Below are 115,343 nucleotides of genomic sequence, written 5' to 3' on the forward strand. Positions count from 1 at the left end.
GTAAAATGCCCGTAATTTGTTCGCTTGGCATTAAAAATAGGTTGTCACCTGAAAAGCCGACAACCTCGGCTTCCATCTGACCTGACATGGTTTCCACTAAGCATAAACTGCCAATTGGTGAGCGACAGCCGGTCGCTTCCAACGTTAACCCAACCACACGCACCAGTTTGCCAGAGGCGACAGGGCGCGTCGTAAGGCCTTCAACTTTGTAGCTTTTTAAGCGGTCAGCGAGTGCTTGCATGGATTACTCACCCTCTTGATGACGGTTTGCGCCACAAAAGCTGTGCAATACGCTTTTGACGCGTTCTTCCATGCGATAATTAATGCTTGATTCACCGGCTTCAATCTGGACGTCACCTCGATTGAGCGATGGTTCAGCAACTAACGTCCAGTTGCGACAATCAAGGTCTTCTTCACCATAAGCTGAACGAATAATCGCGACATCTTCTGGATTCAGGTGCAAGGTAATAGGGTGGCCTGATATTGGTAGCGCCTCGACCGACTGCTTCACTGTATCTAAAATAATTTGAGGGTTGGTTTGTACTTCAACGTGCACCACTTCTTTGACTAAGCAGAGCACCATATCCACCAGCTGCTTTTCAACCTGAGCATTCATCAACTCCAAAGGTTGAGCAAACTGATTGGCCAAGTTCATAAAAGTTTCAACTTGCTGCTGAATGTATTCTTGCCCTGCAGTTACCCCTTCAGCTTTTCCGAGCTCGAGACCTTCAGCATGGCCGGCTTGCAACCCTTCTTCTTTACCTTTGTCGTAACCTTGCTTAAAGCCAGCTTCCTGACCTTGATGTAAGCCTTCTTGATAAGCACCTTGCTTAATCAGTTCAATTTGCTCTTCGGTTAGCGCAAGTGGCTGCTCTTCTTCAGGCTCATCAAAATTCGGCACCCATCCCGGGTCATAGTTGAACGCGGTTTGTTTTGCTTGTTTGGCTTTAGGCTCGCCATAATCAGGCAGCCCCCAACGTTGAGGTTCGATCATCGAATCATCTTCATCAGGACGGATAAATCCACGTTTTCTATCGCCAGCCATGGGTTACCTATTGTGTGTTCGATTAAGAAGTGAGGGTGCTCCGCAATAGGATAATTGCGAAGCAATAGAAATTATAAGAATTCGTCAGCACCGCCAGACAACATGAGCTCACCAGCATCCGCCATTCGACGGGCAATTGCTAAGATTTCTTTCTGAGCGGCTTCTACATCTGCCACTCGTACTGGCGGCATCGCTTCTATATCATCACGCATCATATCAGCAGCACGTTTAGACATGTTCTTGAAGACTTTCTCACGTAACGAGTCATCTGCACCTTTGAGTGCTTTTTGCAACACGTCTTGTGGTACGTCACGCAGCAACTTCTGAATACCTTGGTCGTCCACTTCGACTAAGTTTTCGAAGACAAACATTAGGTCTTGGATTTGCGTCGCCATGTCTTCGTCCTGATCGCGAATTTGTTCCATTAACAAACCTTCGACGTTGTTGTCTAGGTAGTTCATGATCTCCGCTGCTGCTTTCAGGCCGCCAATTTTGGCTGCTTGTGCACCCGCTTGACCCGCGAACTGTTTCTCCATGATTTCGTTCAGCTCTGCCAATGCTGATGGCTGAACTTCTTCAAGGTTGGCAATACGCATCATCAGATCCAAACGCACGCGCTCAGGGAACTGAGACAAAATCTCTGCAGATTGGTCTGCTTCTAAATAAGACAGTACGATAGTTTGAATCTGTGGGTGTTCATTGACGATAATGCTCGCCACTTGGCGTGGGTCCATCCATTTCAAAGAATCCAAGCCTTTTGAGCCCGTACCAAGTAGGATCTGGTCAACTAAGTTGTTGGCTTTGTCTTCACCAAGAGCGGCAACCAGTGCATTACGCATAAAGTCTTCGCTGCCCATACCAATGTTGGTGTATTTCTGGATATCCTCCAAAAAAGCACGATGAACAGCAGATACCTTGTCTTGGCTGAGATCCTTCGCGCGAGCCATCGCACTACCAACACGCTGAACCTGTTTTGGTTCTAGGTGACGGATAATGCCAGCTGCATCTTGTTCATTAAGGCTCAGTAGCAAAATTGCCGCTTTTTCTTCGCCAGTAATGGTTGAAACATCCAGCTCTACTGGCATTCCCGCGGCGTTGTCATCTTGAGGTACGATATCGTTAGCCATTGTCATTCATCCAGTTTTTCACTACTTGAGCAGCCAGTTCAGGTTCATTAGCAACCAGAGCACGAACCGCTTTCAATACATCTTCATCTTTATGAAGGTTTGGCAAATCAATACTTGAGCCAAACTCGAACAGTTCGCTGCTTTCGATGTCACTACCAATCAAGCTAGTTTCACCATCCGCACCAATCGGCAAGCCGTCTGGTCCGTACATTTCGTCTTCATCATCGCTGGTAGGGTTAAGCAATTTCTTCATTGCTGGGCGAACCAGAACCAACACAACCACAATAATCACTAATGCACTTGCGAACCAACGAACCCAATCACTGAAGTTAGGGTGCTCCCAAATTGGTGGTTCTTCTAGCTGCTCAGCCTCTGGCTCAGCAAACTTTACACTCAATACATTCAGCAAATCGCCACGGCCTTGATCAAAGCCAACGGTACCAATTAATACTTGGCGAATGGCATTGATTTCAGATTCGGACATTGGGGTATAAGTCACTTCACCCGTATCAGGGTTAACTTGACGACGGTCTTTAATCGCAACAGAAACGGTCTGACGAGCCACCGTCCCGGTCTGCTTTCGCTCGTGGCTGATGGTAGTATCTAGCTCAAAGTTACGCGTGGACTCTTTACGAACTGAACCCTGCCCCATGACAGAACCATCTTTCATTTGAGCCACATCTTGCGGAATTGAGGCATCCGCTGGAGGCTGATTACTCAACGCACCCGGAATACCCGCTACCATGTTACCGTTATTGTAATCTTCGAGTGCGTACTCACTGCGGGTCGCAGGGGTGTTCGGATCAAAGCGTTTGCGAGTTTGTTCAACCGCACTGAAGTCCATTTGGATATCAACCTGCGCCGTATAGTTGCCATAACCTAAAATGGGTAATAGTACGGAATCAATTTTTTCGCGCAGCGCTTGTTCTTGGCTGCGTTCTAATTCTTGTTCTTTGCGTCGCGCCGCAGAAGCGGGATCTTGGGAGCCTGAGCTGAGTAAGCGGCCATGCTGATCTGTGACGGTAATTCGAGAAGTTTTCATTCCCGGCACAGCACTAGCCACCATGTCGACAATAGAATCCACTTCTTGTTGCTTAAGGTTCGTGCCTGTCGACAATGTCAAAAATACCGACGCAGACGCTTCCTGGTTATGACGCACAAACACGCTGTGCTTTGGCAGTGCCAATAACACTCGTGCTTTGCGAACTTGCTTCATCTCTTCAATTGCTTGAGCTAATTGGCGCTCTCTACTGAGTTTGAGACGCTCTTGCTCGAGACGTTGTGAAACACCAAAACCCATGTCTTGCAGCAAAATATCATCGCCCGCTTCTGTAGCTTGGTTAACGCCGGAACGAACCATGCCAAGTTTGATCGAGTTGTACTCACTCGATTCAACAGAAACAGTATTGCCATCAAGCTTATAATTGATTTTCTGCTGGTCCAGATAATCCAGAACGGGGATCAATTCTTCGGTCTCATACGCACCAAGTGGGCGCATCTCCGGTTCTTTGACCCAAAAGAACAGCATCACGATCAATGCAACACAGATGGATATCGACAGCACAAGCACAACCTGACGAAGTAAATCGAGGTCGCCCACTGCCATATCGAATTTTGACGCACTGCGCTCCTCTAGATCTGGATTTTGACTCTCCACATCCACATCGGAACTTGCTACCAGTGCACCATCTGAGCCGCCTTCAGTGACGGTTAAATCTGTAGACTTGTCTGCCACACTTATTACCTAAATTACACTGGCATGTTCATGAGGTCTTTATATGCCTCAACGAGTTTATTGCGAATTTGAACCGTCGCATCAAAAGCGACACTAGACTTGTTACGAGCGATCATAACGTCAGAAAGGGATACATCGGCATCACCACGATCAAAACGGGTTTGTAAATCACCAGATGCTTTTTGAAGTGTGTTCACGTTATTGATGGCTTTAGTTAGGAGATCGTTAAAATCCGCTCCAACTTTCGCCCCACTTGCAGTAGGAGCCGTATTGGTTGCTTCTACCATCATGGCGCGCATTTCTGCCTGAATACCATCAATTTTCATTAGCACCTCTAAGCCAAAAGATTGACTATTAACAAAACTGATTATTGACACAGCAATTAACGTGCCATAAGACATTAGCAATCAATTTACTTACACTTTTCGTCTTATGGCCGTTGTCTGTGTTAATTCGGGATATCTATACCAGCATCACGCATTTTGGCAAGCTTATAGCGCAAGGTTCGAGGGCTTATACCCAGTTTCTCCGCCATTTCTTTGCGTCGACCATTACACTCAACCAAAGTCTCCAAAATAATGGCGTATTCTTGATCGCGCAGCTCGCTGCCTAAGCCTTCTCCACCAGTTACTGGGCGGCTGACACTCTCAGCTTGAGCAACTGGCTTAACATTGGGCACGACCATATCTGCATTTTGCACCACGTGTTGCAAGCTATTGGCATCTTGCCAATCTACGCCCTCGAGCAAAATGTGCTCTGCATCGATGTCGCCATTTTCACTTAATATCAGCGCTCGTTGAACCACGTTATCCAATTCACGAACATTACCCGGCCAAGGGTATTGCAATAGTTTTTCTAACGCAACGGTCGAGAATTGAGGCACTGGCATGCCCATTTTGCTGCAATGACGCTCAGCAAGATGCTTGGCAAGCGGTGCAATATCGCCTTTACGTTCTTTAAGTGCAGGCCACGCAATTGGGAATACATTCAGGCGGTAATATAAGTCCTCTCTGAAGTTTCCTTCTGACACGTATTGCTTAAGATCACGGTTACTCGTCGCTAACACACGAACATCTAACTTGATGCTTTTGCGACTGCCTAGGCGCTCTACTTCTCGCTCTTGCAAAACACGCAATAACTTCGCTTGCAGGTTCAAGTCCATCTCACTGATTTCATCAAGTAAGATTGTGCCACCTTGTGCTTGTTCGAACTTTCCTGGGCATGCCTGAACAGCACCAGTAAATGCGCCCTTTTCATAGCCAAACAGTGTTGCTTCGAGCATATTGTCAGGAATCGCGGCACAGTTAATTGCGACAAAAGGACCATTTTTACGATTCGACGCGTTGTGAATATAGCGCGACATCACTTCTTTTCCTGAGCCACTCGGACCTAGCACCATAACATTCGCATCTGTACGCGCCACTTTATCGGCCAACGCGAGTAAGCGCAGACTTTTCTCATCAGCAACGATAGCATCACCGTTGTCATCACTTTTTATCGGTGCATAACGACTGACCATATTTAGCAACACTTCTGGTGCAAATGGTTTCGCCATGTAGTCAATCGCGCCATCTTTCATTGCCGACACGGCATCTTCAATATTGGCGTACGCCGTCATTAGCAATACTGGTAAGTTAGGCCAATTCTGCTTGATGCTTTTGAGCAGAGCTAAGCCACCCATACCCGCCATTTGCACATCAGAAACGACGATATCAACCGTATTCGATTTCAGCTTCAACAGTGCATCTTCAGCACAGTCCGCTTCCAACCATTCATACCCTGCCAGAGCCAGAGTATCGACTAGGGCTTCACGAAGACCTTCATCGTCTTCTACGATCAGCACTTTGCTTTGCGCCATTATGATTCTCCAGAAATTGTTATTACCAAAAGCCGCTTATTGCGCTTCTGTTTGCACTCGCTCTAGCGGAATGCACATGGTGAAGCAGGCTCCATCACCCTGCTCTGAAATAAGTTCCAATCGACCGTCATGGGCACGGCAAACCATTTGAACAACTGCCAACCCTAATCCAGTTCCTTGAGAACGTGTGGTAAAAAATGGCTCCATGATTTTGGCTTGCAGTTCTTCGGGCACTCCCGGTCCGCTGTCTTGCACAGAAATGCGTAACTCACCATTTACCGGGCGGAAAAAAATATCGACTTGCGATTCTTTACCAGACATTTGAATCGCATTCATGACCAGATTACTTAATGCGGATGCAATGGCGTTCGCATTGCCTAGTAGCTCAGTTTGTTCTTCTTCCACTTCTAGGCAGTAATCAATACTGTTGTTTTTTAGCGCGGTTTCGACCATCGGCTGGTATTCCGCTACCAACTGGGCAATCGTGAATGGCTTAATGACTTTATTATCACCACCTTTAGCAAAAAGCAGCATATCATTAACCTGCTTTTCCAAATCGTGCAGTCGATCCATTAATTTGGTTTGGAAGCGATCTTTTGTCGCTGGAGGAAGATTTGGCGCTCCCAAATTGGATGCATATAACATAGCGCTCGACAGCGGCGTTCTTACTTGGTGAGCAAGCGATGCAACCATACGTCCTAACGACGATAAGCGCTGTAAATCACTGACACGAGCTTGAAGTAAACGGGTTTCGGTTAAATCGGTAATCAGGATCAATTGACCTGTTGTGGACGCCGAGATGGCGAGTCGAACTTTACGGCCATTACGTAATGAAACTTCGTGGCCATCATCTTCACGTGGGTCAAACACCGCCTGGATAACGTTGAACCATTTTTCGTTAACCAGTGGAATCTCAAGAATTCGGTGCGCTTCTGGATTTGCTTCACGCACTACTCCGTACGTATCGAGCAAAATCACTCCAGCAGGCATCACATCGAGCACCTGTTTGTAGCGCTCAACCTGATTCTCTACGGAATCTAAATGGGATTGATTGGTGTTGTTATCCATTACTGCCTGTCGAAATATCGCCGCTAAAACTAAAATAGCTTGGTAAGCAATTAGCGTACCAAGCTATTTTCTATATTTATCAGGACGTTAAGCTATCGACAATAAGTTGACACTCAGAGATAACGGTTTTGGATGCAAGAAAACGATGTTAACCAGCCCAAGTGATTATTCAGATATCGTCTTAAAACTTCACTTTACCTAGCGCTGTAAGTTGTACTTACGCATTTTTTCCACCAGCGTAGTACGTCGCATACCCAGCATGTCGGCCGCTCTTGCTACAACGCCACCCTGCGCTTCTAATGCTTGGCTGATCATATTAACTTCTAAATCAGCCAGCAGCTCTTTCAAATTAACCCCTTCCGGTGGCAGCGCTTGCGGGGCGTTCATGCTGTGATCAAGGTCGTCTTGATCTTCAAAGCTAAAATCTTCAGAGAAGATGTCTTGGAACACATCACGCTCTTGTTCTTCAACCGAAATAAACGGATTACTTTCTGGTTGGAACTCCGGGATATCACTGTAGCGATATTTGGTTGGTAAGTGGTTTACATCGACCAAGCTATTTGGGTACAGAATGATCATTCGCTCAACAAGGTTCGCTAACTCACGCACGTTACCCGGCCAGTTGTGCTCCATCAATGAATTGATCGCACGAGGGGTAAAACAGATAGGTTGTCCGCCTTCCGCCTCTAAACGTGTCATCAGTTCTTGCAGCAGCAATGGTATATCTTGTTTGCGCTCTTTCAGCGCTGGCATCTCAATCGGAAACACGTTCAGACGATAGAACAAGTCTTCTCGGAACGTGCCTTCTTCAATCATATTTTCTAGATTACGGTGTGTCGCCGCCACAACTCGAACATTTACCTTGATGGTACTATTGCCACCTACACGTTCAAAGCAGCGTTCTTGCAATACACGAAGCAACTTTACTTGCATCGACATTGGCATATCGCCAATCTCATCAAGAAAGATAGTGCCACCGTCTGCGAGCTCAAATCGACCTTTACGGGCAGTTAACGCACCAGTAAACGCGCCTTTTTCGTGACCAAATAATTCGCTTTCTAGGAGCTCAGGCGGTATTGCACCACAGTTAATAGGTACAAATGCGCCATCGCGGTATGAAGAGTGATAGTGGATGTTACGCGCAACAACTTCTTTACCTGTACCGGACTCACCTAAGATCAACACGTTTGCTTCCGTGTTTGATACTTGCTCGATCAGGTGTCGAACTTCTTGAATACCTCTACTTTGACCAACTAAGCTGCGAAAAAGCGTGTTTTTGCGTGCACTAGCAACAACATTCACTCCTTTTCGCCCCAGAAAATCTTTGCAGTGGCGTAACGCTTCACTAAGCTGTGGGTAATTAAGCGGCAGCTCTAGTTCACCAACAAAATTTGGAAGATCATCAACAGGCAAAGGAAAACGGCCCATGACTAGAAGAGGGATGTGGTAAGCGCTGTTTAAATGAGAGATAACCGTACTCGCCGCTTGACCTGCTGGAATATTACCAACAATACAGCACGACCATACGCTAGACCAATCAACATCGCTGAGCTGATCAGAACTGACCGCTTCGCAATTTTCTCCAACAAATTCCAATATATTGCTTAAATTTAAACGACTTGATGCGTCATCATCAATTACAAGCAGCTTTGCCAAACCATGCATAAGTAAGAATGATTGCCTTTATTTTAGGTGCGTTGCGGCCAAACCTTGATTTGCGCAATTGGGTGCTAAAGAAGGCAGAACCACCACACTCAATTTACGATAGACAAAATAGGAAAATCAGCAACAAAAAAGCCATTAGGGCTACTAATGGCTTCTATTTTATTTGAATATAAAAATAAGGCAACCAAGCAATGGAGAGGTGTGAGCTTGATAGAAACTTTGCTACACAACTCGTTGCGCAATTGACAAATATATTCGTCTAGTATCTTAACGCATTGTTTTGACTATTAAATACCAACTTCAGCAGCGGTAAGATTATGAAACTCTGTTGGGATTTGGTCCCAAGCGGACTTGATCTCACGGATAATATCGATAACGTCGTCGATCAGCTGAGGCTCATTTTGATGGTTAGCAGCAGAAATTTGCGTGATCATAAACTCATACAGTGAATCTAAGTTTGAAGCAATATCACCACCGTCATCCATAGATAGACAGCTGCGTAGCGCGATAATGATGTCTAACGCTTTACCTAAGCGCTCACCTTTTGCTGGAATATTGCCTGCTTGCATGGCTGCTTTACCTTGAATAAGGCGCTCAATCGCACCAGCCATAAGCATTTGAATGACTTTGTGCGGAGAAGCCGCGCTAAGCTGGCTGTCGACTGATACCTTTTTGTATGCTTGCAAAGAACCGCGCATAGTAATCCTCTTTTAAATAAATTTTTTGTACTGCTGAAGTGAACGCTGGCCATAACGAAACTTATGGAGCTCTTTTCCGACCTTTGACGTTTCCGATTGCATCAGCTCGACAATTCTTTTGGTACGAGTTAGCAATGCTTGCCACTCTGCATCCTGCTTAACCAAAGGATTTTGATGAATAATTGGTAACAGGTTTTGCAATAACCGTTCCCTGATATCGACCAAGCGAAGAATTTCTTCAGCATTAAAATCAACTTTTTCTAATTCTTGCGTAATTAGTTGATCTATATCACTAATTTCCATGAGTTCTTTTTGCATTTATTAACCCAACGCACTCATCAAAGCGCCTAACTGGCCTTGCATTTTACCGGTCGCATCTTGCATCGCGGTAAACTTCGCATGAGTACGCTTCTCTAGGCTTTCCATGCGGCGATCTAATGCCGCTTGATCGTCACTCAAACGGTAGTTTTGTTCTGTGAGACTTTTTTCTCGAGTACGAATACTGCCTGTAATACCTGTGATACCGTGAATCGCATCTTCTACTCGTTTAGCAAAACCTGTGTTGCCACCGAAGAACTTTTCTAACTCGTTGAAGTTATTGTTCAACTGGCGGTCTAGCATGTCATAGTTGATTTCTAGGGTGCCTTGACGTGTGGTCGTAATGCCAAATTCTGTTAAGGACTTTAGGTTTTCAGGTGCTTTATCGATTCGAGTAGAAAAGACCGATTTTAATCGTGAATCTGCACTACGTACGGTGCTGTCACCTGACAACGGCCCTTTTTGACCCGTTACCGGATCCACACTCGCCAACGCTTGGGAGGTTTGATAAAACGAGTTATACGCTGCCACAAAGTTTTCGATATCGTTGCGTACACTTTGACGGTCGTACTCGACACCAATTTCAGCAGGCGGTTTATTCGGTTCTGATTTGCCTTTTAGTGTTAAATCAACACCTTCGATCGCACCTTCAATCACATTGTTGTGACTAGATAGCTTTGCCACTCCATCAAGCAGAACTTCTGAATCTTGCCCTGCTTGTACTTCTGTCATCCCAAGGTATTGTTCAAAAGCAGATTGCGCCTTTACGATTTTCGCTTCTGCTTCATCAATTTTTTCCAGACGCTCACGTTCTTGAGGATCAAGTTTAGCGCGATGAATTTGCTTAGCTTGCGCTTCGGAAAGTTCACCACGTGCCACTTTTTCGTCTAACGCTTGCTTTTCACTCGCAATTTTTTGCTCGATTTCCGCTTTTTCTTGCTCAAGAAGCTGCTTAGCCTCTTTCGTCGTAACGTAAGAATCGGTTAGGGTGCCCGATGCGGCATTATTCCAGCCTGGTACATCTGGTGCCTTCTCTATTGCCTTTTCGTCGAGTTCAAGCTCTGGTTCTTCATAAGAGTCCAACAAAGTACCTGACGCAGTTTCTGTCCACCCTGGAATTCTGTCTTCAGGGCGTAAGCTCGCGCGTCGGTTGGCTTCATCAATGGCTTCTTGACCAGCTTTGGCTGCTTCTGCACCCGCCGCAGAGATTGGCGCTTGCGATGCATCATCTTGTACATCGTCTGCCGCTTTTTGCTCTTCTGGAGGTAGAGGATTGCCGTTTGCATCCAGCTCTTCTGCTGGTTGTTCCGGAAATTTAAGAGGACCTAAGACATCTTCCGCCGCTGAACGAGCTTCTTCAAGCGCGTTGACGCGGTCTTCAAGTGTTTGGTATTCGAAATATTTAAGAGGGTTGCCTTTTTCTGCCTCCACACTGACTCTGATTTGATGATCCTTACCAGAGAGGTTAGAAGCAAGGATAAGGCGTGGACCTTCGACGTCGTTAATAAGAGATGCACGAACGCCAGGGTTATCTTTAGCGCCATTGATGCCACGTACGACATCGATGAGCTTAGATCGGGAACGAACATCGATATTAAAACGCTCATCACCAAGCGAAATCTGCAGCTTACCAGGGCCAAATTTTGCGTCTTCTGGCAATACGTCAGAAGCGACTTTATGGCTCTGAGCAAGCTGCAACACATCGATAGCATATTTGCCAGCGATAGCATCTGTGGTTGCCGTGGCAGATACGATATTGTCATTGGTCGTTTCGACAGTGCGAACGGCAAATGCTTTCTCCTGACGAAAGTTCGCCATGAGATTTTTCATCGTATCCAATGATTCTCTGAGTCGCCCGTAAGCACTAATACTGGCATTAATTGTCGTGCGTTCGTTGTCGATGCGTTGCTGCTTTGGTACGCGTTCGGCATCCACAATTTTGCTGACCATGGAATTAATATCCATGCCGCCAGACATCCCCAAAGGGCCTAAACTCATCAAATCACCTCTAAAAACGACTTACACTTTTTCAGTCAACAACCCGCTGTTGGCTGTGTGCTCAGCTAGGCGACGCAATACCACTAGCATTTCTTCATCAGGAATTTGACGAATCACGTCACCGGTATTGGCTTCATAAATCGTCACCACATCTCGTCCGGATTCTTCATCCACTCGAAATGCGACTCCTTTGTTTATGGACGTTACAAATTCATTCATTTGTGCGACCAATTTTTCACGTTCTTCTTTGTTCAGTTCTTGACGGCTTTCAGCCATCTCGATCGCAGCTTGAACAGAGAAATCGTATTCGGTGTTTTTCGCTTTTTGCGGCGAAATCTCACCATTTGAATTTGCTGGGCTAGACGTGCCTATATCATTGCCATTTTTATTTGCAAACTTTGTGCCATTTGGCGTGCCGTAAGGCTGGATGTTCGATGCGTAGGAGGATATATCCATTACAATCTCCCTTCCACCTTATGGGCTAACGATAGAATCTATCGCTTTGGTGCCCCAGCACTAAGGTGTTGACCTCAGGCTGGGTTTACCACTTAGCCCAACAAGCTTAGCGCTGCAGATGGAGACTGCTTCGCTTGAGCCAGGATTGAAGTACTTGCTTGCTGAAGAATTTGCGACTTAGTCATCGCAGTGGTTTCCTTCGCGTAATCAGTATCTTTAATACGGCTTTTAGACGCGTTAACGTTCTCGTTAATGTTGTCTAGGTTGCTGATTGCGTGGTTGAAGCGGTTTTGGAAAGCACCGAGTGAAGCTCGTTGGCTGTCTACGGACTTAAGAGCACCGTCGATAACCGCTACTGCTTCTTGAGAGCCAGCTACTGTGGTTACGTCGATGTCTTTCACTGTTACGTCTTTCGGGCCACCAAAGCCGATCTCGTCTGCTAGGTTGCCAGAAAACTCAACATCACCTTCAACTTTTTGAGAAGAAGCAAATACTTGTAGTTTGCCATCTTCGCCAACAGAGGCTTTTACATCATCGTTTTGACCGTTGATGTATGTCGCTAGCTGCTCAATATCATCGCCTTGCTTAGCGCTGATTGATAGCTCTTTCTCTTCACCCTGCTTGTTGGTGTAGCTCATTTTGAACTCTGTTTTCTCACCAACAGTCCAAGATGCGTCTTTACCCTCTTCTGCTGCGTAGCTCTTACCACCCATTGCTGAAGTGTCTGAGCGTAGGTTACCCATAGAAAGCATCACTGCTTCACCTGAGTCCGCACCGATTTGGAAAGATTGAGTACCGTAAGTACCGTTTAGAAGCTTGTTACCACCGAAAGAGGTAGTTTCAGCAATACGGTTTAGCTCGTCGTTTAGCGCTGTTACTTCTTCTTGGATCGCTACACGTTCTGCTTTTGAGTTAGAGCCGTTCGCCGATTGAAGCGAAAGATCACGCATACGTTGTAGGATGTTGGTAGATTCATTCATTGCACCTTCAGCAACCTGTGCAATAGAAATACCGTCGTTTGCGTTTTTCACTGCCATGTCTAGGCCACGGCTTTGTGCATTCAAACGGTTTGAAATCTGTAGACCTGCAGCATCGTCTTTCGCGCTATTGATTTTATAACCCGAAGACAAACGCTCCATTGATTTTTGTTGACCGTCAGCTGCCTGGTTTAGGTAACGCTGTGCAGTCATCGCAGAAACGTTAGTATTAACGTTAATCGCCATAATTGATCTCCTTAAGGCTTTAGTGAATGTACCGTCGTGTCTCTCACCTCACTTAGGTACATCTCATTTCTCTCAGTCCCTTTAACGGCGACCGATGAATATCCTTTAGAAGAAATTTTCAATTTTTTGCGATTATTTTCTTTGGCTTACTGAAATGTGATGAAGCTCTAATGTCGTGATTCGCAGAAATCCTGGGGGCCCAAAAGACAGAAAAAAACCCAGCCGAAGCTGGGTTTACTCGCTCATCTCTCACCACGAGCCAATGAGGTTCTCGTCTTAGGTTTGAAATTAACCTAGCAGACTTAGCGCTGAGTTTGGCGCTTGTTTCGCTTGCGCAAGGATTGAGCTTGACGCTTGCGATAAAATTTGTGACTTGGTCATTGCCGTCGTTTCTTTCGCGAAATCTGTATCTTTGATACGGCTCTTCGACGCATTCACGTTCTCGTTAATGTTGTCCAAGTTGCTGATTGCGTGGTTGAAACGGTTCTGGAATGCACCTAGCTCTGCGCGGTGGCTGTCTACGTATTTCAGTGCTGCATCGATGATAGCAACAGATTCTTGTGCGCCACCAACTGAGGTTACGTCGATAGTATCTACCGTTACTTTTTTACCTTCGCCCAAACCTAGCTCACCAGATAGGCCGCCTGAAAACTCGACTTCGCCTTCGACTTTGTTGTTGCCAGCAAAGATTTGCAGTTTACCGTCTTGGTCTACAGAGGCTTTCACTAGGTCAGTTTGACCGTTAATGTAAGTCGCAAGCTCTTCGATATCGTCACCCGCTTTTGCGCTGATGTTGATTTCTTGCTCTTGGCCGTAGCTGTCCGTTAGGTTGATTTTTAGGTCGTTCTTACCTTCAGCAACGTTCCAGTCTTTACCTTTACCACTTTCAGCTTGGTAGCTCACACCGCCCATCATTTTGTTGTCTGAACGCATGTCTTTTAGCTCAAGCATCACTGCTTCGCCGTTATCTGCACCGATTTGGAACGATTTCGCACCGTGTGTGCCGTTTAGTAGCTTGTTACCACCGAAAGAAGTGGTTTCTGCGATACGGTTTAGTTCGTCGTTTAGCGCGGTCACTTCTTCTTGAATCGCAACGCGCTCTGCTTTCGAGTTTGAACCGTTTGCTGATTGCAGAGACAAGTCACGCATACGTTGAAGAATGTTAGTGGTCTCATTCATTGCACCTTCAGCAGTTTGTGCAATCGAGATACCGTCGTTCGCGTTGCGAACCGCTACATCCAAACCACGGCTTTGTACGTTCAAACGGTTCGAGATTTGTAGACCCGCAGCGTCATCTTTTGCGCTGTTGATTTTAAAACCCGAAGACAAACGCTCCATAGAAGTTTGTTGAGCTGAGTTTGCGTTGTTTAGGTAACGCTGAGCGGTCATCGCTGATACGTTAGTGTTTACATTCACTGCCATGGTGATTTCTCCAATTGATTTTCCGGTGTAGCGGTTTCCGACGTCTCGGAAAACCAAGTAGTTCTCTCAAAGTTACTTTTATTAACGGCGCATACCCTGTTTTCTTTAGAGAAAATTTTAGATTTTTTTGAAAATAATTCGTTTGGAGGGGTAATCGTGACAAAGCGGATAAAAAAGCAAAAAACTTTCATTTTTCGCTAAAGCTTCTTTTCGAATTGTCGATACAGGCAGGTTTTGCGTTAAATTCGGGCAAGGCCGTTCATCAGCCAAGCAAGGTCAATGCTAGGTTTGGCGCTTGTTTTGCTTGCGCCAGAATAGAAGTACTGACCTGTTGTAAAATCTGTTGCTTCACCATTTGCGTAGTTTCTTTGGCATAGTCAGTGTCTTGGATACGACTGTTGGAAGCGGCTAAGTTTTCGTGGATGTTATCGAGATTATTGATCGCGTGATTAAAGCGGTTTTGATACGCGCCTAACTCCGCACGACTGCCATCTACCGTTTTCAAAGCATCATCTAAAATGCCGACCGCCATCTGAGCGCCACCGACCGTGCTAATATCAATACTATCTACCGTTCTATTTACGGTGACATACTTGCCAAGTTCTAACTCATCAGCCAGGCCACCACTGAAGGTTGGTCCAGGGTATTTTATGGCGTCCTTGTGGGACATGAGTAACTGCAGTTGCCCCTCTTCATTAACAGACGCTTTCACTTTATCGGTCTGCCCGTTAATGTAAGTCGCGAGTTCTTCTATATCGTCGCCAGCTTTAGCTTCAATACGGATCTCCTGCTCTTCAAAATTGTTATCACGGTAGCTGATAACAATTTCATTATTTCCGTTTTGAACCGTCCAATCTGAACTGACTCTTTGATATGAGCTCATTGAAAAGCTACCTAAAGATTCCGGCTGCATGGTCCGCAGGCCAATTTGTACCGCTTCACCAGCCGTTGCACCGATTTGAAAAGACGATGTACCGAATGTGCCGTTCAGCAATTTACGTCCACCAAAAGATGTGGTTTCTGCAATACGACTTAACTCATCATTTAAAGCAGAGACTTCTTCTTGCAGTGCAGTGCGCTCCGCTTTGCTGTTTGAACCATTGGCTGACTGTAGCGACAAATCACGCATACGTTGCATGATATTGGTCACCTCATTCATCGCGCCTTCCGCAGTTTGCATGATGGAAATGCCGTCATTCGCGTTGCGAACCGCAACATCTAAACCACGCATTTGTGATTGCAAGCGGTTGGAAATTTGCAGACCCGCAGCGTCATCCTTTGCGCTATTAATACGCTTCCCTGAAGACAAACGCTCCATGGATTGATTCAGCATATCCGTTGCACTGGTCAAGTGACGCTGTGCGACAAGTGCTGCAACATTGGTATTAACGGTGATCGCCACGAATAAAGAGTCCTAAAATTAAGGCTTTGAGTACTTATCGACCAAGTAACAGAAAAGTTTAGTGTTTTTTGAAAAGAGATTGGAATAGAAATCGAAAACAAAAGCCCTCCATTGGAGGGCTTAAGAAATAAAGTCTGACAACTTACTTGATGGCTAGCTCTGCGAGCATTTCTTGCGAAGGCGCGAAGAAGTACGCACCAGTTACCGCTGTTGTGAAACGAAGCATTTGGTCTGTTTTACCATCTGTCACGCCGTACATACTTTCTAGCATCACTTTAATGTTATGAAGTGTATTGCAGTAAGAAATAAACAGCAGGCCATGAGGCCCTGTCACCGTCCCGTATGGTAAGCTGTGGCGAACAATCTTCAAACCTTTACCTTCTTCTTTGATATCAACTCGACCAACGTGTGATGCAGCAGGAACGTCTTCTAGCTCGATAGAGTCTAGCTTGGTACGACCAATCACTTTTTCTTGCGCTTTGACATTCAATCGATTCCAAGCGGCAAGGTTATGTTCAAAGCGCTGAGCCATAACATAACTGCCTCCAGCAAATGGGCCCTCTTTTACTAGAGCCACATCAGCGCGAGCCTCCCCTTTCGGGTTTTCTGTGCCATCAATGAAGTCTGTCATATCACGAGCATCAAGGTAACGGTACCCATATGTTTCGTCCACAATGGTGACATCTTGTGCCGTCTCTTCTAGGAACTTACGCAACACGTAAAAATGCAAGTCGTGACGAGTCGAGTGACAGTGAATCAGTACATCTACGTCTGTTGCTGGAGCAACGATGTCACCTTCGCCAAGTTGAGTAAAATCAATAAGCTCTTCTGGCGCGTCTACATTAAGGTGTTCCCAAAACGATTTTGTGAATGCGATAGAAAGCGTCAGCGCTGCACCCGGCTGGGTAATGTTTAACTCTTCCACCAACTTTGGCAGTGCTTTCAGTTTTTCTAATACGTTTTCACGGTTTTGGTTCACTTTGAGTTGAGTGTACAGTGCAAATGGCCCGGCTTCTGGCACGATCGCCGTTTGAGCTTGTGACATTGAGGTTTCCTCTATTACTTTGCCCCAGAGTGGGAAGTTATTGTTTTTAATTCTTTGAATGCTGCTGTTCATCGTGCGCCAATTGTGGCACATGAAAACAGTCTTTTACCCATATTCCATTTAGAAGATAGATCATAAACCAAGCTAATAAGGTAATGGTAAGGGCGTTTGCCCAATTAAACACTCCATGTTCTAGGTACACATGATACATGGTCTGAGCAAGTTGAATACCGCACAAGATCAAAGTGATCTCGCGACCATAGCGAGTAATTCTGTTTACCCATCCTCTGTCGGGATGACGAAGCCCCATTAACCACATAAGAAGCAAACTTGGAATGCCCATCGCCAAACCTAAATACAACGTACTTGAATCTGGGTAAACAATAGCGAGTAGCTTGCTGCCACTATCACGACTTACACCAGCCATGGCAAACACCACCCATGAACGCACAAGAAACATCCATCCCACCCATAAAATGATCGGCGCCTTTAAAAATCCATGAGCGTCATATTGGTCAAACGAATAGCGCACAACATCTTCTTCTTTATGTGATAAAAACGTCACTTTAACCTATCGTTTCAGAGTTGCAAGCCAACAAAGATGAGAACTGAAGTTCATTTCAGCACCTTACACAGGTAAACTAAACAAAGATTTACAGCGACGTTGATGAGAAACATGAAAAAAAGAACTCCTGCCACCCCTGTGCCTTCTCAAGAAACACAAGCCGAAGCGATGAGAATTGCTAAATCCACGCAAAAGCCCGGCCAAACCAAAGAGCAAACCAAGCTCATCGCTCAAGGTATCGAAAAAGGCATCGCGCAATATAAGAAACAACAAAAAGAGCGCAACCGCCAAGCCGATAAAGCGAAGAAAAAACAGCAACGTGAAAAACAACGTCAGCATGAAGAGATTATCGAACAAGACAATATCACCAACGATGCGCCAAACCATTCATCAAGCAAACTGCCTTGGACACTACTTGTCCTGAGCTGGATTGGCTTTGCTGCTTACATAGTATTGGGGAAATAGCTAATGAAACGCCTGTTACTTGGACTTTTTGTCGTGCTTCTAACGGGTTGCACGATGCCATCTCACCTTACTCATGCTCAAAGTCAAGATGTTCATATTCGCATTGACGCGCAATTCGACCCTGAGCGATGCGAATACAAAGGCGAAGTCACCGGAAGTGAAGGCCATTGGTATAACTACATTTTCATGACTAATGACGCGATGATGCAAGGCGCGATGAACGATTTAAAAAACAATGCAGCGGCTATCGATGCGGACACCGTTTTTATGGTTTCCCCACAAGATTTTATCACTTCATTTAGCGTACTGGGTTCCGCCTACCGCTGCAATGGATGAGGCCTGAATATGAAAAAAGCCAGCAATTGCTGGCTTATGCACGAAATCCAAGACTGCTAGCGATATCTCTCTCCCGCTCTAGAACCCATTGGCTATCAAAAGGCCCCCAATCTGAAAGTTGATAATAGCCGTCATTATGACGTCGGCCATCTTGAACGAATATGAGTTCAATGCCGATCCCAGGTAACGCCTTGAGTACATCTTGAATAGTACGACGAGGCCACCCCGTTTTTTCGATCAACTTTGGCACATTCGGCCTTTCTAGGTTTTCCACCAACAAGGCCAAATATAGCCGCCTTGCAAAAACAGGACTCAATTCCATTGACACCTCCTAAAATTGTGCTGATTCATTATTTCGTTTTTGCTCAGCGAGGTGTTGCGTTTGATCAATAACTCGACTTTTCCATTTTATTTAGACGAATTTTTATTCGATTTATAGCGCATTCATCGTAAATAAGTTATGTGACATTAGTTATCTCAATCTATCTGAAAATATTTTCCACCGCATTTTGTCAGTTTGATTGCTTCTTGATAGGATGCTTTAACAGCCCAAATCACTTAAGTGCGTCTTAACCGCGCCAGTGAAAAATAGAACAAAGAAAAAGGAAACACTATGTCGATTACCATGTTTGGTATTCCCAACTGCGATACGATCAAAAAAGCCAAGAAATGGTTAGAAGCCGAGGATATTGCTTACGACTTCCATGACTACCGTAAGCAAGGCATTGATGCAGAAATGGTAAGTGAATTTTGTCGCGCTTTAGGTTGGGAACAGGTGCTCAATAAACGTGGCACAACCTACCGCCAATTAGCGCAAGAGCAGAAAGACACACTTAACGAGGAAAACGCCATCGCTCTTTTGGTAGAAAACCCTGCGATGATTAAACGCCCAATTTTAAAAGTGAATGATCAACTTCATATCGGTTTTAAAGCTGATCAATACGCTAGCATTTTCAACTCTTAAATAAAGGAATACTCAAGGATGACAGACAGTCCAGTATTGGCACTTGCTAAAGATCTGATCAGTAGACAGTCCGTAACGCCGGAAGACGCAGGTTGTCAGGATTTGATGATCGAGCGCTTAAAAGCACTCGGGTTTGAAATTGAAGTGATGGTATTTGAAGACACCACGAACTTCTGGGCTCGACGTGGTTCAGAAGCGCCGCTATTTGCGTTTGCTGGCCACACCGATGTGGTACCAGCTGGCAAATTGGAACACTGGAATACACATCCGTTTGAACCGACCATTATTGATGGTTACTTGCATGGCCGCGGCGCAGCTGACATGAAAGGGTCACTCGCCGCTATGGTTGTTGCAGTTGAACGCTTTATCGCCGAAAACCCAGATCACAAAGGCTCAATTGGCTTCTTAATTACGTCGGATGAAGAAGGGCCATTTATCAACGGTACCGTTCGTGTTGTAGAAACGTTGATGGAACGTGGTGAGAACATCGATATGTGTATTGTTGGTGAACCATCCAGCACCGAAGTGGTTGGCGATGTAGTGAAAAATGGACGCCGTGGATCCATCACTGGTGATTTAACGGTAAAAGGAACACAAGGCCACGTGGCCTACCCTCACCTAGCCAGCAATCCAGTGCATGAGTCTCTACTCGCGATTCATGAACTCGCGACGACAGAATGGGACAAAGGGAATGATTACTTCCCACCGACCAGTTTCCAGATCCCGAATGTATCGGCTGGCACTGGTGCGTCTAACGTTATTCCTGGCGAGTTCCATGTTCAGTTCAACCTACGTTTTAGTACTGAGCTTAACAATGACGCAATTGTTCAGCGTGTTACCGAAACATTGGACAAGCATGAGCTGGACTACGACCTAAAATGGACATTCAACGGTGACCCATTCCTGACCGATACGGGCGCACTGCTAGACGCGGTTGTAGCTGCAGTGGCCGAAGTCAATGATACGAAGCCAGCGCTACTTACAACTGGCGGTACGTCTGATGGTCGTTTTATTGCTCGAATGGGAGGTCAAGTCGTAGAGTTAGGCCCTGTTAACGCTACGATTCATAAAGTGAACGAGTGTGTGAAAGTCGACGATCTTGAAAAGTTGACGGACATGTACGAAAACACGTTGAAGCACCTATTGGCGAAGTAATCAGCGAGAACACAATGACACCAGAGCAACTCACCGGAATCACTGATTCCCATCTTCAATCCACTTTAGTGGATCAAAAAGCGTTTCTACTCCACCCTGAAGTGGCTGACGATCTGCTAAAGATGATTGAAGCGGCAACAGAAGCAGGTTTCAAAATGGAAATCGCCAGTGGTTTTCGTGACTTTAATCGCCAAAAAGCCATCTGGAACGGGAAGTTTTCTGGTGAGTTGCCAATTCTCGACATCAACTCCCGCCCTTTGAATAAAGCAGAGTTAAATGACAAAGAGAAATTGATGGCCATTTTGCGCTGGTCGGCATTGCCCGGAGGAAGTCGTCATCATTGGGGTTGTGATTTTGATGTCTATGCGCACAATTTATTGCCTGCTGACACAAGACTCAAGTTGGAACCTTGGGAGTATCTTGAAGGCCACCAGCAGGCGTTCAACCAATGGTTAAAAGCCAACCTTGGTCGGTTCGGTTTCTTCTTTCCTTATCAACATGATTTAGGTGGCGTTTCGATTGAGCCTTGGCACATTAGTCACCGCGCTGTCGGGCAGCAATGCCTCGAGCAGTTGACGCTTGATGTACTCAGAAGCCAGTTGATTAAACAAAATCAGACCGACAACATTGCAGGGATTGACGTCATACTGAATAATTTGGATAACGTCGTTGCCAAATTTATTCACAATATCACGCCGCCGGAGGCTCTATGATAGAAATACTAACCAATCCTTGGGTCATTATTATTGTAGTGTTGAGCGTGGTCATTGGTAATATTGCCGCACTCAAATATACCGCAAAAATGAAGTTTGGTCAGATGGATAAAAGCCGTAAGAACGATTTAGATAAGCTGAACACATTGGATAAACAGCGCTACGCTGAAGAAGATAAAAACAAAAACGAGCCTCGTTAGTTACTCACCAGCTTCATCTCGACACATTTAATCTAAACATCAAAAAAGGGACCACTAGGTCCCTTTTCTATCATTAAGTAAACACGCCGCGTTAAGCTCGCTTTGTTTACTGCTTCACTGTTGCAGCCAATACAGGCGCTAGTGATTTCAAAAACTCTTCTTCTACTGGCTTGCCAGAGGAGTCGGTGATATTGATAGACGTACGGTTGCCTAAATCACCAAGTAAGAATGTGTACTTACCAGCGGCTAACTCCACTGGTTTAACGCCGATATCGTTCCAGAATTCATCATCCGGAGATGCATATTTCGCAGTGATTGTGCCCTGAGACTGGCTACGCTCTTCAATCTTAAAGCCCATCTTAGGTAGAATATTAGGCAGACGTTGCCAAAGCATGTTGTATTGCGCACGCGCGATAATCACTGGAAGTCCGCTGCGGTCTTTACCCATTGTGATTGGGATCTGTTTAACCAACTCTTGCGCTTTACGCTGTGCTTCTTCACGCACTTCTTGATCGTAGCGAGCGGTGACCAAGTTCGTCATGAACACATTGTAGCGCTCACGGTTGGTCGCCGTTACTTCTTTCACTTGATTGCCTTCACGCCAGTCAATAAGGCTCACCTTAAAGCCGTGTCGACCATTTGCTTCAGCGCGTACGATTTCATATCGGCTGCCAATTTCTAGCTCTTCATCTGGCGAATCCCAAGTCACCCATCCTGTCTCGATGCGAGAGTCTGTTTGGCTTTCAACTGGAATCTCGTTAGCCGCGACCATGTTTTGCACCGTTTGCCAAACTTTATCTAGTTCATCTTTACGAAGTAGCCAAAGTGTCACTTCACCATCACTACTGCGGTCTAGACGTGCACCGGGAATAAGCTCTAGGACTTGTTGAGGTGGACGAATGTCGACATCTTTACCGACACCACCAGCGTAGTTACCCTGAGGGATCTCGTAGTTAGGGTAAAACTGAGGCTGTGCACCCTTTGGGACATTCCACTCACCCAAATTTGGGGAGTTCAAATACTCGAAGTCATCTTTTGCTTGACGACGTTGATTGGCACCACCTGAACAGGCAGTCAATACGAATACAGCTAATGAACTTAACACTAACTGGCTTGAAAGCTTCATCTATACTCCTAAAACACCGAGGGCGCTTTGGCCCCCAGTATGAACTTCAATCCTAGTAACTCAATCTTAATAGCTCAATCTTAATAGCTCAATCTTAATAAATATGGGCGTCTGTTAGCGCCTGCTCGACGATCGGCTGCGATTTTTCAGAAAGCGTAGTTAAAGGAAGACGCAAACCACCTTCTTCAATCAAACCAAGCTTTTGCGCTGCCCATTTTACTGGGATAGGGCTTGCTTCGATGAAAAGGTTTTTGTGTAGAGTCATCAAGCGTTGGTTAATCGCTTCTGCTTCTTCGTACTTACCTTCACTTGCCAAATGGAACATGTCTGCCATGTCTTTAGCTGCAATATTGTTCGTTACCGAGATAACACCATTGCCGCCAAGTTTCACAAAATCCAGCCCTGTCGCATCATCGCCACTTAGTAAGATAAAATCTTCGCCACAAAGTTCACGATGAATTGCAATTCGTTCCAAATCGCCCGTTGCATCTTTTAGAGCCACGATATTATCAAGCTTTGACAAGCGTGCCACTGTTTCTGGCTGCATATCAACAGCAGTACGGCCTGGTACGTTGTACAAAATTAGAGGCACATCACTCGCTTCGGCAATTGCCTTGTAATGTAGAAACAAACCCTCTTGAGTTGGTTTGTTGTAATACGGTGTCACACTCAGGAAGCCAGCAATACCAGAATCAGCCAGTAATTTGCTAAATGTTACTGCCTCATGGGTAGCATTTGCACCCGTGCCAGCAATCACAGGGATGCGACCGTCGGCAAACTCAACAGTTTTATTAACGACCTTTACATGCTCTTCAATGGTCAGTGTCGCTGACTCACCTGTTGTGCCTACTGCCACAATACCGTCTGTACCCGCTTCAACGTGGTACTCTACTAGCTTTTGCAGACCATCAAAGTCTACTTCGCCATCTGCTTTGAATGGCGTAATCAGCGCTACGATACTTCCTGAAAACATGTTTATCTCCCTCATTTAACTCTTTCTGCATGGTACTGTAATGCGATTGAAAAACACAAGAGCGTAAACTCGCTTACAAAGTACAAATGAATGAATAATTACCAGTTGTTAGAGGTCTAGCAACTTAATTGCTCTATTTGGTTTGATTAACGGCAATATTGATAATCGTGTTGGGCTTTCGAGTGACTTTAGAATCTATCAGTGATTTGGAAAATACTGAAGAGCACAAGCAAGGAAAATATACTCTTTGGTCTTGTTAGCCAAGTCAGATCTAAGTGAATAAAACGGCCAGACAATAGGCAAGCACATCATGCAAACGTTTTGTTTATCCTGTAGCCTGCATTTACTGTTTATTTCCCACCGCTCCCCTCAACATCCTCCTGCTTTTTATAGACTAAAAAAGAACTGGCTCGATATTTCTTCGCAATATCTGTGCTAACATCTCTCTATTGAAGAAAGGACAAGAAGCTCATTTATGAAGCAACATCTGGTACTTACAGCAGTTGGAACGGACCGTCCAGGCATTTGTAACCAAGTCGTACAGCTCGTTACTCAAGCTGGTTGTAACATAGTCGATAGCCGTATCGCTATCTTTGGCAGCGAATTTACGCTGATCATGCTCCTGACTGGGAACGCCAGCAGCGTGACTCGAGTTGAAACGCAATTGCCCCTGCTTGGCCAAGAACATGACCTTATTACGATCATGAAACGCACAGCGGCGCACGAACTGCTCGATAACAGCTACACCATGGAAGTGTTTATTGAGTCTGAAGACCGCCCTGGGTTAACTGAAAAATTTACTAAGTTCTTCGCTGATCAGCAGATTGGTTTAGACTCTCTTAGTGCGCAAACCATCAGCAAGTCGAAAATTCAACTCGATTCTGACCAGTTTCACATTGCGATTACTGCATCTGTAAGCGCGGATTTTAATTTGATGCAGTTACAAGAAGACTTCGATGAACTTTGTAAGTCGCTCAACGTACAAGGTTCTCTGAATTTCATTAAAAACACACTATAAAGTAAAGGAAATCAAAATGAATACGCTGACAGCAGGCTCGCCAGCGCCAGCCTTCTCTTTGCTCGACCAAGACGGAAATACCGTTTCTCTTGAAGACTTTAAAGGCAAGAAAGTACTTTTCTACTTTTACCCTAAGGCGATGACGCCGGGTTGTACTACACAAGCAAAAGGCCTTCGTGACATCAAAGCTGAACTCGATGCACATAACGTGGTAGTACTCGGCGTAAGCATCGACCCTGTAAAGCGCCTAGGCAAGTTCATCGAGCGCGATGATTTAAACTTCACTCTGCTTTCTGATGAAGACCATGCCGTTGCAGACCAGTTCGGCGTTTGGGGCGAAAAGAAATTCATGGGCAAAGTATACGACGGTCTTCACCGCATTAGCTTTCTGATCAATGAAGAAGGCGTGATCGAACACGTGTTTAACAAGTTCAAAACCAAAGATCACCACGAAGTCGTATTAAACTACTTAAACGAAAACGCTTAAACGCTATTGTTTTTCTACAAACAAAAAGCCCAGCAAACTGCTGGGCTTTCTTTTAACCATCGTACCTTTGGTAACAACTACTCTTGTTCGACAGGTTCGTTTTCTTCCGTGCTTGGTAATGCATGCCATACGGCTTTGACTAATGTCGCTAAAGGAATGGCGAAGAACACCCCCCAAAAACCCCACAGCCCACCAAAGACTAATACAGCCACAATGATAGCAACTGGGTGTAAGTTTACTGCCTCGGAAAACAGAACAGGAACCAACACATTACCATCCAGCGCCTGGATAATACCGTAAGCAAGCAACAACCAATAAAACGGAGGCGTTAAACCCCATTGGAACAAACCAACGATAGCAACAGGTACAGTAACAGCCGCCGCACCGATATAAGGAATCAAAACCGACAGACCAACGGCTACGGCAAGCAACGCCGAGTAACGAAGATCTAAAAGGGCAAAAGTCACGTAGCTCACACCGCCCACGATTAAAATCTCTAACACTTTACCGCGAATGTAATTTGATATCTGCTCGTTCATTTCATGCCAAACTTTATTCGCCAATTTACGGTTTTTCGGCAGAATACCGCTTGCGATTCGCAGCATTTCTTCTTTGTCTTTAAGCAAAAAGAAGATAAGGAGTGGCACTAAGATCAAATATACCGCTAGCGTTGCAATGCTAACTAATGAAGCAAGCGACCCTTTGACGACACTTTCACCCAGCCCCAGTGCTTGGTTTTTGGCGTTCGTCACCACGGTTTCTACTATTTCTAAATTGGCTAGTTCAGGATGGCGCTCTGGCAATGTGACAATAAACTTTTGTAGCCCGTTGTACATGTTCGGAATATCGTTAATTAGATTACCGACCTGAGTCCAAATCGTCGGAACCAAGCCAAACAACGCAATTAACATCAACCCGACAAAGACCAAGATAACGATAATAACCGACAAGGTGCGCGGCACGCCTATACGACACATTTTGACAACTGGCCATTCAAGTAGATAAGCCAAAACGATCGCGACAAGTAATGGCGCAATCAAGTGTCCAAAGAAGTAAATGGTGATAAAGCCAAACAGCAAGATCGCGACGAGACTTACTGCGTGAGGGTCAGAGAAACGTCGTTTATACCAACGACTAACCATTTCAAACATCTTATGCGGATTCCTTATTGAAGACAGTCAATGTGTAGTGCTCTGATGTAGATTGGCAATCAACTGAGTACCCTTGGGCACTAAGATAGTTCACAATGTCTCGTTTAGAGCTGTTGTCCACCACTTGAATGACAAGTTGATGATACTGCTTTGCTTCTCCTTGAAAGACCTCAGCAGCATGACGCTTTGCAAGTAACAGTGCCATAGGACAACGTTGCTCACGCAAATCAAGTAACATGGATTCCATTGTATTGCTCTGCACTTATGATAGGGTTGTATTGTAACGGCTTTTTGAGCTGGTGCTAGCACTTCTGACATGATTTAACCACATGCTGAAATAGCTCGGATATAAAATAATTTACGAAACCAATTCATTTATTTCCGGTCTTACTGTTAGCTTATATCCTCACGGATAACCAAAACGTATGTGGCGCTGTTAATAGGCTCTCGACCTGTAACCACATGCTTATGTATTTTGGAGAACCTTGTAAACGTATGTTAAAACGCACTCGCTCGCTAGTTTGCTTATGTCTTGCTGCTGCCATCAGTTCGCCGACAACTTATGCCAATAGCATTGACTTGCCAGACATTGGCACAGCTGCTGGTGGCACGCTTTCAATAGACCAAGAGTTGATTTATGGCGACGCCTATATGCGTATGCTCAGAGCCAGTAAACCTATCGTTAATGACCCTGCCATCAATGAATATATTGACTCTCTTGGGCACAAATTAGTGGCCAATGCGAATGATGTAAAAACGCCGTTCCACTTCTTTATGATTCGCGACCGTAATATCAACGCATTCGCGTTTTTTGGTGGCTATGTAGCGCTGCATTCTGGGTTGTTTCTTCATGCTCGTTCAGAAAGTGAGCTGGCCTCTGTTGTCGCTCACGAGATAGCGCACGTCACACAACGTCACCTTGCTCGGAGTATGGAAGAACAAGCGCGTCGCTCTCCGGCCACATTAGCCGCACTTGCGGGGGCACTACTACTTTCAATTGCCTCACCCGAAGCGGGGATGGCTGCAATTACAGCAGCAACCGCGGGCAACATGCAAAGTCAAATCAACTACACTCGTGCAAACGAAAAAGAAGCGGATCGCTTTGGTATTTCGACACTAGCAAAAGCCGGCTTTGATGTTCAAGCAATGCCAAGGTTTTTTGGCCGTCTTGCTGATGAGTATCGTTATGCGAGTAAACCGCCACCAATGCTCCTGACTCACCCTTTGCCTGAAGATCGAATTACCGATAGCCGTGCGCGAGCAAGAACCTATCCTCCAATGCGTGTTGTGCCTTCAATAGACTATCATCTAGCTCGCGCGCGCATTGTGGCTCGTTACGCTGGCATTGATGGACAAGCCGCCCTGAGCTGGTTTGAGAGAACCCAAAAGAAAGCCTCTGCGGACATTACACCTGCTTTTGATTATGGTCGAGCACTCGTGCATTTAGACAATAAACGCTTATCTCAAGCGGAACCAATTTTGAAAAAGTTACTGGAACAAGACCCAAGTAACCCGTTTTACTTGGACGCTATGACGGATTTATACATCGAGAAGAAGCAGCCAGAAAAAGCAACCGAGATGCTCCGCAAAGCGTTATCTCGTAACCCTCAAAATAAAGTATTGACCATTAACTACGCCAATGCGCTACTTGAGGACAATAAAAACGATCAAGCCACGCGAGTTCTTCAAAGATACACTCATGACTATCCTGAAGATACAAATGGCTGGCACCTAATATCGAAGAGCTACCACGCGCTGGGGCGTAGCGATGAAGAGTTGGCTGCTCGAGCAGAAATTTTGGCATTGCGAGCAAATTGGAATAAAGCGATTCAATATTATAGTGAAGCAAGTAAAATGGCCAAGTTGGGCAGCTTAGAGCAAGCGCGATACGATGCCCGTATCGACCAACTCATGATCCAAAGAGATCGATTCATGGCATTACAATAACGAAATGGAGAAAACCATGTCAGTCGTGATTTATCACAACCCTCGTTGCTCAAAGAGCCGTCAAACACTTGAACTGCTTGAGCAAAATGGTGTTACACCGGAAGTCGTCAAATACCTAGACACACCACTTAACGTGGATGAACTAAAAGCGCTGTACGCCCAGCTTGGCTTTTCATCTGTACGTGAAATGATGCGCACTAAAGAAAGTGAATATAAAGAGCTTGGCTTAGGCGAAGACTCCGTCAGCGATGAGCAATTATTCGAAGCAATGGCGAAAAATCCAAAGTTGTTTGAGCGTCCGGTTGTCGTTGCTAACGGCAAAGCAAAAATTGGTCGCCCACCAGAGCAAGTGTTGGATATTTTATAAATGGATTGCCAGATCCTTATTTTGTATTTCAGCCGTCATGGCTCGACAAAACAACTGGCAAGACAAATAGCAAGAGGAGTCGAATCGACTCCTCAATGCCAAGTAATTTTGCGTACAGTTGAAGAATTGTCACCTCACTCACACTCCCCTTCTGATCCAATTGTTACTCTAGAGGAACTGAAAACGTGCGACGGTCTAGCGTTTGGCAGTCCCGTCTGGTTTGGCAACATGGCTGCGCCTTTAAAGCACTTCTGGGATCAGACTACATCTTTATGGGTCAGTGGTGACTTAATCGATAAGCCTGCTTGTGTCTTTACCTCTTCGTCCTCGATGCATGGTGGTCAAGAAACAACGTTACAAAGCATGATGACCCCTTTATTGCATCACGGGATGATGGTTTTGGGCATTCCTTATTCCGAGCCAGAGTTACACACTACGCAGTCCGGAGGCACTCCGTATGGCGCCAGCAGTGTAGGCCATGAGGCAACCCTAAGCAGTGAAGAGATTCGCCTGGCACAACAATTAGGCAAAAGGCTGGCAACTGCAGCGTTAAAACTAAAAGTCTGTTAGTAAAATCAAGGATAGTTAATCGATGTCTGACTCTTTAGACCAAACACCACTCGGTACACAGGCTAAAACCTATCGTTACCTGGCTTTATTTGGCAACTTAGCCTTATTAGCCTGGGTCGCTATTTGGCAGCTTGCGTTATCCCCTCACCCTCACCTCAGCAGCACAACACTTGCTATTGCTTGGTGTATTCCGCTACTACTTCCGTTGCCTGGTATTTTAGCTGGTAAGCCTTACACTCATGCTTGGGCTAACTTTGTTCTTATGCTGTATTTCTTGCATGCGCTGACCATCCTCTATGTGGATGGGGGTGAACGCTGGCTTGCGGCAGTGGAACTGATACTGACTTCACTCGGTTTCGCTGGCAATATTTTGTTTGCTAGAGCGAGAGGCAAAGAGCTAGGTCTTAAGTTGAAACGCCTCTCTCAAGTAGAAAAAGAAGAAAAAGCGAAATTCAATAAATAACGCCAATTGCAGTCAATCACTGATCATTGGTTCGAATACGAATTTAGAAAACAAAAAGAGTCGCTATTGCGACTCTTTTTTATGCTTACCACATTGGTCTTTGATCCTTGCGTTTCACGCCTGGAACGCTACCAAGGCGATTACGATGCCGAGCGCCACTCGTAGATCAAGTCATACTGTTCTCGGACAGGCTCCACAATCATCGGCTGAGTTGGCTGTGTTTCGTCACTTGCTTCTGCCACAATATCTACTGGTACTTCAAGCTGCGCTTCTTTTGGCGTCGCGGCGTCTTTTGCTTCATTACTCTGAACCAATGGCTCTTCTTCTTGAGTTGAAGCTGGGGCATCAACTTCACCTAAAGGATCTTCAAAAACCATTAATTGAGAAATAGAAGAAGCTTCTTTCTCAAAAGCTTGTTGTGATGCCAAAAGGTGGATGTTGAGCGTTAACTCGTCCCCTTGAACACGCTTAATCTCTGTACCCGCAACCGAATTAAGTTGTTTTAACGCATTCTCTAAACGGAAGAAGTCCGTTGCAGAGGTTACATTAAGGACTTTCACTGCTAGCGCTTTTGAAGACTTTCCTGAAACCACAACTGCACTCTTACTTGCATAGTAGTCTGCGATGCCATCCACCATTTCTGCAATAGCATTAGCACCTGATGCAGACCCGCTACGCGGAGAACGTTGCGCTTCTACAATTCTCGTTGGCGACTGGTCGTAGAGTGTCCAACGAATTTGTTCACCTTGAGCTCGTACAACCAAAACGGCGTCAGCTAGGTAGCGCTGGCTGGCTTGACCAATTGGCTCAATAAAGCCGCCCCAAAGATCAGAGACATTAACACCGGTCACATCATCAAAATCCCCAACCGGGATAGTGATTGGTAGGCCTCTTAATTTCGCTGCGCTACGAAGTGCTGCAACATTTGAAGATTCAGAATGTTCCCACACAATGTTACGATCGTAACCCCGTTCTTCAACCATCCAAACTAAAATATTGGCACGATTTGGCGACCAAGATGGCAATTGTGCTTGTGTTAAAAGAGAGCTGATTTGGTCGTTGTTAAACAACATTTTTAGGCTCGCTTTTCCATCAACCTGCCCATAGCTCAGTTGAGAAATGTAACGCGCACTTGAGCTGAGTGCCTTTTTAATCACTGGATTGCTTAAAGAGGATTGAGAACCGGTCGCTCGAACAATCACATCCTGCATACCTTGTTGACGAGCCAAAGACTCACCGTCGTTCTGCTCACTGTCGATAACCACTTCGGCACGATAGATATCCACCTGAGTTAATGCATATACTGGTAGGGACAACCAACCTATCAGTAAGAGAGCTAAATAGCGCATAGTTTTTATAATCCTCTGAACAAGAACCCGAATAATAAGCAACTATCAAATCTTGAGCAAGGCAAGTACTGAGTAAATTGTCTGTATTATGACCAGCTTTGTTAACTCGGGCCTCAACCAGCGCTTCAGTGCTATTTTTATAATAAACTCATTGCTTATTAAGCTATCTCAACAAGTTAGGCTGTCCATTTTTCATCTTCACGCAAGACACGTAAAAGAGGACAATTTGCAAGCAAGCAACTCTCAAAAGTGCTATTTATGAGAAAAATTCAATCGAAAGTTTGATCTATGCAACATTGCAAACGATTGCAGGATGATAGTATTCGCCGGATTTGTCTGCGTATCTTGAAAATAGGGAATTATTATGAAAAACGCGTTACAAGGCGCTCAAATGCTCTTTGTCGCTTTTGGTGCTTTGGTGCTTGTGCCGCTCCTAACTGGCCTTGATCCAAACGTAGCCCTCTTTGGTGCCGGTGTCGGTACTCTCCTCTTCCAATTAATGACTAAACGTTCTGTTCCCATCTTCCTTGCCTCTTCTTTTGCGTTTATTGCTCCTATTATGTTCGGTATCCAAACTTGGGGTATCGGTGCAACGATGGGCGGCTTGATGGCAGCGGGCTTAGTTTATGTGGCTCTAGGGGCGATGATCAAAGTGCGTGGTGTTGGATTTATCCATAAAATTCTCCCGCCCGTTGTCGTTGGCCCTGTGATCATGGTTATCGGCCTTGGCCTTGCCCCAACAGCAGTGAACATGGCGGTAGGTAAAACTGGTGATGGAGCTGCACAGCTAGTTAATGGTGATGCTGCGATCATTATCTCGGCGGTCTCACTGCTCACAACCATTGTACTCAGCGTTTTTGCAAAAGGCTTTTTGAAGCTCGTTCCTATTGTTGGTGGTATTCTTGCTGGTTACTCTGTTTCTCTATTCTACGGGGTGGTTGATTTCACTCCCGTAGAACAAGCGGCTTGGCTAGCCATGCCAAACTTCACCGCGCCAGAGTTCAATATCAACGCAATTTTGTTCATGATTCCTGTCGCTATCGCACCTGCGGTTGAGCACGTAGGTGACATGCTTGCCATCTCAAACGTTACAGGTAAAAACTACCTGAAAAAACCAGGCCTTCATCGCACAATCGCAGGTGACGGGGTGGCAACTATCGCAGCTTCGATGGTGGGTGCTCCACCAAACACCACTTACAGTGAAGTAACAGGAGCGGTAATGCTAACCAAAGCATTTAACCCTGTGATCATGACTTGGGCAGCAATCACCGCAATCGTACTTGCATTGGTAGGTAAGCTAGGTGCGGTTCTTCAAACGATTCCAGTACCTGTCATGGGCGGTATCATGATTCTGCTGTTCGGCTCTATCGCAACGGTAGGCCTCAACACACTGATCAAGAATAACGTTGATTTACATAAGTCTCGTAATCTAGTGATTGTTGCCGTAACCCTTGTGTTTGGCATTGGTGGTATGGCCTTCGGTATTGGTGAGTTCAGTCTACAAGGTGTGAGTCTATGCGGTATCGTGGCAATTATTCTTAACCTTGTGCTACCAAACGATTTAGGTGAAAACCACGTTGTAGATAACGCACAAATGGAAGAAGAAAGCGCGAAATAGTTCGTTTGCGCCGCTTTATTAGTTGGCGTGTCTTACTCTTCTCCTCTTGTAGATACAAAAAAGGCTTGGTTTTCACCAAGCCTTTTTCTGTTCAGTCATAGTAATACATCAAAGAATTACTTAGTACCGAAGATCTTATCACCTGCATCGCCTAGACCCGGAACGATGTAGCCTTTGTCATTAAGCTTCTCATCGATTGCCGCAGTGTATAGCTCAACATCTGGGTGTGCTTTTTCTAGCGCTTCAATACCTTCTGGTGCAGCAACAAGTACCAGCACTTTGATTTGGTTACAACCTTTCTCTTTTAGGAGATCGATCGTAGCAATCATAGAACCACCTGTTGCAAGCATTGGGTCAACAACAAGCGCAATACGCTCCTCGATGTTTGAAGCAAGCTTGTTGAAGTAAGGAACTGGCTCAAGCGTTTCTTCATCACGGTAAATACCCACAACACTGATACGTGCGCTTGGCATGTGCTCAAGAACTCCATCCATCATGCCTAGACCTGCACGTAGGATTGGCACTACGGTTACTTTTTTACCTTTAATCTGGTCTACTTCTACCGGACCGTTCCAACCATCAATGGTCACTTTTTCTGTTTCAAAGTCTGACGTTGCTTCGTAAGTAAGTAGGCTACCGACCTCAGTCGCTAACTCACGAAAACGTTTTGTGCTGATGTCACCTTCTCTCATTAGACCAATTTTATGTTTTACTAGAGGGTGCTTTACTTCAACAACTTTCATGTCCATCTCCGGCTATAGTTGGCAATATTTAAACAAACCTTCAGATTATACATGATTTTCACAGGGATATCAGGATAAATCACTAAAGAAAAAACAGACGCAAACGTTTGCTATCTATGTTTAAGCACTGTTAGAATAGCGCCGTTTTCATATCCAACTTAATACCGAGGACTTCCCTGTGAGTGGTAACAACTCTTCTCTTAGCTATAAAGACGCTGGTGTAGATATTGATGCAGGCAACGCGCTTGTGGATCGTATTAAGGGTGCGGTAAAACGTACTCGTCGCCCTGAAGTTATGGGTGGTATCGGTGGTTTTGGCGCGCTATGCGAATTGCCAACTAAATACAAACAACCTGTACTGGTTTCTGGTACTGATGGCGTTGGCACAAAACTTCGCCTAGCACTGGATATGAACAAGCACGACACGATTGGCATCGACCTAGTGGCAATGTGTGTAAATGATCTTATCGTGCAAGGCGCAGAGCCACTGTTTTTCCTAGATTACTACGCAACAGGCAAACTAGACGTTGATACCGCAGCGGATGTTGTTTCAGGTATCGCAGAAGGGTGTGTTCAAGCAGGTTGTGCCCTAATTGGTGGCGAAACTGCGGAGATGCCTGGCATGTATGAAGGCGAAGACTACGACGTAGCTGGTTTCTGTGTTGGCGTAGTAGAAAAAGAAGACGTGATTGACGGCACGAAAGTCGCTGCTGGTGATGCACTTATCGCTGTTGGTTCAAGCGGCCCACACTCAAACGGTTACTCCCTTATCCGTAAGATCCTAGAAGTATCTGGTGCAGATAAGAGCGAAGAGCTAGCAGGCCGCACTATTGGTGAGCACCTACTAGAACCAACAAAAATTTACATCAAGTCAGCACTTAAGATGATTGAGAAACACGACATCCATGCGATTTCTCATATCACTGGTGGTGGTTTCTGGGAAAACATCCCACGCGTACTGCCTGAAGGCACGAAAGCAGTTATCGATGGTAACAGTTGGGAATGGCCAGTTATCTTCAAGTGGCTACAAGAGAAAGGCAACGTCGACACACACGAAATGTACCGCACATTCAACTGTGGTGTAGGTCTAATCGTCGCACTACCGAAAGACCAGGCAGATGCAGCAGTTGCTCTTCTTAAAGAAGAAGGCGAAAACGCGTGGGTGATTGGTCAAATCGCACAAGCAGACGCGAACGAAGAGCAAGTTGAAATCCAATAATTTGCAAATCGAGCTCAAAAGATAAGAAGAATGAGGACACTAGATGACTAGGTCCTCATTTTGCTATCTAGAACACTAAAAACCATTCTATTAGTAGGTAGTTTAGAAGCTACATAACTCCAACCTACAATACCAAGGCGCTCTCGACATCATGAAAAACCATACCCTAAAAAACATTGTGGTCCTCATCTCGGGTAACGGAAGTAACCTGCAAGCTATCTTGGAAGCTTGCGAAGACAGCATGCCAAACGCACGAGTGGCAGCCGTGTTCTCTAACAAAGCAGATGCTTTTGGTTTAGAACGTGCAAAAAAGTTTGATGTGGACGGTCACTTTGTCGACCCTAAAGCATTCAGCTCGCGTGAAAGCTTTGATGCAGAGCTAATGAGTCAAATAGATGAATACCAACCAGACGTGATTATTCTTGCTGGTTACATGCGCATTCTGAGCAGCGCATTTGTTTCTCATTACATGGGTAAGATGATCAATATCCACCCTTCTCTTCTACCAAAATATCCTGGGCTACACACACACCAGAGAGCAATTGATGCTGGCGATAAAGAACATGGTACGAGTGTGCACTTTGTAACGGAAGAGCTTGATGGTGGCCCTGTCATACTGCAAGCAAAAGTTCCTGTGTTCGAAGACGATGATGCTAGTGTACTTGCGGCACGTGTTCAGGCGCAGGAGCACCGAATCTACCCTATGGTGGCTAAGTGGCTGGTAGACGAGCGGTTGATCATGAAGGATGGTAAAGCCTATTTAGATGGCGCAGAGCTTGGCGTACATGGGTACGCCTCAGATGAGTAGCCCTGAATAATAAACTCCAAGCACAAAAGAGCAGCCTGAGGGCTGCTCTTGGTTGTTTTAATACTTATAAACTTGATTCAAGAAAACCATGGTGAGACTAGAAACCTAAAACCCAGCATTCTAAAAAATCCCATAACCACTTGAGTAACATAACACTCGGAAAGTAGATTCTGCATCTGGTTCGTTCTTCACCGTTCAGACTGACGAGGTGTTTTATGAGAAATTTCTATCAGTTACGTCTTTACAGCAAGCCTTAGCGAGACTAGGACTCTACTACCAGCACTCTAGAAAGTAAGAATGCTCATCCGTATCCGCCCTCGGTTTAAAACGCATAAAAATAAAGCTCGCGATTAAGCGAGCTTTATTTTTATATTCAGAGTAAGAGACCATCACTCTAACGGTTCGGTTGGCGCTTGATTGCCCGGCTTAGCCGCCGCAAACGGCACATTTACCAGTTCAGAGGCATTATTTTTGACTAGTTCACCTAGGTGAAACAAGCCGTATTCGCCAGGTTTCATACGCTGCCAAGCTTCGTTGCCCGTCAAAGGTTGAGTTGCGATCACAGAAACGATGTCATGTGGCGTTGTTTCTTCTTGGAAGTTAATTTCCACATCTTCATCAAGCAACGCGGCTTTTCCAAACGGTGCGCGTCTTGTGATCCAATACAAATGATTGGTGCAATACGTCATTACATACTCACCATCACTCAGAAGCATGTTAAATACACCCTTCTCTTTTAGCTCATCACAACATTTAGCAACATATAAGAATACCGACTCCATATCCTTTGGTGGCTCAGGATATCGATCTTCCATTTGCTTCAATAACCAGCAAAATGCCAGTTCACTATCTGTCTCACCGACAGGTCTATGTCGACCTGTATGCAAGTCTTGGTAGCCAGAGAGCTGACCGTTATGCGCAAACGTCCAATACCTACCCCACAGCTCACGTGTAAAGGGATGAGTATTTTCTAAATTAACACCACCACGATTCGCCTGTCGGATATGACTAACGACCGCACGACTTTTGATGGGATAATTTTGTACCAACTCTGCTATTTTAGACTCACAACTTGGCTTGGGATCTTTGAAGGTTCGAAAGCCCTTCCCTTCGTAGAAGGTGATCCCCCATCCGTCACGGTGTGGGCCGGTTCGACCTCCACGCTGCATGAGCCCAGTAAAACTGAAACAAATATCCGTTGGAACATTAGCGCTCATACCGAGCAATTCACACATGGTTTAAAAAACTCCCTAACAACACAGCTCGAAACGGTGGCCGTAAAACGATTATTCCATCTCTTTTTCGATCAACTGAATGATGATATGAATAATCTTAATATGAATTTCCTGAATGCGGTCTGCATAACCAAAGTGTGGCACGCGAATTTCAATATCTGCAAGGCCTGCCATTTTGCCGCCATCTTTACCTGTTAGCGCAATCGTCTTCATGCCTTTAGCTTGTGCTGCTTCAATCGCTTTCAGGATGTTACCTGAGTTACCTGACGTCGACAGACCAAACAGTACGTCACCTTTTCGACCAACCGCTTCTACATAGCGTGAAAACACGAAGTCATAACCAAAGTCATTACTCACACAAGAAAGGTGGCTTGGATCTGAAATAGCAATACCAGCATAGCCAGGACGATTTTCTCGATAACGGCCTGTTAGCTCTTCGGCAAAGTGCATTGAATCACAGTGAGAACCACCGTTACCACACGACAATACTTTACCATCTTGCTTGAATGAGTCAGCAATCATGTTCGCCGCTGCTTCGATTTGCGCAATGTTATGGTCATCGCTTAAAAATTTGTTGAGCACTTCAGCAGCTTCGTTTAATTCACTTCTAATCAGATCATGGTACATAAGACGTTCTCTTTATTATTTCGGCTTCAGTCAGCTCTAGACTCACTGAGCAAATTGTTCTGATACCAATTTGGTATCGGACATTTCATAAACCTGAACTCGGGTTTGATTACTCTGAGTTTACCCACAAACGAGAATTAGTGTCGATAGTGAACCAACAGATTTAGATTAGTGATGGTAATAAACTTGTCAACTTGCTCATGAAACCATCACTCAAATCTCAACTTTAGAATTTTAAATCTACTTAGATCACTTTTTATCCAATCTTATGTTTTACATTTCCTTAATATTTTGATTACACTTAAACCAACTGGTTAGACCTCTTACCTAACATACAGACGTACAAAACTTATAAAGTCTGAAAAGGAAAATATATATGGACATCTTGCTCTCAATCATCACGATGGCGATCGTGCTAGGCATTACGCTCTACCACCGCATGTCTCTCGTGAAATCTATTAGCTTACTCACCGCGGCCATGCTGGCTCTTACAGTAGCAGGAACTGTCGGCGTTATTGGTTGGGCTATTTACGTTCTCGCCGCAGCTGTGCTCGCGGTTCCTGGCGTACGTCAGTCTTTAATTAGCCGCAAAGCGTTAGTGCTTTTCAAGAAAGTGCTGCCAGCTATGTCTCAAACCGAAAAAGAAGCGTTAGACGCAGGTACCGTCTGGTGGGAAGCCGAACTGTTTAAAGGCAAACCAGAGTGGCAAAAGCTACACGCGATTCAAGCACCTAAGTTAAGTGCGGAAGAACAAGCCTTTTTAGACGGCCCTGTGAATGAAGTGTGCGCCATGGTGAGTGATTTCCAAGTGACCCATGAACTCGCGGACTTACCGCCAGAAGTTTGGCAATACCTGAAAGATCATAAGTTCTTCGCCATGATCATTAAGAAAAAGTACGGTGGTCTGGAATTCTCAGCATACGCGCAATCACTAGTACTACAAAAACTAACGGGTGTTTCTGGCGTTCTATCGTCTACCGTTGGTGTTCCTAACTCTTTGGGCCCAGGTGAGCTACTGCAACACTACGGTACTGAAGATCAAAAAAATCATTACTTACCGCGTCTAGCTGAAGGTAAGGAAATCCCTTGTTTCGCCCTAACAAGTCCAGAAGCGGGTTCTGACGCAGGCTCTATTCCAGATTACGGTGTGGTCTGTAAAGGCGAATGGGAAGGAAAAGAAGTACTGGGTATGCGCCTGACTTGGAACAAGCGCTACATCACCCTAGCGCCAGTCGCAACGGTACTAGGCTTAGCATTTAAACTTCGCGATCCTGAAGGTTTGCTAGGCGACAAAGAAGATCTTGGCATCACTTGTGCGCTTATCCCAACTGATGTCAAAGGTGTTGAGATTGGTAACCGACACTTCCCGCTCAATGTACCATTCCAAAATGGTCCAACGCGCGGTAAAGACATCTTTGTTCCTATCGATTTCATTATCGGTGGTGAAAAAATGGCGGGCCAAGGTTGGCGTATGCTGGTTGAGTGTCTGTCGGTTGGACGTGGTATCACGCTACCTTCAAACTCAACAGGTGGCATCAAAACTGCGGCAATGGCAACCGGTGCTTACTCACGTATTCGCCGTCAGTTCAAACAGCCGATCGGCCATATGGAAGGAGTTGAAGAACCATTAGCACGCTTGGGTGGTAATGCTTACGTGATGGATGCAGCAAGCAACTTAACCGTTGCGGGTATCGACTTAGGTGAAAAACCTTCAGTTATCTCAGCTATCGTGAAGTATCACTGTACGCACCGCGGCCAGCAAAGCATCATCGATGCAATGGACATCGTAGGCGGTAAAGGTATCTGTATGGGACCTTCTAACTTCCTAGCTCGTGGTTACCAAGGTGCGCCAATCGCAGTAACGGTTGAGGGTGCTAACATTCTAACACGCTCAATGATCATCTTTGGCCAAGGCGCAATCCGTTGCCATCCGTACGTTCTTGAAGAAATGAACGCGGCGTATTCTGAAGCAAGTAATGCTGTCGAGAAATTTGATAAAGCGCTTGCTGGTCACGTGAGCTTTACAATGAGTAACCTAGTGCGCAGTATCTGGTTTGGTTTGAGCGACGGTCTGGGCTCTTCATCGCCAACCAAAGATGCAACCAAGCGTTACTACCAACAATTGAACCGCTACAGTGCAAACCTTGCCTTACTATCGGATATCTCGATGGCAGTGCTAGGTGGCTCTTTGAAGCGTAAAGAGCGTCTATCAGCGCGTCTTGGTGACATTCTAAGCCAGCTATATTTAAGCTCTGCGACGTTGAAACGTTTTGAGCAAGATGGACGCCCAGTCGAAGATTTACCATTAGTACACTGGGGTCTACAAGACAGTTTGAAACAAGCGGAAGTGGCGGTAGACGAATTCTTAGCAAACTTCCCGAACAAAGTGATTGGTCGTGCACTGCGCGTGTTAATCATGCCATTCGGTCGTGTACGCAAAGCGCCAAGCGATAAACTAGACAGTAAAGTGGCGCGCATTCTACAAACGCCAAGTGCAACGCGCTCACGCATTGGTCGCGGTCAATACCTTGAACCAACCGAGCACAACGCAGCAGGTAAGATTGAGCTTGCACTATCAGTCATTCTTCAAGCTGAGCCTGTGTTTGACAAAGTATGTAAAGCGCAAGGTAAGCGTCGCCCATTCTTACGTTTGGATATGATTGCTCAGGAAGGGTTAGAGCAAGGCTTTATCACGCAAGAAGAAGCCGATCTACTCAGAGAAGCGGAACAGCATCGTCTAGATACAATCAACGTTGATGATTTTGAGCCGGAACTGCTTGCCGCAAAGCCGCTATACCCTCAGATGGATAGTGTCGCGTAACTCTAGAATCTGAGACCACAAACGGGAGTATCAGCTCCCGTTTTTTATTGCTTCCAGAATCGCATTCATAACACCACGAAGCCCCTGCGCAATCGCAATAAAAGCCACGCACTCCAATCTTTCCCCCGATTTCCAGTGATAACTAACTCACAGACGTTCCAACTAAGCGGTGTATACTTTAAGTAACTCACTCACATATATGGTAAATCCGTTGGCTAAAATATTACTCGCACAGTGGTTCCCAGGGCTTGTTCAGCTTAAGCATTATCAAAAAGAATGGTTTGTTAACGACTTTAGAGCCGCCTTTTCTGTTGTCGCGGTTGCACTGCCAGTTGCCATAGCTTATGCACAGTTAACTGGTGTATCCGCAATTGTCGGTCTGTATTCGTGTGTACTGCCAATGTTGGTTTACGCCATGATGGGCACATCTCGGCAACTCATTGTCGGACCCGATGCAGCAACCTGTGCAGTGATCGCTGCTGTTGTGACACCACTTGCCGCAGGTGACCCCACAAAACATTGGCAGTTGGTTATGACCATGACAGCGATGACGGGGATTTGGTGTGTACTGGCAAGTCGTTTCAAGCTAGGGGTGTTTGCAGATTTCCTTTCTCGTCCGATTCTTTTGGGTCTACTCAACGGTGTTGCTCTCACAATTATCGTTGGTCAGTTTGCGAAAGTAGTCGGTTTGAAATACGAGCAACGTTATTTACTGGAACGTTTATGGGAAGCTCCACAACGACTAACCGAGCTTCATTGGCCTACTGTAACTCTGAGTATCGTGACGGTTGTCGTTTATTTGCTCACCAAACGCTACCGACCAACTTGGCCTGCTGCCATGCTGGCGATCCTCGTAACTACTGCGTCAGTTTGGTTTTTCCATTTACAAGAGATGGGCGTATCGGTTGTCGGACTCACTCAAGGTGGCTTCCCTCAGTTTCAAACACCGGAGTTTGAGCTAGGTGAAGTTCGTGAACTAGTGGTCCCGGCTCTCAACCTTGCGATTGTCAGTTTTGTTAGCATGATGCTCACCGCCCGCAGTTTCGCTGCTAAAAACGGTTATGATATTGATGCTAATAAAGAGTTTCAGGCGTTGGGTTTTGCCAACATTGCCTCAGCGTTTTCGCAAGGTTTCGCGATAAGCGGCGCTGACTCACGCACAGCCGTCAATGATGCAAATGGCGGTAAATCTCAATTAGTTTCGATTGTCGCTGCAATCACTATTGCCATTATTGCGGTATTTATTTACGAGCCTTTGCAGTTCATCCCTATCGCTTCACTTGGTGTTGTATTGATCATTGCGTCCCTATCGCTGCTCGATCTTAAAGCAATTTGGAAATTAAAATCTCGTGACAAAGATGCATTTTATCTGGCCATCATTACTTTTATTTCTGTGTTGATCGTGGGTGTAATACCGGGGATCACTTTGGCGGTACTGCTAGGGCTGTTTCAATTTTTACGTATTGTCATGCGGCCGAGTGATCAGCTACTTGGCCTGGATGAAAAAGGTACCATTCGGACCATCGACGACTCAGGAAAAGCATCGCCTATTCCTGGAATGGTGATTTACCGCTTTAACTCACCGCTAACTTACTTCAACGCTCCTTACTTTAAACGTAGAGTGTTAGAGCAGGCAGAGCATCACAAAGACGCAAGTTGCGTTGTCATCGACGCCGTGTCGAGCTTTACTCACTTGGATCTCAGTGTGATGGCAACACTGGCAGATATTCACAATACTTTGAAAAAGAGAGGCGTACGCTTAATCCTAGCAGGAAGGAAACGACGTCTTCGTCAATGGTGTGAGCTTACTGGTATCAGCACCAGTGAAGGAGGCATCTTACTGCGAGCTGATATGTACCTTGCCATTAAACTTAGTGGCTGTTACATCAGTGCTGTGGGTGAGGGACAAATTCCTACTGTTCAAAAAGAGCCTGATTTAGAGCAGCCACCCAAACCAATTCCAGAAGTGGCTTAAATAGAAATTTAATATAGAAAACAGGAAATTAAACTCCTGTTTTCTAGTGCTTATCTTCACAGCTGAATACGTGTTATGCCTTTGGCTTAAACTTTTTTGTCATCCCTTGGCTTTTAGGAGCCACCAGCCTATAACCAAGCTTTTCGTAAAAGACCGGTTCATCAGCAATCATAAAAACGTAAGAGCCTTCAAGTGCAACAGAAGAAAGATAACCGTCGATGTATTCCATGACTTTTCTACCTAAACCGTTACCTTGATAATCAGAATCAACGGCAACGTCGACAATTTCGAAGTTACACGCCCCGTCACCAACAACCCGACCCATTGCAATGAGCTTTCCTTCATCCCGAACAGATACGCCATATAACGAATTGGGTAGGCCAATTTCAGCAGCTTTCAACGATTTAGGTGATAGCCCGGCTTTTATACGCATATCACAGTATTCTTTCGGGCTTGGCACATGCTCTTCATATCTTATTGTCATTATGTACTACTCCTTTGTATCACCTTGGAGCTTACATAACTAAACTGTATAAATAAACAGTTATACGTTGGAAAGATGTTCCCATTAAGCACACAAAGTATCGGGTCTAGAAAAGAACCCGCCGACAACTCTGACGCCATAATAGATATAAGTTGCTCTGAAGCTAGACATTCCTTTTTCTAAACATGTTTCTCTCAACAACGTATCCGCATGCTTTCGAGCACTTTGAGGCAACACCTCTTCCCTCATGAGTTGGTAAAGAGCATCATGCACTAAAGAAGCTTTCATAATGTTTTTTGTGTCTAACGCTGGCCCACTCGCTCCATCCCATGCATAGCCCTTTTTAATCGTTAACACGCCTTGTTTGGACAAACTAAGAAAAGGGCTGTCATACGCGTTACTCACTGAAATGTGAGTCTCAATCTTTTCTTCAGAATGGAGAGTGTATTTATACTTCTGACGCTTTTTGTATTTCATAACCTAACCGCTTAGCTAACTTCAGTGGGAGGAACGGAGATGACTCTCAAATTAGAGTTTCTCAGAGAGTTTTTTCAAGTAGGACTTAGCAAGCTCATGGTTATCTCTGCTCAACCACTTAATACAATCAAAGAGTTCCCAGATCAGGCCTTGATCACCACTGGTATAAACTGGGAACTCTTCATGCTTTGGCGCAGGTTCATCAGTAACCATGCCCGCAATCACATCAGCTTTATCAAATAAAGTCTTAAATGGCTTAGAAAGTTTGAAGGGGTCACAGAGATCTAAACAATGAATCTCTGCACTGGTTAGGTCATTAAAAATGTATTTTTTGAAACACGCATTTTCGTTGTGCTCTCCCTCAAGGCGATAAAAAATGTCTTTATTAGCTTCAAACTGGGTAAAGCAAGGCTCTGAGGCTTTATGGAAGTTGTTTTGAGTAAATACAACAACATCAGCGTCCGAAATACGGTCACCTTGTCCTGATGACAAGGAGCCAAGCAATACCGCGGCAACAACGTCTTTTTCAGAATAAAAGGCATCATAAGCTGACTCAACCAAGGCCTTTTGTCGTGGTAAATGTTCTAGTCCTAACTCTCCAATTGTCATAACTCACTCCGTCTATACGCACTAAAATCAAGTCGATACGTAAAGAGTATCATGCGAGCTTTATTATGATTAATCAACGTTAAATCATGGTGTTACTTTAAAATAAAATGATTAATGACCATGAGAAATATCAAATTCTGTCTCAAACTTAAACTGAAAAAAACGGAGCCGATTGGCTCCGTTTCTCGCTTTATGTGTTACTACTATTTCTTTGGCACTTCTAACTGCATCTCTGGCATGGCATCGCGCTTCGCTTTAATTTTGCGCCAGACTATCCATGCAATGATCACAATCAGCAGCATTATCACGTTACCCACCGCGATAATAATCATGCTGCGCTTACGCTCAGCCTCCCGCTCAGCGATAATTTGCTTTTCCATTTCAATACGGCGCTGCTCGGCTAATTCAGCTTCTTTTGCAATTCGAGCAGCTTCTAGATCAACTTCATCAACAACACTGAAGGTTTGCTCTGGAATAGGAAACACCAACGGACGCTGGGTTGCAAAATCAGTGGTAAAGATCTCGCCGCGCCATGCGTACTTACCAAGCTCAGCATCGTTATTGAGGTTCAACGTAACTCTCATTCCATCTTTAGAGACCTGTCCTTGGCTGTAACTAATGAAACCATCGGGAGCGTCCTTTTTCACTGTGACTGCAATAGAGCCTGGTGCAATCATACCTTGCTCACCACTCACCACTAATTGATGTGGCTTATCGGGATTACGAGCCTGAATAAAAGTACGAGAGATTGGGTTCGGATAAACCAAGATGACTTGTTCTTGCGCTCGTAAGAATACGCCATTGCCAGACGTGATGCGCGCGCGGTACTTACCAGGCTCAACGTCTATTGGGAGCTGAACCGTGAACACTCCATCCCCTGCTTTTTCATCCAAGCCGCGGCCGTCATCAGCAAACTCACCCACAACCATCGGCACTGGACGAGCTTCTTTGATCAGCTCATCTTCATTTTCGACAAACTTGGTAAATGTCACGCGCAGATTCACGCGATCAAGGAAGTCGCGCAATACAAGAGGTTTGCCGTCGGAGGTCAGGCGAGCTGTAAACTTAAGCGCTTCCCCATTATATAATCGGTTTGGGAACAGGTCCGTACTGAGCTTTAGGTGAGAAATTAAGCGGATGTTATTTTTAGGCGTAACTTTCCCCACAGCCTGCCATGGACCTGGCATCGGGTTATCAACGGAAATAATATCGAGTGAGGCTTCTTGATACCAACGTACATTGTCGTAAGAGCCCCAAGCATAGTATTTTTTACCGTCAGGACGGACTAAAACAACTGGCTGAGAACTTTGCTCACGATAAACCAAAAACGTGATCTGCTCGATGGTTGGATCAACTCGAAAGCGATTGTCTAACAAAGACATTGTAGATTCACTCGCAGCACTCGAGAGACTACTCCATATCGCTAAAAACGCGACCAACAAAGCCCTCAACATAGCTTCTCCTATTGATGCCAAATACAGTCGTTCACCAACTCTAATCTTTTTTGGTGAGCTTCTAGTTCATCGGCACTTGCGCGCAAAACCTTTAGCGCTTTTCTTCCTTCAATACGACGAATGGTTTCTACCCCACCCTCTTGTTTATTCGCGTTAAATTCTAGACTCGTTTGACCACCCGTCATAAAGAGGTAAACGTCGGCTAGAATCTCCGCATCGAGCAAAGCTCCGTGGAGTGTACGGTGCGAGTTATCAATACCGTAACGTTCACATAAGATATCAAGGTTGTTTCGCTTACCAGGGAAGATTTTCTTCGCCATAGCAAGGGTATCGGTCACCTTGCAGTAGTCGTCCGTTTTGCCGATGTTAGGATCGAGCATGCCAAACTCGTAATCCATAAAGCCGGTATCGAAGGGCGCGTTGTGGGCAACAAGTTCTGCGCCTTTAATAAACTCAAGAAACTCTTGGTGCACGCTCGCGTATTCCGGTTTATCAACCAAGAATTCATCCGTAATACCGTGAACTTCAACCGCTTCTGGTTGGATTTCACGATCGGGTTTTAAATAAACGTGGAAGTGACGACCAGTCAGCTTACGGTTGATGATCTCCACGGCACCGATTTCAATAATGCGGTGTCCCATGTAGTGAGGACCACCCTCGCGGTTCATACCTGTGGTTTCGGTATCGAGAACGACAATGCGGTTATATTCAGAATTGCTGCTGGTATTCATAAGGTTATGTATGTCAGACTATGCTTTATTAAATGTTTCGGCTAATAGTACCAAAAAATATGACCAAACACGTTGAGATTTTCACTGACGGTTCTTGTTTAGGTAACCCAGGACCAGGTGGTTACGGCATAGTATTGCGTTACAAAGACGTAGAAAAGACACTTTCCAAAGGCTATACGTTAACTACCAACAACCGCATGGAAATGTTGGCGGCTGTCGTCGCGCTACAGACGTTAAAACAACCTTGTAAAGTCACTTTAACGACTGACAGCCAATATGTGCGCCAAGGTATTACTCAGTGGATCCATAACTGGAAGAAGCGTGGTTGGAAAACAGCGGATAAAAAACCCGTGAAGAATGCCGATTTATGGCAAGCTCTAGACAAAGAAACCGCACGCCATCAAGTTGAATGGCATTGGGTAAAAGGCCACGCGGGCCATCGTGAGAACGAAATGTGTGATGAGCTAGCCCGGACTGCTGCAGAAAACCCAACTGAGGAAGATACAGGTTACCAACCCTCTTAGCGAGATTCTTTCCTCATAGTGTTACCCTCTCGATTCATCACCCCAAGTGGTGTGAGCTTTTTCTTCAAGCGCCAATGCGGTTTGATAGGCTTGAGAGGGTATGTCCGTTTCCGCGCGACTATGTAATACAAACTCCCAGCGGGTGATGCCCAATCACCAAGACTATTTTCCAACCATGTCCACATCGTACGGTAACGTTTCATCGGAAACAGCGCATAACGATCACAATGAATCACTTGATAATTAAGTAACCCTAACCAATCTTTGATGCGGTTCGACGTAAACATTCGTCCACTCCAAGGCAAATTATGTTTACGCCATGGAAGCAAACTCGCTAATCCAGTCAAGCTTAATGGGTTGAATCCAGTAATAATTACATAGCCATCATCCATCATCACTCTATCGACTTCACGCAACAAACGGTGTGGATCGCTTGCATAGTCGAGCTGATGAGCGAGTATCACAACATCAAAGCTTTTTTCCAAAAAGGGTAATTCGTAACCATCTGCAATCACATTATGCAACGGGTTCTGGATATCTACGTTGACTTGGTGTTGAATGTTACAATTACAGCTGGTTAGCTCACAGCTCAACCCGCCCAGTTTGAGCATATGGTAGCCGAAGAGTTTCGGGCACCATTCATCAAGTCGGGTCTGGATTGACTCAAGCACCCACGGACCGTTGTTCATTGCTGACCAAGTCGACGGGTGTGGTATAGTTTTGTTGCTGAGTGCTGGTTTCATTAACCACCTGACTAAAATGGGTGACGGAGAACGAATCGTGTTAGAGATCAAAAGCATACCCGCATTTAATGATAATTACATCTGGCTGATACAAAATAGCGATAAGCGCTGCGCAGTCGTTGATCCGGGCGATGCGAAGCCAGTATTAGAATTTCTGCAGGCTAACGAATTAACTTTAGAAGCGATTTTAATTACGCACCACCACAACGATCACATTGGTGGCGTTCCAGACTTAGTGCGTGCATTTCCTGACGTCGCCGTTGTGGGCCCAAAATCAGAGCCAATTCCAACCCTAACGACACCAATGGAAGAAGGCGACAAGCTGGAGTTGTTTGGTGAGATTTTCTTAGTACTTGGGTTACCCGGCCATACTTTGGGCCATATCGGTTACGTTGGGGACGGAAAACTGTTTTGCGGTGATGTGCTCTTTTCTGCTGGCTGCGGTCGTATTTTTGAAGGTACGCCTGAGCAAATGTTTGAATCACTGAGCAAACTAACGTCTCTACCAGAAGAAACTCAAGTCTTCTGCGCGCATGAATACACCGCGAGTAACGTGGCGTTTGCTCTAGCGGTTGAACCTGACAATGAGCAACTTCGCCAATATCGCGACGATGTAAACCGACTGCGAGCACTCAACATTCCGACACTTCCAACAACAATACGCAAAGAAAAGTGGATTAATCCGTTCTTGCGAACCTCTAACCCTGACGTGGTTCAATCTGTTGCTAGTCGCATTAAAAATAGCGATCCATGCTCGGTTTTTACTGCTTTACGCGAGTGGAAGAACGAATTTTAACCATTTTCTGCTTGTAAGTTTGCAAGACCCCAGTATTATCAGGGACTGATTTTTCGAGAAGCGCCACTGGCGCTTCTCTTACGTTTGGGGTTGATATAAATCTATTTGAATTTCTCCCCATTGCATAATTAGAAGCTCTTTGCCTCTATAAATTAGTTAGTGTTTAAAAGATGTCTATTATCTTGCGACTGCCACGCACATTACGTTGCGCGACAGGCAGGTGAAGATAAACAGGCCCTAAATAGGCTGAATCCATGCGTTTGAAGTATACTTGGGCGTTGGCGTTGTTATTATCTGGCTGTCAATTGACTCAGTCAGATTCAACGTCTTCTACACCAGAAACCAATAAATCTGAGCAGACTGCAAAGCAAAATGCAGTAAAAGCTCAACCGGGCAATAAATCGTCACTAGCAAAAAAATCCGCTAACGACGCGCCTAAAGTTCTCTCCCCCCAAGAACAAGAAGATGTGTGGCAACGTATCGCCATGCAGCTGGACATGGATATCCCAAACCACAAGAAAGTGGACTACTACCGTACGTGGTATTTAAAGCACCCAAATCACCTTTACACGGTATCTAAGCGTGCGACTCCTTTTCTATACATGATCACAAAACGTATCGAAGAGCGCGGACTCCCAATGGAGCTTGCATTACTTCCTGTAGTGGAAAGTTCATTCGATGCCTTTGCCTACTCACATGGCAGCGCGGCTGGGTTGTGGCAATTTGTCCCAGGCACCGGAAAAATGATGGGATTAGAGCAAAACTACTGGTATGACGGTCGCAGAGATGTGGCAGCAGCAACGGATGCAGCGCTGGACTACCTAGTACAACTAAACGAGCGTTTTGATGGTAACTGGGAACATGCAATCGCCGCTTATAACAGCGGTGGAGGCCGAGTTTCTAGCGCAATTCGTAAGAATAAAAAGCTCGGTAAACCTATCGATTTCTTCTCATTAGACTTACCAAAAGAGACCAGCAGTTACGTTCCTAAGCTATTGGCCTTGGCTGACGTTATCGCAAACCAAGACAAGTACGGACTTAATATTCCTGCAATTCCAAACAAGCCTGTTCTAACGCTTGTTGATCCAGAAGAGCAGTTAGATCTGGCTATTGCCGCAGATTATGCCGGCATTAGCGTAAAAGAGTTGCAGAGTTACAACCCAGCATACAACCAGTGGTCGACAGCGCCTGAGGGGCCGCACCAACTTTTGATTCCCGTAGAGAAAAAAGAGACTTTTCTCACCAAGGTGGAGAAAAATCGCGGTAAAGGGATGAAGGTCGCTCGCTACAAGGTGAAATCTGGTGACTCTTTAAGCGTGCTAGCTAATAAATACGGCACAACCACGAAAGTCATTCGACGTGCCAACGGCCTATCGAATAACAACATTCGTATTGGTCAATACCTATTGATTCCGACATCAACAAAAGACGATGCAAAATATGCATTAACGGCACAAAACCGATTAAACAAGACTCAATCTCGTGCTCGTGGTCAACTCAAGCTCACCCATGTCGTTCAGTCTGGAGAAAGTTTGTGGTCAATCGCACGTAACAATAAAGTGTCGTATAAATCGTTAGCTAAATGGAATGGTATGGGCCCTAAAGATCCATTGCGTGTGGGTCAAAAGCTAGTGATTTGGAAAGACTCAGACAAAGGTTCTGTGATCCGTACCGTTTTCTACAACGTTCGCTCTGGCGACACCATTAGCGGCATTGCAAGCAAGTTCAAAGTAAAAACGAACGACATCGTGAAATGGAACTCGCTACACAAGAAAAAATACTTACAACCAGGTCAAAAGCTTAAGTTGTACGTTGACGTAACGAAGGTAAGTGTATGAACCCATCAAGCAATCCACTTGTGATGCTGTTGGACATTTTTCGTTCTCCAACATCTTGTTTTCTTGCGCTTTATCAACGCGGTGGATGGGGATGGCAACCGTTCATCTTCCTGATGCTTAGTCCGTTTTTATTCTGGGGTGCTTACTTTTCGAATGTCGATTTCACGTGGCTCAGTGACCAACTTGCTGCGCAATTTCAGCAAATCGACCCGAAGCAGATTGAGCTATTAGAACCAAACACGCTAATGGCAAGCGCGATCATCAATGATGTATTCAACCGCTTTGCCACCTTACTATTGCTCGCGCTTTGGTTCTTTCTTGCAACAAAGGCAAGCAAACAACAATACGGTTACTGGAAATGGTTTGCCGCATCGTGTGCTATCTTATTCCCAGCAGTATTGGGCGATGTAGCAAGTTACGCGAGCTTGCTACTCAAGCATGGTCAGGTAATGACTTACGCTGCCGATTTAAATAGCCTCAATGGTCTATTAAAGCTGCCTCTTACTAACGAATGGTCTCATTTCGCTAGCTCGTTACCTTTGCTTCTGCCTTGGTACATTGTGCTCGGCTACGGCGTTGTACTGACGTGGACGGAGTTTGAACGTGGCCAAGCTTTGGTGATTGCAAGCCTGCCATGGGTATTCTTCTACGTTATTTGGGCACTTTATATTGTGGTAACCTAAGCTAGTCATTTAACGTAAATGACAATAACAATGGGTTATGATCGGAAGCGTCGCTCTGCGGCGCTTTTGCGTACTTAAGCGTCAGACCTCGGTAAAACACATGGTCCAGTGGTAACCCTGTTATAAATTGGACTCGATGATCCGGCAAGAACGCCACCTCTTGTAAGTCCGCAGCCTTTAAGGCCTGCCTCATCGCATTAACGCGAGATTTACTCCAGCTATTGAAGTCTCCAGCAAATAGAATTGGCCCCACATGATGCTTTAAAAGCATTTCAAGCGCCGTTAACTGAGATATATACTCTTTTGTACCTACGGTGAAGTTAATCGCATGTACATTCACCACTGCGAGTTTCTCGCCATTACTCAAGTGATACTGGCTATATAATGCAGACTTAGGTAAGCGAAGCCACGGCTCTTTAGAGGTGTAAGCGCAGGCTTTTTCTGGTTGCCCTTGAGCAATACTAATTACACCGGCACCGCTACCCAGCGCCTTAAAAGCACTCACTTGATTACTAACCCAGCGACCATCCACCAACCACTGTTTAAATGATGGTGTCATGCTGGCTTCTTGCAATAACAGCAGCTGCTTATCAGCAGAGAATTCATTGAGTGCACTTTGCCAATTCGTTCGGTTCTGTTTGTAGATATTCCAGACAAGTACATTGATTTCACCGCCCTGATCCAGAGCTTTTGAGCCGCTAAATTCGATACACCTAATATCCTGCGTCAACTCTGAGCCTCTTTGAGTAATGATTTGCGGCTGATCTGGTACGGTGAAAATAACCTGGAAGCCGACCAATACCGCCATAATAAGAAAAGCTAACGCCAGAAAAAAACGCTTAAACATACGACAAACCTGAATGTAGGCACCCGAAATCTAGAACAACCAATCTCGGGTTAAATGATTTCACTAATAAGCAAACAACAAAAAAGGAGCCACTTGGCTCCCTTTTAGCATAATAAATACGAAACAGGTGACAAGAAACCTTAGATCGCGTCTTCGTCTTCTTCACCAGTACGAATACGAACCACACGCTCAATATCAGTGACGAATATTTTACCATCACCAATCTTACCAGTTTGCGCGGTTTCAATGATTGTCTCTACGCATTTATCAGCCACATCTTCCGTTACAACGATTTCGAGCTTCACTTTAGGTAGAAAGTCCACCATATACTCTGCACCACGGTAAAGCTCTGTGTGACCTTTTTGGCGACCAAAACCTTTCACTTCAGAGACGGTCATCCCTGTAATGCCAACTTCAGCTAGCGCTTCTCGAACATCATCCAGTTTAAATGGCTTGATAATCGCTTCAATTTTTTTCATGTTCATCCCTTAAGCTTCAATCGATTGCGCTTATTATCGTTTAGCGTTTCGCAACATTCAATGTTTGTCTCTGATCCACCAGCGAAAATCCAGATTGAGCAAATTAACATAGCGAATATCGTGAGTTGATAAAACCCCAGTGAGGACTGCTCAATGCCCAATCGTCCAAGCTTTTTCAGACTCGCGTTTACTTCAAACTTGCGTAGTAAGCCGCTAGGTTAGCGATATCTTCATCAGACAACAATGAAGCTTGAGCTTGCATCACAGCAGCAAGCCCACCTGTTCGCTCTTTATTTTTATAAGCTTTAATTGAACTGATAATATATTGCTCATTTTGCCCTTTCAGATTTGGGTAACCCGGAATGACAGCAATACCATCAGCGCCATGACACGCCGCGCATACTCCCGACTTTGCTTGACCTGCTGTAGCATCTCCCGCAGCTAGAGCTTGCCCACTAAACATGGTTAACGCCACCATTGCACCCATGATTGTTTTCTTCATTGCTTCACCTAATCAATTATTATTTAAGGATTTTTATATTTTATAATCGACATTGTGGCATGAATTTTCATTACCTGCGCCAAATAAGTTCACAATCTTGACCATTAAACGCCTGATCAACGAACAGATCTGCCACAGCAACGACTCGATCTTGATACATCAAAATCGGAATTTGACGACGCAGCCAGCTTGGCACATTGTATTCTTGGAACAACTTCTTCAGTTTTCGACTGTGATTACGCGTGGTTGGATGCGCTGATAAGCCTTCCGGATTAAAGGTCACGCGAAGCAATTCTGGCTGACTCGGAAGCGCAATCGTTGCGTTGCTAGAACTCGTCGTTAAGGTCAGCTCCCCTAGCCGCTCTGGAAGCGATAAAACGGTATCGACTTGAATCGTACTTTGCCACTCAGTGACGTCAGCGATTTCCGTTACCCAATAGAGACGATTTCGAAAACGGCGCACTTCACCTTGTTTAAGTTGTAGTTTGGGGTTGGCATCTTGCTGAGCTAATGCCACTTCATTCCAGATGAGATTGAGTTGTACCTGAGTCGGCATACTAGTATTAAGATTAGCTAGCCACATACGAATCAAGCGCGCACGAGCTAACTCACTGTGCTTAGCCAGCTCTTCAATACTCAAACTTAGATCCGTTTGTAAAGCGCGTTCAAACACCGCGCTCAATAGTTCATCCAATAGCGCTTCTTGTTGAGCACATAAACTTGCACTGCGCTGAACCGCTTTATGGATACTCGGCCAACGACCAGACAACTCAGGAATAACACAATGACGAAGAAAGTTACGATCATAACGGGTATCTTGATTGCTTTCGTCTTCCACCCACTCCAAACCTAATTTAGTAGCCGCGTCTTCGATGGTTTTCCGCTTGATAGTAAGCAATGGTCGAACTAGAGATCCGCAAGAAAACGGCATACTCTCCGCCATCGAAGATAACCCTTTTGGCCCGCTACCGCGCTTAAGAGCAAGGAGAAAAGTCTCTATTTGATCGTCGGCATGTTGACCAGTCAACAGTATATCGCCTTCTTGAATGTACTTAGTTAAGGCTTGGTAGCGAGCTTCACGAGCAAGAAGTTCAATACTTTCACCATTGCTGATGTCTAAGCTCACTCGCTCAATCGAGCAAGATATCCCCACTTGTTGTGCCCAAAGTAAGCATTTATCGGCCCAATTATCGGCATTCGAGCTTAAACCATGGTGCACATACACAGCGTGACACTCTATCGAATGCGCTTGTTGGTAGCGACTGAGTAATTCGAGTAAAAGACGTGAATCCACTCCTCCGCTAAACGCCAAGACAACCTTAGTGCCTAATTGATAGTAGCGGCCGAGAACTTGAGCAAAATGCAGGTAAAGCGATTCCATAAACGATCCGATAGATGCAAAAAAGGGCTGGACTCTCATCCAACCCTTTCTATTTTAACTGTTATCAATTGAGATATCAGCTAACGCTTAACAGCAATCACCGAAATTAACAGTAACCGTAGCTCATTAGGCGCTGGTAACGACGTTCACGTAGCGTCTCTTCATCCAGTTGTTCTAGATCTTCTAGCTGACGAAGTAGTGTCGCTTTCATATTCGCTGCCATTTGAACATGATCGCGATGAGCGCCGCCTAGTGGCTCTTCAATGATTTCGTCGATCAGTTCAAGCTCTTTAAGACGCGGAGCAGTTAGGCCCATTGCCTCTGCCGCTTGTGGCGCTTTGTCTGAATCACGCCATAAGATTGAAGCACAACCCTCAGGAGAAATTACTGAGTACGTAGAGTACTGAAGCATGTTCACGTAGTCGCCTACACCGATTGCTAGTGCACCACCAGAACCGCCTTCACCGACAACGTTACAGATTACTGGTACTTTAAGACCAGACATCACTTTTAGGTTTTTCGCGATAGCTTCAGATTGACCACGCTCTTCTGCGCCCACACCTGGATACGCGCCAGCCGTGTCGATAAATGTGATGATCGGCATGTTGAAACGCTCTGCCATTTCCATCAAACGTAGCGCTTTACGGTAACCTTCTGGTTTTGGCATACCAAAGTTACGTTTCACTTTCTCTTTGGTTTCACGACCTTTTTGGTGACCAATGATCATCACAGGGCGGCCTTCAAGGCGAGCCATGCCACCCACAATCGCTTTGTCGTCTGCAAACGCGCGGTCACCCGCTAATTCATCAAACTCCTCAAAAGCGTGTTGGATGTAATCTAGCGTGTAAGGACGTAGTGGGTGACGAGCCAGTTGAGCTGTTTCCCATGCGCCTAGGTCGCTGAAGGTTTTTTTCTTCAGCTCTAAGCTTTTCTTCTCAAGCTGTTCGATTTCTTTATCCAGGTCAATCGCAGAATCACCACCGTGACGAGAGACATCACGTAATGCTTCAATTTTCGCTTCTAGTTCTGCAATTGGCTTTTCAAATTCAAGAAAGTTTAGGCTCATCTATGAATCCTTGTTTACTCAGCGTCTAACATATTGCGCTGAATTTTTAGTTAAATTCGAGTTCTACCTGGCTTTTGCCAAGCAACTGTTTTAAATCGTCGAGTAATGTATCACTTGGCGTAACTCGCCACTCGGTGCCCAATGTTAACCGCGCTCTGGCGTCGGCACGCTGGTAGTATACATTGACGGGTACGGTTCCGGCTTTGTGCGGTTCTAAAATACGGCTGAACTGCTCAAAAAACTGATCGTTGATCTGATTTGCATCTATCGATACCGACAAACCACGAGCGTATTTCTCGCGCGCACTGCCGAGATCCATAACTTCACGCGCCGACATTTTAAGGCCACCGTTGAAGTCATCAAAGCTGACCTGTCCAGAAACGACCAAAATTCTGTCTTTTTCGAGAAGTTCAGCGTATCGATCCAGCGCATCAGAGAACAACATCACTTCCATGCGGCCACTTCGGTCATCCAGTGTCATAATACCAATTCGTGTACCACGCTTGGTCGTCATTACACGAGCGGCAATAACCAGGCCGGCTACCGTGACAGATTGATCGCGGCGAGTGGGCGTTGCGTCTTTTAGTCGACAACTGGTGTATTTGTTTAGTTCCTTTACGTAGGCGTTAATTGGGTGCCCTGTCAAATATAGACCTAGGGTATCACGCTCGCCCTCTAACCACACTTTTTCTGGCCAAGGCGGAACCTGCGTATACTTATGCTCTACTTCTTCAGGTGCATCCGTCAGCACACCAAACATATCCGTTTGACCAAACGCCTCAGCTTGGTGATGTTGACTTGCTGCTTTTACCGCATCATTGAGTGACGCCATCATCGCCGCGCGGTGTGGGCCTAGTCGATCCAACGCGCCCGCGTAAATCAGCTTCTCTATCACTCGTTTATTGACACGTTTTAGATCAACTCGAGCACAGAAATCAAATAGGTCTTTAAAGTGACCACCTTTATTTCTCGCCTCAAGAATCGCATCGATAGGGCCCTCACCAACCCCTTTTATCGCACCAATACCGTAAACAATTGCGCCATTTTCATCAACATTAAAGCGATATAGGCCAGAGTTGATGTCTGGTGGCAGCACGGTGAGCTTCATACGGAAACACTCATCGACCAAGCCAACGACTTTTTCCGTGTTATCCATATCGGCTGTCATTACCGCAGCCATAAATTCGGCAGGATAATGTGTTTTCAGCCAAAGAGTTTGATAAGAAACCAATGCATAAGCAGCAGAGTGCGATTTGTTAAAACCATAACCGGCGAACTTCTCTACCAAGTCGAAGATTTTCATCGCCAACTCGCCATCGATACCGTTCTTTATCGCACCTTCTTCAAAGATAGCACGTTGTTTTGCCATCTCTTCTGGCTTTTTCTTACCCATTGCACGACGAAGCATGTCCGCACCACCTAGCGTGTAACCTGCTAAGATCTGCGCAATCTGCATTACCTGCTCTTGATACAGGATGATGCCGTAGGTTGGATCAAGCGTCTCTTTTAGCGACTCGTGTTGCCACTTTTCATCTGGATAAGAGATCGCTTCTCGACCATGTTTACGGTCGATAAAGTTATCTACCATGCCCGATTGCAAAGGACCCGGACGGAAGAGTGCTACCAATGCGATGATGTCTTCGAAACAGTCTGGCTGAAGTCGTTTGATCAGCTCTTTCATGCCTCGAGATTCAAGCTGGAATACTGCTGTCGTTTCAGAGTTTTGCAACAAACGGAAAGAGGCAGGGTCTTCTAACGGTATGGATTCAATTTGAACCGGTTCTTTACCTTCTCGCTCTAGGCGTGGGTTAATCAGCCCTAACGCCCAGTCAATAATGGTTAAGGTACGTAAACCTAAGAAGTCAAACTTAACTAGGCCAGCGGTCTCAACATCGTTTTTATCAAATTGAGTAACCGGAAAGTGACCTTCAGCGTCTGCATAAATTGGCGCAAAATCGGTAATTGTTGTAGGTGAAATTACAACACCACCAGCGTGTTTACCGGCGTTTCGCGTACAGCCTTCCAAAATATGACACATGTCGATGAGTTCTTTAACTTCCTCATCGGCCTCATACAATTCAGGTAGTGCAGGTTCAGCTTTAAACGCTTTATCTAGCGTCATACCTGGATCGGGCGGGATCAGCTTTGAAATACGATCAACAAAACCAAATGGGTGGCCCAATACGCGGCCAACGTCACGGATTACCGCTTTTGCCGCCATGGTACCAAACGTGATGATCTGAGACACCGCGTCACGACCGTACATTTCCGCAACGTGGTCAATAACCTGGTCACGTTTATCCATACAGAAATCGACGTCGAAATCGGGCATCGAAACACGTTCTGGGTTCAAGAAACGTTCGAACAGCAAGTCGTATTCTAGTGGATCCAGATCGGTGATTTTTAGTGCGTAAGCCACCAAAGAACCAGCACCGGAACCACGTCCAGGACCGACAGGAATTCCATTATCTTTTGACCACTGGATGAACTCCATTACGATCAAGAAGTAACCAGGAAATCCCATTTGGTTGATAACATCTAGCTCTATCTGAAGACGTTCATCATATTCAGGGCGGCGACGTTTTCTCTCTTCCTCATCTGGAAATAGGAACTCTAAACGCTCTTCCAACCCCTCTCGGGATTTCATGACTAGGAACTCAGTCTCTTTCATCCCTTCGGTTGGGAAAGCTGGTAGGAAGTACTCACCTAAGCGCACAGTCACGTTACAACGCTTCGCTATCTCGACACTGTTTTCTAACGCTTCAGGAATATCAGCAAACAGCTCACACATTTCTTCTTCTGTACGAAGATATTGCTGCGGACTGTAGTTTTTTGGCCTACGCGGATCTTCTAATGTGTAACCATCGTGAATCGCTACGCGTATTTCATGAGCATCAAATAGGTCTGGACTCAGGAATACAACTTCATTGGTCGCCACTACTGGCAAGTCTTGCTGCTCTGCCAATTCAACCGCAAAGTGAAGATAAGTTTCTTCATCTGGACGACCGGTACGAAGTAGCTCAAGATAAAAGCGATCTGGAAAATGCTGTTTATAGAAATCAACACACCCTTGCACTATTTGACGGTTGCCTTTCAAAAGGCCGCGACCAATTTCCCCGCTTTTACCGCCGGATAATACAATCAGGCCTTCAGACATTTCAGCCAACCAGGCTTTATCAATCACTGGGTGGTGTTGAACATGTCCACGTAAGTACGCTTTTGATATCAATAACGTCAGGTTCTTATAACCTACATTATCCGCCGCAAGCAAAGTCACTTGTGTCAGCTCTTCACCAAACTCGTCCGACTGCATTTTAAAGTCAGCACCGATGATCGGTTTAACACCACTGCCATGCGCCGTACCGTAAAACTTCACCAAACCACATAGGTTGGTAAAGTCGGTCAACGCCATTGCGGGCATACCGAGCTCAGCAACTTTCTTTACGATTGGCGGAACTTTGTTGAGGCCATCCACCATCGAGAAGTCACTATGAACACGCAGGTGGATGAATTTGGGATCTGACATTAACAGGTACCGTGTAACTCTATTTTGTTGGGGATTCTAACCTAAAGAGGTTGGGTTTATAACACCAATTAGATCGTTTGATTATTCTATGCCTAACGCTTTTTTTACTGGCTTGAAACTCTTGCGGTGTTCACTGATCACTCCGTGTTGCTCAATCGCTTCAAAGTGCGCTTTAGTTGGGTAACCTTTGTGCTTCGCGAAGCCAAATTGTGGATGAAGTTTATCCAACTCTTCCATCTCTTGGTCACGCACGACTTTGGCAATAATTGAAGCCGCACTGATTTCGGCAACACGTAGATCGCCTTTTACTACAGCTTGAGCATCCATTGGCAGCTCCGGACAACGGTTACCATCAATCAACACCAAATCAGGTTGAACCTGTAACCCCGCCACTGCACGCTGCATCGCAACCATAGTCGCCTGTAAAATATTCAGTTGATCAATTTCTTCAGGAGAACAACGCCCGACCGCCCACGCCAATGCTTTTTCTTTGATTTCAGGAAGCAACGCCATGCGTTTCTTTTCGGTCAATTTTTTCGAATCGTTCAACCCTTCAATAGGATTGTTAGGATCAAGGATAACCGCAGCGGTGACGACGTCTCCTACCAAAGGGCCACGTCCTACCTCGTCGACTCCGGCCACAAGCTGATAACCTTGCGGATATTCAAACGGAGGGAGTTCAACTTTGGTTTTGGTCACTTTTGGTTTAACAGCCATGATAAATCTCTATTTCTCAATCAGTTTTAGAACCGCGTTTGCGGCTTGTTGGTCCGCATCTTTACGAATCCAATGATGCATTTCCGTAAACTTATCTAACATCGGTTTATTGTCGCTTTCCAATAAGCGAGAAACCTCAGTAAACAAATTGTCTGGTGTGCACTCATCTTGTAGATATTCTTTGACGAGCTCATCATCCGCCAAGATATTCGGCAATGACACATACTTCGTTTTCAATAGACGTTTAGCTAAAAAAGCAGTAAATGCATTCACACGATAACCCACCACCATTGGACGCTTGAGAAGCATACACTCCAACGCTACGGTACCGGAGGCCAACATCACGGCATCGGATGCGGTGATGACGTTGCGTGCGGTGTCATCAACTAACTTGAAGTCCAACTCTGGCGCTAGCTCTTTCCATGCTTGTTCAAACTGCTCACGGCGTTTTTGATTAACAAGCGCGACAACAAACCCCAGTTCTGGAAATTTTTTATGGAGTAACTTGCAGGTTTCAATAAATGGCTCTGAGAGCATTTTTAACTCGCTACCACGACTGCCTGGCAGGACAGCAAGCCACTTTTTATCTTGTTCTAAACCAAGCAACTCACGTGCAGGCGCTTGTTCTGATTCTAGTGGGATGGCATCAGCCAAGGTATGACCAATGAACTCGCAAGGTACATTAAATTTGTCGTAGAACGCTTTCTCAAACGGAAGAAATGCTAGTACCAAGTTCGTTGCCGCTTCTATTTTAAAGATGCGCTTCTGACGCCAAGCCCAAACAGACGGACTCACGTAATGAACGGTTTTAATGCCCGCTTGCTTGAGGTCAAGCTCCAAGCGTAAGTTGAAGTCAGGAGCGTCGATCCCTATGAAAACATCAGGCGGATTCTGAGTAAAATACTGAACGAGCTCAGCTTTCACTTTAAGAAGTCTCGGTAAGCGGCCTAAAACCTCGACTAATCCCATCACCGCAAGCTCTTCCATATCAAACAGAGACTCGCAACCTTGGGCTATCATTTTCGGACCGCCAATGCCTACGAACTCTGCGTCTGGATATTGCTGCTTTACTGCTTTGATAAAGCCTTCACCTAGCGTATCGCCAGACAATTCTCCGGCAATGATGCCAATACGTAATGGTCTTTCCATATCTACTTCGCTATTTTTCCTGTGCGCTATGGATAACGGTTTGCCTTATCCATAAAACACAAAAAGATCGTAACCTCAAATTCGGTCACGATCTTTTTATTTATTGGTTCATTCGCCAATTAACGAATAATGCCACGTTCCGTCGTTTCCAGAATATCTGAGAAACGCTTCACTGCTGGCCACTCTTGAGCCATTTCAGCTAGAATAGGCTTCACTTCTTCTAGCGTCTTACCTGAACGGTAGATTTCTTTATACGCTTTTTGTAGCGCACGAATCTCTGGTTTCTCAAAGCCATTACGCTTCAAGCCAACAAGGTTCAAGCCGAAAGGTGTGGCGTGGTTACCTTGCGCGAGTACGTAAGCTGGGACATCTTGCACCACTGCTGAGCAGCCGCCAATGTACGCGTAAGCGCCCACTGTACAAAACGGGTGAATCGCAGACAGTGCCATCACACCAGCATAATCATCAACAGTAACGTGACCACCAAGAATCGAGTTATTACCGATATGAGTGTGGTTACCAATAACAACATCATGCGCAACGTGTGCATTCACACACAATAAGTTGTCATCACCAATGATCGTGGTTGCTTTGTCCTGCACTGTGCCGCGGTGAACTTGGACCGCTTCACGAATGACGTTACGGTCACCGATAACCACAGTTGTGTCTTCACCACCGTATTTTTTGTCTTGGTTTTCTTCGCCGATGACAGCATGTGGGAAAATACGGTTATCTTTGCCAATAGTCGTGTGACCTTTGATCACAACGTGAGACATCACTTCTGTGCCTTCACCAATTTCAACCGTAGAGGTGATGTACGTAAAAGGACCTACTGTTACGTTAGCACCAATTTTGGCGCCCTCTTCTACCACCGCTGCCGGGTGGATTTTAGCGGTTTCATGAATCATATTAAAACTCTCGACGAGCACACTTCAGTTCTGCAGAACATACCACTTCGCCGTCAACTTTTGCTACACCGCTAAATGCAGCAATGCCGCGACGTTCTTTCAGAAATTCTACCTCAATAACCAATTGGTCGCCCGGAACCACTGGTTTACGGAATTTCGCGCCGTCTACGCTTGCAAAGTAGTACAGTTCATTTTCTGTTGGTGCACCAAATGATTTAAATGCAAGTAAGCCTGTTGCCTGAGCCATTGCTTCTAAAATCAAAACACCTGGGAATACTGGTAGTTGAGGAAAGTGACCTGTGAACTGAGGTTCGTTAACCGACACGTTTTTAATCGCGTGAAGGTACTTCTCTTCTTGGAAGTCTATCACTCGGTCGATCAATAAGAATGGGTAGCGATGAGGTAGTAGCTCTTGAATTTCAGAGATGTTCATCGTTTTCTTTTCAGTAGTCAAAGTCGTCTTCCTATATCAATTTTTTGCCGCCAAGATGGCAAACGTGGCAACAGGTCGTAAAGCCGAATCGCTTTGCAATATATTAGCAAAATACGCACCATCTTGGAGTTAAATCTACTTAGAGCGCGTCATTATAGAAGAAAAAGACCCGCATTTCGCGAGTCTTCGTACAGAATATGGAACTAGAGCCTGTTAGCTTTCACGTTAAATACAGAGCGAAAGATAACTTGTTCTAAATTTCTTCTTTCTGTTCCAGCTGTTTTTCAACCGCTTTCAGGCGCTTATTCATCTCATCAATACGGTGAACTCGAGTTGCAGTTTTACGCCACTCTCTGTTCGTTTGTAGCGGAATACCTGATGAGTAAAGGCCTTTTTCTTCGATACTGCGCATTACCATGCCCATACCTGTAATCGCCACACCATCTGCGATAGTGATATGGCCATTCAGAACAGACGCGCCGCCAATCTGGCAGTACTTACCAATTTTTGTACTGCCCGCGACAATAGTACCACCAGGCATCACGGTACCATATCCGATCTGCACGTTGTGCGCGATTTGAAGTTGGTTATCCAGAATGACATTGTCTTCAATGATAGTATCTTCGAGTGCACCGCGGTCAATCGTAGTACAAGCACCAATCTCAACGCGGTTACCGATACGCACTGAACCAAGCTGAGGAATTTTGATCCACTCGCCTTTGTCATTCGCATAACCGAAGCCATCAGAGCCAATGACGGTACCCGATTGAACGAGACAGTCATCACCCAATGACACTTCATGATAGATAGTGACATTAGCCCAAAGCTTGGTGTTATTCCCTAGCTTGGCGTTCTTACCGATAAAACAACCAGCGCCAACGCTTACGTTATCGCCGAGTTCTACGCCCGTTTCAATCACAGCGTTAGCGCCGATTGTAACGTTCTCACCCATCTTAACGTCAGCGGCAATCACAGCACTTGGTGCAATATCGTCTGCCGGTTTTGGTGTGGTATCCATCGCTTGGACCACACGAGCAAATGCGACATAAGGGTCTGAAACCACTAGCGCATTTCCAACGCATTGATCTTTATGCTCAGCCTTTACCATAACGACGGTAGCTTGGCACTCAGAAAGGTGTTTTGCGTATTTTGGGTTAGACAAGAAGGTTACGTCACCTTCTTGTGCTTTATCCATTGGAGCAACACGGCTTACAACGAGAGACTCGTCACCAAACAGCTCACCCCCGGTAATTGTCGCCAATTCGGCTAATGTTAATGTCTTCATAACTTCTTATTTTAGAGCTTTAATTACGTCTTCAGAAATATTGTATTCTGGCTTGCCGTACTGCAAAGCAGAGATATCAATCACAAGATCGTAACCATTTTTGTCTGCGACTTTCTTAACTGCATCTTGAATCGTTTTGAAAAGCTTCGCTTTTTCTTCAGCTTCACGACGCGCACTTGCTTTTTCAAGTGCTTGTGCTTTCACTTTGTACTCGCTGTCTAGCTTCGCGATATCGATACGTAGCTTTTCTACTTCGTCTTGACCCAAAAGCTCACCGTCACGTTGTAGCTTTTCGATCTTTGTTTTAGCTTGCGCTTGGATTGACTTCAGTTCATCAGCTTTGCTTTTGAAGTCTTTCTGCATTTTTTGTAGTACAACTTCACGTTGAGGAAGAGCTTGGAAAACTTGAGCTGTATTTACGTAAGCAATTTTCTGTGCAGCTTCTGCCGCATTTGCAAACATTGAAGAGCTCAGTACAAGAAGGCCAATCCCAGCCGCTTTGATCATTTTATTCAAAATATTTTCCTCTTTAGAAAGTTCTACCGATAGTGAATGTGAAGAACTCTTCATCATCGCCATCAAATTTCTTAATTGGTTTCGCTAGTGAGAAGACTAGTGGCCCCATTGGAGACATCCACTGCAACGCCGCACCGTAAGAAGAGCGGTAGTTGGTTGGATCTGAGTAATCGTAGTAGTAACGGTCACCATATTCCGCACCTGAATCGCGGTAGTCAAACTCCGTATCCCAAACACTTGCCATATCAAAGAAGATACTGGTACGAATTTGGTTTTGTACTTCTTCTGATGCAAATGGTGTTGGGACAATCAACTCAACACTTGCTAGCGCTACGGCGTTACCACCAACAGAGTCATCTGTTGCTGTATCTGCGCCATTGTTTGAACCAGATGTATCACGGTAAACCGCTTTAGGACCAACAGAGTTTGAGCCAAAGCCACGAAGCGATGTAAAGCCACCTGCGTAGTAGTTTTCGTAGAATGGGAACAAGTTATCGTTACCATCCGTTTGACCGTAACCATTACCGTAACCTAAGCGGCCACGGAACAAGAGGGTAAACTCGTGCTTTTTAGTCAATGGCACATACTGGCGAACATCGTACTGCATTTTGAAGTATTGAACGTCAGAGCCAGGTACGGTCATTTTATAGAATGCACGTTGATGGTTACCTGCTGTTGGGAAATAGCCACGGTTTAAGTTATTACGTGTCCAAGAGATATTGAAGTCGAAGTCGTTTGTGTTCAACGCTCCACTAGAATCAATGTTGTCTGCTTGTGCTCGTAAGAACTGCTCTACCTGCAAGTAAGGCGATAAGTTACCGATCTTGTTGTGCGTATAACCGACACCGAATTCAAAACGGTTCAACTCATCGAATGGGAAGCCCCACGTTAAGCTCGCGCCATAGCTTTCGTTGGTATAGTCAACGATATTGGCTTCTTTAGCTTCAAATTCGTTATAGAAAACCTTACCACCTAAGCTTACACCGTCTAAGTTCCAGTACGGATCACGGTAATCTAGACTGATGTTTTTCTGGTAGTCATTCATCATCGCGTTGATACCAACACGGTTACCGCTACCAATAAAGTTATCTTGTTGCAGGCCAACCTGGAAGCTCACACCCGATTCTGTACCGTAGCCAACACCGAAGTTAACGCTACCAGAGTTCGCTTCTTTGACAGAGTAAACTAGGTCAACTTGATCATCACTACCAGGAACTCGAACCGTCTGTACTTCAACATTTTCAAAGTAGCCCAAACGATTTAGACGAGTTTTACCCGTTTCAATCGATTTCGAGTTCAACCAACTGCCTTCCATCTGACGCATTTCACGACGAAGGACTTCATCTTTGGTTGAGTTATTACCCGTGAAGCGAATATCACGAACATAAATTCGGTTACCCGGGTCTACGTTAACGACCAAAGAAACTTCTTGATTCTCGTCGTCAAACTCTGGAATGGTATTCACTTGAGGATAAGCATAACCGGACTCACCAAGCACACGCTTAATCCCTTCTTCCATTGAAGTAACCGACGAGCCGTTGTATGTCTCATTGTCTTCAAATGGCACAAGTCTTTCGAACGTCGCTTCCTCGCCAATCAAATCACCACGGAACTTCACGTCCTTAACGGTGTAAACCTCGCCCTCTTCTAGACCAAGAGTAATGTATACCCCTTTCTTGTCAGGAGAGATTGCAACTTGTGTCGAATCAACGTTAAATTTTAAGTAACCACGATCCAGGTAGAATGATTTGAGTGCTTCAATATCGCCTGCAAGAACTTGCTTTTGATACTTTTCATCAGAAAGGAAATTCCACCACGGCACATCAACATTTAAGTTAAAGCGCGAAAGCAGTTCTTCATCACTGAACACTTCATTACCGATAAAGTTGATTTGCTGAATTTTTGCTGACACACCTTCAGTAAAGACAAACTTAAGATCAGAACGATTACGTGGTAGTGGAGTCACCACCGCTTTTACTGTTGCGTTGTATTTACCTACGCTGTAGTAAAAGTCTTCTAAGCCTTTTTCAATGTTGCTTAGCGTGGTGCGGTCAAGCGCTTCACCTTCACGAACGCCAGACGCGTTCAGGTTTTCTTGTAGCTGCTCGTCCTTGATTGCTTTGTTACCTGAAAAAGAGATGCTTGCAATGGTAGGACGTTCTTTGACTTGAACCATCAGAACACCACCGTCACGCAACACTTTCACATCTTCAAAGTTACCAGATGCATACAGGGCGCGGATAATTTCTGCAACATCGCCTTGGCCAATGGTATCACCGACACGTACAGGCATTTTCAACAATGCAGCACCCAGTGCTACACGCTGCAATCCATCGATTTCAATATCTTGAACTACGAAGTTCTCTGCTCCATTTGCAGATACACTGGTCGCCAGTAAACTTGCAAATAGAATTCGCTTAATCGCCATACTTGTTCTAATTATTCCTTGCTACTGCTTTTGTCTCTGAACTATCACAGACGAGTAAAATCATTAAATAGCGCTAACGCCATGAGCGAGAAGATGATCGCACCACCAATTCTAAAGCCCATTTCCTGCACTTTCTCAGGAACAGGACGTCGAATGACTGCTTCAATTGCAAAAAACAACAAATGACCGCCATCCAACATTGGTAAAGGAACGAGATTAATAATACCTAGGTTAACACTAATTAGAGCGAGAAAACCTAAAAAGTAGACCAAACCATAATCTGCTGTCGCGCCTGCGCCTTTGGCTATTGATATTGGTCCACTCAGATTATTCAGACCAACGTCTCCAACAATCAGCTTCTTAAGCATGCTGATTGTCAAACCAATGACTTGGCCAGTTTTGTCTACTGCTTTACCTATTGACTCGAATACACCAAACTGAAGATCGAAGCGATAACTTTCTGGCCATTCTGCGACTTTAGGTGCAATACCTGCAAAACCAACGACTTCTTTGTTAGCTAGCTCACGGCTACCGGGCGTCAGCGTCAATGTTTGCTCATAACCCTGACGTAACACCGTCAATTCAAGCGGTGTATCAGGATTAGAACGAACCGCTTCAACCACTTGCTTCCATTCGGTTACGCGTTGTTGACCAATTGCGACAACCTCATCACCTGGAAGCACACCAGCTTTTTCCGCCGCTCCACCTTGCGAGACCTGCTCGATAACTCGATACACCTCCGGTGTATACGGAGTAAAACCTAACGACTGCATCGCTGACTGAGTTTCTGGGTCGAACTTCCACTCACGTAAATCGAGCGTTTTCGTTACTTCTGAACCAACTTCATTCGCTGACGTTAGTGTTACCGTCATCAAATCATCGCCAATATGAGAAATCAATCCCATATTTACTGATTCCCAATCCGGAGTTTTGATACCAGATATCGATTTAAGTTCCATTCCAGATTCAATTCCAGCTTCCGCAACAATCGAATTGGGCGTAACTTCACCAATTACAGGCTTAACAGCCGGGATACCAATTAGAAATACCAGCCAATAGGCAAAAATTGCGAAAAGAAAATTAAAGATGGGGCCAGCCGCAACAATAGAGGTTCGCTTCCATAACGGCTTCTTATCAAACGCTAGGTGCTTCTCATGTTCTGGCACCTCATCGACACGGCTATCAACCATTTTCACATAGCCGCCGAGAGGGATCATTGAGATGCTGTACTCCGTTCCGTCTTTGCCTACTTTACTCCAAATAGACTTGCCGAAACCGATTGAAAACTTTTCAACTTTAACGCCGCAACGGCGAGCAACCCAAAAATGCCCAAATTCGTGCACGGCAACAAGAATGCCCAGTGCGACGATAAAAGAAATGAGATTCCACAATATACCAGTCATCAGCTACGCTCGCGTATGGTTTCTAGGGCAATAGTTCGTGCCATTCTATCTAGCTCGAGCAAGCTTTCCAAGCTATTCGCATTCTCAGCTTTGCAGCTTGCGTTGATTTTATTCAACACAGACTCATTGATGCGAGCAATATCGGTAAAACCTAGTCTGTTATTTAAAAATGCATCAACAGCGACTTCATTAGCTGCATTCAATGCCGTTGTTGCGTGTTGACCTTCATAACAAGCATCAATTGCGAGTTTTAGACATGGGTAACGAGCAAAGTCAGGCTGCAAAAACGTCAGCTCACCAACTTTCGTGAAGTCTAGCGGCTTAACCCCAGCTTCTACTCTTGACGGGTATGACATGGTGAGCGCAATTGGCGTCGCCATATCCGCTTCTCCCATTTGTGCCAAGACCGAACCATCACGATACTGAACCATAGAATGAATCACAGATTGAGGATGAATAACCACCTTCAGTTGTTCGCGAGCAGCATTAAATAGCCACTTAGCTTCTATATACTCAAGGCCTTTATTCATCATCGTGGCAGAATCAACAGAAATTTTTGGCCCCATCGACCAGTTTGGATGAGCGATCGCCTGAGCGGGTGTCACCTGCTCCAGTTCTGCGATGTCAGTGTAACGGAAAGGACCACCAGATCCAGTCAACAAAATATGAGAAATGCCATGTTCTTGTAAATTGCAACGACCTAGATTGGTTTGTACTTGCTGTGGTAAACATTGGAAAATGGCGTTGTGTTCACTGTCGACGGGAAGTAGCTCTGCGCTAAATTCTTCTACAGCATCAATAAATAGCTGGCCTGACATTACAAGTGCTTCTTTATTTGCCAACAAGACTCGCTTACCTGCTTTCACGGCAGCCATGGTAGGCAATAAGCCAGCGGCTCCTACAATAGCAGCCATTACACTGTCGACCTCGTCCAGCGAAGCTATATGACATAGCGCATCAGTACCACCTAGCACTTCGGTACCTGGCGAAACCGAGTGTAGCTCAGCTTGAAGTTGAGACGCCGCAGCTTTATCTGCCATGACCGCATATTTAGGTTGCCACTGACGACATAGACCGATCATCTTTTCAACGTTAGTGCTTGCCGCTAAGGCAACGACAGAAAACAGATCTGGGTTTTGTTCGACCACTTTAAGCGTGCTTGCACCAATTGATCCAGTAGCACCAAGAATCGTTAACTTTTGCATGTTGTAAGACCGTTAGAAAGCTCAGGAGCGACGACGCCGCTCCTGATAAATTAGAATACGTAGTAAAGAAGAGCAAAAACTGGGAATGCTGCGGTTAGGCTGTCGATACGATCTAGCACACCACCGTGCCCTGGGATAATGTTACTGCTGTCTTTAATGCCTGAGATACGTTTGAACATACTTTCAACCAGATCACCAAGCACTGAAATAACGACAGTAACCAGCGTAATCAGCACCATATGGACAGGGCTAGTGAACTGGATATCGAACCAATCAGCAAATGCCCACGCTACGATTAATGCCGTGATAATGCCACCAATTAGCCCTTCAATGGTTTTATTGGGGCTTACATGAGGAGCCATCTTACGTTTGCCTAAGCTTTTGCCTGCAAAGTAGGCGCCGCTATCTGCAGCCCATACCAAGAAACAAACGTACAACACAAGCTTTGCGCCGTGGTATGGATCTACAGTGATGTCATACGCTCTGAGAATAATCACACTCCAAAGGAATGGGATTAATGTCAGAAAACCAAATACATGACGTAAAACAAAATTACTTTGCCAAGATTTCGTCGTTTTGGGGTAAGTAATCGCCATTAAGCTAGCAATAATCCACCAAACAAAACCAATACCCAAGACGACATAATGAGGTGTCGTTAAGTGATTGAGGCTATATGCATCAGGCGAGATGTATAGAAAACTAAGTCCGGTCATAATGATTGCCGGCACAAGGGCAGCAATGCGAGAGTTGCTTCCTGTAAACTGAGTCCACTCCCAAAAACCTAATAGCGTTATTGCAGTTAAAGCGGCAATAAAGCCCATTAGCGGTAATTTAAAAATGCCTAAAATAACCAGGGGAGCTAAAATTAGTGCTGTTATTATTCTCTGTTTCAAACTAACTAGTCCTTATTGAGCTGCCATCAATGCCTTTATTTGTTCACCTGTACAGCCAAAACGACGTTCTCGGTTGATAAACCAAGTTACAGCTTCTACCAAACTGTCTTCATCGAATTCTGGCCAGTACTCTGGTGTAAAGTACATTTCTGCATAAGCCATTTGCCACAACATAAAGTTGCTGATGCGGCACTCTCCACTGGTGCGAATTAAAAGATCCACTTCCGGTAGGTCTGCCATGGTCAAATGCTCAGTGATTAGCTGCTCATTGATATCCTCTACACGAATTTCACCGTTACGTGCTTTTAGCGCTAACGTTTTAGCAGCTTCTGTGATGTCCCATTTACCGCCATAGTTGGCTGCAATGTTGATCACCATACCCGTGTTATCTGCCGTTAGGTTTTCTGCTTCTACAATTTTCTTTTGTAGACGCTCACTAAATCGACTGGTATCACCGATCACGCGCAACCGTAAGTTATTTTTGTGTAGTTTTTTTACTTCACTAGACAGGACCGTGATAAACAGTTCCATCAAAAGACCCACTTCTTCCTCCGGACGACGCCAGTTTTCACTACTAAAAGCAAACAGCGTCATGGCTCTAATGCCTAGTTTTGAAGCAGCAGCCACGGTCTTACGAACGGCACTAACGCCTTTTTTATGACCAAATACGCGAGGTTTTCCTTTGGACTTAGCCCAACGGCCATTACCGTCCATAATGATGGCAATATGCTTAGGAAGGGAATCAGAGAAGGCTTGAGAATTTTGCATAGGGAGTTAATTGAGTTCCATCAGTTGGATAGACTAACATAAAAAAACGCTGAGCTGTGAGCACAGCGTTTTCCAACAGTGATGTGTGTGGGAGTATTAAACTTCCATCAACTCTTTTTCTTTTGCAGCAAGAACTTCATCGATCTTCTTAACTGCAACGTCAGTTAGCTTTTGAATTTCGTCTTGTGCTTTACGGTCTTCATCTTCAGAGATTTCTTTATCTTTTAGAAGCGCTTTAAGATCGTTGTTTGCGTCACGACGGATGTTACGAACAGCAACACGACCACCTTCAGCTTCACCACGGACGATCTTAACTAGGTCTTTACGACGTTCTTCCGTTAGCGGTGGAAGTGGAACGCGGATGATAGTGCCAGCTGACATAGGGTTTAGACCAAGGTCAGACGTCATGATCGCTTTTTCTACTTTCGGCGTCAGCTCTTTATCAAAAACCGTGATTGCAAGTGTACGCGCATCTTCAGCAATAACGTTTGCTACTTGGTTTAGAGGTGTTGCTGCACCGTAGTATTCTACAGAAATACCAGATAGTAGGCTTGGGTGTGCACGACCTGTACGAATTTTAGAAAGGTTGTTCTTAAGCGCTTCAACGCTTTTATCCATGCGCTCTTGCGCGTCTTTTTTGATTTCGTTAATCACAGTTTCACCTTAAAAATGTCATCTTTCCTGAAGAAAGCCTAAAACGGTTGAGCAAAGCAAGCACCACCCTAACGCTTTGGAGTGGCACCTTAAGCCAAGCTTATTCGTTGATGAGCGTGCCTTCTGCTTCGCCCATAACCACGCGACGTAGTGCGCCTGGCTTGTTCATATTAAATACGCGGATTGGCATTTTGTGGTCACGAGCTAGCGTAAACGCCGCCAAGTCCATAACTTTCAGCTCTTTATCCAGAACTTCTGCATAAGATAGCTTATCATACAGCTCTGCGTCTGGGTTTGCTACAGGGTCAGCAGTAAATACACCATCAACTTTCGTCGCTTTTAGTACAACATCCGCTTCAATTTCGATACCACGTAAACAAGCAGCAGAATCCGTTGTAAAGAACGGGTTACCAGTACCAGCAGAGAAGATGACAACTCGGCCTTGGCGAAGCTCACGGATCGCATCAGCCCAATTATAGTCGTCACATACGCCTTTTAGAGGGATTGCAGACATAACGCGCGCATTTACGTATGCACGGTGAAGAGCATCACGCATCGCTAGGCCATTCATTACTGTAGCAAGCATACCCATGTGGTCACCAACTACGCGGTTCATACCAGCTTCAGCTAGGCCTGCACCACGGAACAAGTTACCGCCACCGATAACTACACCAACCTGAACACCCAGTTCAACCAGTTCTTTAACTTCTTGTGCCATACGATCAAGGACCGCAGGATCAATACCAAAACCGTCTTCACCTTGAAGAGCTTCACCACTCAGTTTTAATAGAATACGTTGATACGCTGGTTTAGGGTTCGTAGTCATGGAGTTTACCTTCCAAAGAGAGTTGTTGATTAACAGTCATGAATAGACACAACTTCAGTTATGGCTATTCATCACGGCTAATCGTTCACTGCTCATAAAAAGACCGCAGCCTTGGCTACGGTCTAATCTTTATACAGTCTCTAAGGATTAACCTTTTTGAGCTGCTGCAACTTCTTCAGCGAAGCTCATTTCTTCTTTCTTCTCGATACCTTCACCTACTTCTAGGCGAACGAACGTAGAAACTGAAGCGCCTTTTTCTTTCAGCATTTCGCCTACAGTTTTCTTAGGCTCCATGATGAAAGCTTGACCTGTTAGAGAGATCTCGCCAGTGAATTTCTTCATGCGGCCAACAACCATCTTCTCAGCGATTTCAGCAGGCTTGCCTTCGTTCATTGCGATTTCAACTTGAACCGCTTTCTCTTTTTCTACTACGTCAGCTGGTACGTCTTCTGGGTTAACGAACTCTGGCTTAGAAGCAGCAACGTGCATTGCAACGTGCTTAAGAGTTTCTGCGTCGCCTTCACCAGCAACAACAACACCGATTTTCTCACCGTGACGGTAAGAAGCGATTGCAGTGCCTTGAACGTATTCTACGCGACGGATAGTGATGTTTTCACCGATTTTAGCTACTAGAGCTACACGTGCGTCTTCGAATTGTGCTTGTAGTTCTTCAACAGAAGCTTTTGAAGCTAGAGCTGCAGCTGCAACTTCTTCTGCGAATGCAGTGAAGTTACCGTCTTTAGCAACGAAGTCAGTTTGGCAGTTAACTTCAAGAAGAACAGCAACGCCGTTTTCTTCTTTGATGATGATTGCGCCTTCAGCTGCAACGTTACCAGCTTTCTTAGCTGCTTTCGCTGCGCCAGATTTACGCATGTTTTCAATTGCTAGTTCGATGTCAGCGTTTGCTTCTACAAGCGCTTTCTTACATTCCATCATGCCAGCGCCAGTACGCTCGCGAAGTTCTTTAACTAGAGCAGCAGTTACAGTTGCCATTCTGTCTTCCTCGTTTGATTCGAAATAAGGTAAAAAACAGGGGCCTAACATTGTCGGCCCCCATTGCTAACTATAACTTAGTTTATGCTACACAAAGGTTTCACATAGACCAAGTGTGACACAGAGCCGCTATTATTCAGCTTCTACGAAACCGTCTTTTTCAGCAACTGCAGCTACGTCTTTGTTACGACCTTCAGATACTGCTGAAGCAGCAGCGTTCAGGTATAGCTGTACAGCGCGGATCGCGTCGTCGTTACCTGGGATTACGTAGTCAACGCCGTCTGGGTTAGAGTTAGTATCTACCACAGCGTATACTGGAATACCTAGGTTGTTAGCTTCTTTAATTGCAATGTGTTCGTGATCAGCGTCGATTACGAATAGAGCGTCTGGTAGGCCGCCCATGTCTTTGATACCACCAAGAGATTTCTCTAGCTTCTCCATTTCGCGAGTACGCATTAGAGCTTCTTTCTTAGTTAGTTTGTCAAAAGTACCGTCTTGAGATTGAGTCTCTAGTTCTTTTAGACGCTTGATAGACTGACGAACTGTTTTGTAGTTTGTAAGCATACCGCCTAACCAGCGGTTGTTCACGTAAAACTGGTTGCTTGCGATTGCAGCTTCTTTAACAGCTTCAGATGCAGCGCGCTTAGTACCTACGAATAGAACCTTACCTTTCTTCTCGCCAACTTTAGCTAGTTCAGCTAGAGCATCGTTGAACATTGGTACAGTTTTTTCTAGGTTGATGATATGAACTTTGTTACGAGCGCCAAAGATGAATGGCTTCATTTTTGGGTTCCAGTAACGAGTCTGGTGACCGAAGTGAACACCAGCTTTTAGCATATCGCGCATTGATACAGTTGCCATTTTAAAATCCTCTATGGGGTTAGGCCTCCACATTCCCCATAACTCCGACCAAGCTTCTGCTCAGCACCCCGGAATATGTGACGGAATGTGTGTGATTTAAAGATAAAAGGTTATTCGGATGAAGCTTGCTTCGCCGCTTAACTTTGCTAAACGAAGAGAACAGTCCTCTATTCCGGCGCGCTTTATACCATATTTTAGCTCACTGTGGCTAGTAAAAATTATTTCTTCACCGAGCCACTTTCTCCTATTTATAAGCAAAACTTTAAACATATGATCGAATTAAGAATGATGCATATTCCTATCTAACTTGGGTTAACGCCCCGATGTCTGATAGAATGCGGCCATTCGCACGTTTACGTGCTTAGGAATAAGTAGAGAAAGCCAATGTCAATCAAGATTAAAACTGCTGAAGAAATAGAACGCATGCGCATTGCGGGCAAGCTAGCCGCAGAGATTCTAGAAATGATCGAACCACACATCAAAGTTGGTGTGACGACAGAAGAGTTAAACAAAATCTGTCATGAGTACGCTCTAGAAAAAGGCGCATACTCTGCTCCGCTTGATTACCATGGTTTCCCTAAGTCGATCTGTACTTCAATCAACCATATCGTATGCCACGGTATTCCAGCGGAAAAAGACGAAATCGGTAGCAACGGCCAAATGAAGCCGGCGGTACTAAAAGATGGTGACATCTTAAACGTTGATATTACCGTAATCGTTCCAAATGATGAGAATGCCGATCTGAGCGTGCGTCCTCAGGGTTACCATGGTGACACTTCTAAGATGTTCCTAGTCGGTGATGTTTCGCCTGCAAACAAACGTCTGTGCATGGTAGCTCAAGAAGCACTGTACGTTGGTATGCGTACCGTTAAGCCAGGTTCAACGGTTGGTGACATCGGTACAGCTATCGAGAAGTACATCAAAGAGAATAACAAGAACAATCCTCGCAACAAGTTTTCTATTGTGAAAGACTTCTGTGGCCACGGTATCGGCGATGAGTTCCATGAAGAACCACAAGTGGTTCATTACAAGAACAAAGACCGCCGCGTATTAAAAGAAGGCATGTGCTTTACTATTGAGCCGATGATTAACGCAGGTAAATTTGGTTGCTCTGTTGATGCACAAGATGACTGGACTGTTTACACGGGCGACGGCAAGAACTCTGCGCAATGGGAACATACCATTGTTGTAACAAAAGAAGGTTGTGAAGTACTGACGCTTCGTAGCGACGATACGATTCCTCGCCTAATGAAAAACGCGTAAAGCTGACGACCACTCGTTGTTTACTATATCCCTGCTTCGGCGGGGATATTTTTTATCTGCCGCAAATTTGTTAGATTGTTATTAGATTAGCTTGCACGGATGGCAAATATGACACTTCAGTCCCCTCTTACCTTTTCCGATGAACAAATCAATATCGGTGAACTCAAACAAGAATTAGAGAAGTTTAGCTCTAATCAAAACCAAGAGTTTCTCAATCATCATCCGGTAACAAGCTTGGTTTTAGCCAGAGCTGAATATATGGATCTGCTTCTCAATCGTTTGTGGCAACATTTTGGTTTCAAGGATATTTACAACATTTCCCTAGTTGCCGTTGGTGGCTACGGACGAGGCGAGCTGCATCCGCTCTCCGATATCGATATTTTGATTCTGTCGAACAATAAACTGCCAACCGCGTTAGAAGCAAAAATCAGCGAATTCATTACGCTGTTGTGGGATTTAAAACTCGAGGTCGGACACGCTGTTCGCACCGTTACTGAATGTGCTGAAATTGGTAAAGCCGATCTAACGGTCGCGACAAACCTGCAAGAAGCGCGACTGCTGTGTGGAAGCGAGGACACCTTTCAGGCACTGAAGAAAGTCGTGTTATCAGACTCCTTCTGGCCAAGTGAGACGTTTTACCGCGCTAAAATTCAAGAGCAGCGCGAACGCCATGCACGTTACCACGACACGACCTACAACTTAGAACCGGACATTAAATCAACCCCTGGCGGGCTGCGCGATATTCATACATTAAGCTGGGTCGCTCGACGTCACTTTGGTGCTACTTCATTGTTGGAAATGAGCCGATACGGATTTTTAACTGACGCAGAATACCGAGAATTGGTTGAATGTCAGGACTTCCTTTGGCGAGTACGTTTCGCTCTGCACATGGAGCTTCGCCGCTATGACAACCGCTTGACCTTTGCTCATCAAGCACAAGTTGCGGAAAATCTAGGCTACGTCGGAGAAGGCAACCGAGGCGTAGAAATGATGATGAAAGAGTTCTACCGCACGCTTCGTCGTGTGGCAGAGCTCAATAAAATGCTACTCAAACTCTTTGACCAAGCGATCATTAATGGTGGGGCGACAGAAAGTGCCGAGATTATCGATACGGACTTTCAACGTCGCGGTTCTTTAATTGAAGCGCGGAAACCCGCATTGTTCCAAGCTCGCCCAGAAACTATTCTGGATATGTTCTTACATATTGCTAACGACTCAACTATTGAAGGGGTGAGCCCACCAACGCTGCGTCAACTGCGCACCGCTCGGCGTCGGCTCAACAAGTTTTTGCACACCATTCCTGCTGCGCGTGAAAAGTTCATGGCGTTATGTCGTCACCCTAATGCTCTTCACAAAGCATTCAGCCTCATGCACCGATTAGGGGTTATGGCGGCCTATTTACCGCAATGGAGTCAGATTGTTGGTCAAATGCAGTTTGACTTATTCCATGCCTACACCGTTGATGAACACAGTATTCGCTTACTTAAACACATCAATACTTTTAGTGACCCAGAAAATCATGCGAAGCACCCTATTTGCTGTGACGTCTACCCTCGGATGCAAAAGAAAGAGCTGCTGATTATTGCCGCTATTTTCCACGATATCGGGAAAGGTCGTGGCGGCGATCACTCGATTATCGGTGAAGGAGAAGCGTACGACTTCTGCATTGAGCATGGTTTATCGAAGCCCGAAGCGAAACTTGTCGCTTGGTTGGTAAGACATCATCTATTAATGTCTGTCACCGCACAGCGCCGAGATATTTATGATCCTGATGTCATTACCGAGTTTGCCAAAAAAGTCAGAGACGAAGAATCTCTCGATTATCTTGTATGCCTGACAGTTGCAGATATTTGTGCAACCAACCCAGAACTTTGGAATGCTTGGAAACGAACTTTACTTGCGGAGCTGTATTACTCCACACAACGTGCTTTACGTAGAGGCCTAGAGAACCCTGTCGATGTGCGTGAGCGAATTCGCCACAATCAACAAATGGCCTCCGCAATGCTGCGCAAAGAGGGGTTTGCCGCGCGCGAAATTGAAGTATTGTGGCAACGCTTCAAAGCTGACTACTTCCTTCGTCATACCCATACGCAAATCGCGTGGCACTGCGAACACTTACTTCGCATGGAAGATCCGACTAAGCCTTTGGTGTTGATCAGTAAAAAAGCCACTCGTGGCGGCACTGAGGTGTTTGTATATACGAAAGACCAGCCTGCTTTATTTGCGACAGTCGTGGCGGAGTTAGATAGGCGTAATTTTAATGTACACGACGCGCAAATCATGACCAGCAAAGATGGGCACGTGATTGATACCTTTATGGTACTCGATCAACATGGCGAAGCGATCGATGAGTCTCGTCACGCCGCGGTGATTAAACACCTCACTCATGTACTGGAGGCAGGCCGACCAACCAAGATTAAAACGCGCCGTACTCCGAACAAACTTCAGCACTTTAACGTGAAAACCAAAGTCGACTTCTTACCAACCAAAGGTAAAAAACACACTTTAATGGAGTTTGTCGCGCTAGACACACCAGGGCTGTTGGCCAAAGTAGGCCGTACGTTTGCTGATTTAAATATCAACCTTCATGGTGCAAAAATCACCACCATTGGTGAGCGAGCAGAAGACTTGTTTATTTTAACCAGTGATGCAGGGGGAAGATTAAGTGAAGAACAACAGGATGAGCTAAGAGAGAGATTGATCGAAAAGTTATCTGATGAGGTCGCAGCTTAGATCAAACCTGCCAATCTTTTCGGTTCAGGGCGAGAGCGATCTTGCCCACAAGTTAAGCATTTTGGCTAAATATCAGCTATCTAGCTCATACATAGGCTGCTACAGTTATATCAATATCAATTCGATGTAATAGAGGTAGCCTATGTATCCCCACCTCACTGGTTTGGGTATTCACGACCCTAAGCAGATTGAACGTTATTCCCTACGCCAAGAAGCACACAAAGACGTACTCAAGATCTATTTCCACAAGCAAAAAGGCGAACTGTTCGCTAAAAGCGTTAAATTCAAATACCCGCGCCAAATCAAAAATGTTCTTGTGGACAGTGGCAGTCACAAATATAAAGAAGTAACGGAAATCAACCGTAACCTCACATTAGTCATTGATGAACTGAATAAAATCACTAAGCCAACGAAACAACCTGAGGTTGATGTAAAAGAGAAAATTCTTTCAGACCTTCGTCATTTAGAAAAAGTCGTTTCGAGCAAGATCGCAGAGATCGAAGCGGATCTTGAAAAACTAAAGTAAAACGTTAAGTCTTAAATATTAAAAAGGGTTAGCATTGATGCTAACCCTTTTTATTTGTACTCAATCATTATCTAGATCTAACTGCGCCGATTATCGGTTCATCCCACTCAAATCGAGTAAACAATTGCTGCCAAGTTTCATCAAGATTGGCCGTCATGACAATCTCTTGATCGGTAAATGGATGGACAAACCGTAACTCTGAAGCATGCAGTAGCAAACGATGAGAATCAAACTCTGTGCGATACAGCTTGTTGTGCTTTCCATCCCCGTGCGTTGTATCACCCACGATCGGATGGCGTAGATGTGCCATATGACGACGAAGTTGGTGCTTACGCCCCGTTTTAGGTTTCATCTCAACTAAGCAATAACGCGTTGTAGGAAATTTACCCGTCGAATAGGGAACCTCCACTTTAGCCAACGGCTTATATTCCGTCACCGCTTCTTGCGCTTCTTTTTCTTGTGAAGCGAACTTATCAGCAATCTTGTCTAACTCCACTTTGAGTGCGTAATCCAAGACGCCCTCTTCCTCAATCCAACCGCGTACTATCGCGTGGTATGTCTTTTCCATTTTATGTTCAGCAAACATCGGCATGACTTGTGATGCGACTTCACTCGACAAAGCAAACACGAGCACACCAGATGTTGGACGATCCAGACGATGCAATGGGAACACATGCTGACCAATTTGGTCGCGCAAAGTTTGCATGACAAATTGAGTTTCGTGTTTATCTAACCAACTGCGATGCACTAACATGCCGGCAGGCTTGTTGACCGCTACAAAATATTCATCCTGATAAACGATCTCCAACTCAACTGGTTCTGAAGATCGCGCTATTTCTTGTTCTAGCATGCGTTTACTTACACAGTTCGTCAATGGTTCGGATTGTAACAAGCAGCTCTGCGAACTGCGGTTCCTGCTTCCACGCTTCTGAAAAATAGGGCTCGAGAGAAAACCCTCTTGGCAATGGTTGGTTGTTTTCCACTAGCACGTGCATTCTGTCTATAAAGATCCACTGCAACCACTCATGAGGATGCAATGTATCAATCGCAAATGGCTCCACGCTTTGTAAGGCTTGCTCTGAAGGCCTAGTGTGTTGCCACAACTTATGTTCTTTAAGCTGCGTTTCAAGTTGGTGAAGTAAGTCGACCAATTGAGTATTTGTTACCATTAATTCTATCTCGAACCTTGAATTAGCCGAGAATGATACCATTTCTTGTGAAAAGAACGTTAGGACGTCGTATTTAATGGAAAACATTCAAACCCTCACTCAACTGTTGAACAACAGCCACTGTGATTATCAAATCTTCGATCTTGGTCGCCGTATCAAAACCATCGCTAAGAAAGAGTTTACCGATGTAGAAAAAGGTCAAGCACCTTACCCATTTCCAATGCAGCGTAAAGCACACCTTGCCATCGCTTATTGGAATGAACAAAAGCAACCTTGGATTTGGTTTCTAAAGTTTGAATTGGACGAGCGCGGTTTGTTAAAGCAAGCGGATATCGGCAATTTCATTAAATACGTAGTGGAAGCCATGGGAACACGCCTCAATGGTGATATCTCTGAAGAGCAACAGCAAAAGCTGTCTAATAACCCATATACGTTCAAACCTTCCGAAGACAAAATGGCCGTGTTTCATAGCCAGGTCCGCGCGAACCTCGATCTTCCTACCAGCCAATATTATGAGCACACTCAGCATTACTTTTCAGGTGGTTTAGGCTGGGATAATTGGCAAACCGTAGGTCTGCAAGGGATCACCGACATGGCCGCTCGTTTGGACAAAGAGCAAAACGGGGTAATGATACGCAAAGCGTTGAACCACCTACCAAATGAGCCACTTTATGCCCTATTAGGTGCGCTTGAGCATGTAGAGCTTCAAGAGCGTTTAGCAGAACGTATTGCGGAAAAGGCACAGCAAGAAATCGCAAGTAGCGAACCTGATCTCTTCCTACTTTCAGCACTTATCCGAGCCCTTGCTGGTGCACCAACAGAAGTCGCCTCTCCAGTATTAGATGCGATATTGCATAGCCCTCGTTTAAGCCACCAGGAGGTTTTGATTGGTGTGGCGGGTCGCGCTTGGCACTTACTCGCCAATGAAAAGGTAGCAGAACAGTTTTTGCTGCGTTTAGCTCAAACCGGTAATCAAGCCCTATTTAATCAGTTATTTGCCGATTTAGTGATGCTGCCAGAGTTAAGAATGGTGTTATTGCCTTTGCTGCATTCAAACCCATCAGAGGAACTAGCAAATGCGCTAGTAAGCTTACAACAAGCAACAAAAAGCTAAGAAAGGTTCAGGAATGATTGGTGATCTTTTAGCAATTTTAGGGCTCTGCTTTTTCTGTTACCTGTTTTGGCAACAGCGTCGCCAAGCCGAACTCGCAAAAGCGGCCATCACGCGTAAATGTGAGCAATTGGATCTCCAATTAATCAGCATCGCCTTTGGTGCCCATAAACTAAAAACGCCAGACGGAGTCTGGCGTTGGCATACGGTGTATCAATTTGAGTTTTCATCTCTTGGTGACGATTGCTACCAAGGAGAGTTAACCATGGTCGGTTTCAGGCCGCAGAACTTTCACCTACCACCGCATCGCTTGTAAATTCCATTTCAAAGTAAGGACCATATATATCCTTACTTTCTTTTGTTTTAACAAATCCCAGCTTTTTCAGTACCGCCATAGAAGCTTGATGATTGCTATTCACGTTAGCTTTCACCTTATTCAAGCCCAACTCACGGCACGCTTTGGGGAAAAATGCTTTTAGTGCTTCTGTTGCTAACCCTTTACCCCAATATGATTTATCAAAAATAAACCCTAATTCAGGTTCGGAATCGAGATTAGCAATAAACACGTGCCCCATATAGTCACGACTGGTGCTCTCTAGCACTGCCATACTATAAATGTTCTCATCATCCAGTATTTTCTCAAACATCTGTTTGGCAGACGCAACTGTATACGGACCATTCAATTCAGCACGGTTTTTCGCACAGCAATTCAGCATGACGAATTCTAGTTGCAACGACTCATTGTAGGGTAGAAGAAGCATTCTTCTGGTTACTATGGCCACATCTGTTCCTTGATTACAACAAACTTAATCTATCCGCAGATCACAAACTCGATGAGCTGAACATGCTCAATGATTGCGGGCATAACACCTTGTAGAGAAGCCGAAAGTTAAACCAACTGGTTGGAAAGGATATTGATCTGAGTTGTTTTTTATTAAGTGTTATTAGGAATTTATATATTTTGTGATATTGATATCCCCAAGCAACATCGAGATGCTTAATTCAATGAGAACACTGGATATCGTTTTTATATAAGAAAGACCCCGACACATAAGTATCGGGGTCATGGTCTTACTCGCAGCAGTCCGGCTACTAAAAGTGCTCCATGCATCATCCATAATAGTGGCTGATTCCGTCAGCTTATTCCTTACGTCGCCGTCCTAGCGGTGTCCTTATCATCCTGACTGCTAACATTCCTCGTTAGCACACGTCACTTGTTCCTTGAGCGGTGTCCCTTGCATCTTCCTGATGCTGTCCATAACCTCAATCCTAGAGGGTCCATTGTCTATCCTTAGTCATCAACATCCTATTGATGATCGTATCCTTACAATGTCCTACGCTCCATGCTTGATTAATCATCCTGACCAACCAAATCGTCTTCCTGACGATAACCAAATCCTTGGTGCTTTCCTGTTCCATGTCTGCTTCCTGCTGACAACTCTCAATTTACGCCTTTTCCAAAAATAGACAATCTATCCAAGATAAATATTTGGCTCTCACATTGGTTAACAAGTTGTTAAATCATTATTTATCATAAACTTAAGCTCTTTATCTTCTCTTTTCCCGCTTACGAAATCGTTTTCTCTCACAACCTATGTAAGAGATCTCTCACACTACACTCTCCAAAATGCCATTCGCCAAATTAGCGCACTCAACGTATGATGATAGATATATCGTTGTTAAGGATTAAAAATGTTAACTCAAGACGTTACTAAAGAATTAGAAGCGGTAATGGAACAACTGCAACAACAAGGAAAAGAACCAACCGTAGCGTTAGTGAAAGCACGCTTGAAAACGCCCGTCCCAATGCCTGCATTAATCACCGCAATAAAAAGTTGGAAAAGTGCTCAGCGTGTTCCCAAGGTTGAAGTCGCAGCACAAGCGCACACCGATAATGATCGTCTTGCAGCGCTAGAAAGCACGGTGAAAAAATTAGTGGCTCGTATTGAAGAGCTAGAAGCCAAGCTAAGTGAGAAATCATCATGAAGTTATGGGTAGATGCAGACGCGTGTCCAAAAGTTATTCGCGAAACCATTGTGCGTGCCGCCGAGCGTACGGGGATTGAATGTACGTTTGTCGCTAACCACGTTGTCCCTGTGCCGAAAAGAGACAACATCCATTCGCTACAAGTCCCTGCGGGATTTGACATCGCAGACAACGAAATCGTCAAGCGTGTAGAAGCCAACGATTTGGTGATCACGTCAGATATTCCGCTTGCAGATGAGGTTATCTCTAAAGGCGCTCAAGCCCTCAGTTCTCGTGGCGAGCTCTATACAAAAGACACCATCAAAGCTCGCCTAAATATCCGCGACTTTATGGAAACCATGCGTTCAAGCGGAATTCAGACAGGTGGGCCCGCCGCGCTTTCTCAAACCGATCGACGCGAATTTGCAAACCATTTGGATCGTATTTTGGCGAAATTTAAGAAGTAACCCTCACTCTATTCAAATTGAGCCAGCAAATAAAAGCCTGGCTCATTCCTGAAAATTCATTCTCAGCATTGCACCCAAAGCGTGCTCTTACTCCCATTTGTTTTGTTCTGTTTATTTTTCATCTCGCTCACCATAGCTTCAATATGCAACGTGGTTTATTTTGAACGACGTTTTTAATAAGTGTATAGAGAATAATGGGCTTTAACATCGTTTCCAGTGGAAGCTACCTGCCAACGAATCAATGGTCTGATCGAGAGATGGATCACTTCCTAAAATTAGCGCCAGGGACCTGCCGAAATAAATTCGACGTTGAATATCGTCATGTAGCCAATACAAAAGAGACCGCTATTTACATGGCGGTGCAGGCAATAGAGCAGTGTTTAGGAAACACACATACCTTAAGCTCCGTTGATCTCCTTATCTACGCTAGCGGTACACACCACCAGTCTCTACCCTACGACGCTTCAGCGGTTCTCGCCGCGTTAGACGCTCCAACATGGCTAGAAAGCTTTGATTTGAACAGCACCTGTTTATCCTTTCTCTCTGCGCTTGATCTTGCTCAGAGTCTATTCTTAGCAAAACGGTACCGTCGGATTCTTATTGTCACCAGCGAACTCGCCACTGGCATCACACTGAATCGAAATTTTACGCTCAAACCAGAAGTTGCAACCTTATTCGCGGACGGTGCCGCCGCATTTTTGCTCGAAGAACACAACGATGATGGATTGCTCACCAGTCACTTTGAAACGCATCATACCGGGTATTCATTTTGTCAAATTAAGGGCGGAGGTAGTCATATCAATCCGCATACCTCCGAGCATCAAGCCTATTTAAAAAGTTGCCAGTTTGAGATGGAGGGCAAAGCACTCTTTAAACATGTGCGTAAAGCCTTACCAGCGTTTCTAAAAAAAGGGTTTGACGCCTCTCCGGTAACACTCGGCGATATTGATTATTTTCTTCCTCATCAAGCCAGCGCGCATGGATTAAAAAAACTGCCTTCACTCACCGGGCTACCAACAGAGAAAACCGTTAATCACTTTTCGACTTTGGGAAACCAAGTCGCCGCCTCACTCCCAATTAACTTACACTGGCTGCGTAATCAGCCAGAAACCGCAGGAAAACATGTGTTATTAGCTGGCACCGCCGCAGGGTTGTCACTAGGGATGGGAGTGCTAAAACTATGAAGATATTGGTCACTGGTGGCAGCGGGATGTTGGGTAGCGCAATTCTGAGAATGTTTCACCAGCAGCATGAACTGCATTTTACAGCACGAAATACAGTCATCGCTAAACAACTCGCCGAGCAATTCGATGTTATCCCACATATAGTCGATTTAAGAGACCACTCAGCAGTTCATGCGGTATGCCAAGGTATGGATGCAATCATCCATTGTGCCGCTCTCTCAAGCCCATGGGGAAAATGGCAGGCGTTTTATCAAGCCAATGTAGATGCCACCAAAAACCTCGTCAATGCGGCTAATACCCATCAAATCTCGCGTTTTATCCATATTTCCTCCACCAGCGTCTACTTTGACCATCAAGACCGTTGGAATATTCGAGAAACCGGCGCCATAGCTTCATACTGGTGTAATGATTATGCACACACAAAATACCTATCGGAAATTGAAGCCGTAAAAGGCCAAAGCAAAGCGATCATTTTAAGACCGCGTGGCATTTTTGGACCCAATGATCGCGCGATTGTCCCAAGAGTGCTTAAGGCGATAAAAAACAACACTCTGCTTCTGCCATCGGGTAGAAATCCTGTGGTTGATCTGACTTATGTCGATAACGTTGCCCATGCAGCGATGCTCGCTTGCACTCAGGCAGACCGACTTCAGCATGGTGATGTGTTCAACATTTCCAACAACGAACCAATGCCAATTGAGACTGTTCTGCAAGCTTTATGTGAGGGGTTAAACCTAAAAGTAACGTTACAATCATTACCATATGGCGTTGTATCACCATTATTAAAGCTCAGTGAGCAAATACGAAGGCACCTACCACATCAGCCAGAACCAAGGCTCACCTCATACAGCGCAGGATTATTTAACTATCATCAAACTCTGGATATCAGCAAGGCTAAACAAACACTGAATTATCAACCGCTTTTTTCAATTCAAGAAGGAATACAGCAGTATGCAAACTGGTCTAAAAATAAAAATCTTTGAGGCTGGACACTGCGTACACCCAGGCTTTGTTGTCAAACCAGGTTCTGGTATCAAGCCTAGAGCATTTCCGGCAGCCGTTGCGTTAATTCAGCACCCAACACAAGGCAACATCCTGTTTGACACGGGATATCACGAGCATTTTTTTAGCGCGACTCGTCCCTTCCCTGAACGTTTTTATGCTTGGACAACACCTTGTCGCTATAAAAAAGAACACGGAATTGTTGCGCAGTTAGCAAAAGAAAGTCTCAAACCTCATGATATTGAACACTTAGTGCTCTCCCACTTCCATGCTGATCACATTGCGGCCGTGTCTGAGTTTTCCCACTCTCAATTGCATTGCCAACAAAAAGGGGTGGATGCAATTACTAAAAGTGGTCGAATTGGAGGCGTAAGAAAAGGATACCTAAAAGCTCTACTTCCTCCACAACTTGAATCTAACTTATTCATTCATAGTGATTTTTCTGTATCAATCAGCCAAATTCTTCCTCAGTGCCAAGGTGTTAATTTGCTCTGTAAAGACATGTTCGACGATGGATTTATTTATATGGTTAGCTTGCCAGGCCATGCAGCTGGCCAAGTGGGCTTGCTGGTTAAAAGAGACCAAGGTTGGCTGTTCTTACTCGCCGATGCATGCTGGTTAATCGAGAGCTTGAGTGAAAATATCGATCAACATTGGCTGGCGAACATGCTTTGCGATGATACAAAAGCCTACAAAAACACCCTCTCCGAGTTGAGAAGTTGCTACCAACAAACCCACCACTTTGTTCGCTTCGTGCCTTCACATTGTCAGGAAACTATCCAGCAGCTAATCAAAGAAGGATGGATGAAGTGAGAACGCTTATCTCAGAATTCTGGCGAACCCGCTACCGCCCCTTCGGCTCAAGGGAACAAGTCGAAACATGGCAGCAACAACACTTAACGCAACACTTGGATTGGGTATGCCGCCATTCACCGTATTACCGCTCACTTCAAGGTGCACCACTCAGTGATTTCCCTATCATGAATAAGCAAACCATGATGGAGAACCTTTCAGAGTTGAATACGAAGGGCTTAGATGCTGAACAGTTAATGCAGCAGGCACTCAAAGCAGAGCAGTCACGCAACTTTGCCGCTTCGAAAGTTGGCGATGTTACGGTTGGGCTTTCTTCGGGCACATCAGGCATGCGCGGGCTGTTTCTTGCTGACAAACAGGAAACGCAACTGTGGGCTGGCAATATATTGGCTCGCCTGTTGCCCAACCTATGGCAAAAGCACCGAATTGCGCTAGCCTTGCGCGCCAACAGCCCACTGTATAAATCCGTCGCGAAAGGCCCTGTCACATTCTTTTATGCGGATTTAACTAAACCTTACCAAGAATGGATAAAAGAATTGGATGAGTTCCAACCCACGCTTTTGGTTGGTAGTGCGCAAGCTCTTCAGCTCTGCGCCCAGTTCAGCGGTCAATTTGGTCAACCCGCAATTCAACCACAGCGGATCATTTCTGGTGCAGAAGTCCTAACTGAGAGTGACCGTCACTTTATTTCTCAACGGTTCGACAGCGAACTCCATGAAGTCTATCAATGTACCGAAGGTTTTCTTGCATGTACTGAACAGCATGGACAAATGCGCTGGAATCAAGATGTTGTTTACATCGAAAAACATTGGCTGAATACCGAACGTACTCATTACAGCCCAATTATCACCGATTTTCGTCGTAAAACTCAGCCCATTATTCGTTATCAGCTCGACGATATTATTGAGAATAAACAGGATAATGGCGTATTTGAACCTCTTGGCGCGATTGCCGGACGATGTGGTGATCGCCTCACGCTAAACGCAAACCACGTCCCAGTGACGGTGTTACCAGATCTCATCTACCGCGCTATAACACTATCCGCCCAAAGTCGCGTGGATTACCGAATCACCCAAACAGGGTCACAAGCCATTCAAATTGAAGCGGATGTTCACCACCATCGGGTTATACATCAAGCCTTGATAAAGTTGTTTGACCAATTGCGGCTTGATCCTGTCAGATTTAGTTACCGCCCTGCGCCTATTTGGACGCCAATGAATAAACAACGACGTGTGGTGAACATATGCGGGTCTTAATCACCGGAGCCCGAGCACCAGTTGCACTAGAGTGGGCAACCATGTGTATGCATCATGGGCATGAAGTAATTCTCACCGATTCGCTAAAAAAGCCTCTGGGATCATTTTTGCGAGGTATCGAGTCTTATATACCCACCGCTTCACCTCGATTTACGTTTCCCACCTATCAACAGCAGATCCTAAAAATCATTACTCAGATGCGTATTGATATAGTGATACCCACTTGTGAAGAAGTTTATTACTTGGCTCATGTTGCCAAACAATGCCCAGAAGTAGATTTTTTTCTGCCCAATGTGGGACTACTCAATGCCCTGCACAACAAGTTGACCGTCTTTGAACAGCTTCAAGGTTTGCCAGAAATCACACTTCCAAAAACTCGTTTGGTCGCTGATAAAAGTGAGATTGAAATTAATAAGAGAACCGTTCTAAAACCCGTTTACTCTCGGTTTGGCGGGCAAGTCATAAGAGATGTGACGACTCAGTCTATTTCTGCCGCCACGATATCGCCCCTTTTCCCTTGGGTTCAGCAACAAAAAATCCATGGGACTCCGGTGTGTAACTATGCCATTTTTGAACATGGTGACCTTAAAGCACACCAAGCTTATGTGCCGAAATACTGTGTAAACGGCTCGGCCGCCAGTGCTTTTCAGCCGATCTCGTGCGAACGACTAGATACATTTATCGCAGCTTTTGGTAAACGTCATACTTATCATGGGCAAGTGTCGTTTGACTTCATCAAATCACAAGATGAACTCTACGTGATTGAATGTAACCCAAGAGCCACCAGTGGTTTGCACCTACTCTCGTCTCGATGCAACCAACTGCTTCCTAATATGGAGTTTACCAGTCCTTCCGAGCAGCGATTGCATCATTTAGGTCCAATAACACTCATCGCTGAAGGCGGGTTATCCCTGTTCAAGGCTCGAACTTGGCTAGATTGGTGGTCTGGAGTGAATGTGATGCAACAGCATAACTTACCGGTCGGGAGCCAAATCCGGAGTATGTTTGAATTACTCCGGTTAGCTAGGCAGAACAAGACGAAGTGGAGCGACGCTTCTACCGTTGATATTGAGTGGAATGGAGAGGCATTGAACTCATGACACTTTCCTCTCAAGAATGGCATCAAACCTTTATCACTCTCATGCAGTCAAATCCTATTGATGAATGCACAGCAAGCTTTGGTTGCTACTATATCGATGACGTTGCCATTCCTTACTCCGTAACACCAAAAATACCAAACAACTGTTATGCAGTCTCCCCTATGACACTGCTTAGTGGCTACGCCGAAGAAGAGCTTCACAAAGTCAAAAATGTGGCTGTTCGATGGGTATGTAAGTTACTTATTAATATGACTAAACCAATCTTATCACTGGCTGGATTGGATCAAGTCCAAACGCTCAACAATCAGTGCTTGTCCACCAATATGTATAGCGAACAATGGGCAGCCTTAAATCTCGATGAACTGCGTCGCGTCGCACGCGATCAATACCCCACCTTTCCCTTGGTGCTTCGCTCCCTCAACCAGCGTCAGCATTTACACTTAATTCAGCGATTGAAGCAGCCAAAATGGCAAAGCTTGGTAACACGACAAGTGTATTTACTTGATGATTGGCAAGCGTTCAGCTTCAACCGAGATTTAACGAAAGACTTCAAACTGCTTAATGATAAAGATTGGCAGTTTAGGCCACTGACCACTGATGAAGAGTTTCAGCGTGCCAAAGAGTTATATGACATGCTTTACCTTGATAAATACAGCCTCAATAACATACAGTTTTCAACCCAATATTTAAAACAGGCGAGCCAGAACAAATTAGTACAGTTAGTGGGACTGTTTTATCAAGAAGAGATGCTGGCTACGTTAGGCATTGTAGAAATTGATAATGATATGACTTGCCCAATTTTTGGCTACGATACCAATAAGCCACAACGCCTCGCATTGTATCGTCGAATATCGGCCTATACCATCCGCCACGCAATGATATTCCAGCGTCGCTTTAATATGAGCTCAGGTGCTCCGGCTTTTAAACGCAACAGAAAAGCCCGGCCAGAAATTGAATTTAGCTATGTTTATATTGCGCACTTACCTTGGTACAAACGCATAATTTGGAAAAGCTTATGCTGGCTCACTCAGCACTTTTATCGCCCTTTGTTGATGCGTTTTCAGCTATAAACCGACATCTATAATCAGGTAAGCCTGCGTACACAGTCTCAATCGATAAAAAAGCCTGCGACGTTCGCAGGCTTTTTATAATGGAGCTGTGTGAGGTAACCGTTTTCTACGGTGTGTAGTATGTTGCTGCGCCAGGGCCTACTGGTAAACCAAATACGAATACCCATAGGTAGAACAGCACACTCCAACCTACAATGAAGCAGATTGAGTAAGGTAGCATGGTCGCGATCAGCGTACCGATACCTAAGTTCTTCATGTAACGAGTCGCTACGGCAAGAATCAAACCAAAGTAGCTCATCATTGGAGTAATGATGTTTGTCGTCGAGTCACCAATTCGGTAAGCAGCCTGAATCGTTTCCGGTGCATAACCAACAAGCATCAACATAGGAACAAAAATCGGAGCCGTTACTGCCCACTGTGCCGATGCCGAACCAATCATTAGGTTGATAAATCCACACATCAGGATGAAGGCAAAGAACAACATTGGGCCAGTTAAGCCAATTTCTTGCAGGAAGCTAGCGCCAGCAACCGCGAATACCTGACCGAAGTTAGTCCATTTAAAGAAAGCAACGAACTGAGCCGCAAAGAAAACTAATACAATGTACATGCCCATAGAAGACATAGATTTCGCCATTGCATCAATTACATCGCGATCCGTCTTCATCGTGCCAACAACTTTACCAAACACAAAGCCTGGAATAGCAAAGAACACAAAGATGAATGCCACGATACTTTTCAGGAATGGTGAACCTGCAATTGTACCTGCATCAGAACGTAGAATGCCGTCTTCTGGAACAACCGTCCAAGCAAGCAGCGCTGAAACAACCAGTACAGCAACACCTGCTAGTTTTAGGCCTTTCTTCTCAATGTCTGTTAAGCCACCCATTTTGTCGTTCGACAAATCTTCTGAGGCTTCTTCTTCACTGTATTTGCCAAGCTTTGGCTCAACAATTTTTTCAGTAACAAACGCACCTGTGATTGCAATGAAGAATGTCGACACAAACATGAAGTACCAGTTAACTTCTGGACCAACAGTGTAAGTTGGGTCGATCATTTGCGCCGCCGTTTCAGTAATGCCTGACAACAGCGGGTCAACCGTACCAATAAGTAGGTTTGCTGAGTAACCACCAGATACACCAGCGAACGCCGCAGCAAGACCGGCAAGTGGGTGACGACCTAAAGAATGGAACAGCATTGCAGCCAGTGGAATAAGTACCACATAGCCAAGCTCTGATGCCGTATTTGAAATGATACCCGCGAAAACGACCGTCACTGTTACCATGCGTTGAGATGCACCCATGACTAAGCCACGCATTGCTGCAGATAGCAAGCCTGAGTATTCAGCAATAGCAACACCCAACATAGCAACCAATACCGTACCCAAAGGTGCAAAGCCGACAAAGTTTTTCACTAGATTGGTAACGATTAGCTCAAGGCCATCAGCGTTAAGCAAGCTAACGACATGAATCATGCCATCCGCGGCACGACCTTTTGCACCCTCAGGACGAGGGTCAACTACGGAAACTTCGAAGTATCCTGCAATACCCGACATCACCAGAATGGCTAAACAGAAAATGGCAAATAGTGTGATCGGGTGGGGTAATAAGTTCCCCAAATATTCGACAGTATCCAAAAAGCGCGTAAACAGCGGCTTCTTAGGCGAGTTTTGTTTAATTGAATCAGATGAACTCATCTGTTCCCTCCTTGTTTTTATTCCTATGCAAATGTGACAAAAATGTCAAAAAGCGTGCGAAGGGTACTTGAGTAGAAGGTCAAATAAAAGCCCTAAATGTTACAAACTGTGACGAATAGAGGCATTTATAACCAACATTGAATAAAAATGTAGATATTTCATCCATGTAAGATAATTAACTCAACATTATCAATTAAACAAAACCATAAGTTAGATATATGCAGGCTGATTACTTTTGCACAGCTTTGAATCTCGGGTTCGTTTTACAAATGACATAAAGACGCCCTCTCCGTTTTACAATCTGACAATCCGGATGACGACTTTTTGCACTTTTTAATGATTTTACTACCTTCATGATTTATTCCTTTTCGCTCTTAAATTGACCAAAACGACGGTTGAAGTTCGCAATGCGACCTTCGGTTTGTACAACGCGCTGTTTACCGGTGTAGTACGGGTGAGAAGCTGACGACACATCTAACGTAAAGTAAGGGTAAGTTTTGCCATCTTTCCATTCGATGGTTCTCTCCGTTTTCAACGTAGAACCAACGACAAAGTACTTATCTACACTGGTGTCGTGGAACACCACAGGACGATATTCAGGGTGGATTCCTGGTTTCATAATACTTTTCCTTTTAATTAAATTGTTATGTTATAACATTTTAATTAATAATCATTATCAACAAGAAAAGCAAGAGAAATTTGTGATACTTTTCATCTCAATGAATTCTTAAAGATGTCCACCATGTATTCCATCGAACCCATCGGCGTCATTGAGACACCGTACAAAGAAAAGTTTGCAGTTCCGCGCCAACCACGCTTAGTACCAGAGGCTAAAGCACGCGTAAAACTGTTAGGTGCAGCAAATAGCCCTGAAGCAGTGCGTGGGCTAGAACAGTTCTCTCACGTTTGGTTGTTGTTTCTATTTGATCAGAATCTGGAAGCTGGTTGGAAACCAACTGTACGTCCGCCACGATTAGGCGGCAATGAACGAATTGGTGTCTTTGCCTCGCGCTCGACTTTCCGTCCAAACGGAATCGGAATGTCAGCCGTTGAAGTGAAAGGAGTCACTAAGCAAGGCGATCAAATCTATCTTGATTTAGGCAGTGTAGATCTCGTGGATGGGACACCGATTGTGGATATTAAGCCTTATATTCCCTATTCGGATTCTATTTCGGAAGCACAAGGCGGATACGCAGACCAAGAGCCAGAAAAGTCACAAGTCACCTTTTCTGCTCAAGCATTAGCAACGATAGAAAATCGATCCGATACTGACTATGTAAGATCAGTCATTGAACAAGTTCTGGCACAAGATCCTCGCCCTGCATATAAGAAAAACAAGCCGGACGACAAAGAATATGCGGTAAATTTGTTCGACTTGAACGTAAAGTTCACAGCAACAAGCAACTTAATAACGGTTACCGCTATTGAAAGCTTTTGACAAACGCAATTGGCTGATATTATAGACGGCTAACAAATTTCCCTTTCGGGAACTCCCATACTCCTGCTTATTCAAGCTTGAGTATCTAACTTAAATAAACGGATAAATTTAATGCGTACCAGTAATTATCTTCTTTCTACTCTGAAGGAGACTCCAAACGACGCAGAAGTAGTGAGCCACCAGCTCATGCTACGTGCAGGTATGATCCGTAAGCTGGCTTCAGGTTTATACACCTGGCTACCTACTGGTCTACGTGTACTGCGTAAAGTCGAAAACATCGTTCGTCAAGAAATCGACAATGCAGGCGCAGTCGAAACTTTGATGCCCGTTGTTCAGCCGTTTGAACTATGGGAAGAGACAGGCCGCAGCGAAAAGATGGGCCCTGAGCTACTTCGCTTTACTGACCGTCATGTTCGTCCGTTTGTACTTAGCCCAACCGCTGAAGAAGTGATCACTAGCCTTGTTCGCAATGAAGTGAGCTCTTACAAACAGCTTCCGCTAAACCTGTACCAAATCCAAACTAAATTTCGTGACGAACGACGCCCACGTTTTGGCGTAATGCGTTCACGTGAATTCTCAATGATGGATGCGTACAGCTTTGACATTGATAAAGACGGACTACAAAAGTCATACGACGCAATGCACGATGCTTACTGTAAAGCATTCGATCGCATGGGTCTGGATTACCGTCCTGTACTTGCAGATAGCGGTGCTATCGGTGGTAGCGGCTCTCAAGAGTTCCACGTACTGGCTGAAAGCGGCGAAGATATCATCGCATTTTCTAGCGAGTCAGATTACGCGGCAAACATTGAAAAAGCAGAAGCACTAGCTCCAGCCTCTGAGGCTGCGGCACCAACACAAGAAATGACGTTGGTTGATACGCCAAACGCGAAAACAATCGCTGAATTGGTTGAGCAGTTCGAACTACCAATTGAAAAAACAGTGAAAACACTGTTTGTGAAAGCATCTGACGAAGTTGATACGCCAATCATCGCGCTTATTATTCGTGGTGATCATGAACTGAACGAAGTGAAAGCAGAAAACCTTCCTCAGGTTGCAGCTCCATTGGAAATGGCATCTGAAGAAGAAATTCGTGAGCTTATCGGTGCAGGCCCTGGTTCACTAGGCCCTGTTGGCCTTAAACTGCCGTTCATTGTTGACCGCAGCGTTGCGGTAATGAGCGACTTCGGTGCGGGCGCGAACATCGATGGCAAACACTACTTCGGTATTAACTGGGGTCGTGATGTAGAGCTTGGTCAAGTTGAAGACCTACGTAACGTTGTGGAAGGTGACCCAAGCCCATGTGGCAAGGGCATTATCCAGCTTAAGCGTGGTATCGAAGTTGGCCATATCTTCCAACTAGGTAACGCTTACTCCGCAGCGATGAACTGTGGTGTACTGGGCCCTGATGGTAAGAACGTCATCCTAGAAATGGGTTGTTACGGTATCGGTATCACTCGCGTAGTAGCGGCTGCTATTGAACAAAACCACGACAAATACGGCATCATCTGGCCAGATGCAATCGCACCATTCCAGGTAGCGATCGTTCCAATGAACATGCACAAGTCAGAAGAAGTGAAAGAAGCCGCTGAGAAATTGTACGCTGAGCTAACGGCAATGGGCATCGAAGTGCTATTTGACGACCGTAAAGAACGCCCAGGCGTAATGTTCTCTGACATGGAGCTTATTGGTGTACCGCATACAATTATTATCGGTGACCGCTCAATGAAAGAAGGCAACTTCGAATACAAGAACCGTGCTACTGGTGAGAAAACAGCAGTCGCAATGACTGACATTGTTGAGCACGTAAAAGCTCAACTAAAGTAAGCACTCGACGAGTTCGCATTTGAAGTAATTTCAAATAGTTAAAAAGGGTTGGCTTCGGTCAGCCCTTTTTTATTACAGCTCAACATCCTCCCTCCACCTTTTTCGAACTATTCACTTTGTTAATCTTTGGTTCAGCTTCTTGCTATTAAACTGATTTCATCATCTAAAGGAGGTCAGTTATGGATTTAAAAAGTCTTCTAAACCAAGCACTCAAATCAGACTTACTTAAGCAAGGTGCAGATGCATTGGGCAAACAAACCAACAACATCAAATCCTCATCAAATTCAAGTAGCCTAAAAACGCTAGGAGCAGGTGCTGTAGGCGGAGGCCTCATCGGTATGCTGATGGGCTCAAAGAAAAGTAAAAAAATGACTAAAAAAGTAGGGTCAAGCGCATTAAAAGTCGGTGGCGCAGCTGCGCTTGGAGCCTTGGCCTACAAAGTGTATAACGACTGGCAAGCCAAGCAATCCGGTCAAGGTGTTCAAGAAACCTTTGACCCCGATGACAGTAAACACAGTGTCTTAATTTTAAAAGCAATGATTGGAGCTGCAAAAGCTGATGGTCACGTTGATGAAGAGGAAATGGCGCGCATTGAACAAGCTCTCGCGGATATGGGCGCAGATGAGCACGTTCGTCACCTCGTTCAGCAAGAGTTAAACAAACCGCTTGATCCTGCTGAAATTGCTAATCAGGCGACCTCTCCTCAACAAGCGTCAGAAATTTACCTGGCGTCTTTGATCGTCGCTGATGAACAAAACTTTATGGAAAAAGCGTATCTGCAAGAACTAGCAAAACAACTTCAACTTTCACCAGAAGTCACCCAGCAGTTAGAAGCACAAATGCAGTGATTAAATCTCGCTCAAGCAAACCTTCAACTTGAGCCAAAACAACTCTGTACTTTGAGTTTCAAATCCGCTGTGTGTATATTGAGATAAGTTATCATTTAGTGGAAAGAAAACATGCAAGTATACGGCTGTTGTGAACTGGTTCGTGAGCTTTATGCTCAGATTGGTAGTGGCGATCAAGCTTATATTCCCCAAGCAATTTCATGTGCAGTTAAAGCACTGAACGATGTTGCAGCGGATGAGTCCCTGCCTAAAGAAGTGCGTGAAAAAGCGGCATTTGCTGCGGCAAACCTACTGATTTCAGATTTTGAGGATAAGTAATGAATCTAGCGAACTTTGAATCCATGGATCCTGTCATGCTGATGAGCATTGTGAATATGAAGCTACGCGACGACTTCGGTGGTGACTTAGATAAACTGGTGGCTTTCTTCGATATCGAACGCACAGCACTGGAGACAAAACTGGCTTCTGCTGGTTTTGACTTTCTTCCAGAAGCAGGACAATTCCGTTAATCAACACCATTCTTGGCGGATAACCGAAACGAGAATAACCAATATCAAAAAGGGCTTGATGAGTTACCATCAAGCCCTTTTCTTTTATTCGATAGGCGTCTCGGTTAGCCAAATGAAGCCCAGATGACTGTCGCCACAAGAATTGGACATACAAACTTCACATACGCAGGCCATAACTTACCAAACCAACCTTGCGTAAACTCCGGGCAACCTTGCTCAAGTTCTTTGATTTTTGAGTTGCGATTCCATACCCAACCACCAAATAAGCAGAATAAGAGCGCAGCGGTTGGTTGTAGATATTGAGTAGCAACCGTCGCGACCATACCAAACAGAGCGCCAAAGTTATAAACAATCACCACACTGAACAAGGCAATGAGACCACCTAAAACCCAGCTCGTTGCGCTGCGCTTAGTATTGAAGCGCTCACTCACTAAAGCCACTGGACACTCTAACATTGAAATGGAAGACGTTAGCGCCGCAATCGTCAGCAATAAGAAGAACACAATAGAGAATAATTGACCAAGCAAACCTAAACTATCAAACATTAGTGGCAATACCGTAAACACTAACGTATCTGAGCTTAAGAGAGAGCCATCTTCTGCATAGATTTGAACGCCCTTTTGCATTGCTACAAACATCGCTGGCATCACCACTAACCCTGCAATGAAAGCAACGGCAGTATCTACCATGGTCACGTTCATCGCCATCTTTGGTAGGTTTTCTTTCTTACTCAAGTAAGATCCGTAAATCAGCATTGAACAGCCACCGATCGTAAGCGAGAAGAAGCCCTGTCCCATTGCAGCAAGAATCAACTTGCGGTCCCATACCTTTTCAAAATCCGGCACTAGGTAATGTTTCAGACCTTCCATCGCACCGTTTTGCGTCATGATGTAAGCAAATAGCAGAGCAAACAGAACAAACAATGCTGGCATCAAACGTGTGGACCACTTTTCAATACCTTGTTTTACGCCACCTTGTACGATGAGAATCGTCAGTACATAAAAAGTAATGGTTCCGAACAAGTTACGTTCAACACTAAAGCCCTTTAGCCATTGAGTTGCAGCTTCTAACCCCATTAGATCTGTGATTGCACCCAGTAAAAAGCAGATCAACCAACCACCAACAATTGAATAAAACGCTAAGACAGCGCTTGGTACGCTTAAACCAATCCAACCCACAATGCCGCCGAGATTTTTACCGGTAGGGTTATCTGTGATTGCACGCATACTGTCTACAGGGTTGGCTTGACCATGGCGACCAATCGCCATTTCAACCACCAGCATCGGAAATGCGACGATAAGAATCATCACCAAATAAACTAACAGGAAAGCACCGCCACCATTACTGGCTGCTTGAGTTGGGAAGCCCCAAATATTGCCAAGGCCAACTGCGGCACCTGCGGCAGCTAAGATGAACCCGAGACGAGAGCCAAAATGCTCGCGAGGCTGAGAAGAGGTTTGCTGTGTCATACTACTCACACAAAAATATCATTGAACTAGCTAACTAGTACACTATAGCAATATTCACTATTCAACAAGAGTACCTCGGTTAAATCCTCGACAGTTGAAATAATTTATAGTCATTCAGCTTGTAAATTTTAACGTACATCTCATATTCATCGCTCAAAAGCCTCGTGACTGTTGCTCGTTTCACGTGGCTGAATTTTACCAATCCTTCTGCCGTGAAGTGAGCCGAAAAATAATGAGCTCTGGTGTAAGGGACGAACTGTTCCTCGTGATACTGTGTCGAAAAGCAGAATATTGTGCTTCGCTTTTTCCCCCTAATGTCTATTTATCAGCTAGTTATTACTCTGTTCTCATTTATACCCATGATTCAAGGAGAGGAAAATGAAGGTCACCCTACTTCACGGAGCGATGATTGTAGCACTCAGCGCCAGCTACCAAGCTCAAGCCTATAACTGTCAAAGTCTACCCGACTGGGACAGCACTGCGACTTATACATCGGGCGCTTTAGTAAAAACGCAAGGAGCCGCTTATGAGGCTGCATATTGGACGCAAGGCAATGACCCCGTGACCAACTCAGGATCTTGGGAAGCATGGAAAGCGTTAGGGCAATGCGATGGTGGAAGCAACAACTTATCACCAACGGTGTCGTTCTCCTCTCCAATAAACAACGCACAAATTCCCGAAGGCAGTGCGATCACTTTGTTAGCCAACGCAGCAGACGAAGATGGCCAAATCACACAAATTGAGTTTGTTGCAGGCAACCAAACCGTTGCTGTGGTAACTCAAGCACCATTCGAAGCTTCTTGGACAGCTATTGAAGGGATCTCGCAATTGACCGCAATTGCGACAGATAATGAGGGAGCTGTTAGCACCACGACGATTTCTATCCAAGTTCAACCACAAGTCGAATTACCGCCACCAAGCATTTCATTGACAAGCCCAGTAGGCACAGAAGTGCTTAATGTAGGCGATAACCTAACCGTAGCCGCTCAAGCTGACGATATTGATGGTGTGGTCACACAAGTTGAGTTCTTCGTAAACAATCAATCTGTCGCCATTGATACTAGTGCACCTTACGAGTATCAATGGACCGCGAGTCCAGGTACATACTCGTTCAAAGCACAAGCGACTGATGATACAAACCTCGCAACGATGAGCCAAGAAGTAGCGCTGGTTATTAGTAATTCAGAAACCGGAACGGGCGGATGTGCAGATGCAGTACCTTATGTTGCAGGCACAAGTTATCAAGCTGGCGACCTGGTTTCTCACTTCAACCAAAAATATCGTTGTGATGTTGCTGGTTGGTGCTCCTCGGATGCGACATGGGCTTACGAGCCTGGTGAAGGGCTATACTGGCAAGATGCTTGGAGTGGCCTAGGTGCTTGTTCGACACCACCGCAAGTTACCATTACGGCACCAACGGATGGACAAGTCGTGCTCGCTGGCAGCAATAACGAAATCACGGCAAACGCAAGCGATGCTGATGGCACAGTCACGCAAGTTGAGTTTTTTGCGAACAACACCAGCTTAGGGGTCACCACTCAAGCACCATATTCCGTTACTTGGAACGCCACACTTATTGGCGCTAACCAGCTTAAAGCCGTCGCAACCGATAATGATAACAACACGTCAGAGTCCCTGGTTGGGGTGGAAGTCAGCGATAAAGATTTGGTCGTCTCTCTGACTTCACCAAGCAGCGGTCAGACCGCCGGATTAGGCAAAAGCCTCGCATTAAGCGCCGATGCAACGTCTTTAACTTCAGGCATTAAACACGTTGATTTCATGATCAACGGCTCTATTGTTGCAACCGATACCACGGCACCTTACACAGCCAACTGGACACCAACTGCACTTGGTAACTTTACAGTTAGCGCCCAAGCTGTGGATTTGTCAGGAACCAATGCATTGTCTGACGCCGCAGCAATAACGGTGGTTGAGCAAATAGATAAACGCCATAAACTCATCGGTTACTGGCACAATTTTGTAAATGGAGCGGGCTGTCCAATTCGTCTAGCGGATATGGCAGATGCTTGGGATGTGATTGATATTGCCTTTGCTGAAAATGATCGCAACAGTGATGGCACCGTGCACTTTAATCTATATTCAGGCGATATTTACAGCGATTGTCCAGCACTCGATCCAACACAATTCAAGCAGGACATGGCAGCGCTTCAAGCTAAAGGTAAGAAGTTTGTTCTCTCTCTTGGCGGCGCAGAAGGCACGATTACGCTGAATACCGACCAAGATGAAGCCAACTTTGTCTCTAGCCTAACAGGTCTTATCGCTGAGTGGGGCTTTGATGGTCTAGATGTGGATTTAGAGAGTGGTTCTAACTTAGTTCATGGCTCGCAAATTCAAGCTCGCCTTGGTCGTGCTTTGCTTCAAATAGAGCAAAACATGGGTGGCGATATGTACCTAACCATGGCGCCTGAGCACCCTTATGTTCAAGGCGGCTATGTGGCTTACAGCGGTATTTGGGGAGCTTACATTCCTGTGATAAACGAGACACGCAGCACGCTCGACTTGCTTCACGTCCAGTTATATAACAACGGCGGTTTGCCAAACCCATACCTGCCAGGCAGTGCACCAGAAGGCTCTGTGGATATGATGGTAGCGCAATCTAAAATGCTTATCGAAGGTTTTGAGTTGGCCGACGGCACTCAATTTGCACCATTGCGCGATGATCAAGTCGCAATCGGTTTACCTTCAGGTCCTAGCTCGGCAAATTCAGGGCAGGCTCCAACACAGAATATTATCAACGCACTAGATTGTTTAACCAAAGGCACTTCATGTGGCACCGTTAAACCAGCGTACCATTACCCGAATTATGCAGGGGTAATGACATGGTCTATCAACTGGGATCAGCATGATGGCTTTAACTTCTCAAAACCTGTCGGCGATAAACTCACCGAGATGAATACGCAATAAGCTATCAAAGAACAAGCGAGTAAAACGCAAATATCGTCTTGTTTCCATTACTTATTCAAGTATGTAAAAACGAAAAGAGAGCACAATCGTGCTCTCTTTCTTTATCTCATTGAGTTTTTTACTTTTTAATGAGTAATTAAATCGTAAATACTCGGTAATCTTTTAGCTCAGGGATTTTCTTCAACAGATCGTCTTCTTGCCCTGCCATGTCATCCAGCGAATCGCACAAGTCTTCTGCTTGTTGTTCTACCTCTTTCGAATGCTCGGCTAAACGCTCTTCTACTTTCGCGCTGAGCTCAGCCATACTCTCTGATAATGCAGTGAGGTTTATTCCTCCCTCTTCCTTCATTTTTTTCGATAAAGCATCCAACGAACTGGCTAAAAACTCTTTATTGAAGATCTCTTGTGCTTTTGCAAAGTCTTCAGTCCACCCTTGTGTCATAGACTCAAAACTCTCCGCCGGCAGGATGAAATCACCATCTTTGTAGTAACGTGATTCAACATCAGCGAAAAAGTCCTTTACTGCGACTTTTACATTATCAAACGCACCAGGTGCATCGAGGCTTTCCGCAACATCATCAATAATATCATTCGCAAGCGCTAAACCATCACTCGCCAATTGCTTTGCTTGTGGAATATACGCGTTCATTTTTTCGCGATAGTCTTCAATTGCCGCTTTCTGGTCAGAATTGAGTTCAATTAGCTCACCTTTGATGAAAAGGTTGTTATCCTCATCCACGACAGCTTTATCACCTGTCGTTTGGCGAATTTCCAAGCTTTGCCCATCCATACGGACTTCATTATTGATGTCCACACGACACTGCGCTGCATAACCAGTAGCACTGACCATCAGCAATGAGAGTGTAAAAAGCTTTTTCATGTCATTCTCTTTTATTTAACATTACTCGTGTTAAACATAACACTGAGTGATACATGAGATGTCAGCAAACCGTCACGACTTCGTAACAAGTTGTTTTTTCTCCTATTTTCACATCAATCTCATCGCCTTCTTCTTTCCCGAATAACGCTCGACCAAGAGGAGATTTTGCTGTTAAGACAAAGACTTCCTGAGCCTGATATTTAACAGTCAGACCACCAGAGCAAGGGCCTACAAAGAAGTGCTTTTCAAGCAAATTCTCATCTGCGAGAACAACGTAAGCACCAACACCAACAGGCGCATTCTTAAAGTTGCGAGTCACTAAAGAACGATATTGACGCAATTCCTCTTCACTATCTTGAATTCGCATGGCTTGTCCATGAGCAAGATACGCGGCTTCAAGTGCCAATGTATCGTACTTGTGCTCGGGAACAGTTTCTTCATCTGTCGCGGCATCGATAGCTCGCTGAGCCGATGCATGGGCAACTTGAAGTTTTTCTTCCAGATGTTGGATGATAATTGGGACTAAGTCAGCTTTGTTCATACTTTTAGGACGCGCGTTTAGTATTCGGGGTGTGTTAATGTAGCCAAGTTTACCATCAAAGAAAGGTTTCCCTATTATGCAAAGTGACTCGCTGCATCAAACACTTCAATCTGTATTTGGTTTTGACTCATTACGCCAAGGTCAGCAACCCGTTATTGAAGCCGTTATGAATGGTTACTCTGCTGCGGCAATCTTTCCTACAGGCTCGGGGAAGTCACTCTGTTATCAACTACCTGCAACCATATTACCCAACCTTACGTTGGTGATCTCTCCGTTGTTGGCGTTAATGAAGGATCAACTGAGCTTTTTACAAAGTAAAGGAATCGCGGCCGCTTCTATCGATAGCAGTCAAAGTAGAGAAGAAGCACAAAAGGTCATGGCTGGCGTGAAGAATGGACAAATCAAAATCTTGATGATTTCTGTTGAGCGGCTAAAAAACGAGCGTTTTCGTGAATTCATTCGCCAAGTACCGATTTCTTTGATGGTCATTGATGAAGCGCACTGTATTTCCGAATGGGGGCATAACTTTCGTCCAGATTATCTCAAACTACCGCAATATCAACGTGAACTGAACATCCCACAGTCTTTACTTCTCACCGCAACGGCAACGCCTGCAGTTATTGAAGACATGCAAAAAAAGTTCGATATTGCCAGTGAACATATTACCGTTACAGGCTTCTACCGCCCCAATCTGGATATATCGGTGATCCCGTGTGAGGAAACAAAGAAACAAGAACAGCTCAGTGAGATCATCGCCTCTTCACCTAAGCTTCCGACCATCATATACGTGACGCAACAGCAAACAGCAGAACGAGTAGCAAAGTCATTAATCCATATTGGCATTAACGCTCACGCATACCACGCTGGCATGAAAAGCGACGTTCGTGCACAAATCCAACAGCAGTTCATGGATGGCCAAATTGACTGTATTGTTGCAACGATTGCATTTGGTATGGGGGTCGATAAATCTGATATTCGACGCGTCATTCACTTCGACTTACCCAAATCAATCGAGAACTACGCACAAGAGATTGGACGTGCTGGCAGGGACGGGCAACGCTCTGAGTGCATTCTGCTAGGCAATACGTCCGGCTTAACGGTGTTGGAGAATTTTGTCTATGGTGACACACCAGAATTTACGTCAATTAACTATGTAGTCGAGCAAGCGAAAGAACATGCTCCACAATGGGAGGTAGTGCCACTGCGTTTGTCGCGTGAAAGTAATATCCGCCAATTGCCACTCAAAACCTTGTTGGTTTATTTGGAGCTACATAACGTCATTGAAGCAAAGTACAGTTACTTTGCGGAATATCGGTTTAAGTTTTTGCACGATCAGCAATTTATTGTGAATCAATTTCAAGGCGAGCGACGTCAATTTGTGGAGGCCATTTTTTCCTGCTCACAAAAAGCCAAAGTGTGGTGCCAAGTTGATCTAGAAGCGCTATGGCTGAACTATCAATCGGAACGCAGCCGAGTTGTCGCAGCGCTCGACTATTTTCACCAGAACGGCTGGATAGAACTAGAGAGCAAACAACTGACGGACGTGTACTCAGTTATGCCAACCAAACAGAGCTCGGATGTTTTAATCCAACAACTGTATGAACTGTTCCAATCCAAAGAAAGCAAAGATATCGAAAGAATCCACACCATGCTGCACTTGTTCCAGTCCGAGCACTGTTTGAGCTCACAATTGGCGAACTACTTTGCGGATCACGATGCACCAAAGCAATGTGGTCACTGCTCCGTGTGTCGTGGTCACGTCGCCACATTCACAGCACCAGAACCTGAAGATATTGAACAATCTCAAGTATCGATATGGGCGCAGGAGTTTATTCAGCTTTCCCCATCGGCCATCAGTAATGATGCCGTTGCTCGCTTCTTGTGCGGAATCAGCACTCCTTTGATTAGCCAGCTAAAAGCCTCAAAGCTAGCAGGTTATGGTGCAATGGCAAACGTAAGTTTTGAGCAGGTATTAACGCAGGTAGAAACGGTAAGGGCCTAAAAAAAGCTCAATTGACGCGCTTGGTCTTCGGGCTTGAGCATCACGTTTAAGCCTAAAAGGCGAATTTCCCGTCCATTTTGGCGTTTAAGAATATCTCTTAGCAAGATCTTGAAGTCCTCAAGCTCTAATTGCGGATGGATGTGCTCAATTGTTGTCAGTTGAAAGTCGGCAAATTTGACTTTAATACCTTGTTTAATAATCGACTTATCTGGGCTTGCACGCTCTAAACGTTTCTCGAGTTCAGGATAAAGTTTCTCCTCAATCACTTGCCAACATTCATCATAGGTTGCGATGTTCTGGCTGAATGTCCTTTCCACACCGACGGACTTTCTCTCGCGCTCAACAACGACTTCTCGATTATCAATTCCATGGCTTCGCTGCCATAAGGAGGCACCCTGACGACCAAACTGCCTCAACAACTCTCGATAGTCACTGTTTTTAATGTCCTCACATCGATAAAAACCGGCTTGGTGGAGCTTCTCAAGACTCACCTTCCCCACACCAGGAATGTTCTCTAGCGGAAGACTATCGATAACCTCTTGGACTTTCTCTGGCGGAATCACAAACTGACCGTTGGGCTTGTTCATGTCTGACGCGACCTTGGCAAGAAACTTTATCGGAGCAATGCCCGCCGATGCCGTCAACCCAAGTTCACTCCAGATATCGCGGCGAATTGACTCTGCGATCAACGTAGCGGAGCCACGGCAAGCTGTCGAGTCCGTGACATCGAGGTATGCTTCATCCAATGAGAGAGGTTCAATGATAGGCGTATAACGCTCAAAAATAGCACGAATCTGCTGAGAGACTTGCTTATATACATGCATTCTACCGGGCACAACCAACAAATGAGGACAGAGTTGCAGCGCGCGCGCCGTTGACATTGCACTGCGAACACCATATTTACGCGCATCATAATTACAGGTGCTAATCACTCCACGCTGCTTTTCATGTCCGCCAACAGCGAGTGCAATGCCACGGTAACTGGGGTTATCTCTCATCTCTACGGCAGCATAAAAACAATCCATATCGACATGAATAATTTTTCTAATTCGATCTGACATAGCCATCAAAGCACTGTTCAAAAAAACAGTATAAATCAAATCTACCTGAAGAGAAATGGGCGTGTTTAAGCGAACGTCAATCTCGAAGCATTACGTCCAATTGATCGACTAATTCGGCCCAATCTGCATCTTCTTCGATGGCTTGTTTTAGAAAGTTCGCCTGTGACATCGTCCAAAAGCTAGCTTCATGTAAAGGCGCAGAATCTCTTTTGTGTCGATGTTGATTAATAAAATCTTTCATTTCTTGAGGAGAGCTACCGAGGCCCAGTTGTTGAAATAGCTCAGCCATACCATGTTGATGCATTTCCATACTACTTTCTCCCTACGTTAGCTAAACATAATTATATAACTAAGACAGGAATAATGATGTGATGTTAACGGATGCGTGTCAAACATTTGAGTAGTTGTTCTACTTTTGGTTGACATGTGTTTTTTGATGGCGATAAGTTTAATTTTAGTTATCATTGATTTTAAACAATTAATTTTGGGGACTGCGCTTGAGTAATAAGATTCTGGTTGTTGAAGATAGTCGTGCATTTAAAAACTTTCTTTGCCAAACAATAAGCCAAGCTGGTTATGAGGTCATCGCAGCGGAAAGCTACGCGGAGGCAAAGAACTTGTTATCTTCAGCACAGGACCTCTTCTGTGCGGTTTTAGACTATTGTTTACCGGATGCTCAAGATGGCGAGATTATTGACCTCGTTTTGGAACATGGTCATCGTGTCATTGTTTTAACGGCTCGATTTCAAGAAGACACTCGCGAAAAGATGCTTGCAAAAGGTGTCCTCGACTATATTTTGAAAGACAGCATGGCGTCCGTTTCCTATCTATTACCACTCCTCAAGCGACTAACCAACAATCAACAACACAAATGTTTAGTCGTTGATGATTCACACACCGTAAGAAGACACATTGCCCAACTTTTGGAGCATCAATATATTCAGACGTTGGAAGCTGACAATGGGCAAAAAGCCCTAGAGCTTGTCGAGCAAAATCCAGATATCACTCTCGTTTTAACCGACCATGATATGCCCGTTAAAGATGGCATTACTATGGTGCGTGAATTACGTCGGAGGTGGGATAAAAATCAATTAGCCATTCTCGGCTTGTCGGGTAGTAACTCTAAGACCATGACGGCTAGGTTTCTAAAAGCAGGGGCCAATGACTTTTTATACAAGCCATTTAATCAAGAAGAATTTTTTTGCCGTATTCACCAACTGTTAGATATCAAAGACGCAACATCTGAACTGTTTAAAATGGCAAATCAAGATGCGCTAACGGGCTTATGGAACCGCCGCTTTCTGTTTGAGCAACCCCATGTAGAAAACGCTCAAAGAAACATCGCGATGCTTGATATCGATTTCTTTAAGCAAGTAAATGATACACACGGACATGAGGGCGGCGATGCAGTGTTAGTCATGATAGCGAATATTCTAAAAATCTATTTTCCAAATGATATTGTCGCTAGGCTTGGTGGCGAGGAGTTTTGTATTCAAGCCAGTGGCGACTATGACGGCTTTCTAACACGCTTAGAACAAATGAGACAGCGCATAGAAAAAACGCCAATAACTTATTTGGACAAAAACATTCTTGTGACCGCGAGTATTGGTGTAAGCAACATCGAGGGGGAGCTGGAACAACAAATAAAAGTGGCGGATGAGCGACTTTACATGGCCAAAGAGAACGGACGTAACCAAATCATTTCTTCGTCCTAATGACTATCAGTGTGGTCTTGCTCTGTAACATGAGAGAAAGAAACAACAAAACACGGTATTGGGCTCTTTCTCGGACATCTGAGCTTTGGTTAGCTGCCTAAAAATAAAGCTCAGCAGAACGCTGAGCTTTATCACTTTCTTAGTACGATTAACCAATACTAAGCAATTCTATCTTTTTCCCACGCCGCCAATTTCTCAGCACGCGCAGCCTCGCGCGCTTCACGTTTTTTACGCGCATCGCAGGGTTCTGGACAATTACACACTTTTTCGATGCCAACTGCCCCTAAGCCACCACAGCTACCTTTCACGACTTTCTTTTGGAAAATGTATCCGACAGCCATTGCAGTGATTACCGCGACAAACACAGCAAAGGTAATTAGAAATGTATTCATAAAAACATGCTCACTTCTGTTGTTATTTCTTCATGAATGGCTTGTATGCTTCCGAAGCCAACTCTTTAAAACCATCTTCCGTTTTCACAATCATGAAAACAGGAATATTATTTTCGTTCGCAATTGCCATGCCTTTGTCTTCACCTAGCACCATAAGACCAGTTGCAAGACCATCAGCAGTCATCGACGATTTATCTAATACCGTTACAGACACCACTTTATGATGAATTGGTTTGCCTGTTCGTGGATTAATAATATGAGAGTATCTCACACCATTACTCTCAAAGTAATTACGATAGTCACCACTTGTTGCAATTGCCATGTCGCCTGGTTCAATAATTTCTTGAATTGAACGTTCATCAACGGTCGGTTTTTCAATTGCGATACGCCAAGGCACACCTTCACGATTGACACCTTTGAGACGCATTTCACCGCCAACTTCGACCATAAAGTTCTGTACCCCTTCAGATTGAAGGTAGTCAGCAACCACGTCAACCCCCAACCTTTCGCAATCGTCGATAGGTCGACGTACAAGTTAGGAAGGTCTTTGGACAGTGTATTACCATCAACAGATAGGTGGTGAATACCGGTATTTGCTTTGCGAGCAGCGAGTTCTTCATCGGTTGGAACTACATCTGGACGAGCTTCTGGACCAAACCCCCACAGGTTAACTAGAGGGCCGACCGTCACATCCAATGCACCTAAAGTAAGACCGTTAAGGCGAATTGCTTCTTTCACTACCGTTGCAGTTTGTGTCGAAACTGTAAATGGCTCGCTCGTTTGATGCTGATTAAAACGACTTAACTCTGAGTCGTCACGATAGGTCGACATTTGGTCATTAACCTCTTCCAATAAGCGATCAATTTCTGTCTGCATCGCTTTTGGCGTTGGAATACCATCTTGCTCGATATACTTGATGTTGTAAGAAGTCCCCATGGTAGGGCCACTTAAATGAATTTGATCGGCAGGCTGCTCACAGCCAGCCAAAATCAATAGAGAAGCAAATGCAACAAGCCACTTTTTCACTTGTTAACTCCCAATGTTGTTGAATTGATATGGGAAATAGGATCAATCCTTTCAATCCGATTACCTATATCAACTGTTGAGTATCAGTTTTATGTCTATAAAAAATAATGGCTAGCTCTCTTGGAGAGCTAGCCATAGATTCAATCACTTGGAGGAATTAACCACCGAAGTCATCTAGTAGGATGTTTTCATCCTCTACACCTAGATCTTTTAGCATGCCGATTACAGCAGCGTTCATCATAGGTGGACCACACATGTAGTATTCACAGTCTTCTGGCGCTTCGTGATCACGTAGGTAGTTCTCGTAAAGAACGTTGTGAATAAAGCCAGTGTAACCATCCCAGTTATCTTCTGGAAGTGGATCAGACAGTGCACAGTGCCATACGAAGTTGTCATTCTCAGCTTGTAGCATATCGAAGTCTTCTACGTAGAACATTTCACGCTTAGAACGTGCGCCGTACCAGAAAGACATCTTACGCTTAGAGTGCAGACGCTTAAGTTGGTCGAAGATGTGTGAGCGCATTGGAGCCATACCAGCACCACCACCAACGAATACCATTTCTGCATCTGTATCTTTCGCAAAGAACTCACCAAATGGACCAGAAATAGTACACTTGTCGCCTTCTTTTAGAGACCAGATGTACGAAGACATGATGCCTGGTGGTACGTCTGGGTTGTTCGGCGGCGGAGTTGCGATACGAACGTTAAGCATGATGATACCGTGCTCTTCTGGGTAGTTAGCCATAGAGTATGCACGAATGGTCTCTTCATTAACTTTAGACTCGTAACGGAAAAGGTTGAACTTCTCCCAGTCTTCACGGTATTCCTCAGGAATATCGTAGTCTGCGTATTTCACGTGGTGAGCAGGAGCTTCAATCTGGATGTAACCACCAGCACGGAAAGGTACTGATTCGCCATCTGGAATTTGTAGCTTAAGCTCTTTGATGAATGTCGCTTTGTTATCGTTAGAGATAACAGTACATTCCCACTTCTTAACGCCGAAGATTTCTTCAGGAAGCTCGATATCCATGTCAGTTTTCATTGCAACCTGACACGCTAGACGCTCACCTTCACGCGCTTCACCTTTAGTAATATGGTCAAGCTCGGTTGGTAGGATGTCGCCACCACCTGATTTAACTTTTACGCGACACTGACCACATGAGCCACCGCCACCACAAGCAGAAGATACGAATACGCCAGCACCTGCTAGAGCACTCAGTAGCTTACCACCTGGTTGTGTAACGATCGCCAGAGAAGGGTCATCGTTCACAGAAATTGTAATGTCACCTGTTGGTACAAGCTTAGACTTAGCGAAAAGAATCACTAGTACTAGTGCTAGTACGATCAGAGTAAACATCACTACACCAAGAATAATGTCCATTGACTATTCCTTAATTGTTGCGGTTTACCCGACTTACAGTTGAACACCAGAGAAAGACATAAAGCCTAACGCCATAAGACCTACAGTGATAAATGTGATACCAAGACCACGTAGACCTGGAGGTACGTCAGAGTACTTCATCTTCTCACGGATACCTGCAAGAGCAACGATTGCTAGCATCCAGCCCACACCAGAGCCGAAACCGTAAACGATCGATTCAGCAAAGTTGTAGTCACGTTGTACCATGAAAGATACACCACCGAAGATTGCACAGTTTACTGTGATCAGCGGTAGGAAGATGCCTAGCGCGTTGTACAAAGGTGGGAAGAAACGGTCTAGGACCATCTCTAGAATCTGTACAAGTGCTGCAATTACACCGATAAAGGTGATGAAGTTTAGGAAGCTAAGGTCCACGCCCTCAACTAACGCGTTCTCTCTCAGAACTAGGTTGTATACCAGGTTGTTCACAGGAACAGCGATAGTCAGAACTACCACAACTGCAACACCTAGGCCGAAAGAGGTCTTAACCTTCTTAGATACGGCAAGGAAAGTACACATACCTAGGAAGAAAGACAGAGCCATGTTTTCGATGAAAATCGATTTAACTAACAGACTAATGTAATGTTCCATGACGTCCTTACTCCTTCGCTTCTACTTGTTCTGGTTTCAGAATACGGATTACCCAGATAAGGAAGCCGATTAGGAAGAATGCTGATGGTGCTAGTAGCATTAGGCCGTTAGGCTGGTACCAACCACCGTTGCTCACTAGAGGTAGAACTTCTAGACCAAATAGTTTGCCTGAGCCAAATAGCTCACGGAAGAAACCTACAGTGATAAGAACGAAGCCGTAACCTAGACCGTTACCAATACCGTCAATAAGAGATGGTACTGGCGCAGACTTCATTGCGAATGCTTCAGCACGACCCATTACGATACAGTTAGTGATAATCAGACCAACGAATACAGATAGCTGTTTAGAGATATCGTATAGGTAAGCTTTTAGCACTTGGTCTACCACGATTACTAACGATGCGATGATTGCCATCTGAACGATGATACGCACACTGTTAGGAATGTGGTTACGGATCAATGAAACAGAGAAGTTAGACAACGCAGTTACAAATGTTACCGCTAGTGTCATTACAAAAGCTGTTTCTAGTTTAGTTGTTACTGCAAGAGCAGAACATACACCAAGAACTTGTAGCGCGATTGGGTTGTTATCCAACACTGGCGCTAGGATGCTCTTTTTAACGTTTTGTGCACTAGACATTAGTTAAGTTCTCCGTCACGAACTTTTGCTAGGAAAGGACCAAAGCCCATATCACCTAACCAGAAGTCAAATGTGTGTTGAACACCATTACTAGTGAGCGTCGCTCCTGATAGGCCATCAACACCGTGCTCAGAACCTTGCGGTGCGCCGCCTTTCACGACCTTAATCGCTGGCTGGTGATCTTCATTGTACAATTTCTTGCCAATGAATTGATCGCGCCATGAAGGGTTCTCTACTTCACCACCAAGTCCAGGAGTTTCACCTTGCTCGTAGTAAGTAATAGCAGACACAGTGTTACCATCAGTTTCAACGGCTACAAAGGCATACATCATCGACCATAGTCCTTTACCGTGCATAGGCAGGATAACTTTTTGGACTTCATCTTGATCTTTTACAAGGTACACCACTGCTGTATTCGCGCGACGACGGATATCAGCTACGTCTTCTTCTGGTGTCAATGCGATTGAACGTTCTGCATCTTTTGATGCTTCACGTTGATCGTACGTAGATGCATTACCCTCAGTAAAGTTACCTGTTTCAAGGTCTACTAGACGAGGTTCGATGTACTCAGCAAATAGCTCTGGTACTTTCTTACCGTTTGCGTCAATGCCTGCAACTTCAACGATCTTTGATTGCTTATCTAGGACAGCGTTAGCTTTTTGCTTATCACGCAGACCTACTGCTGCTGTTGATACGATGATTGAACAAACAAGGCTCAACCCGATAACAACACCCAGCGTCTTTTTAATGCTGTCGTTATTACTTGCCATAGCGTGCTAGTCTCCGCTTGATGTTCTTCTCAATCACTACATGGTCGAACAGAGGTGCGAATAGGTTCGCGAATAGAATCGCCAGCATCATACCTTCTGGGTACGCTGGGTTAACTACACGGATCATCACACACATTGCACCAATCAGGATGCCGTACCACCATTTACCTTTGCTAGTAAATGACGCTGATACTGGGTCCGTTGCCATGAAGAACATACCGAATGCAAAACCACCTAGAACTAGGTGCCAGTGCCATGGCATATTAAACATTGGATTAGTGTCAGAACCGATCACGTTAAACAGAGTCGATACTGCGATCATACCGATCATCACACCCGCAATGATGCGCCATGAAGCGATTCGCATGTAAACGATCATCGCTGCACCGATCATTAGAGCTAGAGTCGATACTTCACCAATAGAGCCAGGGATGTTACCGATGAACGCGTCCATCCAAGTGATAGGAGCGCCAGTTACTGTGTTAACTAGAGCACCGTTACCACCTTGAGCCCATTGGCTAAGAGCAGTTGCACCAGAGAAGCCGTCAGCTGCAGTCCATACTACGTCACCCGAAATTTGCGCTGGGTAAGCGAAGAATAGAAATGCACGACCTGCAAGTGCAGGGTTAAGGAAGTTACGACCTGTACCACCGAAGATCTCTTTTGCTACAACAACACCAAATGTGATACCTAGTGCCGCTTGCCATAGAGGTAGCGTTGGTGGAACGATAAGTGCGAATAAGATAGAAGTTACAAAGAAACCTTCGTTAACTTCGTGTTTACGCACCATACAGAACAACACTTCCCAGAAGCCACCAACAATAAATACTGTTGCGTAGATTGGCAGGAAGTAAGTCGCACCTAGTAGCATCTTACTGCCAACACCCGCTTCCGCACCGATAGTGCCGCCAAGCATTTCTGTTAGCCAGTAGTGCCAGTTACCTGCGATAACTGTCGCTAGTTGGTCACCAGCGTACATGTGGTTAAGTGCTGCAATAGCTTGGCCACCTGCGTTGTACATACCCCAGAACATTGCTGGGAATACCGCAAACCAAACCATGATCATGATACGTTTTAGGTCAACGCTATCACGAACGTGCGAGCTTTTATTTGTTACGATACCTGGCGTGTAAAAAACTGTTGCTACAGCTTCGTACAGGGCAAACCATTTTTCGTGTTTGCCACCAGGCTCAAAATGATGCTCGATGTCTTCAAGAAACTTTTTAAGAGCCATGAAAATTACCCTTCCTTCTCGATAGTATCTAGGCATTCACGAAGTAACGTACCGTACTCGTACTTACCTGGACATACAAAGGTACACAATGCTAGATCTTCTTCATCCAGTTCAAGCGCACCCAGTGCTTGAGCACTGTCTGTGTCGCCGGCACATAGATCACGAAGCAGCAAAGTAGGCTCCATATCTAGAGGCATTACGCGTTCGTAGTTGCCAATTGGAACCATTGAACGATCACTACCATTGGTCGTCGTTGTCATATTGAACAACTGACCTTTGAATACGTGACCAAGGAAAGAGCGAGTTACCGAGAACTTATTCTTACCAGGCATTGCCCAGCCAAATAGTTCTTTTTCACGGCCTTCACGTAATACAGAAACCTGTTGATGGTAACGGCCAAGGTATGCGTGTGGACCAGTTGCATGTGTACCTGTTAGTACTGAACCAGAGATCACACGAACTTCGCCAGGCATCAGCTCGTTATCTGTTAGGTCATCTAAGCTTGCACCCATTACGGTACGAACTAGACGAGGGTTATTCACAACTGGGCCAGCTAGAGACACAACACGATCTGTGCATAGCTCACCAGTTAGGAACAGCTTACCGAACGCGATAACGTCTTGGTAGTTGATGCTCCATGCCACATTCTCTGCATTTACTGGGTATAGGAAATGCATGTGGGTGCCAGCAAGACCTGCTGGGTGAGGGCCATCGAAGACGTGTTCTTCTACGTTAGACTGTGAAGAGCGTGGCAAGCTAGTGCCAGATTTACATACGTAAACCTTGCCTTCTGTCAGGGCTGAAAGAATGTCTAGACCAGCAATGAATGCTTCTTGTTGCTCATTAATGATCAACTCAGGCTTAGCTGCTAGTGGATTAGTATCCATTGCAGTTACGAAAATAGCCTTAGTAGAAGACTCGATTGCAGGAACCTTGCTGAACGGACGAGTACGTAAAGCGGTCCATAAGCCAGAGTCAACCAACTGAGTCTTGATCACTTCACGATCTAGACCTGAAAGTTGAGCGGCTTCGAACTTATCAAATGTCACCTGCTCTTCACCTGCCACTTCAATCACTACAGATTGAAGGACACGTTTAGCGCCACGGTTAACTTCGATCACTTTACCGGCTGCTGGTGCAGTAAATTTCACGCCTGGGTTCTTTTTATCTTCAAAAAGAACTTGCGCTTTTTTCACTTCATCACCAACGCGGACATGCATGGTAGGTCGCATGCCAACGTACTCTTCGCCAAGCAAGGCGACTTTTTTGATGGTCTTACCATCATTAATCACCTGGGATGGAGTTCCTGCGATAGGAAGATCCAAGCCCTTCTTTATTGTAATCATACGCACTTGCACTACTTTTATCGGGAAAAAGATTCTTTTGATTGCGTAACTTTTAGACACGACATCAGTGTCCGGTTTTGATGTTGTTTTAAACATCAAAATCGCAACATCCTATTAAAAATCTCGTCACAAGGAATACGCGAGATTTATCAGGTGCCGTAGTCTAGCATTTTTTAGGAACTTGATGCCATGATCAATCATTAGAATAGAGGGGTTATTTCGGTAGAATCAGGTCTAAAAGGTCAAAGAATAGTCATAACTTTGACCCATCGCACAAATGCCATATTCCATACATATCTTATGGAAAAGTGATATTCATCGCCTGAAATATTCTGCAATTTCCATTCATTTGTTGAAACACTGTTAACACATTTTTTAACCAGAATTTGTTTCACGTTAACGTCCCTTAAGAATGTAAAACGAAAAAAGATGGCCTTAAGCCACCTTTTCTCTGCACCTTTATATCTTGCGTTTTTAGTGACCACCACCCATACACATCGGGCTATCAGGGGCGCCATCTTGTTCACGCTTCCACTCTTCATCAGTGTATGTATGAATAGCTAATGCATGAATGTGGTTGTCCAGTTCATCTGCCAAAATTTGATGAACTTGACGATGGCGCCCAATCAAACGCTGTCCCGCGAACGAATCACTCACAACAATCACTTTGAAATGACTCTCTGAGCCTGGTGGCACATTATGCATGTAGCTCTCATTAATGACTTTGAGATAGCTGGGTTGCAGCTCACTGTGTAGTTTCTTCTCTATGATTTCTTGGATCATATTCGTTCCTCATTGATGCGAATTCCATAAGTATATACCTAAGTAAAGCAGACATGCATCACTCAAACGTCACTCTCATTATTGACGCACTTTGTAGACATATTGTCTCAAGGCGCTTGACTCCACGAACATGTCTAAAGAGCAGCCATCACTGAACTCGTAAAATTTGACAGCTTTTTGTATCTCGACACGTCATCATTTGCGACAATAACACTTAATTTCTAAATCAACTTACATTTAGCTATGAAAACCGAACTGAACCTTCACGAGCGAAGCTTAACACTTCATCGTTTCCCAAAACGTAGTAACGAAACGCTACAAGCGTGGGATGCCGGTGATGAGTATCTTATTAATCATGTTGAAGAGCTTGCTTTGCCAGACAATCAAAACATCCTCGTGATTAATGACAGCTTTGGTGCCCTCTCCTGCTGGTTTTCGGAAAAGCACCATGTAACGCTAATGAGTGATTCATTCATCTCACATAAAGGTGCACAGCAAAATCTCGAGCAAAACCAGTGCAATAAAGTAGCGTTTGCCACCACGATGGACCTCGTTCCTGCCAATATTGATCTCGTCTTGCTGCAACTGCCCAAAAGTAACCGCCATCTAGTGTGGATACTAAGCCAATTAAGAAAGGCGCTACCGGCTTCCTGCCCCGTCATTGCAGTCAATAAAGCGAAAGACATTCATACTTCGACGCTAAAACTGTTTGAAAAATACTTAGGCGAAACAAAAACATCTTTGGCCTGGAAAAAGCACAGATTGGTGTTTTCTCAAGCAACAGTTGAGCCTACGATTGAAGTAATGCCTTTCACGACTTGGCGCGTTGATGGCGAAGATATCGAACTCAAGAACATGCCAAATGTCTATTCAGGAGAAAGTTTAGATTTAGGTGCACGCTTTATGCTGCAGCACCTGCCTCAAGACCCTTCAATAGACAATGTCATCGACCTCGGCTGCGGCAATGGTGTTCTGTCTGTTAAATTTGGTCAGTTGAATCCAAATGCTCGGCTAACATGTGTTGATGAAAGCTTTATGGCGCTTGAGTCGGCAAAACAGAACCTACGCGACAACCTTGGTGAAAATAGAGACATACAGTGCATAGCGAACAATTGCTTGGACGGTTTTAAACACTGCAGCAGCTCTATGGTTATGTGTAATCCACCGTTTCATCAACAACAGGCAATCACCGATCATATTGCTTGGCAAATGTTCTGCGATGCTAAACAAGTATTAAGTGAAAATGGCCGTTTACTGGTTATCGGAAATCGTCACCTCGGGTACGACGCAAAACTCAAACGTCTGTTTGGCGATAAAAATGTGAAACTTATCGCTTCCAACAATAAGTTTGTGATTTTACAGGCTACAAAAAATCCTGCTAAATTAAGCGCAAAATAAGCTTTAGCAAAATAGTTAAAAGGAATAATAAAATGAGAAAAT

Annotated in this window: 116 protein-coding genes and 1 pseudogene (2 of these 117 only partly in view); 44 read left to right on the top strand and 73 right to left on the bottom strand. The window is 45.0% G+C overall.

Annotation, left to right across the window (positions count from 1 at the left end):
* The 17 genes from fliI to N646_RS06560 form a co-directional block, all read right to left on the bottom strand.
* A protein-coding gene (gene fliI, locus N646_RS06480) for a flagellar protein export ATPase FliI (protein WP_017820816.1) crosses the window boundary here: on the bottom strand, window positions 1-241 show its beginning. Its footprint begins 1,079 nt before the window's first position; the window shows 241 of its 1,320 coding nt (coding positions 1-241); it begins with the start codon at window positions 239-241; its stop codon lies beyond the left edge, outside the window.
* 3 nt (window positions 242-244) lie between these two features.
* Window positions 245-1,045, bottom strand: a complete 801-nt coding sequence (gene fliH / locus N646_RS06485) for a flagellar assembly protein FliH (RefSeq protein ID WP_005380472.1) — start codon at window positions 1,043-1,045, stop codon at window positions 245-247.
* Window positions 1,046-1,116: 71 nt separating this feature from the next.
* Window positions 1,117-2,172 carry a flagellar motor switch protein FliG gene (fliG, locus tag N646_RS06490; RefSeq protein WP_005380470.1) on the bottom strand — a complete coding sequence of 352 codons (1,056 nt, stop codon included), beginning with the start codon at window positions 2,170-2,172 and terminating at the stop codon, window positions 1,117-1,119.
* Window positions 2,165-3,907, bottom strand: a complete 1,743-nt coding sequence (gene fliF, locus N646_RS06495) for a flagellar basal-body MS-ring/collar protein FliF (RefSeq protein ID WP_005380462.1) — start codon at window positions 3,905-3,907, stop codon at window positions 2,165-2,167. Before fliF ends, fliG begins: the two co-directional genes overlap by 8 nt.
* Before the next feature lie 14 nt (window positions 3,908-3,921).
* Window positions 3,922-4,233: a flagellar hook-basal body complex protein FliE gene (gene fliE, locus N646_RS06500; protein ID WP_005384482.1), complete on the bottom strand. Its 312-nt coding sequence runs from the start codon at window positions 4,231-4,233 to the stop codon at window positions 3,922-3,924.
* Window positions 4,234-4,355: 122 nt separating this feature from the next.
* Window positions 4,356-5,765 (bottom strand): sigma-54-dependent transcriptional regulator, encoded by a 1,410-nt coding sequence (locus N646_RS06505; protein WP_005394318.1) that lies wholly within the window; start codon window positions 5,763-5,765, stop codon window positions 4,356-4,358.
* 36 nt (window positions 5,766-5,801) lie between these two features.
* The gene (locus N646_RS06510) at window positions 5,802-6,833 is read right to left on the bottom strand and encodes a sensor histidine kinase (RefSeq protein WP_005380459.1); all 1,032 of its coding nucleotides are present in this window, start codon (window positions 6,831-6,833) and stop codon (window positions 5,802-5,804) included.
* 198 nt (window positions 6,834-7,031) lie between these two features.
* Window positions 7,032-8,498 (bottom strand): sigma-54 dependent transcriptional regulator, encoded by a 1,467-nt coding sequence (locus tag N646_RS06515; RefSeq protein WP_005380458.1) that lies wholly within the window; start codon window positions 8,496-8,498, stop codon window positions 7,032-7,034.
* Between the two features lie 287 nt (window positions 8,499-8,785).
* Window positions 8,786-9,196 carry a flagellar export chaperone FliS gene (gene fliS / locus N646_RS06520; protein WP_005380457.1) on the bottom strand — a complete coding sequence of 137 codons (411 nt, stop codon included), beginning with the start codon at window positions 9,194-9,196 and terminating at the stop codon, window positions 8,786-8,788.
* 12 nt (window positions 9,197-9,208) lie between these two features.
* A complete protein-coding gene (locus N646_RS06525) occupies window positions 9,209-9,514 on the bottom strand; it encodes a flagellar protein FliT (protein WP_017820817.1) in 306 nt (101 codons plus the stop codon).
* A gap of 3 nt (window positions 9,515-9,517) precedes the next feature.
* Window positions 9,518-11,512, bottom strand: a complete 1,995-nt coding sequence (fliD, locus tag N646_RS06530; RefSeq protein ID WP_017820818.1) for a flagellar filament capping protein FliD — start codon at window positions 11,510-11,512, stop codon at window positions 9,518-9,520.
* A 21-nt stretch (window positions 11,513-11,533) separates the two neighbouring features.
* On the bottom strand, window positions 11,534-11,968 hold the full coding sequence (flaG, locus tag N646_RS06535; protein WP_005384493.1) for a flagellar protein FlaG: 435 nt from the start codon (window positions 11,966-11,968) through the stop codon (window positions 11,534-11,536).
* A 92-nt stretch (window positions 11,969-12,060) separates the two neighbouring features.
* Window positions 12,061-13,191: a flagellin gene (locus N646_RS06540; protein ID WP_005380449.1), complete on the bottom strand. Its 1,131-nt coding sequence runs from the start codon at window positions 13,189-13,191 to the stop codon at window positions 12,061-12,063.
* A 288-nt stretch (window positions 13,192-13,479) separates the two neighbouring features.
* Window positions 13,480-14,613, bottom strand: a complete 1,134-nt coding sequence (locus N646_RS06545; RefSeq protein ID WP_005380447.1) for a flagellin — start codon at window positions 14,611-14,613, stop codon at window positions 13,480-13,482.
* A 262-nt stretch (window positions 14,614-14,875) separates the two neighbouring features.
* Window positions 14,876-16,015: a flagellin gene (locus tag N646_RS06550; protein WP_005380443.1), complete on the bottom strand. Its 1,140-nt coding sequence runs from the start codon at window positions 16,013-16,015 to the stop codon at window positions 14,876-14,878.
* 142 nt (window positions 16,016-16,157) lie between these two features.
* Window positions 16,158-17,060 carry a Dyp-type peroxidase gene (locus tag N646_RS06555; RefSeq protein ID WP_005380441.1) on the bottom strand — a complete coding sequence of 301 codons (903 nt, stop codon included), beginning with the start codon at window positions 17,058-17,060 and terminating at the stop codon, window positions 16,158-16,160.
* A gap of 46 nt (window positions 17,061-17,106) precedes the next feature.
* Window positions 17,107-17,592 (bottom strand): DUF2919 domain-containing protein, encoded by a 486-nt coding sequence (locus N646_RS06560; RefSeq protein WP_021707707.1) that lies wholly within the window; start codon window positions 17,590-17,592, stop codon window positions 17,107-17,109.
* Between the two features lie 144 nt (window positions 17,593-17,736).
* On the opposite strand from N646_RS06560, the gene N646_RS06565 reads away from it, so the two are divergent.
* Window positions 17,737-18,090: a DUF2956 domain-containing protein gene (locus N646_RS06565; RefSeq protein ID WP_005387718.1), complete on the top strand. Its 354-nt coding sequence runs from the start codon at window positions 17,737-17,739 to the stop codon at window positions 18,088-18,090.
* Between the two features lie 3 nt (window positions 18,091-18,093).
* Window positions 18,094-18,426, top strand: coding sequence for a DUF4156 domain-containing protein (locus tag N646_RS06570; protein WP_005380435.1), 333 nt, complete (start codon window positions 18,094-18,096; stop codon window positions 18,424-18,426).
* A 34-nt stretch (window positions 18,427-18,460) separates the two neighbouring features.
* Here N646_RS06570 and N646_RS06575 read toward each other — a convergent pair whose 3' ends face one another.
* On the bottom strand, window positions 18,461-18,748 hold the full coding sequence (locus N646_RS06575; protein WP_005380433.1) for a winged helix-turn-helix domain-containing protein: 288 nt from the start codon (window positions 18,746-18,748) through the stop codon (window positions 18,461-18,463).
* A gap of 291 nt (window positions 18,749-19,039) precedes the next feature.
* On the opposite strand from N646_RS06575, the gene N646_RS06580 reads away from it, so the two are divergent.
* The 4 genes from N646_RS06580 to N646_RS06595 are packed head-to-tail and all read left to right on the top strand — an operon-like array spanning window position 19,040 to window position 21,458.
* The gene (locus N646_RS06580) at window positions 19,040-19,390 is read left to right on the top strand and encodes an ArsC family reductase (protein WP_005380431.1); all 351 of its coding nucleotides are present in this window, start codon (window positions 19,040-19,042) and stop codon (window positions 19,388-19,390) included.
* An 18-nt stretch (window positions 19,391-19,408) separates the two neighbouring features.
* On the top strand, window positions 19,409-20,545 hold the full coding sequence (dapE, locus tag N646_RS06585; RefSeq protein ID WP_017820820.1) for a succinyl-diaminopimelate desuccinylase: 1,137 nt from the start codon (window positions 19,409-19,411) through the stop codon (window positions 20,543-20,545).
* A 14-nt stretch (window positions 20,546-20,559) separates the two neighbouring features.
* A complete protein-coding gene (locus N646_RS06590; protein WP_005380427.1) occupies window positions 20,560-21,258 on the top strand; it encodes a M15 family metallopeptidase in 699 nt (232 codons plus the stop codon).
* Window positions 21,255-21,458, top strand: coding sequence for a DUF2897 family protein (locus N646_RS06595; RefSeq protein WP_005380425.1), 204 nt, complete (start codon window positions 21,255-21,257; stop codon window positions 21,456-21,458). The genes N646_RS06590 and N646_RS06595 overlap by 4 nt, the downstream gene beginning before the upstream one ends.
* A gap of 106 nt (window positions 21,459-21,564) precedes the next feature.
* Here N646_RS06595 and bamC read toward each other — a convergent pair whose 3' ends face one another.
* Complete coding sequence (bamC, locus tag N646_RS06600; RefSeq protein WP_017820821.1) at window positions 21,565-22,584, bottom strand: outer membrane protein assembly factor BamC; 1,020 nt, start codon at window positions 22,582-22,584, stop codon at window positions 21,565-21,567.
* A gap of 94 nt (window positions 22,585-22,678) precedes the next feature.
* Window positions 22,679-23,557, bottom strand: coding sequence for a 4-hydroxy-tetrahydrodipicolinate synthase (dapA, locus tag N646_RS06605; RefSeq protein ID WP_005380422.1), 879 nt, complete (start codon window positions 23,555-23,557; stop codon window positions 22,679-22,681).
* 475 nt (window positions 23,558-24,032) lie between these two features.
* On the opposite strand from dapA, the gene N646_RS06610 reads away from it, so the two are divergent.
* Together N646_RS06610 and bcp are read left to right on the top strand one after the other, a co-directional pair.
* Window positions 24,033-24,575: a glycine cleavage system protein R gene (locus N646_RS06610; RefSeq protein ID WP_005380420.1), complete on the top strand. Its 543-nt coding sequence runs from the start codon at window positions 24,033-24,035 to the stop codon at window positions 24,573-24,575.
* Window positions 24,576-24,591: 16 nt separating this feature from the next.
* The gene (gene bcp, locus N646_RS06615) at window positions 24,592-25,062 is read left to right on the top strand and encodes a thioredoxin-dependent thiol peroxidase (protein ID WP_005380418.1); all 471 of its coding nucleotides are present in this window, start codon (window positions 24,592-24,594) and stop codon (window positions 25,060-25,062) included.
* 77 nt (window positions 25,063-25,139) lie between these two features.
* On the opposite strand, the gene N646_RS06620 is transcribed toward bcp, so the two are convergent.
* Window positions 25,140-26,213 carry an AI-2E family transporter gene (locus N646_RS06620; RefSeq protein ID WP_005380416.1) on the bottom strand — a complete coding sequence of 358 codons (1,074 nt, stop codon included), beginning with the start codon at window positions 26,211-26,213 and terminating at the stop codon, window positions 25,140-25,142.
* Between the two features lies 1 nt (window position 26,214).
* The gene (locus N646_RS06625; protein ID WP_005380414.1) at window positions 26,215-26,451 is read right to left on the bottom strand and encodes a sulfurtransferase TusA family protein; all 237 of its coding nucleotides are present in this window, start codon (window positions 26,449-26,451) and stop codon (window positions 26,215-26,217) included.
* A gap of 257 nt (window positions 26,452-26,708) precedes the next feature.
* Here N646_RS06625 and bepA point away from each other — a divergent pair, with 257 nt between their 5' ends.
* From bepA to N646_RS06645, 4 genes are read left to right on the top strand one after another with little or no spacing between them, the layout of a single operon-like run.
* Entirely contained in the window at window positions 26,709-28,160 is a 1,452-nt protein-coding gene (bepA, locus tag N646_RS06630) for a beta-barrel assembly-enhancing protease (protein ID WP_017820822.1), read from the top strand.
* 16 nt (window positions 28,161-28,176) lie between these two features.
* Window positions 28,177-28,527, top strand: coding sequence for an arsenate reductase (glutaredoxin) (gene arsC, locus N646_RS06635; protein ID WP_005380410.1), 351 nt, complete (start codon window positions 28,177-28,179; stop codon window positions 28,525-28,527).
* Window positions 28,528-29,097 (top strand): NAD(P)H:quinone oxidoreductase, encoded by a 570-nt coding sequence (gene wrbA / locus N646_RS06640; protein ID WP_017820823.1) that lies wholly within the window; start codon window positions 28,528-28,530, stop codon window positions 29,095-29,097.
* 22 nt (window positions 29,098-29,119) lie between these two features.
* Entirely contained in the window at window positions 29,120-29,560 is a 441-nt protein-coding gene (locus tag N646_RS06645; protein WP_005380407.1) for a DUF2069 domain-containing protein, read from the top strand.
* Window positions 29,561-29,700: 140 nt separating this feature from the next.
* On the opposite strand, the gene N646_RS06650 is transcribed toward N646_RS06645, so the two are convergent.
* Window positions 29,701-30,909 carry a DUF2066 domain-containing protein gene (locus N646_RS06650; protein ID WP_017820824.1) on the bottom strand — a complete coding sequence of 403 codons (1,209 nt, stop codon included), beginning with the start codon at window positions 30,907-30,909 and terminating at the stop codon, window positions 29,701-29,703.
* Window positions 30,910-31,273: 364 nt separating this feature from the next.
* On the opposite strand from N646_RS06650, the gene N646_RS06655 reads away from it, so the two are divergent.
* A complete protein-coding gene (locus N646_RS06655) occupies window positions 31,274-32,527 on the top strand; it encodes a uracil-xanthine permease family protein (protein ID WP_005389855.1) in 1,254 nt (417 codons plus the stop codon).
* A gap of 116 nt (window positions 32,528-32,643) precedes the next feature.
* Here N646_RS06655 and upp read toward each other — a convergent pair whose 3' ends face one another.
* Window positions 32,644-33,270 carry a uracil phosphoribosyltransferase gene (upp, locus tag N646_RS06660; protein WP_005380401.1) on the bottom strand — a complete coding sequence of 209 codons (627 nt, stop codon included), beginning with the start codon at window positions 33,268-33,270 and terminating at the stop codon, window positions 32,644-32,646.
* Between the two features lie 178 nt (window positions 33,271-33,448).
* On the opposite strand from upp, the gene purM reads away from it, so the two are divergent.
* Window positions 33,449-34,489 (top strand): phosphoribosylformylglycinamidine cyclo-ligase, encoded by a 1,041-nt coding sequence (gene purM, locus N646_RS06665; protein ID WP_005389861.1) that lies wholly within the window; start codon window positions 33,449-33,451, stop codon window positions 34,487-34,489.
* A gap of 151 nt (window positions 34,490-34,640) precedes the next feature.
* A complete protein-coding gene (purN, locus tag N646_RS06670) occupies window positions 34,641-35,297 on the top strand; it encodes a phosphoribosylglycinamide formyltransferase (protein ID WP_005394347.1) in 657 nt (218 codons plus the stop codon).
* Between the two features lie 389 nt (window positions 35,298-35,686).
* Here the strand turns inward: purN and N646_RS06675 are convergent, their stop codons facing one another.
* Window positions 35,687-36,532, bottom strand: a complete 846-nt coding sequence (locus tag N646_RS06675; protein WP_005385395.1) for a class II glutamine amidotransferase — start codon at window positions 36,530-36,532, stop codon at window positions 35,687-35,689.
* Window positions 36,533-36,583: 51 nt separating this feature from the next.
* Window positions 36,584-37,159, bottom strand: a complete 576-nt coding sequence (gene lpcA / locus N646_RS06680; protein WP_017820740.1) for a D-sedoheptulose 7-phosphate isomerase — start codon at window positions 37,157-37,159, stop codon at window positions 36,584-36,586.
* A gap of 376 nt (window positions 37,160-37,535) precedes the next feature.
* Here lpcA and fadE point away from each other — a divergent pair, with 376 nt between their 5' ends.
* Together fadE and N646_RS06690 are read left to right on the top strand one after the other, a co-directional pair.
* Window positions 37,536-39,980, top strand: a complete 2,445-nt coding sequence (gene fadE / locus N646_RS06685) for an acyl-CoA dehydrogenase FadE (protein ID WP_005385392.1) — start codon at window positions 37,536-37,538, stop codon at window positions 39,978-39,980.
* A 199-nt stretch (window positions 39,981-40,179) separates the two neighbouring features.
* Window positions 40,180-41,955: a SulP family inorganic anion transporter gene (locus N646_RS06690; RefSeq protein ID WP_017820741.1), complete on the top strand. Its 1,776-nt coding sequence runs from the start codon at window positions 40,180-40,182 to the stop codon at window positions 41,953-41,955.
* A gap of 73 nt (window positions 41,956-42,028) precedes the next feature.
* On the opposite strand, the gene N646_RS06695 is transcribed toward N646_RS06690, so the two are convergent.
* The 5 genes from N646_RS06695 to dnaQ all read right to left on the bottom strand — a co-directional run bounded on the left by N646_RS06695 (window position 42,029) and on the right by dnaQ (window position 45,710).
* The gene (locus tag N646_RS06695; protein WP_017820742.1) at window positions 42,029-42,439 is read right to left on the bottom strand and encodes a GNAT family N-acetyltransferase; all 411 of its coding nucleotides are present in this window, start codon (window positions 42,437-42,439) and stop codon (window positions 42,029-42,031) included.
* 84 nt (window positions 42,440-42,523) lie between these two features.
* Window positions 42,524-42,916, bottom strand: a complete 393-nt coding sequence (locus N646_RS06700) for a DUF1353 domain-containing protein (protein ID WP_017633769.1) — start codon at window positions 42,914-42,916, stop codon at window positions 42,524-42,526.
* A 51-nt stretch (window positions 42,917-42,967) separates the two neighbouring features.
* Window positions 42,968-43,525 carry a hypothetical protein gene (locus N646_RS06705; protein ID WP_017820743.1) on the bottom strand — a complete coding sequence of 186 codons (558 nt, stop codon included), beginning with the start codon at window positions 43,523-43,525 and terminating at the stop codon, window positions 42,968-42,970.
* 203 nt (window positions 43,526-43,728) lie between these two features.
* Complete coding sequence (locus N646_RS06710; RefSeq protein WP_017820744.1) at window positions 43,729-44,979, bottom strand: TIGR03503 family protein; 1,251 nt, start codon at window positions 44,977-44,979, stop codon at window positions 43,729-43,731.
* An 8-nt stretch (window positions 44,980-44,987) separates the two neighbouring features.
* Window positions 44,988-45,710, bottom strand: coding sequence for a DNA polymerase III subunit epsilon (gene dnaQ, locus N646_RS06715; RefSeq protein WP_005380385.1), 723 nt, complete (start codon window positions 45,708-45,710; stop codon window positions 44,988-44,990).
* Between the two features lie 59 nt (window positions 45,711-45,769).
* Here dnaQ and rnhA point away from each other — a divergent pair, with 59 nt between their 5' ends.
* A complete protein-coding gene (gene rnhA, locus N646_RS06720; RefSeq protein WP_005380384.1) occupies window positions 45,770-46,234 on the top strand; it encodes a ribonuclease HI in 465 nt (154 codons plus the stop codon).
* On the opposite strand, the gene N646_RS06725 is transcribed toward rnhA, so the two are convergent.
* On the bottom strand, window positions 46,231-46,977 hold the full coding sequence (locus tag N646_RS06725; RefSeq protein WP_017636046.1) for a class I SAM-dependent methyltransferase: 747 nt from the start codon (window positions 46,975-46,977) through the stop codon (window positions 46,231-46,233). The genes rnhA and N646_RS06725 overlap by 4 nt on opposite strands.
* Before the next feature lie 37 nt (window positions 46,978-47,014).
* Between N646_RS06725 and gloB the strand changes: the two genes are divergently transcribed.
* The 3 genes from gloB to N646_RS06740 all read left to right on the top strand — a co-directional run bounded on the left by gloB (window position 47,015) and on the right by N646_RS06740 (window position 50,294).
* Window positions 47,015-47,773 carry a hydroxyacylglutathione hydrolase gene (gene gloB / locus N646_RS06730; protein WP_017636045.1) on the top strand — a complete coding sequence of 253 codons (759 nt, stop codon included), beginning with the start codon at window positions 47,015-47,017 and terminating at the stop codon, window positions 47,771-47,773.
* Window positions 47,774-48,027: 254 nt separating this feature from the next.
* Complete coding sequence (locus tag N646_RS06735) at window positions 48,028-49,611, top strand: lytic transglycosylase (RefSeq protein ID WP_017820746.1); 1,584 nt, start codon at window positions 48,028-48,030, stop codon at window positions 49,609-49,611.
* On the top strand, window positions 49,608-50,294 hold the full coding sequence (locus N646_RS06740; protein ID WP_005380375.1) for a YIP1 family protein: 687 nt from the start codon (window positions 49,608-49,610) through the stop codon (window positions 50,292-50,294). Before N646_RS06735 ends, N646_RS06740 begins: the two co-directional genes overlap by 4 nt.
* 1 nt (window position 50,295) lies before the next feature.
* Here N646_RS06740 and N646_RS06745 read toward each other — a convergent pair whose 3' ends face one another.
* The 21 genes from N646_RS06745 to rpsB all read right to left on the bottom strand — a co-directional run bounded on the left by N646_RS06745 (window position 50,296) and on the right by rpsB (window position 73,134).
* The gene (locus N646_RS06745; RefSeq protein WP_017820747.1) at window positions 50,296-51,141 is read right to left on the bottom strand and encodes an endonuclease/exonuclease/phosphatase family protein; all 846 of its coding nucleotides are present in this window, start codon (window positions 51,139-51,141) and stop codon (window positions 50,296-50,298) included.
* A gap of 140 nt (window positions 51,142-51,281) precedes the next feature.
* The gene (glnB, locus tag N646_RS06750; protein ID WP_005380372.1) at window positions 51,282-51,620 is read right to left on the bottom strand and encodes a nitrogen regulatory protein P-II; all 339 of its coding nucleotides are present in this window, start codon (window positions 51,618-51,620) and stop codon (window positions 51,282-51,284) included.
* Window positions 51,621-51,807: 187 nt separating this feature from the next.
* A complete protein-coding gene (locus N646_RS06755; RefSeq protein WP_005391816.1) occupies window positions 51,808-52,122 on the bottom strand; it encodes a c-type cytochrome in 315 nt (104 codons plus the stop codon).
* Window positions 52,123-52,192: 70 nt separating this feature from the next.
* On the bottom strand, window positions 52,193-53,503 hold the full coding sequence (gene tilS / locus N646_RS06760; protein ID WP_017820748.1) for a tRNA lysidine(34) synthetase TilS: 1,311 nt from the start codon (window positions 53,501-53,503) through the stop codon (window positions 52,193-52,195).
* A 106-nt stretch (window positions 53,504-53,609) separates the two neighbouring features.
* A complete protein-coding gene (accA, locus tag N646_RS06765; protein ID WP_005380365.1) occupies window positions 53,610-54,569 on the bottom strand; it encodes an acetyl-CoA carboxylase carboxyl transferase subunit alpha in 960 nt (319 codons plus the stop codon).
* Between the two features lie 46 nt (window positions 54,570-54,615).
* A complete protein-coding gene (gene dnaE, locus N646_RS06770; RefSeq protein ID WP_005385364.1) occupies window positions 54,616-58,095 on the bottom strand; it encodes a DNA polymerase III subunit alpha in 3,480 nt (1,159 codons plus the stop codon).
* A gap of 81 nt (window positions 58,096-58,176) precedes the next feature.
* The gene (rnhB, locus tag N646_RS06775; RefSeq protein ID WP_017820749.1) at window positions 58,177-58,812 is read right to left on the bottom strand and encodes a ribonuclease HII; all 636 of its coding nucleotides are present in this window, start codon (window positions 58,810-58,812) and stop codon (window positions 58,177-58,179) included.
* 9 nt (window positions 58,813-58,821) lie between these two features.
* Window positions 58,822-59,961 carry a lipid-A-disaccharide synthase gene (gene lpxB, locus N646_RS06780; RefSeq protein WP_017636041.1) on the bottom strand — a complete coding sequence of 380 codons (1,140 nt, stop codon included), beginning with the start codon at window positions 59,959-59,961 and terminating at the stop codon, window positions 58,822-58,824.
* A 119-nt stretch (window positions 59,962-60,080) separates the two neighbouring features.
* The gene (gene lpxA / locus N646_RS06785) at window positions 60,081-60,869 is read right to left on the bottom strand and encodes an acyl-ACP--UDP-N-acetylglucosamine O-acyltransferase (RefSeq protein WP_005380357.1); all 789 of its coding nucleotides are present in this window, start codon (window positions 60,867-60,869) and stop codon (window positions 60,081-60,083) included.
* A 1-nt stretch (window position 60,870) separates the two neighbouring features.
* A complete protein-coding gene (gene fabZ / locus N646_RS06790; RefSeq protein WP_005380349.1) occupies window positions 60,871-61,323 on the bottom strand; it encodes a 3-hydroxyacyl-ACP dehydratase FabZ in 453 nt (150 codons plus the stop codon).
* 232 nt (window positions 61,324-61,555) lie between these two features.
* Window positions 61,556-62,587: a UDP-3-O-(3-hydroxymyristoyl)glucosamine N-acyltransferase gene (lpxD, locus tag N646_RS06795; RefSeq protein ID WP_005380347.1), complete on the bottom strand. Its 1,032-nt coding sequence runs from the start codon at window positions 62,585-62,587 to the stop codon at window positions 61,556-61,558.
* 6 nt (window positions 62,588-62,593) lie between these two features.
* Window positions 62,594-63,103, bottom strand: coding sequence for an OmpH family outer membrane protein (locus tag N646_RS06800; RefSeq protein ID WP_005391804.1), 510 nt, complete (start codon window positions 63,101-63,103; stop codon window positions 62,594-62,596).
* Between the two features lie 13 nt (window positions 63,104-63,116).
* Window positions 63,117-65,531, bottom strand: coding sequence for an outer membrane protein assembly factor BamA (bamA, locus tag N646_RS06805; RefSeq protein ID WP_017820750.1), 2,415 nt, complete (start codon window positions 65,529-65,531; stop codon window positions 63,117-63,119).
* Window positions 65,532-65,575: 44 nt separating this feature from the next.
* Window positions 65,576-66,934 (bottom strand): sigma E protease regulator RseP, encoded by a 1,359-nt coding sequence (gene rseP / locus N646_RS06810; RefSeq protein ID WP_017820751.1) that lies wholly within the window; start codon window positions 66,932-66,934, stop codon window positions 65,576-65,578.
* Window positions 66,934-68,139: a 1-deoxy-D-xylulose-5-phosphate reductoisomerase gene (gene ispC / locus N646_RS06815; RefSeq protein ID WP_017820752.1), complete on the bottom strand. Its 1,206-nt coding sequence runs from the start codon at window positions 68,137-68,139 to the stop codon at window positions 66,934-66,936. Before ispC ends, rseP begins: the two co-directional genes overlap by 1 nt.
* A 50-nt stretch (window positions 68,140-68,189) precedes the next feature.
* A complete protein-coding gene (locus N646_RS06820; RefSeq protein ID WP_021707704.1) occupies window positions 68,190-69,032 on the bottom strand; it encodes a phosphatidate cytidylyltransferase in 843 nt (280 codons plus the stop codon).
* A 12-nt stretch (window positions 69,033-69,044) separates the two neighbouring features.
* Window positions 69,045-69,800, bottom strand: coding sequence for an isoprenyl transferase (locus N646_RS06825; RefSeq protein WP_005380331.1), 756 nt, complete (start codon window positions 69,798-69,800; stop codon window positions 69,045-69,047).
* Window positions 69,801-69,896: 96 nt separating this feature from the next.
* Window positions 69,897-70,454: a ribosome recycling factor gene (gene frr, locus N646_RS06830; RefSeq protein ID WP_005380330.1), complete on the bottom strand. Its 558-nt coding sequence runs from the start codon at window positions 70,452-70,454 to the stop codon at window positions 69,897-69,899.
* Between the two features lie 100 nt (window positions 70,455-70,554).
* Complete coding sequence (gene pyrH, locus N646_RS06835) at window positions 70,555-71,280, bottom strand: UMP kinase (protein WP_005380329.1); 726 nt, start codon at window positions 71,278-71,280, stop codon at window positions 70,555-70,557.
* A gap of 147 nt (window positions 71,281-71,427) precedes the next feature.
* Window positions 71,428-72,273 carry a translation elongation factor Ts gene (gene tsf, locus N646_RS06840; RefSeq protein WP_005380328.1) on the bottom strand — a complete coding sequence of 282 codons (846 nt, stop codon included), beginning with the start codon at window positions 72,271-72,273 and terminating at the stop codon, window positions 71,428-71,430.
* Between the two features lie 132 nt (window positions 72,274-72,405).
* Complete coding sequence (gene rpsB, locus N646_RS06845; RefSeq protein ID WP_005380327.1) at window positions 72,406-73,134, bottom strand: 30S ribosomal protein S2; 729 nt, start codon at window positions 73,132-73,134, stop codon at window positions 72,406-72,408.
* 384 nt (window positions 73,135-73,518) lie between these two features.
* Here rpsB and map point away from each other — a divergent pair, with 384 nt between their 5' ends.
* The 3 genes from map (at window position 73,519) to N646_RS06860 (ending at window position 77,656) form a co-directional block, all read left to right on the top strand.
* Complete coding sequence (gene map / locus N646_RS06850; RefSeq protein ID WP_005380326.1) at window positions 73,519-74,397, top strand: type I methionyl aminopeptidase; 879 nt, start codon at window positions 73,519-73,521, stop codon at window positions 74,395-74,397.
* Between the two features lie 108 nt (window positions 74,398-74,505).
* A complete protein-coding gene (gene glnD, locus N646_RS06855; protein ID WP_017820754.1) occupies window positions 74,506-77,130 on the top strand; it encodes a bifunctional uridylyltransferase/uridylyl-removing protein GlnD in 2,625 nt (874 codons plus the stop codon).
* Window positions 77,131-77,272: 142 nt separating this feature from the next.
* Window positions 77,273-77,656, top strand: a complete 384-nt coding sequence (locus tag N646_RS06860; RefSeq protein WP_005380322.1) for a DUF3461 family protein — start codon at window positions 77,273-77,275, stop codon at window positions 77,654-77,656.
* Between the two features lie 67 nt (window positions 77,657-77,723).
* Here N646_RS06860 and truC read toward each other — a convergent pair whose 3' ends face one another.
* Both truC and N646_RS06870 read right to left on the bottom strand, forming a co-directional pair.
* Entirely contained in the window at window positions 77,724-78,506 is a 783-nt protein-coding gene (gene truC / locus N646_RS06865; protein ID WP_017820755.1) for a tRNA pseudouridine(65) synthase TruC, read from the bottom strand.
* Window positions 78,507-78,510: 4 nt separating this feature from the next.
* Window positions 78,511-78,825 (bottom strand): YqcC family protein, encoded by a 315-nt coding sequence (locus N646_RS06870; RefSeq protein ID WP_005391784.1) that lies wholly within the window; start codon window positions 78,823-78,825, stop codon window positions 78,511-78,513.
* A gap of 76 nt (window positions 78,826-78,901) precedes the next feature.
* Between N646_RS06870 and N646_RS06875 the strand changes: the two genes are divergently transcribed.
* Window positions 78,902-79,939: a DUF3549 family protein gene (locus N646_RS06875; protein WP_017820757.1), complete on the top strand. Its 1,038-nt coding sequence runs from the start codon at window positions 78,902-78,904 to the stop codon at window positions 79,937-79,939.
* 13 nt (window positions 79,940-79,952) lie between these two features.
* On the top strand, window positions 79,953-80,252 hold the full coding sequence (locus N646_RS06880) for a DUF3301 domain-containing protein (protein ID WP_005380315.1): 300 nt from the start codon (window positions 79,953-79,955) through the stop codon (window positions 80,250-80,252).
* Here the strand turns inward: N646_RS06880 and N646_RS06885 are convergent.
* Entirely contained in the window at window positions 80,212-80,697 is a 486-nt protein-coding gene (locus tag N646_RS06885; RefSeq protein ID WP_005385338.1) for a GNAT family N-acetyltransferase, read from the bottom strand. The genes N646_RS06880 and N646_RS06885 overlap by 41 nt on opposite strands.
* A 931-nt stretch (window positions 80,698-81,628) precedes the next feature.
* Here N646_RS06885 and N646_RS06890 point away from each other — a divergent pair.
* The 8 genes from N646_RS06890 (at window position 81,629) to N646_RS06925 (ending at window position 88,793) form a co-directional block, all read left to right on the top strand.
* The gene (locus tag N646_RS06890) at window positions 81,629-81,922 is read left to right on the top strand and encodes a hypothetical protein (RefSeq protein WP_012841496.1); all 294 of its coding nucleotides are present in this window, start codon (window positions 81,629-81,631) and stop codon (window positions 81,920-81,922) included.
* Window positions 81,919-82,368 (top strand): YaiI/YqxD family protein, encoded by a 450-nt coding sequence (locus N646_RS06895; RefSeq protein ID WP_005380310.1) that lies wholly within the window; start codon window positions 81,919-81,921, stop codon window positions 82,366-82,368. Before N646_RS06890 ends, N646_RS06895 begins: the two co-directional genes overlap by 4 nt.
* A gap of 194 nt (window positions 82,369-82,562) precedes the next feature.
* Window positions 82,563-83,552, top strand: a complete 990-nt coding sequence (locus tag N646_RS06900) for a ketoacyl-ACP synthase III (RefSeq protein ID WP_005385334.1) — start codon at window positions 82,563-82,565, stop codon at window positions 83,550-83,552.
* The gene (locus N646_RS06905) at window positions 83,549-84,535 is read left to right on the top strand and encodes an NAD-dependent epimerase/dehydratase family protein (protein WP_017820758.1); all 987 of its coding nucleotides are present in this window, start codon (window positions 83,549-83,551) and stop codon (window positions 84,533-84,535) included. Before N646_RS06900 ends, N646_RS06905 begins: the two co-directional genes overlap by 4 nt.
* Window positions 84,504-85,367 (top strand): MBL fold metallo-hydrolase, encoded by an 864-nt coding sequence (locus N646_RS06910; protein WP_017820759.1) that lies wholly within the window; start codon window positions 84,504-84,506, stop codon window positions 85,365-85,367. The genes N646_RS06905 and N646_RS06910 overlap by 32 nt, the downstream gene beginning before the upstream one ends.
* Window positions 85,355-86,623, top strand: a complete 1,269-nt coding sequence (locus tag N646_RS06915; protein ID WP_017820760.1) for a F390 synthetase-related protein — start codon at window positions 85,355-85,357, stop codon at window positions 86,621-86,623. Before N646_RS06910 ends, N646_RS06915 begins: the two co-directional genes overlap by 13 nt.
* On the top strand, window positions 86,611-87,723 hold the full coding sequence (locus tag N646_RS06920) for an ATP-grasp domain-containing protein (RefSeq protein ID WP_017820761.1): 1,113 nt from the start codon (window positions 86,611-86,613) through the stop codon (window positions 87,721-87,723). Before N646_RS06915 ends, N646_RS06920 begins: the two co-directional genes overlap by 13 nt.
* Window positions 87,720-88,793 carry a hypothetical protein gene (locus N646_RS06925; protein ID WP_017820762.1) on the top strand — a complete coding sequence of 358 codons (1,074 nt, stop codon included), beginning with the start codon at window positions 87,720-87,722 and terminating at the stop codon, window positions 88,791-88,793. The genes N646_RS06920 and N646_RS06925 overlap by 4 nt, the downstream gene beginning before the upstream one ends.
* Window positions 88,794-88,899: 106 nt before the next feature.
* Here N646_RS06925 and N646_RS06930 read toward each other — a convergent pair whose 3' ends face one another.
* From N646_RS06930 to N646_RS06935, 3 genes are all read right to left on the bottom strand, one after another.
* Complete coding sequence (locus N646_RS06930; RefSeq protein ID WP_005380301.1) at window positions 88,900-90,486, bottom strand: AbgT family transporter; 1,587 nt, start codon at window positions 90,484-90,486, stop codon at window positions 88,900-88,902.
* A gap of 229 nt (window positions 90,487-90,715) precedes the next feature.
* Window positions 90,716-90,841 (bottom strand): type B 50S ribosomal protein L36, encoded by a 126-nt coding sequence (gene ykgO / locus N646_RS23660; protein ID WP_005380299.1) that lies wholly within the window; start codon window positions 90,839-90,841, stop codon window positions 90,716-90,718.
* A gap of 3 nt (window positions 90,842-90,844) precedes the next feature.
* Window positions 90,845-91,105 (bottom strand): type B 50S ribosomal protein L31, encoded by a 261-nt coding sequence (locus N646_RS06935; RefSeq protein ID WP_005380295.1) that lies wholly within the window; start codon window positions 91,103-91,105, stop codon window positions 90,845-90,847.
* A 123-nt stretch (window positions 91,106-91,228) separates the two neighbouring features.
* Here N646_RS06935 and tsaA point away from each other — a divergent pair, with 123 nt between their 5' ends.
* The 5 genes from tsaA to N646_RS06960 all read left to right on the top strand — a co-directional run bounded on the left by tsaA (window position 91,229) and on the right by N646_RS06960 (window position 95,108).
* Window positions 91,229-91,924, top strand: a complete 696-nt coding sequence (tsaA, locus tag N646_RS06940) for a tRNA (N6-threonylcarbamoyladenosine(37)-N6)-methyltransferase TrmO (RefSeq protein ID WP_005380294.1) — start codon at window positions 91,229-91,231, stop codon at window positions 91,922-91,924.
* A 111-nt stretch (window positions 91,925-92,035) separates the two neighbouring features.
* Entirely contained in the window at window positions 92,036-93,751 is a 1,716-nt protein-coding gene (locus N646_RS06945) for a proline--tRNA ligase (RefSeq protein WP_017820763.1), read from the top strand.
* Between the two features lie 179 nt (window positions 93,752-93,930).
* Window positions 93,931-94,599, top strand: a complete 669-nt coding sequence (locus tag N646_RS06950) for a tellurite resistance TerB family protein (protein WP_017820764.1) — start codon at window positions 93,931-93,933, stop codon at window positions 94,597-94,599.
* 111 nt (window positions 94,600-94,710) lie between these two features.
* Window positions 94,711-94,917, top strand: a complete 207-nt coding sequence (locus N646_RS06955; RefSeq protein WP_005391765.1) for a YaeP family protein — start codon at window positions 94,711-94,713, stop codon at window positions 94,915-94,917.
* Entirely contained in the window at window positions 94,917-95,108 is a 192-nt protein-coding gene (locus N646_RS06960; protein ID WP_005380289.1) for a DUF4250 domain-containing protein, read from the top strand. Before N646_RS06955 ends, N646_RS06960 begins: the two co-directional genes overlap by 1 nt.
* 104 nt (window positions 95,109-95,212) lie before the next feature.
* Here the strand turns inward: N646_RS06960 and N646_RS06965 are convergent, their stop codons facing one another.
* The gene (locus N646_RS06965) at window positions 95,213-96,577 is read right to left on the bottom strand and encodes a sodium-dependent transporter (protein ID WP_017820765.1); all 1,365 of its coding nucleotides are present in this window, start codon (window positions 96,575-96,577) and stop codon (window positions 95,213-95,215) included.
* Window positions 96,578-96,955: 378 nt separating this feature from the next.
* On the opposite strand from N646_RS06965, the gene N646_RS06970 reads away from it, so the two are divergent.
* Entirely contained in the window at window positions 96,956-99,502 is a 2,547-nt protein-coding gene (locus N646_RS06970) for an Ig-like domain-containing protein (protein ID WP_017820766.1), read from the top strand.
* 136 nt (window positions 99,503-99,638) lie between these two features.
* Here the strand turns inward: N646_RS06970 and N646_RS06975 are convergent, their stop codons facing one another.
* Both N646_RS06975 and N646_RS06980 read right to left on the bottom strand, forming a co-directional pair.
* Window positions 99,639-100,382 (bottom strand): YggN family protein, encoded by a 744-nt coding sequence (locus N646_RS06975; RefSeq protein ID WP_017820767.1) that lies wholly within the window; start codon window positions 100,380-100,382, stop codon window positions 99,639-99,641.
* A 61-nt stretch (window positions 100,383-100,443) separates the two neighbouring features.
* The gene (locus tag N646_RS06980; protein ID WP_017820768.1) at window positions 100,444-100,923 is read right to left on the bottom strand and encodes a GreA/GreB family elongation factor; all 480 of its coding nucleotides are present in this window, start codon (window positions 100,921-100,923) and stop codon (window positions 100,444-100,446) included.
* Between the two features lie 76 nt (window positions 100,924-100,999).
* On the opposite strand from N646_RS06980, the gene N646_RS06985 reads away from it, so the two are divergent.
* Window positions 101,000-102,925 (top strand): RecQ family ATP-dependent DNA helicase, encoded by a 1,926-nt coding sequence (locus N646_RS06985; protein WP_017820769.1) that lies wholly within the window; start codon window positions 101,000-101,002, stop codon window positions 102,923-102,925.
* Here N646_RS06985 and dinB read toward each other — a convergent pair.
* Together dinB and N646_RS06995 are read right to left on the bottom strand one after the other, a co-directional pair.
* A complete protein-coding gene (dinB, locus tag N646_RS06990; RefSeq protein ID WP_025768236.1) occupies window positions 102,922-103,986 on the bottom strand; it encodes a DNA polymerase IV in 1,065 nt (354 codons plus the stop codon). The genes N646_RS06985 and dinB overlap by 4 nt on opposite strands.
* A gap of 76 nt (window positions 103,987-104,062) precedes the next feature.
* Window positions 104,063-104,296 carry a DUF2789 domain-containing protein gene (locus N646_RS06995; RefSeq protein WP_005380277.1) on the bottom strand — a complete coding sequence of 78 codons (234 nt, stop codon included), beginning with the start codon at window positions 104,294-104,296 and terminating at the stop codon, window positions 104,063-104,065.
* 187 nt (window positions 104,297-104,483) lie between these two features.
* Here N646_RS06995 and N646_RS07000 point away from each other — a divergent pair, with 187 nt between their 5' ends.
* Window positions 104,484-105,701, top strand: a complete 1,218-nt coding sequence (locus N646_RS07000) for a response regulator (protein WP_017820770.1) — start codon at window positions 104,484-104,486, stop codon at window positions 105,699-105,701.
* Between the two features lie 158 nt (window positions 105,702-105,859).
* Here the strand turns inward: N646_RS07000 and nqrM are convergent, their stop codons facing one another.
* From nqrM to bolA, 9 genes and pseudogenes are all read right to left on the bottom strand, one after another.
* Entirely contained in the window at window positions 105,860-106,093 is a 234-nt protein-coding gene (gene nqrM, locus N646_RS07005; RefSeq protein ID WP_005380273.1) for a (Na+)-NQR maturation NqrM, read from the bottom strand.
* A gap of 22 nt (window positions 106,094-106,115) precedes the next feature.
* Window positions 106,116-107,029: pseudogene (locus tag N646_RS07010) on the bottom strand (FAD:protein FMN transferase).
* Window positions 107,030-107,276: 247 nt separating this feature from the next.
* A complete protein-coding gene (nqrF, locus tag N646_RS07015) occupies window positions 107,277-108,500 on the bottom strand; it encodes an NADH:ubiquinone reductase (Na(+)-transporting) subunit F (protein WP_005380271.1) in 1,224 nt (407 codons plus the stop codon).
* A gap of 33 nt (window positions 108,501-108,533) precedes the next feature.
* Window positions 108,534-109,130: an NADH:ubiquinone reductase (Na(+)-transporting) subunit E gene (nqrE, locus tag N646_RS07020; protein ID WP_005380270.1), complete on the bottom strand. Its 597-nt coding sequence runs from the start codon at window positions 109,128-109,130 to the stop codon at window positions 108,534-108,536.
* 7 nt (window positions 109,131-109,137) lie between these two features.
* Window positions 109,138-109,770, bottom strand: a complete 633-nt coding sequence (locus N646_RS07025; RefSeq protein WP_005380269.1) for an NADH:ubiquinone reductase (Na(+)-transporting) subunit D — start codon at window positions 109,768-109,770, stop codon at window positions 109,138-109,140.
* The gene (locus N646_RS07030) at window positions 109,770-110,540 is read right to left on the bottom strand and encodes a Na(+)-translocating NADH-quinone reductase subunit C (protein WP_005380267.1); all 771 of its coding nucleotides are present in this window, start codon (window positions 110,538-110,540) and stop codon (window positions 109,770-109,772) included. The genes N646_RS07025 and N646_RS07030 overlap by 1 nt, the downstream gene beginning before the upstream one ends.
* Window positions 110,530-111,774 carry an NADH:ubiquinone reductase (Na(+)-transporting) subunit B gene (locus tag N646_RS07035; protein WP_005380265.1) on the bottom strand — a complete coding sequence of 415 codons (1,245 nt, stop codon included), beginning with the start codon at window positions 111,772-111,774 and terminating at the stop codon, window positions 110,530-110,532. The genes N646_RS07030 and N646_RS07035 overlap by 11 nt, the downstream gene beginning before the upstream one ends.
* 5 nt (window positions 111,775-111,779) lie before the next feature.
* Window positions 111,780-113,120, bottom strand: coding sequence for a Na(+)-translocating NADH-quinone reductase subunit A (locus tag N646_RS07040; RefSeq protein ID WP_005380264.1), 1,341 nt, complete (start codon window positions 113,118-113,120; stop codon window positions 111,780-111,782).
* Window positions 113,121-113,594: 474 nt separating this feature from the next.
* On the bottom strand, window positions 113,595-113,903 hold the full coding sequence (gene bolA, locus N646_RS07050; RefSeq protein ID WP_005380262.1) for a transcriptional regulator BolA: 309 nt from the start codon (window positions 113,901-113,903) through the stop codon (window positions 113,595-113,597).
* A 243-nt stretch (window positions 113,904-114,146) separates the two neighbouring features.
* On the opposite strand from bolA, the gene N646_RS07055 reads away from it, so the two are divergent.
* Together N646_RS07055 and N646_RS07060 are read left to right on the top strand one after the other, a co-directional pair.
* Window positions 114,147-115,301 (top strand): methyltransferase, encoded by a 1,155-nt coding sequence (locus N646_RS07055; RefSeq protein WP_017820772.1) that lies wholly within the window; start codon window positions 114,147-114,149, stop codon window positions 115,299-115,301.
* Window positions 115,302-115,333: 32 nt separating this feature from the next.
* Window positions 115,334-115,343, top strand: the 5' end (the start) of a protein-coding gene (locus N646_RS07060) for a YajG family lipoprotein (RefSeq protein WP_005380259.1). 560 nt of this gene lie beyond the right edge of the window; only the first 10 of its 570 coding nucleotides appear in the window; it begins with the start codon at window positions 115,334-115,336; its stop codon lies beyond the right edge, outside the window.

It is taken from the genome of Vibrio alginolyticus NBRC 15630 = ATCC 17749 (assembly GCF_000354175.2).
In the GTDB taxonomy this organism is placed as follows: domain Bacteria; phylum Pseudomonadota; class Gammaproteobacteria; order Enterobacterales; family Vibrionaceae; genus Vibrio; species Vibrio alginolyticus.

Bases quoted from the DNA above. Each gene is read 5' to 3' on its own strand.
- accA (WP_005380365.1), bottom strand. From the start codon at position 54,569: ATGAGCCTAAACTTTCTTGAATTTGAAAAGCCAATTGCAGAACTAGAA.
- fliG (WP_005380470.1), bottom strand. From the start codon at position 2,172: ATGGCTAACGATATCGTACCTCAAGATGACAACGCCGCGGGAATGCCA.
- glnB (WP_005380372.1), bottom strand. From the start codon at position 51,620: ATGAAAAAAATTGAAGCGATTATCAAGCCATTTAAACTGGATGATGTT.
- fliH (WP_005380472.1), bottom strand. From the start codon at position 1,045: ATGGCTGGCGATAGAAAACGTGGATTTATCCGTCCTGATGAAGATGAT.
- N646_RS06880 (WP_005380315.1), top strand. From the start codon at position 79,953: ATGATTGGTGATCTTTTAGCAATTTTAGGGCTCTGCTTTTTCTGTTAC.
- N646_RS06575 (WP_005380433.1), bottom strand. From the start codon at position 18,748: ATGGAATTGAGTCCTGTTTTTGCAAGGCGGCTATATTTGGCCTTGTTG.
- nqrF (WP_005380271.1), bottom strand. From the start codon at position 108,500: ATGGACATTATTCTTGGTGTAGTGATGTTTACTCTGATCGTACTAGCA.
- N646_RS06985 (WP_017820769.1), top strand. From the start codon at position 101,000: ATGCAAAGTGACTCGCTGCATCAAACACTTCAATCTGTATTTGGTTTT.
- N646_RS06995 (WP_005380277.1), bottom strand. From the start codon at position 104,296: ATGGAAATGCATCAACATGGTATGGCTGAGCTATTTCAACAACTGGGC.
- N646_RS06975 (WP_017820767.1), bottom strand. From the start codon at position 100,382: ATGAAAAAGCTTTTTACACTCTCATTGCTGATGGTCAGTGCTACTGGT.
- N646_RS06920 (WP_017820761.1), top strand. From the start codon at position 86,611: ATGCGGGTCTTAATCACCGGAGCCCGAGCACCAGTTGCACTAGAGTGG.
- N646_RS06945 (WP_017820763.1), top strand. From the start codon at position 92,036: ATGCGTACCAGTAATTATCTTCTTTCTACTCTGAAGGAGACTCCAAAC.
- N646_RS06895 (WP_005380310.1), top strand. From the start codon at position 81,919: ATGAAGTTATGGGTAGATGCAGACGCGTGTCCAAAAGTTATTCGCGAA.
- N646_RS06700 (WP_017633769.1), bottom strand. From the start codon at position 42,916: ATGAAATACAAAAAGCGTCAGAAGTATAAATACACTCTCCATTCTGAA.
- N646_RS06705 (WP_017820743.1), bottom strand. From the start codon at position 43,525: ATGACAATTGGAGAGTTAGGACTAGAACATTTACCACGACAAAAGGCC.
- N646_RS06885 (WP_005385338.1), bottom strand. From the start codon at position 80,697: ATGCTTCTTCTACCCTACAATGAGTCGTTGCAACTAGAATTCGTCATG.
- N646_RS06610 (WP_005380420.1), top strand. From the start codon at position 24,033: ATGAAGCAACATCTGGTACTTACAGCAGTTGGAACGGACCGTCCAGGC.
- N646_RS06515 (WP_005380458.1), bottom strand. From the start codon at position 8,498: ATGCATGGTTTGGCAAAGCTGCTTGTAATTGATGATGACGCATCAAGT.
- N646_RS06690 (WP_017820741.1), top strand. From the start codon at position 40,180: ATGGTAAATCCGTTGGCTAAAATATTACTCGCACAGTGGTTCCCAGGG.
- N646_RS06980 (WP_017820768.1), bottom strand. From the start codon at position 100,923: ATGAACAAAGCTGACTTAGTCCCAATTATCATCCAACATCTGGAAGAA.
- rpsB (WP_005380327.1), bottom strand. From the start codon at position 73,134: ATGGCAACTGTATCAATGCGCGATATGCTAAAAGCTGGTGTTCACTTC.
- N646_RS06935 (WP_005380295.1), bottom strand. From the start codon at position 91,105: ATGAAACCAGGAATCCACCCTGAATATCGTCCTGTGGTGTTCCACGAC.
- dapA (WP_005380422.1), bottom strand. From the start codon at position 23,557: ATGTTTTCAGGAAGTATCGTAGCGCTGATTACGCCATTCAAAGCAGAT.
- N646_RS06930 (WP_005380301.1), bottom strand. From the start codon at position 90,486: ATGAGTTCATCTGATTCAATTAAACAAAACTCGCCTAAGAAGCCGCTG.
- N646_RS06955 (WP_005391765.1), top strand. From the start codon at position 94,711: ATGCAAGTATACGGCTGTTGTGAACTGGTTCGTGAGCTTTATGCTCAG.
- tsf (WP_005380328.1), bottom strand. From the start codon at position 72,273: ATGGCAACTGTAACTGCTGCTCTAGTTAAAGAACTTCGCGAGCGTACT.
- N646_RS06625 (WP_005380414.1), bottom strand. From the start codon at position 26,451: ATGTTACTTGATTTGCGTGAGCAACGTTGTCCTATGGCACTGTTACTT.
- dinB (WP_025768236.1), bottom strand. From the start codon at position 103,986: ATGTCAGATCGAATTAGAAAAATTATTCATGTCGATATGGATTGTTTT.
- N646_RS06710 (WP_017820744.1), bottom strand. From the start codon at position 44,979: ATGTTGAGGGCTTTGTTGGTCGCGTTTTTAGCGATATGGAGTAGTCTC.
- N646_RS06565 (WP_005387718.1), top strand. From the start codon at position 17,737: ATGAAAAAAAGAACTCCTGCCACCCCTGTGCCTTCTCAAGAAACACAA.
- N646_RS06675 (WP_005385395.1), bottom strand. From the start codon at position 36,532: ATGTGTGAATTGCTCGGTATGAGCGCTAATGTTCCAACGGATATTTGT.
- lpxB (WP_017636041.1), bottom strand. From the start codon at position 59,961: ATGGAAAGACCATTACGTATTGGCATCATTGCCGGAGAATTGTCTGGC.
- nqrM (WP_005380273.1), bottom strand. From the start codon at position 106,093: ATGAATACATTTCTAATTACCTTTGCTGTGTTTGTCGCGGTAATCACT.
- fliS (WP_005380457.1), bottom strand. From the start codon at position 9,196: ATGCGCGGTTCTTTGCAAGCATACAAAAAGGTATCAGTCGACAGCCAG.
- N646_RS06620 (WP_005380416.1), bottom strand. From the start codon at position 26,213: ATGTTTGAAATGGTTAGTCGTTGGTATAAACGACGTTTCTCTGACCCT.
- glnD (WP_017820754.1), top strand. From the start codon at position 74,506: ATGACACTTCAGTCCCCTCTTACCTTTTCCGATGAACAAATCAATATC.
- N646_RS06525 (WP_017820817.1), bottom strand. From the start codon at position 9,514: ATGCAAAAAGAACTCATGGAAATTAGTGATATAGATCAACTAATTACG.
- N646_RS06965 (WP_017820765.1), bottom strand. From the start codon at position 96,577: ATGACACAGCAAACCTCTTCTCAGCCTCGCGAGCATTTTGGCTCTCGT.
- bolA (WP_005380262.1), bottom strand. From the start codon at position 113,903: ATGATCCAAGAAATCATAGAGAAGAAACTACACAGTGAGCTGCAACCC.
- lpxD (WP_005380347.1), bottom strand. From the start codon at position 62,587: ATGAAGACATTAACATTAGCCGAATTGGCGACAATTACCGGGGGTGAG.
- bcp (WP_005380418.1), top strand. From the start codon at position 24,592: ATGAATACGCTGACAGCAGGCTCGCCAGCGCCAGCCTTCTCTTTGCTC.
- bamA (WP_017820750.1), bottom strand. From the start codon at position 65,531: ATGGCGATTAAGCGAATTCTATTTGCAAGTTTACTGGCGACCAGTGTA.
- N646_RS06915 (WP_017820760.1), top strand. From the start codon at position 85,355: ATGGATGAAGTGAGAACGCTTATCTCAGAATTCTGGCGAACCCGCTAC.
- N646_RS06755 (WP_005391816.1), bottom strand. From the start codon at position 52,122: ATGAAGAAAACAATCATGGGTGCAATGGTGGCGTTAACCATGTTTAGT.
- N646_RS06740 (WP_005380375.1), top strand. From the start codon at position 49,608: ATGAACCCATCAAGCAATCCACTTGTGATGCTGTTGGACATTTTTCGT.
- N646_RS06910 (WP_017820759.1), top strand. From the start codon at position 84,504: ATGCAAACTGGTCTAAAAATAAAAATCTTTGAGGCTGGACACTGCGTA.
- N646_RS06590 (WP_005380427.1), top strand. From the start codon at position 20,560: ATGACACCAGAGCAACTCACCGGAATCACTGATTCCCATCTTCAATCC.
- N646_RS06645 (WP_005380407.1), top strand. From the start codon at position 29,120: ATGTCTGACTCTTTAGACCAAACACCACTCGGTACACAGGCTAAAACC.
- rseP (WP_017820751.1), bottom strand. From the start codon at position 66,934: ATGACTGGTATATTGTGGAATCTCATTTCTTTTATCGTCGCACTGGGC.
- fadE (WP_005385392.1), top strand. From the start codon at position 37,536: ATGGACATCTTGCTCTCAATCATCACGATGGCGATCGTGCTAGGCATT.
- N646_RS06655 (WP_005389855.1), top strand. From the start codon at position 31,274: ATGAAAAACGCGTTACAAGGCGCTCAAATGCTCTTTGTCGCTTTTGGT.
- upp (WP_005380401.1), bottom strand. From the start codon at position 33,270: ATGAAAGTTGTTGAAGTAAAGCACCCTCTAGTAAAACATAAAATTGGT.
- N646_RS06650 (WP_017820824.1), bottom strand. From the start codon at position 30,909: ATGCGCTATTTAGCTCTCTTACTGATAGGTTGGTTGTCCCTACCAGTA.
- N646_RS06510 (WP_005380459.1), bottom strand. From the start codon at position 6,833: ATGGATAACAACACCAATCAATCCCATTTAGATTCCGTAGAGAATCAG.
- pyrH (WP_005380329.1), bottom strand. From the start codon at position 71,280: ATGACTACGAACCCTAAACCAGCGTATCAACGTATTCTATTAAAACTG.
- lpcA (WP_017820740.1), bottom strand. From the start codon at position 37,159: ATGTACCATGATCTGATTAGAAGTGAATTAAACGAAGCTGCTGAAGTG.
- N646_RS06905 (WP_017820758.1), top strand. From the start codon at position 83,549: ATGAAGATATTGGTCACTGGTGGCAGCGGGATGTTGGGTAGCGCAATT.
- N646_RS06735 (WP_017820746.1), top strand. From the start codon at position 48,028: ATGCGTTTGAAGTATACTTGGGCGTTGGCGTTGTTATTATCTGGCTGT.
- N646_RS06970 (WP_017820766.1), top strand. From the start codon at position 96,956: ATGAAGGTCACCCTACTTCACGGAGCGATGATTGTAGCACTCAGCGCC.
- dnaE (WP_005385364.1), bottom strand. From the start codon at position 58,095: ATGTCAGATCCCAAATTCATCCACCTGCGTGTTCATAGTGACTTCTCG.
- N646_RS06570 (WP_005380435.1), top strand. From the start codon at position 18,094: ATGAAACGCCTGTTACTTGGACTTTTTGTCGTGCTTCTAACGGGTTGC.
- flaG (WP_005384493.1), bottom strand. From the start codon at position 11,968: ATGGATATATCCTCCTACGCATCGAACATCCAGCCTTACGGCACGCCA.
- wrbA (WP_017820823.1), top strand. From the start codon at position 28,528: ATGGATTGCCAGATCCTTATTTTGTATTTCAGCCGTCATGGCTCGACA.
- N646_RS06875 (WP_017820757.1), top strand. From the start codon at position 78,902: ATGGAAAACATTCAAACCCTCACTCAACTGTTGAACAACAGCCACTGT.
- N646_RS06580 (WP_005380431.1), top strand. From the start codon at position 19,040: ATGTCGATTACCATGTTTGGTATTCCCAACTGCGATACGATCAAAAAA.
- dnaQ (WP_005380385.1), bottom strand. From the start codon at position 45,710: ATGAATACCAGCAGCAATTCTGAATATAACCGCATTGTCGTTCTCGAT.
- N646_RS06595 (WP_005380425.1), top strand. From the start codon at position 21,255: ATGATAGAAATACTAACCAATCCTTGGGTCATTATTATTGTAGTGTTG.
- rnhA (WP_005380384.1), top strand. From the start codon at position 45,770: ATGACCAAACACGTTGAGATTTTCACTGACGGTTCTTGTTTAGGTAAC.
- N646_RS06925 (WP_017820762.1), top strand. From the start codon at position 87,720: ATGACACTTTCCTCTCAAGAATGGCATCAAACCTTTATCACTCTCATG.
- N646_RS06900 (WP_005385334.1), top strand. From the start codon at position 82,563: ATGGGCTTTAACATCGTTTCCAGTGGAAGCTACCTGCCAACGAATCAA.
- N646_RS06505 (WP_005394318.1), bottom strand. From the start codon at position 5,765: ATGGCGCAAAGCAAAGTGCTGATCGTAGAAGACGATGAAGGTCTTCGT.
- purN (WP_005394347.1), top strand. From the start codon at position 34,641: ATGAAAAACCATACCCTAAAAAACATTGTGGTCCTCATCTCGGGTAAC.
- N646_RS06890 (WP_012841496.1), top strand. From the start codon at position 81,629: ATGTTAACTCAAGACGTTACTAAAGAATTAGAAGCGGTAATGGAACAA.
- N646_RS06960 (WP_005380289.1), top strand. From the start codon at position 94,917: ATGAATCTAGCGAACTTTGAATCCATGGATCCTGTCATGCTGATGAGC.
- N646_RS06745 (WP_017820747.1), bottom strand. From the start codon at position 51,141: ATGTTTAAGCGTTTTTTTCTGGCGTTAGCTTTTCTTATTATGGCGGTA.
- lpxA (WP_005380357.1), bottom strand. From the start codon at position 60,869: ATGATTCATGAAACCGCTAAAATCCACCCGGCAGCGGTGGTAGAAGAG.
- tilS (WP_017820748.1), bottom strand. From the start codon at position 53,503: ATGGAATCGCTTTACCTGCATTTTGCTCAAGTTCTCGGCCGCTACTAT.
- map (WP_005380326.1), top strand. From the start codon at position 73,519: ATGTCAATCAAGATTAAAACTGCTGAAGAAATAGAACGCATGCGCATT.
- nqrE (WP_005380270.1), bottom strand. From the start codon at position 109,130: ATGGAACATTACATTAGTCTGTTAGTTAAATCGATTTTCATCGAAAAC.
- N646_RS06870 (WP_005391784.1), bottom strand. From the start codon at position 78,825: ATGGTAACAAATACTCAATTGGTCGACTTACTTCACCAACTTGAAACG.
- bepA (WP_017820822.1), top strand. From the start codon at position 26,709: ATGTTAAAACGCACTCGCTCGCTAGTTTGCTTATGTCTTGCTGCTGCC.
- truC (WP_017820755.1), bottom strand. From the start codon at position 78,506: ATGCTAGAACAAGAAATAGCGCGATCTTCAGAACCAGTTGAGTTGGAG.
- fliD (WP_017820818.1), bottom strand. From the start codon at position 11,512: ATGAGTTTAGGCCCTTTGGGGATGTCTGGCGGCATGGATATTAATTCC.
- N646_RS06555 (WP_005380441.1), bottom strand. From the start codon at position 17,060: ATGTCACAAGCTCAAACGGCGATCGTGCCAGAAGCCGGGCCATTTGCA.
- N646_RS07025 (WP_005380269.1), bottom strand. From the start codon at position 109,770: ATGTCTAGTGCACAAAACGTTAAAAAGAGCATCCTAGCGCCAGTGTTG.
- N646_RS07040 (WP_005380264.1), bottom strand. From the start codon at position 113,120: ATGATTACAATAAAGAAGGGCTTGGATCTTCCTATCGCAGGAACTCCA.
- N646_RS06540 (WP_005380449.1), bottom strand. From the start codon at position 13,191: ATGGCGATTAACGTTAATACTAACGTTTCTGCGATGACTGCACAGCGT.
- arsC (WP_005380410.1), top strand. From the start codon at position 28,177: ATGTCAGTCGTGATTTATCACAACCCTCGTTGCTCAAAGAGCCGTCAA.
- dapE (WP_017820820.1), top strand. From the start codon at position 19,409: ATGACAGACAGTCCAGTATTGGCACTTGCTAAAGATCTGATCAGTAGA.
- N646_RS06825 (WP_005380331.1), bottom strand. From the start codon at position 69,800: ATGCAAAATTCTCAAGCCTTCTCTGATTCCCTTCCTAAGCATATTGCC.
- N646_RS07035 (WP_005380265.1), bottom strand. From the start codon at position 111,774: ATGGCTCTTAAAAAGTTTCTTGAAGACATCGAGCATCATTTTGAGCCT.
- N646_RS06950 (WP_017820764.1), top strand. From the start codon at position 93,931: ATGGATTTAAAAAGTCTTCTAAACCAAGCACTCAAATCAGACTTACTT.
- ykgO (WP_005380299.1), bottom strand. From the start codon at position 90,841: ATGAAGGTAGTAAAATCATTAAAAAGTGCAAAAAGTCGTCATCCGGAT.
- N646_RS06725 (WP_017636046.1), bottom strand. From the start codon at position 46,977: ATGAAACCAGCACTCAGCAACAAAACTATACCACACCCGTCGACTTGG.
- N646_RS06545 (WP_005380447.1), bottom strand. From the start codon at position 14,613: ATGGCAGTGAATGTAAACACTAACGTATCAGCGATGACCGCTCAGCGT.
- tsaA (WP_005380294.1), top strand. From the start codon at position 91,229: ATGTATTCCATCGAACCCATCGGCGTCATTGAGACACCGTACAAAGAA.
- N646_RS06695 (WP_017820742.1), bottom strand. From the start codon at position 42,439: ATGACAATAAGATATGAAGAGCATGTGCCAAGCCCGAAAGAATACTGT.
- fliE (WP_005384482.1), bottom strand. From the start codon at position 4,233: ATGAAAATTGATGGTATTCAGGCAGAAATGCGCGCCATGATGGTAGAA.
- bamC (WP_017820821.1), bottom strand. From the start codon at position 22,584: ATGAAGCTTTCAAGCCAGTTAGTGTTAAGTTCATTAGCTGTATTCGTA.
- ispC (WP_017820752.1), bottom strand. From the start codon at position 68,139: ATGCAAAAGTTAACGATTCTTGGTGCTACTGGATCAATTGGTGCAAGC.
- N646_RS07030 (WP_005380267.1), bottom strand. From the start codon at position 110,540: ATGGCAAGTAATAACGACAGCATTAAAAAGACGCTGGGTGTTGTTATC.
- rnhB (WP_017820749.1), bottom strand. From the start codon at position 58,812: ATGGCTGTTAAACCAAAAGTGACCAAAACCAAAGTTGAACTCCCTCCG.
- N646_RS07055 (WP_017820772.1), top strand. From the start codon at position 114,147: ATGAAAACCGAACTGAACCTTCACGAGCGAAGCTTAACACTTCATCGT.
- N646_RS06860 (WP_005380322.1), top strand. From the start codon at position 77,273: ATGTATCCCCACCTCACTGGTTTGGGTATTCACGACCCTAAGCAGATT.